The sequence below is a fragment of the Vibrio sp. VPAP30 genome, from assembly GCF_001188205.1.
Classification (GTDB): domain Bacteria; phylum Pseudomonadota; class Gammaproteobacteria; order Enterobacterales; family Vibrionaceae; genus Vibrio; species Vibrio bivalvicida.
In genome coordinates this window covers 115,344-227,209 of sequence record NZ_LBLS01000018.1, presented here as the reverse complement: position 1 = coordinate 227,209, position 111,866 = coordinate 115,344, and the positions used below count along the sequence as shown (strand labels likewise).

The window sequence follows — 111,866 nt, the reverse complement described above, 5'->3', positions numbered from 1 at the left end:
TCGGTTTGTGCTTGGAGTCCTATGCAGTGTTCATGTTTGTTATCGGTCTCTCGATAGAGGAGCCAGCGTTCAATCGAACTACTACATGGAAAGCTTTAGTTGCAGCTAAAGCCTGGGTCTCACATTATCCGAAACTCATTAAATTAGGTAAATTGGATAAGGAAATTATCCATACAACTGTTCAAAAGGGATTCGCAACGCGTGGCATTTTTAATGTGCGTTGGTTTTAGTGATTAAGGTGGTATGCGGCGGCTCTTGTATTGCGTTGCTCACCCCTTAACAGGGCGTTAGGCAAAACGGAGGAAAGATGAGCATACCGGATTCTGTATTTGACATTAGTAAATGGGGAGCTTTCAAACTCCCGGCTATTTCGTTTGCATTTGCTACTTTGGTTTTAGTCTTTCGTGATTCGACGAACCCGGAAGAAATGGAGTTTGTGCAATACATAATCAGATATGGCTTGGGGTCAGCAGTTATCGCATATTGTCAGTCATTATCCTATTCGACATATGTTTTGAACAATGAAGGTAAAAACGATCTTCCAGCCTTTATCCAAGTCCTCTTTATGATTGTTCATATACTTTGGTTTGCATACTGGTTTTTGGGCCTTGCGTGCTATGCCTAACAATCAATGGAAGTCAGACTGCTAACCTGTGGCACTTTTGGTTCCGGTTAGCGACAGTGTTTATGGTGGCCTGGTTTGATTTTTGTGGCATTAGCAGCCACTTAACAGGGCGTTAGTTGCCGTATCAATATTGCATGTCCAATTTACTGTACAAGTGTGAGAGTGAAGACTATACTTGTTCCATTAAATGTACATGTGGAGGTTCTTATGAGAATCGTATCTTTTACTGAAGCTAGAAATGGTCTTAAAGCTGTTTTAGACGGTGTAGTTAATGACGCAGATACAACAGTCATTACACGCCGTGACTCTGAAGATGCTGTGGTTATGTCTTTAGATTACTACAATAGCCTAATGGAGACAGTGCACTTACTACGCTCTCCTCAAAATGCTGAACACCTAAACCGCTCGATTGCACAGTATCGTGCTGGTCAAACAACGGCACGAGATTTAATTGATGAGTAGTAGTCAACGTTTACTGTCGTGGACTGACGACGCTTGGGGTGACTACCTGTATTGGCAAACGCAAGACAAAAAAACGCTCAAGCGCATCAACAAACTCATCAATGATGTTAAGCGTTCTCCTTTTGAGGGCATTGGTAAACCTGAACCGTTAAAAGAGAACTTATCTGGTTTTTGGTCTCGTCGTATTGACGATACCAACAGGCTTGTTTATGCAGTCGATGATCAAGCGATAACGATAATTTCATGTCGTTACCACTACTAAATCAGGTTCAGCGGCCGGCACATAACAATCTGCTTAAGGCCGACTACCAAAGCTCGGAAATGTTGGTGCGGTGATTAAGGTGGCTTTATTGAGTGTAGTAGTGTGTTGCTCACCACTTAACACCGCGTTAGGCTAATTGGTATGTGAATCGCAGTCTCAAATGAGTGGTCATGCAATCTGTTGCTATTTGGTTTTGGGAGAATAAAATCGCCATACTTTGTTCTTTCTAAAGTAACGTTATGAGTATTGTCATTATCTTTATATCTGTGTTTCTCGTTAAGCTTGTGCTGGCTCAGTTTGGAATTACGTATAACCTATTTTCTGATGTGTTTAACCTAAGACTAGCTATCCTTGATTTTGTGCTGTTTGCTTCTGTATATGCCTCACTATCGTTTATTTATAGAAAGGTTAAATCACGTTTAAGCCTGTGCAAGTACTAAAGATTCGAAAATTAGCCTAACAAATTGCTCAAGACTGACTATCAACGTTCGGAGAATTTACTTCATAGTTTGCTCAGTGTGTACGGTGGTAGACTTGCATTTTTTAGTATATTTCCAGCCTCCTAGCAGGGCGTTGTGTTACTCATTGAAATTCAGCATAAAATTGGTAATTAGGTCTCACCTTTTATTGGCTGCTTATCCTAAGCTGTATGAGTCAATCCAACTAGAGGTACTCGCTATGGGTATAGAACGTCATGGAATCACATTGGGTATTGAACGTATTGGTTCGGAATCTGTTTTGGTGTTTAAGGCTACAGGTAAACTCACTCACGAAGACTATGAAGCAATTGTTCCAGTCTTGGATTCTAGCCTAGAGGGTATCAGCTCCAAGCATATAAAAATGTTAGTCGACATCACGGAGTTTTCTGGCTGGGAGCTACGGGCTGCATGGGACGACTTTCAACTTGGATTAAAGGTTGGCTTTAACATTGAGAAAATCGCTATCTATGGTAACAAGAACTGGCAGGAGTTAGCTGCCAAAATAGGCAGTTGGTTTATATCAGGTGAAATCGAGTCATTTGGCAGCTACGAGTCGGCAGCACAATGGTTAACCGAATAACAAACTGCTCAAGACGAACTGCCAACGCTCTGTGAATTGACTTAAAGTTTGCTCTGTGCTTATGGTGGTCTGACTAGCAGGGCGTTAGCTGGCAGTTAGTCAGAGGTTGCCAGCTAGAGCTTATGTTGAAGGGGCTTATTGCTTAGTTACTGATATGGATTCGACATTTGAAGATAGGTCAAAACGTACATTAACTCGAGTTTCCGCTCGTTCAAAGGTAACATCATCAAAATCAGTGGTTGCGATTTTAAAGCCATTTTTCGCAAACAGACTAGTGACCATAGTTCTTTGTTTATACTCAAGTGCAGACGCGAGTAACTTGTCCATATTTATCCCTCTAGATTCATTGCGTTTAGGGCTAAAGCATAGCCTATATTTTTATGAAATCAATTGTCTATTGGATTACTTCGGTTTATACAAGCGATGCGATATATTTAGCCATTCCCTATTTATATAAGAGTGGGTTGTAATAGTAGTTGTAGTTCTAGGTTAGGTGGTTATTTTGTGACATTAAGCCAATAGTTTTGGTTCTACTGTTAAGGGTACGAAATAATGATGAAATATTTCCTTACAGATCAGCTAGCAAACTGTTATAGACGGACTACCAACGCTCTCATTTTAAATTAAGTCTGCTCTAATCTTGTTTGAACAAGATTGAGCAGATGCTTAAAAAAATAGAAATGTTAGTTTCTCTAATACTTAAATTGTGCGACGATTTTCTCAAGTTTATGGCTAACTCCTGATACTTGCTCACTACACCTGACAGAGCCTGAGACCACCTCAAAGGTGTTGCCCGCCAAATGCGCAATTTCAGTGATGTTACGATCAATTTCAGCAGAGACCATTGATTGCTCTTCAGAGGCGGTCGCAATTTGTGTGTTCATGTCAAACATTTCGCCAATCTGCTCACTGATACCTTCAATGGCCGCCACTACTTTATGGGTGTGTTCGTTGGTCGTTCTTGCCTGAGCTGCGCTGGTTGCCATTTGATTGGCCGTTTGCGAAATACCCTGAGTAAGCGACTGAATCGTTGACTCGATTTGATGAGTAGAGTCATTGGTCATTAATGACAGCTGACGTACTTCATCAGCCACTACAGCAAAGCCACGACCACTTTCACCAGCTCGAGCAGCCTCTATAGCGGCGTTAAGTGCGAGCAGGTTAGTTTGTTCAGCAATACCTTGAATCGTAGAAACCACCTGATTAATTTCTCGACTTTGCTCTTCTAGTGAGACAACGTGGGTTTGAGATTCTTCGATACTTGCTGCTAACACATCAATTCGATCACCTGTTGCATGTGTCATATCCAGTGCATTCTGTGCTTCTGTTTTCACGCGCTCGGCATTGTGCGCTGCAGACTCAATATTCGCGGTGATCTCGTTAGTCGTCATGACCAACTCATTGACAGCGGTTGCGACAGACTCTGATTCCAGCTTCTGCTGCTCGGCGTTCTTCATACTCTTCGAAGCCGCTTGTTCTGAGCTGCATGAGCTTTCACTTAGTACTTCCATCACCGAGGCGACATCTTTTATGTGCTTGTGTAACTGGCTGACAAAGGTATCGAAAGAGTTAGCTAATTGAGCTAGTTCATCGTTACCTTTGGCGTTCATCCTGACGGTGAGATCGCCGCTGCCAGATGCGATATCTTTCATCAAGGCGTTGATGATTTTGATACGATTAAGAATACTTCTACCGATCACAAATAGCAGCAAAGAGAGCAGGGCAACCATAGTTAACCCGATCATTTGCAATTGCTGTTTTACTTGTACTGTCGCTAACGAGATTTCTTGCACGATAGCAGACTGTAACGAGGCGATTTCTTCTTCCGTATTGTGAACATTACTTCTAAGTTGACCTCTTAAACCTTCATTAGCGCTATAGCCCAATAACGTTCGAGCATTGATCAACTGCTCTGCTTTCGCTCGATAGTTAAAGAAGTAATTCGCTAACGATGGGTATTGGGCAACAGTCAATTCAAACTGACTTAGTGCATTGACTAAAAGCATTTCACTCTCTTGCGATATATCGGATAGATATCGGAAATCCGCTTCCATTAACTCAAATAGGGCGACTTTTAAGTTAATGTCACGTTGCTCAACGGCCAGTTGTCTTAGTTCAAGGCGAACTTGTTCCAACTGATTGATATAACTTGTTTCGCTGCCTTTTCCTTCAAGCAGATTGACTTGATTGACCAGTTGATGAAACTGAGCCTGATACTGTTCAAGTGTCTGCGAAATCGTTTGTGTCGATGAAGTAAAATCGAGATCGTTGAGCACCAAAGTGTTGGATAAATCCACTAGGCGATCAGTCATTTGATCGAAGGTAGTATCAAATCGCTTCGGGTACTTGAGATCCTTGCGTGCTAAGAAGTCCTTCTCGTGACGTCTTAACATCAACAAGTCGACCTCGCTGGCTAAGTTTTGGCTAGCTGCATGCTCTAGGGATTGAAGCCTTTGCAAGCTAGAGTGCTCAACGAAGCCATACAGGCCAACAAAAATCAAAAGCATGGCGTTAATAAGAAATAGTTTTGCGCGAATAGATAAGGTAAAACCTTTGGAATGCTGAGTGCTTGGAGTACGGTCCATGAGCACCTCCCTGATAGCCTAGTGACGTCGGTAGCTTACTTATGTGACATTTTTATAAAATATTTATGACACATTTATAAAACTAATAGCAGTGCACCACGTCTTTGCAAGTTTCGAGAGATAAAAAAACGCACCCAGGCGATGCGTTTAATATGTGCTAGGAACGATGACTAGATTAGCCTTTTACGTCGAAATCAATCTTGCTGGCACCTGTAAAGACCTGAAAACGTAAACCTTTTGCACGAGCAATCGTGGTAATGCCAAATTTCTCAGCGAGCTCTAACCCCATTTGCGTAACGCCAGAACGAGATAACAGAACTGGTATCCCCATTTGCGCCACTTTAATCACCATTTCAGAAGTAAGGCGACCGGTGGTGTAAAAAATCTTGTCTTCACCAGACTCTTGATTAAGCCACATTTCACCTGCCAACGTATCTACGGCATTGTGACGACCCACATCTTCAACGAAAGAGAGGACTTCATTACCTTTGCACACCGCACAACCATGAACCGCACCCGCTTTTTTATACGTGTCGTTGTAATGAGTTAATGCTTCCAGTGCGGAATAGATTTCAGATTGCTTTAGAGGGACTTGAGGAACTTGATAGCCTTCGAGCTGCTTCATCACATTGCCATACATGGTGCCTTGCCCGCAGCCAGAAGTGACGGTCTTTTTCTTGAGTGCGCTTTCGACTTGTTGAATGTCTTCTTTAGTGATTACCGCTGCTGTGTGCGTCTCCCAGTCAATAATGACAGACTCCAACGATTCAGGATCACTGATAAAGCTTTGGTTTTTCAAATATCCGAGAACCAAGGACTCAGGACGAGATCCTAACGTCATTAAGGTTACGACTTCTTTCCAGTTCAGCATCACCGTAAGAGGGCGTTCACAGGCGATCTGCTTGGTCAGCCTTTCACCGTATTCATCAAACACTTCTACTTCGATGGTTTGCAAAGGGTTCTCACTGGTTTTAATAATGTTTGGTTTAACCACAGACGTTTCCTATCTAAATTCTCAGTATTATTTTTGCTACTTGTTGCTTGCAATTAGCGTTCCTATTTGTCGATCCTCTAATTTTGACAAACCAACGCCATCTCAGTCAGAAATTTCAACTAAATTGGTTGAATATAAAGCAAGTCAGTTATGGGTACAGATATTGCTAGCAGCATGAGCATATAACTCTAATCAAGTGATTTGTGTAAATCCATTAAATATCAAATTCGACGCTGGTGAACCATGTCAAAACATCAAACTGTGACTGAAAAAGTAGAAAAATCTGAAGAGCTATGGCCAATTGAATGCCAACTCGTCGCACATGAAATCGCCACAGGCCTATGGACGACAACGCAATGGCAATTAGCTTCATTCGACATTACTCCAAACCAAGCAAATACCTCGGTTGCTTTGCTTCAATTACACCGAGATGAGCGCACCGATTATCGCTTTAACCTAAGTTCAACTCAGCCAAAACTGTTTTTGGTCTTAGACAATGTCGATTCTGATGAGACGCCAAACATTGTAACGCTAACAGCGTCACAAAGTGTCGCAGGCCAATATATGGATGGTGATTACTTGGTACTATCTAATGATATGCCACTCCCTGTTCAAGCGTGGATGGAAGCATTTATTGGTCGACATGGGGAGCTACTCGAACAAAGACGCAAAAAACGTAAAGGGGCAGGTAGAGCAAGTGGCAACTAGTTTTTTTAATCGTTGGTCTAAAAAGAAATTAGAAGGTGAAAGCTCTTCTCAAGATGAGCCTTTAGTCGATCTCGATCAAGAAGTCGTCGAAACCCAGTCAGAGATAGCAGGGGAGCCAGAAACCGCTTTAGAACCAAGCAGCCAAGAGGTTGAAGATTCAGCGCAATCTGAGGCGAATATCGCTTCACTTCTCGCACCACAAGCAGAGTCTGCGGTAAAAAAAGCGGCGCTAAGGAAGCTGTTCCTATCGGGGCAGTTTAGTGAAGTCGATGGCCTGAATGATTATGATCACGACTATAAAGCAGTAAAAAGCCTCTCTTCAGATGTTGCTGAAAAACTTCGCGATTGGATGCAATCCGATGAGGAAGAGGTAGACAATAATACTCAGCTGATAAGCAGTGATGATGACTTAGCTAAGCATGATGAAGTTGAAGAACAAACGATAAGCGATTCGTCGCAATCGATAGAAAGTACAGAAACAGTGGGACAAAATATACCACACAAAGAATAGGTACATTTTGACTAAATCATCAATTTACGGAGTGGGACAAATTGTCTCACTCCGTTTTTTTATTGTGTAATTGGTTATCGAATAACAATAAAGCATTGATTTAATGGGTATATAAAGTTGGTACAGCAATTGCTTTTACTCGCCTAAGTGAATATTCCGTTCTACTGGAACAGAGCAATGCTAAAAGAACTACTACAAGAATCAACATCGGCAAACGGAAAGGCGCGACGCTATGCGTTTGAGAATACCGTTGAGCTAACCAATCTTATTCCACCAACCGTCAGCTATGAAAGTGGCGGTAATACACTCATCGTTGGCCCTACATCCATAATTGAGAGCGCCGCTGCTCAGTTAGAGCAGTTAAAAAGTATCACCTTGCTTTCTACTGACGGTGAGAAAGGTGATTCTAACAACCTCTATTTTGCCAGCTCAGTTCAAGTATCGGGTTTTCTAGGGACGTTTACCGTCGTTACCGAGAACAACGGAATTGAAAGTAATCTTGCGCAGGCTGCTATCAACAATGATTGCTTCGATATCGTTCTAGACTTGTGCCTTAGCAGCTGTATGAGTGAAGAAGTCCCAGTACCTGGCTATTACCCAGTGGGGCGCGGTTATCCAAAACTCGCAGAGGCGCTGGAAGAGATCCCGACTCTGATGGGCACGTTTGATAAACCCAAGTTCTTTCGTTTAGACACAGACTTATGTGCGCATAGCTCTCGTGGCGTGAAAGGGTGTGAGCGATGTGTTGATGCTTGTCCAGCAGGTGCATTGTCTAGTGAAGGTACAGATAAAACAGGGCATAGAATCGAGATTAACTCTTACCTTTGTCAAGGTGTGGGCACTTGTGCAACCGCGTGTCCGACAGAGGCGATTCATTACGCGCTTCCTACTCCGCAAGAAACCCAGAAATTCATAGAGCGCACACTGGCAAACTATGAGCAAGCGGGTGGGCAAGATCCTATCGTTTTAATTTGTAGCTCACGCCATGAACAATACAACGTGATGGCACTTAAAGCCCTGCCAGATAATGTGGTTCCTGTTGTTGTAGAAGAACTGCCTTCAGTTGGGATTGATTCGTGGTTTGCAGCTTTAGTAAATGGGGCAACTCAAGTACTGTTTGCCGCTAGTCGTTTTATGCCAGAAACCATTCTTCGTGTCCTCAACAACGAAGTGGCCACTGCGCAAGAATTACTGACTCAGCTCGGCATTGCAAAAGAGACCGTAGATATTCTTTATCTAGAATCGCTGAGAGAAGGGGCACCAACGCTTTGCTCCGAATCGTTTGATTTGGCATTGGGCGATCTTCAAGGGAATAAACGTCAACGTCTTTTCACCGCACTGGATTCTCTCGCACAAGCTCGTATTCCTGTTGAGAACATCGTTGAACTGCCAGAAAGTGCGCCTTACGGTAATGTCAGCTGTGAAAGTAAAGATTGTACCTTGTGTATGAGTTGTGTCGCGGTTTGTCCTACCCGAGCATTGCATACCGACGGCTCTTCTCCTTCACTTCAATTCGTCGAGCAAGACTGCATTCAATGTGGGCTATGTGCTAAAGCGTGTCCTGAACAAGTTTTGACTCTGACGCCTCGTATGAACTGGGACAAAAAGAGTCGACAGCAAGCCCAAGTCATCCATCAGGAAAAAGCAGCCGAGTGTGTACGCTGCCACAAACCTTTTGCACCGCAGTCGATGATTGACATGCTACAAAGTAAGTTACGCGGTCACTCTCATTTTGCCGATGAAGCAGCTCTGAATCGCATTGCTATGTGTGAAGACTGCCGAGTGGTGGACATGTTTGAGTCCATGGCAGAAGACCCAACCAAACAATTAAATTATTAAGGTGTGAGTACGATGGATAATCAACAACAAACAATTCGTGCAGATATCTACCTACTGCTGTCAACGCTATACCGTCAGCAGCCATCAACTGAACTGATCGATTTCCTGTCCCAACTAGAGACAGAGCAAGCAGAAAGTGCCATGCAGCTGGCTTGGCAAAAAGTGAAATCAGCAGCAATCGAAAGCAGCCAAGAGCAGTTAGTAGATGAATACCAAGAGCTATTTATTGGCATTGGTCGTGGTGAAGTAGTGCCTTTTGCTTCTTGGCATCTAACAGGTTCGCTTATGGAAAAGCCGCTTGCATCTATTCGTCATGATCTTGGCCTTCTTGGCTTAGAGCGAGAAGAGCAAGTAAAAGAGCCAGAAGATCACTTTTCGGCACTCTGTGAAGTGATGTCGGTCCTTACCGAAGAAGATGAAGAGCTACAGCAAGTGTTCTTTAACAAACATTTAGGTACATGGTTCAACTCTCTAGTGAAGCAAGTGAAAGAGGCGAAGAACGCGAGTTTTTACTTGGCCGTAGCCGAACTGACGAACGCATTTATGACTCTAGAGCAGGTGCGTTTCAGTGCCAATCTGCAAAACAGCAAAAATAAATTAAAAATTGATGTGAAAAACGTGACTGAGTATGAGCAGCCTCAGCAATAACGTCTCGCGTCGATAGCAATACCTACTAAAAAGGGTAAGGAAGCAATAATGAAAGATAATAAAGAGTTAAATCAAAGCCGTAGGGATCTTCTCAAAGGCTTAACGACCGCAGCAGTCGCTGGAGCCGTAGTCGCTGGCACTACCAAAGTGGCTAGCGCTGCAGAATCTGTAGAAGTGAAACAAGACGAAAAGAAAACAGGTTATCACGAGACTCAACATATTCGTGACTACTACGAAACGCTATAGGAGCTAACCAATGAAATTAGTCAAACGCTCCGATAATGTGAGCAAAGAACAGAATCAGTTAGGTGTATCGAGACGTGCCTTCATGAAAAACAGCTCGCTTGCTGCTGGTGGCGCCGTCGTTGGTGCGAGTTTGTTTGCACCCGGCATGATTAAAAAAGCTGAAGCGAAAGCTGTTGATCCTAATGCAAAAACAGAGATCAAACGTACCATCTGTTCTCACTGTTCTGTTGGTTGTGGTATTTACGCTGAAATTCAAAACGGCGTATGGACGGGCCAAGAGCCTGCTTTCGACCACCCATTTAACGCTGGTGGACACTGTGCGAAAGGCGCAGCATTACGTGAGCACGGACATGGTGAACGTCGCTTAAAGTACCCGATGAAACTTGAAGGCGGTAAGTGGAAGAAGCTTTCTTGGGATCAAGCGATTGAAGAGATCGGCAACAAGGTTCTGGATATTCGCAAAGAATCTGGCCCTGACTCTGTCTACTGGCTAGGTAGTGCGAAGCACAGCAACGAACAAGCGTATATGTTCCGTAAAATGGCGTCACTTTGGGGCACCAATAACGTCGATCACCAAGCGCGTATCTGTCACTCAACAACCGTAGCAGGTGTAGCCAACACTTGGGGTTACGGCGCGATGACTAACTCGTTTAATGACATGCATAACTGTAAGTCGATGCTATTCATTGGTTCAAACCCGGCAGAAGCTCACCCAGTTGCAATGCAGCACATCCTGATCGCGAAAGAGAAGAACAACTGTAAGATCGTTGTTGCTGACCCGCGTCGCACGCGCACTGCTGCAAAATCGGATCACTATGTCTCTCTTCGTCCTGGTTCAGACGTTGCTTTCATTTGGGGTATTTTGTGGCACGTTTTTGCTAACAAATGGGAAGACAAAGAGTTCATCCGTCAACGCGTATTTGGTATGGACGAAATCCGCGAAGAAGTCGCCAAGTGGGGCCCAGCGGAAGTTGAACGCGTTACTGGCGTGTCTGAAGCGGATGTTTACAAGACAGCTAAACTACTTTCAGAAAACCGCCCAGGATGTGTGGTTTGGTGTATGGGTGGTACTCAGCATACCACAGGTAACAACAACACGCGTGCTTACTGTGTGCTAGAGCTTGCGCTTGGCAACATGGGTAAATCGGGTGGTGGTGCGAACATCTTCCGTGGTCACGACAACGTACAGGGTGCAACAGACCTTGGCGTTCTATCTCACACACTTCCTGGCTACTACGGCCTTTCTGATGGCGCTTGGAAGCACTGGTCGAAAGTTTGGAATCTAGAGCACAAATGGGTGCAAGATCGATTCGATCAAAATGAGTATCGCGGCAAGAAACCGATGAATAACATGGGTATTCCTGTGTCACGTTGGATCGATGGTGTTTTAGAAAACAAAGACAACATCGAGCAAAATGACAATATCCGCGCCATGTTTTATTGGGGCCACGCGGTAAACTCGCAAACACGTGGCGTTGAAATGAAGAAGGCGATGCAGAAGCTGGATATGATGGTCATCGTTGACCCATACCCAACAGTTGCAGCGGTAATGAACGATCGTACCGATGGCGTTTATCTTCTACCTGCAACGACCCAATTCGAAACGTACGGCAGTGTAACGGCGTCTAACCGGTCTATTCAGTGGCGCGACAAGGTGGTTGATCCTCTGTTTGAATCAAAACCTGACCACGAAATTATGTACTTGCTGACCAAGAAACTGGGTTTTTCAGAGCAGTTGTTCAAGAACGTGAAAGTGGAAAACAACCAACCTGTAATCGAAGACATTACCCGTGAGTTTAACCGCGGTATGTGGACGATTGGTTACACAGGTCAAAGCCCTGAGCGTTTAAAAGCGCACCAACAGAACTGGCACACATTCCACAAAACCTCACTAGAAGCTGAAGGGGGTGTTGCTCACGGTGAAACCTACGGTCTACCTTGGCCATGTTGGGGCACACCAGAAATGAAGCACCCTGGTACGCATATTCTTTACGATACGTCTAAGCCAGTGGCTCAAGGCGGCGGTAACTTCCGCGCACGCTTTGGCGTTGAATTCGAAGGCACTAATATCCTTGCCGAAGATAGCTACTCAAAAGGTTGTGAGATTGAAGATGGTTACCCAGAATTCAGCGACAAGTTATTGAAGTCTCTCGGTTGGTGGGATGATCTTACCGCTAAAGAGAAAGCAGCAGCGGTAGGTAAAAACTGGAAGACAGACCTATCTGGCGGTATTCAGCGTGTTGCAATCAAGCATGGATGTATTCCTTTCGGTAACGCGAAAGCGCGTGCTGTGGTTTGGACCTTCCCTGACCGCGTACCACTTCACCGTGAACCGCTCTACACACCACGTCGCGACCTTGTTGCCGATTACCCAACATGGGACGACAGCGAGTCTATCTACCGTCTACCAACCATGTACAAGTCGATTCAAGATAAAGATGTATCGGGTGAGTACCCAATCATCCTAACCTCGGGTCGTCTGGTTGAGTACGAAGGTGGTGGTGAAGAGACGCGTTCGAACCCATGGCTAGCTGAGCTTCAACAAGAAATGTTTGTTGAAGTGAACCCGAAAGATGCCAATGATCTTGGCTTCAAAGATGGTGAAATGGTTTGGGTTGAAGGCGCAGAGAAAGGCCGTATTCATGTTAAAGCGATGGTCACGCGACGCGTTAAACCGGGTATGGCATTTATTCCATTCCACTTCGGCGGCAAATTCCAAGGTGAAGATCTTCGCGGCAAGTACCCAGAAGGTACCGACCCATACGTTATTGGTGAATCTGCCAACATCGCCACGACTTACGGTTATGACCCTGTCACGCAAATGCAGGAAACCAAAGTCACCCTATGTAACATTCGCAAAGCTTAAGGAGTCAACAAATGGCTAGAATGAAATTCCTTTGTGACACCAAGCGCTGTATCGAATGTAACGGCTGTGTCACTGCGTGTAAGAACGAAAATGATGACGCTCTAGAGTGGGGTATCCAACGTCGCCGCGTCGTCACTTTGAACGATGGTGAACCGGGTGAGAACTCGATTTCTGTTGCTTGTATGCACTGTACCGATGCGCCTTGTATGGCGGTTTGTCCGGCGGACTGTTTCGAGCACACGGAAGATGGCATCGTACTACACAACAAAGATCTTTGTATCGGTTGTGGTTACTGCTTGTTTGCTTGCCCGTTTGGTGCTCCTCAGTTCCCTAAACAGGAAGCGTTTGGTGAGCGCGGCAAAATGGACAAGTGTACCTTCTGTGCAGGTGGTCCTGAAACGGAAGCGGGCTCTGTTGAAGAGCGTCAGAAGTACGGTGCGAACCGTATTGCTGAAGGTAAACTACCGATGTGTGCTTCACTATGTTCTACCAAAGCGCTGTTGGCAGGTGATGCCGAGAAGGTGTCTGACATCTTCCGTCAACGTGTTGTAGAGCGTGGTGCTAAAGGCGCTGGTTGGACAGATGGTAACGATCTGTCTTACGACGCAACGAAAAGCTAAGACTGGAGAGATTCATGTTTTCAATGTTTAAACGTGCATCTCTTGTAATGCTGTCAATGATGGCAGCATTACTCTTTGCTTTATCGCTGCCTGCGCATGCTGAGCAAAAAGAGTCTGAAGTTGCACAACGTGAAATGACCCAATTGGCAGGAGCCGATTTCTGGCGTCAAGTTCGTCAAGGCGAAGAGGGCTACACGACGTCTCAGTTCCCTGAGCATGGAATGCTAATCAGTACCCCAGGTCAAACTTGGTACATTTTGAAAGAGAAATGGATGTCACCAGCGGGAGCTGTGGCGATTTTCGGTAGTATCGCATTCGTTACCTTAATGTACATTGTGATTGGCCCACTCATGTTGAGTGCGCCAAGGACGGGTAAGAAGATCAAACGATGGTCTCGACTGGATCGTGCCTTGCACTGGAGTATGGCATTTACCTTCTTAACACTCGCGTTTAGCGGGCTGATGTTGGTTTACGGCAAACATTTCCTTAAGCCGTACATTCCATCAGAGCTTTGGGGCTTCATCATCATGTTGGCGAAGCAATACCATAACTACATTGGCCCCATCTTCTACGTGTTACTGCTATGTGTACTGATTAAGTGGTGGCGTAAATCGATCTTTAAGAAAGTCGATATTGCTTGGTTTATGAAGCTCGGTGGTATGGTCGGCAAACACAAAGGTTCACATCCTTCGGCAGAGTTTTCAAACGCAGGTGAAAAAGCACTATTTTGGTTGCTTATTGTTGTGGGCTCTGTGGTTGCGATTAGTGGTCTGGTGTTAGATTTCCCAATCTTTGGTCAGACTCGCCGTGATATGGAACTATCAAACCTAGTCCATATGTTAGCGGCACTCATTCTGATCTGCGGTTTCGTGTTCCATATCTACATCGGTCTGTTCGGTATGGAAGGTGCACTAGAAGGTATGGTCACGGGTGAGGTTGACGAAACCTGGGCGAAAGAACACCACGATCTTTGGTATCAAGAAATGATGGAAAAAGAGCGTCAAGAGCAGGGAGTGAATGTTACGGCTAATAACTCTGATAACCAAGTAAAAGGAGCGCAGACAAATGAACAAACCTCATAAGGGTATTTGGGTTGCGTACATCCTAAGCTGCTTTACACCGTTTACCTGCTTAATTTCAGGTGTGATAGCCATCATTTATGCGGGATACCGTTTAGATAAGGGAGAGGATGGGGAGGTCATTGACTCTCATTACTACGGGCTGATTAGAACCTTCTTCCTCAACCTGACTTACTTCGTAGTGTTGATCATTACGGTCGCGACGTCGAATGGTGTTCTTATTGGTGTGAATGACTACTGGTATAAGAACCATTTGATTGATGACATCGCTTACTATATCCCTTATGTAGGCATGTTATTCGGTTTGATTGCCATCGCGTTCTGGTTTGTTCGTATGTTCCAAGGTATGAATAAGCTAAAAGAGAACCAACCATTTAGCTTCTCTAAAGGTCCAAACCTTTAAATTTGAACCCAATCTAAATAAGCCCTGAACATTCAGGGCTTTTTTGCACTACAATAACCCGCCTCAATCTGGTGCGCTTATCCCCATAACCGTGCATTGCTTCACCAAAGGTGTGCGTCCGATTCCTTTGGCTGATTTCTAGCTACTAGATAAAATATCGATTATTCATAAGCTTAGTTCTAATTTATAGAATCATAACTTACTGGCATGCAACTTGCCGTATCAGTGCTTCAAGCAATATCACCAATGTGGTGAGCAACGTTATATGACGCACAGGAAAAGTGCGCGACAACAAAAATGGAGACTTATACGAATGAGCGTAACAGCAAGTCAGGTTCATGGAGCCGTTCAAACCCTGACTCAAAGTTCGGACACACTTTTTCTTCTTCTTGGTGCCATCATGGTGTTCTTAATGCACGCTGGATTTGCCTTTTTGGAAGTTGGGACGGTAAGGCATAAAAACCAAGTGAATGCGTTAGTCAAAATCCTTGCTGACTTTGGTATTTCAGCGCTTGCATACTTCTTTATTGGCTATTGGGTCGCGTATGGTGCTAACTTTTTCTCCGACGCTCAAACTTTGTCACAGGGTAACGGATATGAGCTAGTTAAGTTCTTCTTCCTACTTACATTTGCAGCAGCAATTCCTGCTATTGTTTCGGGTGGTATCGCTGAGCGTGCACGTTTTTATCCTGTATTAGTTGCAACATTCTTTACTGTCGGATTAGTTTATCCCGTCTTTGAAGGCATGATCTGGAACGGTAACTTTGGCCTGCAGGCTTGGTTCGAAACACAGTTTGGCTATGGATTCCATGACTTTGCTGGTTCAGTCGTAGTGCACGGGGTTGGCGGTTGGATAGCATTAGTTGCCGTTATCTTCCTAGGTATGCGTAAAGGGCGTATTAGAGCAGGTAAGCATACCAACTTCGCACCTTCAAACATCCCATTCTTAGCATTGGGTGCATGGATTCTTTGTGTTGGCTGGTTTGGTTTTAATGTGATGTCAGCGCAAACATTGAATGGCATCAGCGGGCTAGTTGCCATGAACTCTTTGATGGCAATGGTTGGCGGTATCATTGCAGCCTTAATCGCAGGCAAAAACGACCCAGGTTTTATTCATAATGGCCCTTTAGCTGGACTTGTCGCCATTTGTGCTGGCTCCGACTTAATGCATCCTATTGGATCTCTGATTACCGGCGGTGTTGCTGGTGCACTGTTTGTCTATCTGTTTACCTATCTTCAAAACAAAACTAAGATCGATGACGTGCTTGGCGTATGGCCTCTACACGGCGTTTGCGGCGCATGGGGTGGAATCGCTGCAGGAATCTTTGGTCAAAGTGCGCTAGGGGGCTTAGGAGGCGTGAGTTTTTCCGTTCAGCTACTCGGTACGGTAGTGGGTATTGCCATAGCATTGATTGGTGCGCTAATAGTCTACGGAGTTATCGATAAAGTCTCTGGTTTACGTTTATCTGAAGAAGATGAGTTTAACGGTGCAGACTTAGCGATTCATAAGATTTCAGCAACAAACGAAGACTAATCTTTTGCACACTCAATAGATAAGGCAGCCAAGTTAGGCTGCCTTTTTGTTCCACCTCACAAAATCTAGGTAAAACAATGCATATTTCGACCATGGTCTAATTTGCAGCGCTAGGGAAGGGAGAGAGAGGGTGCTAAGCTAAACTTAAGAACACTAACAAGGAAGTAGTATGAATTTCCCTTATCGTAATGTAGTCATCTTAACTGGAGCAGGAATATCAGCGGAGTCGGGCATTCAAACCTTCCGCGCTCAAGACGGTTTGTGGGAAAACCATCGTATCGAAGACGTCGCCACTCCAGAAGGTTTTGAACGTAATCCGGACTTGGTCCAAGACTTTTATAACCAGCGTCGTTTGAGTTTGCAAGATCCAGCGATAAGTCCTAATGCTGCTCATATTGCACTAGGCAAGCTTGAAGCTCAGCTAGAAGGTTCTGTCACTGTTATTACACAAAACATAGATAACCTCCATGAGCGGGGTGGAAGCAACAACGTCATTCATATGCACGGCGAGTTACTCAAATCACGCTGTAGTGAGTCAAATCAAGTGATTGAAGAAACAGGTGAGATCAAAACTGGCGATCTTTGTCATTGCTGTCAGATCCCTTCGCAGATGCGACCTCATGTGGTTTGGTTTGGTGAAATGCCGCTAAGAATGGGTGATATCTATGCCTCCCTAGAAGCGGCAGACTTGTTTATTTCAATTGGCACATCAGGGGTTGTCTATCCTGCAGCTGGCTTTGTCCATGATGCAAAGATGCATGGTGCGCACACGATTGAAATTAACCTTGAGCCGAGCGCTGTCGAGAGTGAGTTCGAAGAGAAACGTTATGGTAGAGCAAGTATTGAGGTACCTAAGCTAGTTGAAGAGATCTTGGATCTCCAGCAGCCAAACGTTAAACAAGCATAAGAATGCTCAATAGACTCTCAGTGCTTGCGTTGGGAGTTTTTCATTTCATACATAGCTTGATCGGTTTTCTCGAGTGCTTGGCTAAGTTCATTAATGCTGGTGGCCTCTATACCGTAGCTGAACCCTATCGCTTCACCTTTTAGCTCTTGCTTGAGCTTGTCGACGACTATTTGCCCTTCTGTCGGTTTAACCACAATCACAAATTCGTCTCCACCAATCCTAAATGCTTGTTCGTGCCGACTAATAATCTGATTGATGGCTTGCGCAAATCGTATAATCATTAGATCTCCAACTGCATGCCCCTTGCTGTCATTGACCTTCTTTAAACCATCAAGGTCTAGGTAGATAAGATCAAAAACTTCCATTCTTATTTCTGATAGCTTTTTACGATTATAGAGGCCGGTGAGCTCATCGATACAAGCTTCATCATTGATCTGCTTAATTAACTTGGTAAAACCAAAGGCTATTAAAAGATAAGCTATCTGAAGGCTTCCATCTTCAATCATGGTGTCGACTAGATCGTATTTATCCGAAATAGCATCTAGATAGGTAATTTCTGTCGCGACATCATAGGCTTGATTGAAGATTAGAAGCAAAAATCCATACTTGATAAAACTATTGTCTAATATGGTGTTTCTAGAAATAACAAAGATAAAAACAAGAACAAACAGAGTGTTACTTTCAAACAAGAGATCAGTGCGAGAGTCGATATAATCTCCATGAGCCAAGAATGCGATCATAGTTGAGAGTGCAAATAACAGGCACAATATTATCAGTATGACTTTATACCTCAGTTTCATAGCCCATCCTTAGCCAGTTTTAAGAGGTTTCTTCAAATACAAAGAGAGCGGCATATAGCCGCTCTTTAAGTATATAACTGATTTTTAAAGTATGTATTAGTTATCGACTTTTAGCTTTTGGAAGTACTCGTCATAAAGAACACTTGCTTCGCCGACTTCGTCTTGCCATGTTCCGCTATCCATTACTTCTTGAGGAGGGAAGATGCTTGGATCGTTTGCGAATTCTTTAGGCAATAGTTTGTGCGCTGTTGCTACAGGCGTAGGGTAGCCAATCTCTAGCGCAATTTTAGCCGCGTTTTCAGGGCGAAGTAGAAAATCGATCATCTTATGCGCTGCTTCTACGTTCTTCGCTTCTGCCGGGATTGCTAGGCTGTCCATCCAGAAGATTGCGCCTTTTTCAGGCCATATGATGTCGATCGATGCACCTTCTTGGCGAGCCATGTAAGCAGAACCGTTCCAAAGCATACCCAGTGATACTTCACCAGCTAGGTATGGGTTCGCAGGGAAATCAGAGTTGAATACCAATACGTTAGGCATCAGCTTCTTCAGCTCTTCGTAAGCGGCTTTGATTTCGTCTGGATTGGTCGTATTTGGCGAGTAACCTAGTTTGGTCAGTGCAATATGGAAAACTTCGCGTGAGTCATCCATCAGCATTAGTTGACCTTCCCACTTGCTATCCCAGAAGTCATCCCACTTAGTTACGGATGATTTATCTAGCATGTCAGAGTTGATACCAATGCCAGTCGCCCCCCAAATGTAAGGGATAGAGTAGTTGTTGTTTGGATCAAAAGGTTTGTTTAGGAAGTTGGTATCCAAGTCAGCAAAGTGAGTAAGTTTCGTCTTATCGATTTGCTGCAACATACCTTCTTTACGCATCTTAGAGACAAAGTAAGTAGACGGTACTACTAGATCGTAACCAGAACCTTGAGTCTTAAGCTTGGCGTACATGCTTTCGTTAGACTCGTAAGTTGAGTAGATGACTTTGATTCCAGTTTCTTTTGTAAAGTCTTCAAGAACTTCATTTGGAATGTATTCAGACCAGTTGTAGAAATAAAGCTCTTGATCAGCGGCCATTGCCGGCGCAGCGAATAGCGTCGCAGCACATAGTGCGCTTGCGTAGAATTTACTTTTCATTGGTTTTCCGTTTTATCTGTGTTTATCAGCAAACAGTCACTCCGAACTGAGTACTCTGAAAAAACATGATTATTAAACTTGCTTGTCGTAGCGACAAACCTAGCAACCAGTAAGTATATCAGCCAAAAACAAAAATAGGCAGCAACTGCTACCTATTTTTACATTAGATAATTAACCTAAATGCTGCCACTGAAGTAAGGAACAGGGAAAGCGCACATGCACCACAGCTAAGAGAATAGCCCATTTATTCATTTGCCCTACATATTGATTATTATTTTACTTTTTCTCTCGCGAGTAGCTGAGAAGCTACGACCAGAATCAAAGAGACAATCAACATGACTGTTGCAAGGGCATTCACCTCTGGTGAAATCCCCACTTTCACCATCGAATAAATTTTCAATGGCAAAATTTCATAGGTTGGGCCTGTAACGAATGAACTAATAATCACATCGTCCAGAGACAGGGTAAAGCTCAATAGCCAGCCAGCTGCAACTGCAGGTTTAGCCAGCGGTAGAATAATCTGCTTTAGGATCACCCATTCACTTGCACCTAAGTCTTTAGCCGCTTCAAGCATCTTGACGTCAAAGCCATTCAAGCGGCTGTATACCGTCACTACGACAAACGGCAAACAGAAGGTAATATGCGCGATTAACAGCGTAAAGAAGCCCAGTTGAGCGCCAAGTACTAAGAACAACGCTAGCAATGAAATCGCCATAACAATGTCCGGTGACATCATCACCACGAACAACATGCCGTTAACTGCACCTTTTCCTTTAAACGAATAGCGGAATAGGGCAACAGCCGTTAGGCTACCAATGATCGTTGCTGCTGTTGCAGAGAACACCGCGACATTAAGCGAGTGCCAAGCGGCCTGCATTAGGCTGTCATTGTTAACGAGTGTTTCATACCACTTAGTGGTAAAGCCACCCCATTTCATACCGAATTTATTGGCATTAAATGAGTTAACGATCAAAACAACGATTGGCAGATACAAAAATGCATATACCAAGGTCATAAAGCTAAATCTAACTGTACGTCCCATCAGTCTAGCTCCACTTTCTTATTCAATAACTTACCTGCGCGATAGTAGGCATAAAGCATAATTGCCATCGCGATGGTCAGAGCAATACTGGTTGCTGCACCAAACGGCCAATCTCGGGCATTCAGCACTTGGCTCTTAATCACGTTACCAATCAGCAAGTTCTTCGCCCCGCCAAGTAGATCAGAGATGTAGAACATGCCAAGGGCAGGGAGCAGTACTAGCAAACAGCCACCAATAATTCCCGGCATCGTAAGTGGCAGAATGACCTTAGTGAACGTCTGATACTTGTTCGCTCCTAAGTCCTTTGCCGCTTCTAGATAGGTGTGATCTAACTTCTCAATAGCGGAGTAGAGCGGCAATATCATGAATGGCAGCAGAATGTAGACTAAACCAATCATTACTGCCGACTCTGTATACATAAGACGAATTGGCTTATCGATGATTTCCATTGCCATCAAAGACTTGTTAAGGACACCTTGTGTTCCTAAGACAATCTTCAAACCGTAAGTCCGAATCAGTGAGTTAGTCCAAAATGGCACAATCACCAAAAACAACATCACAGGGCGCCACTTCTCGGGCATTTTTGCCACGATATAAGCAAACGGATAGCCAATCACTAAGCACAGCAAGGTTGCGATGATCGCCATGTAGAATGAGTGCCAAAGTACCTTGGCGTAGAGAGGATCCATCAAGCGGATGTAGTTATCCAACGTGAAGGTCATCTCGATTAAATTTGCTTCATCACGAGTTAGGAAACTGGTACCAATAATCATCAGATTGGGTACCAATACAAAAAGCGTTAGCCAGCCAACGATTAACGTGATGATCGCGTTTTGAAGGCTAAACCTCTTGGCTTTCATTGAGTACGACCTCCCAACTTTCAACCCAAGTGATCGCCACTTTTTGACCTAGAGAGTGGTCGACATCAGGATCGTCTTCGTTGAAGAACTCACTCACCATCACTCGCATACCCGATTCCAGATCAATAACAGAATCCAAGGTCATACCTTTGTAGGTACGTTCAGTAACGTGGCCGACAATGCCTTTCTGCTCAGATTCTTTAATCTCTTCAATACGTAGGTCTTCTGGGCGAAGTAGTACTTGCAGTTTGTCACCGCTAGCCGCTGGTTTATCGTAGTAAACCACCGACTCAACACCTTCAATCTCAGCGCGAATACGTTTCTCATCGATACGCTCAATCATGGTCGCGTTGAACACGTTGATTTCACCAATAAAGCGAGCAACAAATAGGTTTTTAGGTTCTTCGTAAATTTCGCGTGGGGAGCCGTCTTGCTCAACCACGCCATCACGCATAACAATGATGCGGTCTGACATCGAAAGGGCTTCTTCCTGATCGTGAGTGACAAAGATAAAGGTAATACCTAGCTGACGCTGTAATTGCTTTAGTTCGATCTGCATCTGTTTACGCAGTTTGTAATCCAGCGCAGATAGCGATTCATCAAGTAACAACACTTTTGGCTTGTTTACTACTGCGCGTGCTATTGCGATACGCTGCTGTTGACCACCAGATAATTGGTGCGGTTTACGCTGCGCCATTTTCTCAAGACGGACCATACGCAATGCTTCCATTACGCGAGGATCAATATTGTTAGATGGCACTTTTTGCATGCGTAAGCCAAAAGCAACGTTTTCAAAAACCGTCATATGAGGGAATAATGCATAACTCTGAAAAACAGTGTTTACATGCCTTTGCTCAGCAGGAACTTGAGTTACATTTTGGTCGGCAAGGATGATTTCACCCTTGTCTGCGGTTTCAAAACCCGCAATCATCCTTAGTACCGTGGTTTTACCACAGCCAGAAGGGCCCAAAATTGTTAAGAACTCGCCATGATTAACATCAAGGTTCAGATTTGCGATGATCTCTTTGTCATCGAAACTTTTACTAATCCCAGTTAGTTTTACAACTGGGTTTCCTGCATCTTGTTTAGCGTTCAACGTCTGTTTTTCTCCTACCTTGGCCAGTCATTTAAAGTGGCCCGTCGTTACACAAATTAGAGGCGCGCATCATAATCACCAAAATTGTGAATTCAAAGCATTTTCTTATTCTGAAACACAAAAAATTTTGCAGGTAAAAGTAAACATTCCTTACCATACTCACGGTATACCAATTGAACCGAGTAGTTAGGGAATTGTTTCCTTTATATTTGAGTCAGATAATTATACTGATACGATGCGTTTAGTGGTTAATTATCAATCAAACAGTCGATAAAGCAAGCAGCGAGTCGAGATTCGATTTTAGACTGACTTTGGTTGCAGTATAATGATCTCAATTTTTTATCAACAAGTTAGCTTGGTTTACACAGATCAGGTACTGGATTAACGAATGAGTAATGACATAGAAAAAGACTTCAACCTAGGTGGCAGCATTGAGCGCGCACTTTCGGGCGACTACGAACTCAAAGCTGGAGAGGTCTTTAAGGAAGCTTGGCAACATACTATTAAACACTTCCTCTCTTTCTCACCGGCGATTGTAGTGCTTATCGCGTTACAGCTTGCAATCTTCTATATCGCGCTAAAGCTACAGTTAGGTAACCCAGGGATTATTTTAGATGCGGTGACCAACCCAGAGGCTTTTGATCCAAGTATTTTCAATGCAATCATGATCGCTAATTTCAGCTACGAGGTGATTAGTGCACCGATCTATGCAGGTATTTCTTTAATGGCGATGAGCCATGCCGCCGGCCTGACAACTAAACCACGTCATATTGGCAAGGGCCTGCAATATACTGTCCCCGTGATTCTAGCAACACTCATGAGTTTGCTACTCCAAGGGATCGCTGGAACGATCTTTCCGCTTTTATCACTCTATCTATCTTTAGCCTTCACAAATTCAATTCTACTGATTTGCGAAAAACAAGTTCCCCCTATGCAATCACTATTGCTCTCTCTTCGCGCGGTGAATAAGAAGATCTTGGTTCTAGCCGGGATATATTTAGCTGTCATCGTCATGTTTTTTGCGGGTATGATGTTCTATGGCTTAGGGCTGATTTTCGTCCTACCATTCTTCTTCCATGTGAAGGGGGTTATTTACCGCAATATGTTTGGCATTAAGTTGAAGATTATTGCTTCTGACAGACCTAAAGATGAAGACGACAATGACAACGATCCACAAGTGTTCAATGCGTAAAAGTGAGTTCTTTGCTATTGCTGCAGCTGGCGTCATTGCCGGCTGTAGTTTTTATGGCTACGAACAAAATCAAACTGAAGAGCGTGAGCGCCGTAAACAAGCTTACGTAACTGAACAACTGGTTCCGGTATTTAGCGGAAAAACAGTCGGTATGGCTCCTGATTTTTCCGCTATCAAAGACGTGAAACAAAAGAAACAAGCGTTTTTTGATTATCTAAGGCCTGGCATTGCGTTAGAAAACCAACGAATTGTTTCTGAGCGCAAACGTTTAGACACCATTCGCGACCACTATGTAAGCCAGACTCTTACTCCTTCTGATATAAGTTACGCTGAACGTCTAGGTAAGCTTTACAGGGTCGAGCAGCCCGCAGGGGGCATTTCTGACGACTGGATCAACAGCATGCTTCATCGGGTAGACGTGATCCCTGAGGCACTTGTCCTAGTTCAGGGGGCTAATGAGTCTGCTTGGGGCACATCTCGATTTGCAACACAGGCCAACAACTATTTTGGTCAGTGGTGTTACAGCTCTGGGTGTGGCTTAGTGCCGCTGCAGCGTGGGGAAGGGATGTCGCACGAAGTAGCAAAGTTTGACTCAGTGCAACAGTCTATTCACGGTTATTTTATGAATGTAAACCGTAACAACGCCTACAAAGAGCTACGAGAGATCCGTTACCAACGCCATCTTAATGACCAGAGTTTAACAGATACCGATGCGGCGATGGCGTTAACAAATGGTTTGCTTAAATACTCTGAACGCGGTGAGGCATACGTCAACGATTTACAGACCATGATCAGGCACAATCAACCGTTCTGGGATTTACCTCTAGCGAATAATCAATAAACGCGAATTTAATAAGAAAGAAAGTAATGAAAAAAGTATCGTTAGCAATTTTAGCAGCGGCGTTATCAAGTGCGGTTGTTTTACCTGTTCAAGCTCAAGAATACATGTTTACTTACTCTAAACTATTTTCTCATATGAAGCAGAACGCCAAAGAAGGGCACGATGATGTCAAAGTCGGCTTCTTTTTCCTCAATGCGAAAACAAAGCAGTTGTGTGACATAGAAAAAGCCTGGATGGAGAAAGAGGAGCATTACGAAGAGTTGACCATCTCTCCATACCAAGAAGTCATCGTACCGCTAGACGATAACCTACGCTCAGCGAATCCGCTAGTCTTCATCCATACACCAATGGATATGCGTTGCGACTTCTCAATGGTTGTCATGACAAAAGAGCCTATGTCAGGTGAAGTGACCTACGAGCAGGTCAAAGTACTACTGCCTCAGATGCAGGCAATTTTAGAGCAGCTTGGCGGTATGTTCGCAAGTTGGTTTACACCGGATGTAGAAGGCGTCACGTTAGAGTTCCCGAATAAGCTGGATTCACAAATTCAATTCTCAAACGGCACAACGAAGCAAATTGTTAATGGTAAGGTTCAAGTCGCTCTCGATGAAATAGGCGAAGGAGGGTCAATGATCCTTCCTCAGGTAACATCACGCGTGCTCCCCTATTTACCAAAAGCATAAACCAAGGTAGGGGTCACGTCGATGACCCTTTTTTTGTTATATATCAAAATTTTAATCGGGAGGTAATAAGACAGTTATAATCCCAAGGAAAATTTGAATTCTGCCTATCACCTTGCGCTAAGTCAGTTGAAAGCAATATTTCCTCATTGCTCAACAAGACAGGCATTTAATCCTTGCCAAAAAGCTCGTATAATCCACGCCCCAAATAAAACCACTTAGGAAGTGCTACTGTCGACTTGTTCGGCAATGTGAGAGCCCGCAATGAATCAAAAAGATACACGTAAAGAAACCTTAGAATTCAACAAGCTTCAAAAGCGTCTGAGAAGAAATGTTGGAAATGCTATTACAGAATACAACATGATCGAAGAAGGCGATGTTGTAATGGCATGTATCAGTGGCGGGAAAGATTCATTTGCGATGCTTGATATTCTGCTCAACCTACAGAAAGCAGCACCGATCAAATTTGAAGTTGTTGCAGTTAACTTAGACCAGAAGCAACCGGGATTCCCAGAGCACATCTTGCCAGACTACTTCGAGACGCTGAACATTCCTTACTACATCGTAGATAAAGATACCTACTCAGTCGTTAAAGAGAAAGTTCCTGAGGGTAAGACAACGTGTGGTCTTTGTTCACGCCTACGTCGCGGCACTTTGTACTCATTTGCCGAGAAAATCGGCGCAACCAAACTTGCGCTAGGTCACCATATGGATGACATCGTAGAAACCATGTTCTTAAACATGTTCCACGGTTCACGTCTAAAGGCAATGCCACCAAAACTACGTTCGGATGATGGTCGTAATGTTGTTATTCGCCCGCTGACTTACTGTCGCGAAAAAGATCTGATCAAGTACGCAGAGCACAAAGATTTCCCAATCATTCCATGTAATCTATGTGGTTCTCAGGAAAACCTACAACGTCAATCGATCAAAGCGATGCTTATCGAGTGGGACAAGAAGACTCCCGGTCGCGTCGAAGCGATTTTCAAGTCAATCCAAAACGTAAGCCCAAGTCAATTAGCAGACAGAGATTTGTTTGATTTTGAAAACCTACCACTCGACAGAGAAGGTAATCGCGATGAATATGAGTTTAGTGAGGCGACTGTCTCTTCAACAAACATCGATGAATCTATGTTTATCGATGTAACCAATATCTAACTAGACAGTCAAATAGAAATCAAAAAAGGAAGATAGCAACTATCTTCCTTTTTTTAGTTTTAAACAAACTACTTAAATAGCGGTCTTGGGATCAAGAGGGCTGACATAACCCTGCGGTTTCAACGCCATCACATCACAATTGATCTTATCAATCACATGTTCTGCAGTGTTACCAATAAATACAGCAGATAGTCCGGTTCGACCAGTAGTACCAATGATCACCAACGCCGCGTTTAGCTGTTCTGCGGCTTCTGGAATTACATCTTCAGGAAGCCCTTGTTCCACCACTGTTTGCTCTTCATCGTAACCGTGTTTCTGACGTAGTGCTTTCATTGCTGTTAGGTGGTGACCACGAACCGCGTCAGTATAAGTAGCTGGATCAAACTCTGGTAATTCAATGGTAATATTAGCAGGCGTAACAGGGTAGGCATTGACCAAGTAGGGCCTAGCTCCGAGCCTATCTGTCAAACTATTAAGCTGTTCGACCATTGCGTCATTTAAGCTAAGGTGAGTATCGTTTTCCGAACCAACATGAACGGAAGCAAGAATACTCGCATCTTCTGGCCAGTCTGAGTTTTTAACCAGCAAAACAGGGCAAGGACATTTACGAAGTAGGTGCCAATCTGTCGGAGTAAAAATTACCGACTCAAGCACATCATGTTTACGAGTCCCTTTGATAACGATATCGTGTTCTCCTGCGAAGACTTCAGCCACAATCGCTTCATATGGCCGATTATGCCAAACCACACGAACATCAAATTCAATGTCATTGTTAATATAATCTTTGGCAATCTTACGCATCCACTGCTCACGCTGTTGAATTACGCCGCGGCGCATCGCGTCTCGTTCATCGATAGACAACATCGACGTCATATCATAAGAGAAGTCATAGATAGAGAGAAAGAATGTCACCCGACTTGGAGAACGACTCTTCGCTGCCAGTTGCATTGCACGTGCAAGAGCCGGCTGTTCATCTTTGTTAATGTCAGCGACGACCAAAATCTTATTGTAAATACTCATAGTGACTCCTTAGAGACGAGGAGGGGCATATGATTAATGTAGCTTAGATAGGAGGAGAGTTTTAGAAATAATTCGAGGAATTTGAGAGAAGTATGATGTAGCTCTATTTCAAGGTAAATGGAGAGCTACATCATTGAAAATTATTATGATTCTGTTGATACGCCCGCCAGCTCCATCAGAGCATCATGGTCAAGAATAGTAATGTACTTACCCTTAACACTTAAGATCTCTGATTTTTGGAAACGACCTAAAAGGCGAGAAATTGTTTCAACTGTTAGACCAAGGTAGTTACCGATATCACCACGGGTCATTGTTAGACGAAACTCACGAGGACTAAACCCACGCTGAGAGAAACGAGTAGAAAGGTTATATAGGAAAGCCGCTAAGCGCTCCTCTGCATTCTTCTTAGAAAGCAACAAGATCATTTCTTGGTCGCCTTTAATTTCATTGCTCATTAGGCGCATGATCTGCTGACGTAGCTTAGGCATTTTGCCAGATAAGTCGTCAAGAGTTTCGTATGGGATTTCACATACCATAGACGTTTCTAGCGCCTGAGCGAAACTTGGGTGTAGGTCGCCAGTGATCGCATCAAAACCCACTAAGTCTCCCGCTAAGTGAAACGCCGTGATTTGTTCATCACCTTGCTCGGTAATTGTATAGCTTTTGATTGTTCCTGAACGAATAGCGTATAAAGACTTTAGTTCGTCCCCGGCTTTGAACAGCTCCTGTCCTTTTTGGATAGGCTTTTTACGCTCGATGATTTGATCGAGCTGATCCAACTCAGACTCATTCAGCGTAAACGGAATACAAAGCTGGCTAATACTACAGTCTTGGCAGTGAATCGCACAGCCACCTGATTGAATACGCTTTGTTGCAGGCTTTTCAGAAATCATAACAACCTTTCACTATTTGATATACATCAATATTTTAGCATCCATTAGCCCTAAAGGGTAGCTTAAAAAGGCGCATAAAAACAGTTAACTACAAACTAATTGATAAGAGACGAAGTGCGCCATATGCCGTATAAAGCCCGTAAATTAAGATAGTAAAAGCAACGATATGACGAAATATGTTGGAATTTTGCAATTTATGGAGCGACGACGCTGCGTGGCCTACAAGCAGCATAGCTGGCAATGTACCTGCGCCAAATGCCAGCATCACTAAAGCACCATTCAGTGCGCTTCCAGATACTGCCGACCAGGTCAAAGTGGAATAGACAAGACCACAGGGTATCCATCCCCAGATAAACCCAAACGGTAGAGCGTGTATGGGAGATTTTAGCGGCAACAAGGATTTACCAGCAGGAGAGATCTTACACCAAATCACTTGCCCAAGCTTCTCGATATACAGCAAGCCGTGCCACCATCGACCGATATAACACGCTAGCAAAATCATAAATAGCGCTGCGGCTAGGCGTAACCAAACCAGCACATTGTTGAGTTGGCTAACTTCAGAAATGGACGAAACCGCGCCACCAATAACCGCGCCAATTAAGGCGTAGCTTACTAGGCGACCGCTATTGTAAAAAAGAGGGACTAGTTTGGATGGCTGAGACTGACCTATGGTGAGCATGGAAGCAATACCACCACACATCCCCATACAGTGCCCAGCCCCAACAAGACCGATAAAGAAAGCACCAATCCAATCGGGGCTCATTTAGGCGGATTCTCTTTGTGATCATCCTCATCAAATAAAATGTTGTGTCCTTGGCGCTCTAAGTCTTCAAACTGCTCACTTTTTACAGCCCAAAGGAAGACAGCTACCGCAACACAAACCAGTACGATAGCGATAGGGATGAGGATATAAAGGCTTTCCATCTATTTACCTTTTTCTTTGAGCAAGCGAAGAGAGTTAGATACTACAATAATAGAGCTCGCAGACATACCGACAACCGCAAAATATGGCGCAACAAATCCTGCTACTGCTAAAGGCAATATCAATAGATTGTAACCAAGCGACCAGGCAAGGTTTTCTCGAATGATCTTACGCGTTTGTAGCGCTAATTCACGCGCTTCTAAAATACGGTCAAGCCTGTCGCCTAACAGCACCATATCAGCTGATGCTTTCGCCACATCGGCGCCACCACCCATAGCGACAGAAAGGTGCGCGCCGGCCAACGTTGGTGCATCATTAATGCCATCACCAATCATCATAGTAATGTCATCGGAGTCTACCTGCTGCAAGTAAGACAACTTATCTTGAGGTTTAGCTCCTGCTACGACATCTTCAATACCGATTTGGTTTGCAACAAGATCAGCGTTCTCTTTCGTGTCACCAGTTAGCAGAGTCACCTTTACACCCGATTTCTGGAACTTCTCGATAAACTCTTTAGTTTCAACACGGATAGGGTCACGATAGCCAAAGCTCGCAACATGTTGCCCATCAATAGAAAGAAAAACAGTATCCGCTTTGGAGCGTTGGCCTTCACCCAGTACAAACTGAGCACTGCCTATCTTAACTTCAGTGTCTTGATAGATACCCTTGATGCCTGAACCAATAACGTTCTCAACGTTAGATACCGTGATATTAACATCAGCATAAGGTTTGAATGCACGAGCAATAGGGTGGTTTGCATGAGATTCAAGAGAGGCCGCAACAGCTAGTGCCTTATCTTTAGTTAAAGCAGAATAAAGCTCAACATCATTTATTTCGATATCACCATGTGTCAACGTACCGGTTTTATCAACGATTAGGTGATTTACCTTACACAACGTTTCGAAGACATGGCTCTTACGCAGAAGAATACCCAAATTGCCCATACGTGATGTCGCACAGGTTAACGCTGTTGGCGTCGCCAAAGACAGCGCGCAAGGGCAGGTCGCGACCAATACAGATAGCATGATCCAGAAGGCATCATCCGGCTTGCTAGAGTGCCAGAAGAACCAAGTACCAGCAGCAATAATAAGAATCACAGCCACGAAATATCGAGCAACGACATCGGCAATCTCAGCAATCTTCGGTTTAGAAAGCTGGGCTTCGTCTTGCAAACGAACGATATTGGAAATCATCGAGTCTGCTTTTGATGTCGTCACTTCTAGTTCAAACGATTCTTCACCATTTAGCGTGCCAGCAAACACATGGTCATCGGCCTGCTTCACGACTGGTAAAGATTCACCCGTCAGCATGGATTCATCAATATGAACACGACCCGAGATAATCTTACCATCCGCAGGAATGTGTTCACCCGGCAAAACACGGATTTGGTCGCCCACTTTAAGTGTTTTAACAGGGACTTGGTCACCATCAAGCTTATTTGCGATAGCTGGGATCAACTTCAACAAGTTACCGCTTGCCGCCGCTGCTTTACGACGTGCACGCATCTCTAGGAATCGCCCAACCAAGAGGAAGAAGGCGAACATCGAGATAGATTCAAAGAACACTTCACCTTGTTCTGTCACTGTTGCAACCAAGCTCGCACAATAGGCGAATATCATTGCAATAGAAACCGGCACGTCCATACCTAGTGTTCGACTTCGTATACTTCGCCAGGCATTGACGTAAAAAGGCAAAGCAGAGTAGAGCATCACTGGCGTAGCAAAAATTAAACTTACCCAACGGAAGTAGTTTTTAAACTCTGGCTCTAAGTCACCAAATACTTCTAGATAAAGCGCGACGGCCAGCATCATCACCTGCATTGTCGCGAGACCAGCAATGCCTAGACGATAAAGGTACTGCTTCATTTGCTCGTGATAAGCAGCCTCTTGTTTATCGGCTTCAAACGGCGCGGCTTTGTAACCTAGCTGGTGTATGAGTGACAAAATCTCACTTAGCCTCGCTTGAGACTTATCCCAAGCGAGGAGAGCACGGTTGGTTGTTGTATTGACACGAATTGAGAGCACACCACTCTTTGATGATACTTGTTTTTCAATCAACCAAGCACACGCAGCACAAGACACCCCTTCAAGTGACAATGTCACCTCAGAGCTGTCCTTGCTATTGCGGACAAATTCAGATTGCACGTCATCATTGTCATAGTGGATAAGGGCCTGGAGCTGCGCAGGGACAAGGTCGGCTTTTTCCGCAGGAGCAGTCCGATATTGGTAGTAAGAGACCAAACCGCTGTCGACGATAGTCTGGGCTACCGTCTCACAGCCTGGGCAACACATCTCACGTATGTCACCCAAAATTTCGACTTTGAAATCCGTGTTGGCTGGTACATCTTCACCACAGTGATAACAGGATTTGCACATAGACGCTTCTTAGTTAGATAGTTGTACTGCTGCCGACGTTGGGAACTCGATACGGCCTTGGATTAACCACTTCTCATCATGGGGCGTTAACTCAACAAACCATGGCCCCTGCAGTTCATCATCAAGAGTAAATCGATATAGACCACGAGCGTCCGAAGTGACTAACTTAGTGAAATCATGATCAGGAAGTGTACGGTGAGCAAACATAGCAGTGATCGCAGGGTAGTGATCTAACTGCCCTTTATCAAACTGAATTACGACAGTGTTTCCTTCTGCCTGCACAGAAGCATTGAGACCTAACTCTTTGGTAACGTTGACCCTTGATATGTCGACGTTTATACCTTTTCCTTTTTTATAGTAATCCTCGGTGACTAAATGAACAGAGTGGTTTGTAAGTATCGCCACTCGTACCAAAGTTAGTATAGATACTCCAACCGTTAGGGAGAGTATAAACCACGGCCAAAACTGCTTATACCAAGGCTTTTCCATAAAAAAGTTCTCAATCAAAAAATTAAAATAAATTAGGGCTTTAACTGTAAAGAAAAGACAGCCCCTTTACCATCTATTGGAAGTAAGGGGCTGTAATAGAAATGTAACTTATTGTTCCGAGTTGCTTAAGCTCCACACATAAGCGGAAACTAGCTGAACTTTGTCTTCGCCTAGAATATCTTTCCAAGCTGGCATTACGCCTGAACGACCGTTCATTACTGTTTCAGTTACTTCTGCGCGAGAGCCGCCAAACAACCAATTTTGGTCAGTCAGATCCGGGGCGCCAACTGCTGGGTTACCCTTACCGTCTGTACCGTGACACGCTGCACACACTACGAAACGAGCTTTACCAGCTTCTGCTTCACGAGCGTTTACAGAACGTCCAGAAAGGCTTAACGTGTAGCTCACCACTTCTTTAACGCCTTGCTCACCAAGTGCATCTTTCCAACCCGGCATTTGACCGATACGGCCATGCATTACCGTAGTAACAATTGCTTGTGGTTCACCGCCATATAGCCATGCTTCATCAGTTAGGTTAGGGAAACCTTTCTGACCACGAGCATCAGAGCCGTGACACTGAGAACAGTTCTGCAAGAACAGGCGCTGACCAACTTTCACTGCTTCCTTATCCGCTGCAATTTCAGGGATAGGGCGCAGTTCAGTTGAGCCATCTACGTAAGCAAGCTTTTTGAATGCTTCACCAAAGTAAGTTTCTGCATCATCAAGCTCTTTTGCATACTGAACCAATTGCTTGTTCTCTTGGGCTTTTGCGATTGAGGCCTTTGATTCTTCGAGAGAGCGGACTGTTTGGTCAGAACTCTGCCAACCTAGAACGCCCTTGAAGTTACCCAGACCTGGGTAAAGTGTTAGGTAAATAGCCGCGAATACAAACGTACCAACGAACAGATAAGTCCACCATTTAGGCAGTGGATTGTTTAGTTCACGAATACCATCATATTCGTGCCCCATATCTGCACCTTCTTCAACACCCATTTTATCTTTAAGGCACCAATAAAGGACCGCAGCACAGCCGACCAGTGTACCGACTGTGATGATGATTATCCAAAGACTCCAAAATGTCGTCATTGCTTAGTCACTCCTTGTTCTTTTTCAGGCACTTTCTGCTCATCAGCAAAAACAAGGTTTGCAGCTTCATCAAAGCGTGCTTTACGGCTCTTACCGTAAGCCCACCAAACCACACCTATAAAGCTAACGAATAGAACTATGGTCCAAATACTGTGAATAGTACCGATATCCATATTGTCACCCCTTTATTACTTCATTGCGTGACCAAGAGACTGAAGATAAGCAATGATGGCATCCATCTCTGTTTTACCTTCTACATCTTTAGACGCATTTGCGATTTGCTCATCAGTGTATGGAACGCCAAACTGATCACGGAAGATTGTTAGTTTCTTCTGAGTGTCCTTACCATCAAGAACGTTCTCTTCAAGCCATGGGAAGCCAGGCATGTTTGACTCAGGAACCAACTCACGTGGATCGATTAGGTGAACGCGGTGCCACTCATCAGAGTAACGACCACCAACACGCGCTAGATCAGGACCTGTGCGCTTAGAACCCCATAGGAATGGATGCTCGTATACGCTTTCACCAGCAACAGAGTAGTGACCGTAACGCTCAGTTTCAGAACGGAATGGGCGAATCATCTGGCTGTGACACACGTTACAACCTTCACGGATGTATACATCACGACCTTCCATTTCAAGTGCTGTATAAGGACGTAGGTTCTCAACAGGCTCAGTCGTCTGCTTTTGAAAAATCAGAGGAGTGATCTCTACAAGAGCACCTAAACTGATTGCAAAAACGATAAGAATCGCTAATAAACCGACATTGCGTTCAACAATTTCGTGGCGATTGTTAGAATTAGAACTCATTCTTTAATCTCCTTATGCCGGCTGTGGGATAGCTTTAAGGCTATCTTTTGGCGCTGATACCGTCTTATACGTGTTGTATGCCATTAAGAACATACCTGCTAGGAAGATGAAACCACCTAGGAAACGTACAAAGTAGAACGGGTAAGAGGCTTCTACAGACTCAACAAAGCTGTAAGTCAACGTACCGTCAGAGTTTACTGCACGCCACATCAGACCTTGCATTACACCAGAAATCCACATCGCTACGATGTATAGAACAGTACCGATAGTTGCTAACCAGAAGTGTGTATTGATTAGTCCCACTGAGTACATGCGCTCTTGACCGAATAGGCGAGGTACCAAGTGGTATACCGAACCGATAGATACCATAGCAACCCAACCGAGTGCACCTGAGTGTACGTGACCGATAGTCCAGTCAGTGTAATGAGACAGCGCGTTAACTGTCTTAATAGACATCATAGGACCTTCAAACGTAGACATACCGTAGAACGATAGCGATACAATTAGGAAGCGTAGGATAGGGTCATAACGTAGTTTGTGCCAAGCACCAGACAGCGTCATGATACCGTTGATCATACCACCCCAAGAAGGAGCAAATAGAACCAGTGACATCACCATACCTAGAGACTGCGTCCAGTCAGGAAGAGCAGTGTAGTGTAGGTGGTGAGGGCCAGCCCAAATGTATAAAGAAACTAATGCCCAGAAGTGAACGATAGACAGACGGTAAGAGTAAACAGGACGTTCAGCTTGCTTAGGTACGAAATAGTACATCATACCTAGGAAACCAGCTGTGAGTAGGAAACCTACTGCGTTGTGTCCGTACCACCACTGAACCATTGCATCCACCGCGCCTGAATAAATCGAATAAGATTTACCTAGAGACACAGGAATTGCCATGCTGTTTACGATATGAAGAACCGCAACAGTGATAATAAAGGCACCGAAGAACCAGTTTGCTACGTAGATGTGAGACGTCTTACGGGTTATCAATGTTCCAAAGAACACGATGGCGTAAGAAACCCAAACAACTGCGATGGCAATATCGATTGGCCATTCTAGCTCCGCGTACTCTTTGCCCGAGGTAAAACCTAAAGGCAGAGTAATCGCTGCTGCTAAAATAATGGCTTGCCAACCCCAGAAGGTAAAGGCGACAAGAGGGCCACCAAATAGACGAGTTTGACAGGTACGCTGAACAACGTAATATGACGTTGCGAACAGGGCACTTGTACCAAACGCGAAAATAACCGCATTAGTATGCAGAGGACGTAAGCGACTATACGTCAACCACGGCGTATCAAAGTTTAGCTGTGGCCAAACTAATTGAGCGGCAATCAAAACACCAACAGCCATACCGACAATGCCCCAAAGAATAGTAACAAGGGTAAATTGACGAACGACTGTATAGTTGTAGTTTTGTTCAAGCTGCTTTTCTTGGCTCATTTGCATGCTTCCAATTTCTAATTAACTACACTTTACTTCCAACACGACACATGTCGTAATGCCACCCAAAACTGTTAAGAAAATCACACCAAAATAAGCTGGTTAAATATTCTTGCCAGTTTTTAAAAAAAGTGGCATTTTCAGCCGCCAACTATACTGCATTTAACAATTCAATGACAGCGTAGTAACCTTACACTCGGTCTGGTTTTGGCCTTTTATTTTAAAACTTTGAAGTTTGTTACACGGAGAACCCCACATAATGGCAGCACAGAAACTCACACAAGGCCGTTTTGTTCAAATAATCATCATGTTAACCCTACTTATTGCAGCGTTTACTTGGCGAACAGTCACATTTACAAACGCGCAAGAAATAGAGTGTGAGTTGAAACCAAAATGTACTTTTAGTGTTAAAAATGACCAATTCTCAGCACTAAAATCCGAAGAAAAAATAACGCTGAATAAACCATCAAATAACTGGCAAATTTCTACAGAAAATAAATCTGTAAAAATCATTGAGAGTGAAAATAATTGGCAAATACTGGGTGAACAACTCGATAACCTAGAAATTAAATTGTCCGACTTAGAAGAGAGCCAAATAACAGGAGTTACATTTAGAATTTAGCGCAGAATCCATCTAATTTTTTACAACTAACGACCAATAAGGTTGCGAACGATTACGGGTTCTTAGCATTAACTGCCACAGCATAACAGCAGCACTCTGGTACAAGCTCGCTAATAGACAGTATTAGAATCGACAGATTATAAATACTGTCTATTAGGTATTTTATGGTAAATCCATTATGTTCAATGAATTAGCGCAAAGTAGAGGACTAACAGCAACAAACAGGCCAGATTTCAAGTACAATCACACTATATTTAACATAATATACATAATGCGCACTTGGCATGTAGGTGCCATTTAGTAGTGTCCGGTTTGAGCAATTTTAAAATGTCCTCTTATGCTTAATGAACACACTGAGCTTTGAGGATCTCAACCGATGCTAATTCCCATGAGTGACCGAAACATTAATCGTTTTAAAGTGCTGCAAGATGTTCGCGAACGCCGCCTTCGTCAAATTGATGCAGCCGACATGCTCAACATAAGCCCTCGAATCGATATAGTAAGAACAACATGGTTCAACTGGTGCTTGTCATCGTTCTTCTCACAATACAACAAACAAGCTCTTTCATTCATACGTATTAAATGTTCACTTTTCTTGCTGACTGATTGTCCTGCGAGATCATACTGTCCAAGAAAGGATTTTTTGGTCATCACTGACCCTAGACTAATTGATAGAGCATAATCCACCGTTTTGTTGGCAATATCAACTCAGAAGACTTTCAAGCTGTATGCCGACTCACCGGGAAATTGTTCATACGGAGGTCCTGTCGCTACCATTTTAACGCTCTATCCGTAGCAAATGTCCAAAAAAATGGGAGCTCATCGACTCCCATTTCATTTCAGTAACCACGTACATTAAGGGTTATTGGCCAGATAAATCATCTTAGTTACAGTAAATCCTTGTGATAATCCGCAGCCATCCGCATTTTCTGTTTCGACATCCACTCTATGCTGTGCAGCTTTAGCTGTGAGAAGAACTGATAAAGCTTCAGAGCGTTGATCTGGTGTCCATCCAGTAAACGAGCTCCAATATGACCCCGAACTGTTGCCATGATGGTCTAAATAAACAACCCTAGATAGTCCAACACCTTTCTCTATCAATATACGGCCAACGTATAAGTTGTTGCAGTCCTGCAAAGATGCATTGGCTGAACCAGAAATAACTAATAGAAAAAACAAAACATACTTTTTCATTTATCAAAATACCCCTAACCAAAAGAAATTTAATGATACATTGATAAGGCACTTACCTTAACTCTTTACATAGTTTTTTTGTATACGAGATAAGCTTCTAGCCAATTTTGTGAGGACGCCTAATGTTCGAGTTCGATATGCGGGCCATTAATCGACGTAATCAATCACATGACCGAAATCAAACGGACTGTCCTCGATCGCCTTCCTTCCGTTGCCATTCGAGTTACATTGTCACATAATGAAGCCGCCTAAATAAATTACCAAACTAGTATAAGTTGACTATGGTGAATAATACCTAGTGTTAACAGTCCCGAGCGCCCAAATTACTACAAGATGCTTTCACATGTCATTCGTACACCCGGATCCATTTTCGACACTACAAGACCACTGACCTTATAGAACTGGCTAAGAGCATCTTCATCCAGCCCTTGGTTTGAACCAAATTTATTCAAGTAATAGACTCTCAACTTTATTGTTGGGTTCTTTGAAGCAAACTGTCTGAGTTTGTTTGTGCATGATGCAGGATAAAATTGGCTGCCTAGCGCCCTTCCTGGACTAGGTGAATTATCGTTTAGAGTGCATGGCGTATGTGATAAGAACAAGTCTACAGATGTTGGCTTTCTTTTCCTGATCTTTATAAAGTTACTTATACATTCATCCCAATGCTCAAGAAATACCTCTTCAGCGTGCCGATCTCGCTGTATCACATTTCTTCTTTGGGCTTCATCGTTGAGAAACCCTGCAAGTCGATTGGCGCGTTGTCGGACCTCATTGTGTGGAGAATGTCGGTTTAATATTTGATCGTTGACCGCTAACATCTTGGTCGCATGGTTATATGTATAACCGCCTAAGTTAGGTTGGCTTACTAGTCCGTAGTATTGCGCACCTTCCAGTGATGCGATACACCAAATTTGTCGACGATCACGCCTTTTAGATACGTACTGGGCCACTTCTGTCATTGTTTTAAACATTTGCATAACCTACTCCATTCTGCGTTGTTAGTTCATGATAATCTCATGCGTTATTATTCTGTTTTTCTACCCACTTAACTTCCCTACCTTTCTCAACCACAAAACCTGATTCAATTAAAGATGTCATAACCATGATGTCAGATAGCTCTACAGCCAAACAATCCGCGAGCGCATTTGCTAATCCTACTTGTAGTGCAGATACTGATTCTCGGGACCAAATGTTAGGTAAATATAAACAGCAGATAGCTGAATACGCTTTCCCTAACTGTTCGTCGCTGTGTGAGATCATGACTGTCATTTCTGATGTATCTTTGCCAGAGTGTTTTCCCCACAACTCAATAATTTCATCTGAGATGTCTAACTGCTTAGATTGATCTAACGAGATGATGCAATTGGCTATCGGCATAAATCACCTTTTTGTGGAGGTAAAGGTAGTATGATTAAATGTAGCCAACGAAGTGCATACCGACTACTTATTTAACATTCTAGAAAAGTGATCGCTGTATGATGCTCTTGCTCAGTAAATGCTTATCTACACCTTCGATACCACCAAGCAAGAACGGGCTGTCTGGATCATGCTTTAATTGGTTTTTTCTTACTGAAGATTCACTGTAGGTTGCGTAACAATATTTGCAGCCGTGCAGACATGTGTTGTAAGCACCTATATCGACGCTTTTGATGCACCCACATTCGGCCCTTTGATTAAGATCTTTACGCCCATCGACCTCAATATCAAATAGACGGTGTAGCAATTGGTCATCGATGCATTTTCCATGTTTGATTCCTAGGTATGAAAGATCCACCCCCTCTGCACAAGTTTCGATCTCGAAGCCCAAACTGTGACACTCCTCTGCCATAAACATGCACAGATCCGTTAGCTCATTTTGATCAGCAGTTATTTCGCCATAGCTGAAATCAGAGAGCGAGTTTAGGCGCCGCTCTGTTTTGGTATACAAATCAGCAAAACTGATCACGACTCTTTGAGTTTTTCCGGCTAGCAGACTGGCTATTTTACGAAACTTTCTTTTGTGCTCACTTATTGGCGTTAGATTAGAAACAAGTATCGGGTCATAGCGCCATATAACTTTGTCTGAGCCTATGATGTCGCTTAGACGAGAAAATGTATCGATAGATTGGTAGGTATTGGGTAAGTGAGCCTCAAGGGCTTTGGGGTAACCTGTGATTGTATATTGAAAGTAGTAATTAAACTCAGAGAGTTGCGGCAAGTATTTTATTAGCTTTTCAGCGTTTCTGGTCCAAAATACGATGGCCCCGACATCTTGTGGTTCAAGCGAAACACGCCTGATCTGATTAGCGTTAAATGGGTTTCGAGTCAGTAGAAATCCTTCTCTAATTCGATTCATAAACCAGCGATGATAAAAAGCTGGTATATCAGTCCTTCGACTTGCACTTATAATCATCCTATTCACTGCCTAACGATAACGTTGACCTGTAGTGGCCACACTAATTTAAACTATAAGTGTTTAGCAATGCATTTTCGTTAACAGGCCAATACTTTTCACATCTATAGAGTACGAAATTAGGATTAGTACTGAGGTACTGGACAGTCCCTTGTTAGAATTTAGTATTGCCAGCCCAGACAGCGTGACAGTATCACTTATTTCTGTTAAAAATCGGCCACAAAACATAACGTTTTCCTATGCTTTTAAAGGGGTTAAATAAGAGCTTTAAATATCGGCCTACAAAAGCAGCTTTATAGTAAATTCATTTATATTAGATACTTAACGGACCTCTTATACAGTTTTCTCTAATATGAGACGCTTTGAATCTATTCTTAGTTTAACTTTTCACAATCATAATAAACACTGATAGAATCCCACCTTCATATTTGTAAAGGTGTATTATGAAAAAGTTTTTTATCGCTCTGTTTGCCGTTCTAATTCTAGGTGGTTGTGCCACAAAAAAAGTGCCTGTAATGTCACAGGCTAAAAATGTCACTCCGATTTCCGAGTCGAGTGTTATAAGTCAAAAGTGTGATTTTGTTGAAGTTTATACTCTGGCGGATTCTCACCCTAACAATGTAGTGCCAGTGTTAAAGAATGAAGCATACTTAGCTGGTGCCAACCGTTACCTTATCAGTGAAGTTACGAAAACTCGTCGTAATCGCCCAAGCAGTGTTATTGCCGAGTTTTATCGCTGTAATCCACACCAGACCAAGAAAAAACTAACTATTGAGTCTCAGATAAAACTAATTCCAGGTGCTCAAAATGTCTCTCCAATTGCGTTTGCTGAAGTTGAGAATAACAGCTGTAAAATCTTAACAACCCACGTATTCAAGGAAGTATCGTCTGAGGATCTAGAAGTAGAACTAGCTAACCAAACGTATATGCTGGGTGGAAACAGATTCCATATTACTAAGCTAATCGACACTGAAGATGGTCAGGCTAAGTCTGTGGTAGCAGATATCTATCGCTGTAAACATAGAACCGTTAACTACTAATAAGCATTACAGACTAAGATTTAAAAAGGCTTCAAACTATGGTGTTGAAGCCTTTTTTCTTTTCATTTATCAATACACTTGCCTACCTATATCTACCACGAAACCTGACTCGTTCTGCGGGAAACATAGCCACTTCTTTGTCGAACATTCTTCAACCTAAACTATCCTTGAATGCATTAACCATACTCTAAATCACACAGTATTCGACACACTGTCACTTTCCTAGAAGAAGTAACGCTGAGAATACCTAATCAGCGTATTCAATACGTTAATAACTTTGATGATACAATTACCATTAAATGATTTAGTTATAGTGCACTACTTGGGCGTTGTTTATTTTGATAGACCTACACGACCAGGATTGAGTTCTCGGATTGCTTGCAGCGCATCAGGAGGCATCTGAACGTTAGCAAACCAGAATGGTTTATGTTTCTCAATAAATGCATTGCTTCGATCTAGGGTGTCATATATTGCGTATGCTTGAGCCTGTGCCAATGCGGCCCCGGCATCACTTCGTTCCAAAACCGGCACTCCATTAAGATCTTCTTCTAACGCATTCCTCATTGGGATGGTAAATGGGGTCCACTCTATAGCATCAACAACTTTGCGTGTAAGCTCGAGTTCTAGATTGTGAATGACATGGGGCAGAATACTTAGGTCCGGTGCTACTTCACCACACGCGTAATACTCTTCTCGCAAGTTGTTCTCTCGATACCACTGCAATTTGGCAACTTGAGCATCTTCGAAAAGTAAGCTGAAGTGGTTGACGATGGCGAAATGACTGATTGTTCTCAATACACCTAATAGAATGCCTTGCTGGGGAAACTTACTACCTGTCTGCTCTAGGCGAATTCGTGTAACATTTGCCGTTAGCACCATATGCTGCCACAGCTTAGGAGCAATACTTTTCGTTACGGGGTCGTGCCATTTGAGCAGTGGCTTAGCCATCAATATTGGCAGTAGTAAGCAGCAATTATCTATGCCGATTGTACCTATCGCTACCTTAGGGTCTTGAATACTACGAGGAGACTTACCAATTCTCTGACAAAACTTGGGATTGTTGACAAGCTCTAATATGTTCGACTTGAGCTGATTGTCGTTGGTTGTCAGAACGGATAGCCTGCTAAATGTTAACGACGGTGAATAAGCAATACTTGAGAAATAGGAGAAATCTGGAAAGCGCCCAAAAAGTTGAAGTACTGACATTTCTTCTAGCTTCTGACACATATAACTTTGTGCATGTTCGGCAATATCGGACACAACCGACACTACGACTTTTTGCCTTTCTTCAACTGCCAGCCTGCGCTCCTCTACTCGCTCGCTTTCACATTTAAGTAGTATCCTTTGATTATCGGTAATTCGTTCCTCTTCTTTTTTAATTACACTGTCGCAAAACTCACTCTGTCGGCTTAACGCACTGTCGACATCAGATTGATCAAGTATATACTTCAAGCTTACCAACCACTTAGCATGACGCTCCGTTGTCATACGTGTGATTTTCTGAGCTAGAGCATTAGCTTCTTCGTTATACTTTTTGTTTGTTGTTAGTAAACTCTGCATACTCAAATCGCTTTAAAGCCATCAATGGAGAACCACTCACTCTCAATGCGCTAGGCAGTTGACGAGGCTCTATTAACTATAGCCACTGAATCCTGATGGTTCATCTCGATAGTTCGATTACATCTGTCTTGAAAGATTTGTGTTTGATTCTTATCTTGATTATTGACACTGGTGGGTTGCAAGATAAGCAATTGAGAATTTAACGGGTTACCTCCAGCTTCAAGGTGTGGGATATACAGCCTTATTGAGTTTAGAGGTAACAAAATTGAGGAAATTTACTTCGAAAGAAAAAGAATCGGCATCAACCTGCGTGCTTTTTGCCTTTGCTACGAAACCCTTGATGCGGAAAAACATTTCGTATGCGCTGCTGTACCTTTTTCGGTACTTGCTTCGACATGACTAGCTTAGTGCCTGTTCGTTGCTGATAAACCTTTAGCTCGCCGCTAAATGGAGTGCGCTCTGCAATTTCAACCACATTGTGCTTAAAACTCGGAGGGAAATGCCCTTTTTCCTGCGTGATTTTACCGTCAGAAAACTTAACCTTTAAAATCGGTCGGTCTACAGCAACTAACCAAAAGATAACGATTGACGCAATTAGAATTACATAAAGCATAGGCACTCCTTGTTAATCGAGTAACTTGGTTAAATCTTCCTTTAAGCTACTTACCGCTTTACTCGCCTTTTCGCTACGAGAGGCTTCTGACAGTAAATATTCTATCGCATCAGACAAAGTACAACCTAACTCATTGGCTCTGTGTGACAGCTTTTCCCAAACGCGATAATCCAAATCGATAGATTTCTTCTTGGTATGGATTTGCTCTGCATTAAAATGGCGTTTACGCTTAGCACGAATGGCCTGCTTGAGTTTATTATCAAGTTCTGGTGACATGTGCTGCTCAATCCACTCTAGAACTTTTGTTGGTTGGTGTTCTAGCTGACGAAGCTCATTGACCGCGGTGTCTGCCTCACTAGTATCGATATGACAAGTGATGGCTTCACCAGCCTTCCACTTGTTGATCAAATAATTCCACTTCCAACCACACTCTAAGTTTTCAAGCTGTTGATATTTCATTGCAAAGCCATTCCGTTAACGTCCTAGGTGACAGCGTAACCCTAAGTGATAAAAGTTACAATCCCCATTGTAATCGAAAAGCGATCAAGATCATCAGATAAAATTATCTATATCTCCTGATGGGGTTTTTCTATATAATTTTCATCCATTTTAAGTATACGAACTGATTTAATGAACCAAGAAAGCTGGCACGCTGTCACGCCACAATATTCGCAATATGACACCCAGATCCAACGATTCAATGAGCTAGAACAAGTCGACTTCTTCAATATTCAACCTCGACTTAAACAATCATTGGAAACGTTAAGTGCCATTCAGGGCTTTAGCCGCTTACTTGTGATTAATTCTGCAGACAACGCGTTTTATCGTAACCTGATTAAAGATGGACTGAAAAAGTTCATTGGTCAAAAACCAGTATCAACGACAGAGTCTTTAAACATCGCGACACTACTGGGTTCATATACCTGTAGCGACTCAGGTGACATTGTCACTTCAAGTAAAGGCCTTATTGAACAAACTAACGGCGGTTATCTTGTTATCCCGGCCACTTTATTGCTCGCTAACCCAGCAAGTTGGCAAACGCTTAAGTCCGTCTTATTAGGACAAGAAGTCAGCCCTATTAATGCCAATCCGCATAAAATTGCTACTAATCCACCAGCAAGCACATATGACATTAAAATCATTCTGGTTGGCGATCGCCACCAAATAGCTGACTTTGAGTATCTCGAACCAGAATTGTATACCGGTTTGGCAATGTTTACTGAAGTCGAAGATGAGTTCTCTTTAAGCACCAACACCATTGAGCAATATCTCGGTTTCCTATCTTGGATAGTCAATAAGTATAAACTGCCCACTCTTTCATTTGGTGCACTACATCGTTTGATGAATGCTGGAGCCCGTTACACTGAAGACCAGAATTACATGCCAATCGAAGTGCTTTGGTATCTTTCTTTGTTTCAGGAAGCATTACTGACATCAAATAACAAAGTACTTGACGAACAAGATCTTGAACAGGCTTTAGAAGCCAAGTACCAACGCGAAGCTTACCTTCCCGAGCGAGCCCTTGCGGACATTACCGATGGTCAGGTGATCATCGAAACTCAAGGTGAATGCATAGGCCAAGTGAACGGCCTGACAGTGATTGATGTGCCTGGTCACCCTATGTCTTATGGGGAACCCGCACGTATCTCGTGTGTCATCCACTTTGGTGACGGAGATATCTCAGATGTAGAGCGTAAAGCTGAACTTGGCGGAAACCTCCATGCTAAAGGCATGATGATCATGCAAGCTTTCGTGAGTAGCGCCCTACAACTAGACGAGCCACTTCCTTACTCTGCTTCAGTAGTGTTTGAGCAGTCTTACAGCGAGGTTGATGGTGACAGTGCAACGTTAGCAGAGCTTTGCTCGTTCGTCTCGGCACTATCTGAGTACCCTATCAATCAACAAATTGCCGTGACTGGTGCCGTCGATCAATTTGGTCGTGTGCAAGCCGTTGGTGGCCTTAATGAAAAAATCGAAGGCTTTTATCACGTCTGTAATCACCAAGGTTTAACGGGAGATCAAGGTGTCATTCTTCCTAAGTCAAACCTTAAACACCTATCACTAAATAAAGACGTGGTCGACAGCATCAAAAAGAATGAATTTCATATCTGGTCTGTATCGACTGTGGACGAGGCAATTCCTCTTATTATGGGTAAGCCTTTCCGTGGTGAAGATGAAGAAAGCGTTATTAGTAAAATAGCGCAACGTATTGAAAACTTTGAAAGACACGAGCACCCGCAAGGAATTGTGGAGCGCATCAAAAACTGGTTCGTTTGAACAAAATTTCGCTCATAAACTTACTGATCGGAGTTGTTTAGCGTACACGTGTTCACTAACATGCTGCTATCAAAAATCGGAGTAATTGATAATGCAAAACAAACGTGATTCTTATAACCGTGAAGATCTTCTAGCGTCTAGCCAAGGCGAACTATTTGGTCCTGGTTACCCTCAACTACCTGCGCCAAATATGCTAATGATGGATCGCGTCACCAAGATGTCTGAGACTGAAGGTGATTACGGTAAGGGTCTGATTCTAGCTGAGCTAGATATTACTCCAGATCTATGGTTTTTTGACTGCCACTTCCCTGGTGACCCAGTGATGCCTGGTTGTCTTGGCCTTGATGCTATGTGGCAGCTTGTTGGTTTCTTCCTTGGCTGGGTTGGCGGCAAAGGTAAAGGTCGTGCTCTTGGTGTTGGTGAAGTAAAATTCACCGGTCAGATCCTACCTACAGCTAAAAAAGTTACGTACGAGATCCACATGAAGCGCGTTGTAAACCGCAAACTTGTTATGGGTCTTGCTGATGGTCGCGTTCTGGTTGACGGAAAAGAGATTTACGTAGCAAAAGACCTTAAGGTTGGCTTGTTCCAAGACACTTCTGCTTTCTAAGCATATTGTTTTTTTAAAAAAGCGACTCATTCGAGTCGCTTTTTTATACTCGATACATTTAGTTATAGTGCGTTAAATGGCAATTTAAAAGCCCCTTTCGGGGCTAAATTCCTTTGTTGTATGTGGAATGAGTGTTATTTGTAGAGACCAGAGTGTTTATCTTCTCTGGCATCGCGCCAACCACCAAGCCAATAAGATCGAACATCCATCTGCTGGTATGGACATGCCTCCATAGAGCGGCCATTAAGGCCTGCTTTATACCCTTGAGATTGAGCTCGCTCTAAGCGGTCACGCTTTTGTCTCTTCATAGTGTCGTCCTCATACATAAAATGTTTCTTAACGTACTACTTTATTAACCGATTAAATGCTGATCTTTGTCAGATCCAGATAACCGATTAATATGAAGCTTTTGTGGCTTCACCATTAAGATTCGATCAAAAGAACGTCAAATTCAAGATATAAAAAAAGCACAGATCCAAAACTGTGAACCTGTGCCCTTGTTTACAATTTGACCTATTTCCTACGGAACCCTAGCAGACCTAATACAGTCAATACCAAGAATCCTAAAGTACCACCCTGGCGCTCAACTGTTGTTTGAGTCACTGGGCGTGGTGAAATGTCGCTAGCTGTTTTACCTGCTATTGGTACTAGCTTAACACCCGCCAATGATGCGCCTGCGGCACATATCGCATCAATCGCATCACTCTCAAAACCACCAGCGCAGTAGTAAGCTGTTGCCGCAATTACACCTGCATCATTAATGTCTGCCGCTTGAATAATGCGATATTGGTTATTACTTGTGGTAGCCCCCGAGCCATAAGTCAGATCATCTAAATAACGTGCTTGACCGCCAATTGGCGCAGAACCCGTTACTGTGCCTAGGTTAGCAATAAAGGCTCTTTGAGCACGTGGTTTACCGTTGGTTTCTGAGTGCTGCTCATAATCTATCGTACCCACCACATCGTTATGGTTGTTGATATTGCCCGCTAAACCATTCGCACCGGTAAAGAAAATATTACCACTGAATGCTTTGTATGATGGTACATCTAGATTATCAACATAAAACAGCATATTGGCGTATGCACCGTTTAACGCTTGATTTAGCTTCGCCGTACCAATCGCAATTTTGTTGTTGTTGACTGCTTTCAACGTTTGATTGGCGTATTCAGAGCTATCATAAGGGAAGCCTGATACAAGCTTGCTACCGTTATTGAAATCCTTCCACGAATCACCGCTGTCTTCCGACTTGAATACAGCAGCTTTAAGTCTAACATCACCATCAGAAGTGTATCCAACGGCGTATAGTGTAGTTGGTGTCCCACTGTCTTCAATTATATCTCTAGCACTTCCCTGCGCTTTAGAATCACCGTTTTCAGACCCACCGACCCAGCTAATCTCGTCTGCAGGATCACTATTTTTCCAGATAGCTGGTTTGGAAGTAAATGTGTTTGCATTACCAGTATCAATGTTGTTGCGAGTAATACTACCTGTAGTAAAAGCTCCTGCCGTTAGAGTTTTTCTTACCCAATGATGTGAAGCCAAAAACTGACTACCTGTTACAGGGGTTTTAGTTGCATCAACATAACCAACATTGCGATATGTACTGCCATCACGCACATTACCAATTGGCTTACCTGATGAATCTATCGAGTTAACTACAGTGTTCTCGCTAAAAGACAGCTGTGTTCCATCAAGGTATGCTATAGAACCAGTATAATCACCACCTTGTTCTTTGGCGTATCCATTTGTGTACTGAGCACTTGCCCAGTTTTCACATAGCGTCTCTGCGTATCTTAAATAGTCTTTGCAGTAGTTCTTAAAGCCATCGTAGTTATCATCTAAATAATTCCAACCGAAAGGTAGGAAAAATGGAGCCTCATCTCGATAGCTAAACCCCTCTCGATAACGCTTAACCTCTGTGGCCATCTTAGAGGTAGAATCGTCACAAGCATTACTCCAGCACACTGTAGTCTCAGGTGAAATAGCCACACCATAAGTCTGAATGGTTGTGCTGGTGCCCTCAGGGGCTTCTAAATACACATTGTACAGAGCCGCATTGGCACCGAATGAGGCAGCGATTGTTGCCGCTACTGCTGAAATTCTAAAAATGTTACTACTCATTAGTTATTAACTTTCCTGTTGCATTGCTTCGAGCTCTTCCCAGCGTTCGAAGGCAATTTCAAGCTCCTGCTCCGTTGCAGTAAGCTTATCTAATACTGGTTGCGTTTGCTCTACGGGTTTTGAAAAGAAATCTGCGTTGTTGACTTGTTCTTGCAAGCTTTCAATTTCCGCTTCTAACTCTTCAAGTTTGGCTGGCAATGCTTCTAACTCTCGCTGCAGTTTATAGGATAACTTCTTAGCCTTGCTCTTTACTGCAGCCGTTTTGGGAGTTTCCTCAAGCTGTTTAACGCTTTTTGTTGGTTTTTCACTCGCGCGTGCTTTGTGCGTTTGAGCACGCTGCTGCTGTGCATCGTGGTAACCTCCAACAAATTCCTCTATAACGCCCTCACCTTCAAAGATCCAACTGGTTGTCACTGTATTGTCGACAAACTGACGATCGTGGCTGACAAGTAAAAGCGTACCCTGATAGTTGGCAAGCAAATCTTCTAAAAGTTCCAAAGTTTCGATATCAAGATCGTTGGTTGGTTCATCTAGCACCAACAAATTATTTGATCTTAAGAATATTCTTGCCAATAGAAGACGGTTTTTTTCGCCGCCAGACAAGGCTTTAACCGGCGTACGTGCACGTTTAGGTGCAAATAAGAAATCTTGTAAATAGCTCAACGCATGACGCTGACGGCCACCGACCATCACTTCCTGCTTACCGTCAGCTAGGTTGTCAATGACTGACTTTTCAGGGTCTAGCACCTCACGGTATTGGTCAAAATAAGCGACTTCGAGCTTTGTACCACAATGAAGCTTTCCTGATTGAGGTTGAAGCTCGTCGAGCAACAGCTTAAGCAGTGTACTTTTACCACAACCGTTAGGACCAATTAATGCAATGCGATCACCGCGCATAATATTGAACGAGAAGTCTTTAACAATGGACTTACCTTCAATATCATAATTAACGTTCTTCGCTTCAAAGACAATCTTACCCGAACGCGAAGCATCATCGATTTGAATATTGGCTTTACCCTGCACTTCACGTCGGTCACTACGTTCTTCACGCAGCTTTTTAAGTGCTCTTACACGACCTTCATTACGAGTACGGCGCGCTTTGATACCTTGACGGATCCAAACCTCTTCTTGAGCAAGCTTCTTATCAAATTCGGCGTTTTGCATCTCTTCGACACGCAGCATCTCCTCTTTCTCAACCAAGTAGTTGTCATAATTACCTGGGAAAGATGCCAGTTTACCGCGATCGAGATCGACAATACGGGTTGCCATTGATTTGATAAACGCACGGTCGTGAGAAATAAAGATGATTGAACCACGGAAATCTTTAAGGAAGTTCTCTAACCACTCGATAGTCGTTACATCAAGGTGGTTGGTTGGCTCATCAAGGAGTAATACATCTGGATCACGTACAAGGGCCCTAGCTAGGGCTGCTTTACGCTGCCAACCACCAGAAAGGTCAGTAAGCTTGGTGTGCCCATCTAAATTGAGCGCTGCTAATACGTTCTTAATTCGGTCTTCAAAGCGCCACGCACCTGAATGCTCAAGCTGCTCTTGGATACGCGCAAGCTTGTTGATATTCTTCTCTGATGGATCAACTGCAATCAGATCGAGTTGATCTTGATAGATCTTAATCTGCTTCCCGACCTCAGCCAGACCACCAGCAACATATTCAAATACAGTGCCATCTTGGTTACGTGGTGGGTCTTGTTCTAAACGCGAAACCACAACATCTTGCGTTACGGTTAGTTTTCCATCATCGAGTAGCACTTCACCGGCAAGTATTTTCATTAGCGTAGACTTACCAGCACCATTTCTGCCAACTAAACAAACACGTTCGTTCTCTTGTAGAGCAAAATCTGCATGATCTAATAGAGGGTGATCACCGTAGGCCAGTAATCCATTATTAATTGTTAGTAATGCCATTTTCGTCTAACCAAAGCTGTAATTGTTGTAAATCAAACGGCCAATTAAGCTCGTTACCTTGATAATTGAGCACCGGAATGGTGACACCGTAACGAGAAAACAATTCATCATCAAATGCTATGTCGACAATTTTGACTTGATGAGAGATATTGAGCTGTTTTGTTAGTTCAAATGCCATCTCACATAGATGGCACCCTTCTGTACTGTATAAAGTGATCACGTGTGACCTATCAATCCTTGTGAGTCAAAATCCAGCAGTTATGAATATGCTTATTGCGCGCAAAGTCCATTGGCAATGTTTGGTGTGAAATATTCTTCGCGGTTAAGCCAAGTTCATCTAAGCCTTCCATATCCATCTTAAAGTGACGCTTGTTGTTCGAGAATACAATCGTTCCACCCTGACGAAGCAATCGCTTCAAGTTTTTCATCAATTGAATATGATCGCGCTGGACATCAAAGCTCTGCTCCATGCGCTTGGAGTTCGAGAATGTAGGAGGATCAATGAAGATAAGATCGAACTGAGCAGTAGATTGCTCCAACCATTGCAGACAGTCTGCTTGTTCAAATCGATGCTGACGACCGACTTGACCATTGAGCTTCATATTCTCTTTTGCCCACTCTAGGTAAGTGTTCGACATATCTACCGTCGTTGTTGACTTAGCGCCGCCACAGGCTGCATGGACTGTACCCGAGCCTGTATAAGCAAATAGGTTTAGGAAATCTTTACCCTGCGCCATTTCACCCAACTTACGGCGAGTTATCTTATGATCGAGAAATAAGCCTGTATCAAGATAGTCATGAAGATTAACCTTTAACTTCACCCCATATTCATGAAGGGTAAGCGTCTCAGACTCTTGAGACAGTTTTTGGTACTGAGAACGACCTTTTTGCTTCTCGCGGACCTTAAGCACTACCTTATTCGCTTCTGTACCGGTTACCTGAATCGTTGCACGGATGATATCTGTTAAACGGCGTTTAGCTTTCTCTTCAGGGATGTTCTTAGGTGCAGCGTATTCTTGGATCACTATGTGATCGAGGTAAATATCAATGGCAACATTATATTCTGGTAAGTCTGCATCGTAGATACGGTAGCAATCGAGCTGTTCTTTACGGGCCCATTTGCCAATTTTTGCAATATTTTTCTTTAAGCGATTCGAGAAGTCTGGAGCAATCAGTGACTCAGTGACATTGTCACCTTTGTTTTCCACTGGACGGTCACTAATTGAGTAGTTTTTCTGGTGACACGGTAACGCACCATTGTTCAACTTAAACTGTTTGTCCGCTCGCATGCGTAAACAGCTCAAAAGCTCATCAGAACTTGAGAAAATAGATGCTTGGCAGCCTCCGAACTCAGATTTCAATTGGGCACCAAACGCAGTATAAAGTGCAATTAACCCTGGGTGTGTACCTAAACGCTCACCGTATGGCGGGTTTGAGACAATAACACCAGACTCAAAACCCTCAGGGCGTTGAACTTGCGCTGCATCACCAAGGCTAAATTCAATTAACGATTCAACCCCAGCACGGCGCGCGTTATCTTTGGCTGTTTTCAGTACGCGCGAGTCGTTATCAAAGCCGAAAAACTTAGTGTCAACTTTTTTGACGCCCTTTCTAGCCTGAACTGCAGCTTCAGATTTAATCTCAGCCCAAAGCTCAGGTTCAAAATCTTCTAGTGATTCAAAACCCCATTGCGTGCGATTAACACCAGGTGCCATATTGGCCGCCATCATCGCCGCTTCAATCAGTAAGGTGCCAGAGCCACACATAGGGTCAAGTAGTGACTTCTCTGCATCCCATCCGCTTCGTAGAATAATGGCCGCAGCTAAGGTCTCACGTAAAGGCGCACGACCAGATTCAGGGCGGTATCCACGTTGATGCAAGCCGCCGCCAACCATATCAACACCCAATATCGCTTTATCACGGTGTAAGCGTACATGGATGCGAAGATCAGCTTGATCTTTACTGATCGACGGTCTCGGTAGGTTCTTTTTCTCGAAGCTATCCACTACTGCATCTTTAACTTTCATCGCACCGTACTGGCTATTGCGGATTTCACGGTTTGTACCGTTGAAATCAACAACAAACTTCTTTGAACTTTGCAACTGATTAACCCAATTTACTGAGGAAGTTGCTAAGTAGAGATCCATATCATCGTTACATGTGAATTCTGAAAGCACACGGACGAAACGCGACGCCAATCGACTCCATAAGCAGCAACGATAGATTTGCTCATTCGATGCTTTAAAGCGAACCCCTGCCTGAACAGGTTTGGCATTGGTTATCCCTAGCTTGGTTAACTCTTCAACCAACAAGTTTTCCAAACCGTTGGACGTAACCGCAAGATATTGATGCATAGTGATGTTTTAATTCTGTAGAAAATGACCCCGCATTATACCTGACTCCATTAGTTATCGTTAGCTCAATCAGGTAATTCACCACATTTCTCCATCAATTGAATGAAATATCGACACTTTCATGCTTCGTCACTCGTTTTCAAGAACACTTCAATCTCCAATGCTAATTTTACGTAAAAACAATGGCCATAGGCGAAGTGAATGCTTATTCATCTCAATTTTGGTCTATACCAACAAGTGATTCTTAAGTAATTTAATTACAAATTGAGGCCAAAAGAGGAATAAATGTTAGTTTTGAAGATTGAGCGGCGGTAAAAAAGTGGAAATTAATTGTGCTATATGATGATAAATTGAACTTGTCTCACAAGTTAGAGTGATATAAATAGAGCAAAAGTTGCCCTATTTTGCTTCGGGCAGGGTAAAAAAAAGCCAGCAGAAATGCTGGCGGGAAATGAAACAAAGGAACGATAACAGGTGTTAGCTCACCAGTGCGATTGGTTGAGCGTGGAATAGATGATTGGCGACGGTCAGACGGTCATGCATGACTTTGATTGCTTGTCCAAACCTGAGTGATTTTGAACTATTGAGCTCAAATCCGTCTAAACAAACAGACGCGCATAAACTCGCACTCTCACCCACTTCTAGAACAATGAAATAACCTTCACTCAATGAGTTACTAAGGCAAATTAGATCACCTTCTTCTGGAGCTACTTGGCCGTCAGACAAACAATCGAAAAACCAGCTTTTTGGTTGGACGGGTTTGTGAAAACGCTTGGCCGCTACACAATATAAAGAAAGCTCTGCCTGTCTTGGCTCGCTAAGCCCAAGTAACGCAATTTGTTCTTTATATGTTTGGTAAGCAGATGCATCATCTACTGAGAATTCATTAATGCCAATAGCGCAGTCGACAATCAGCTTACGAGGAAGGTTGGTCTTAAATACCATGTCATTACCCAAATCGAGCATAAGGTGCTCTTCTGAGTCATCATAGTACCAAGTCCATTTGTCACTGGGTTTAAGCATCGTTCCATCTCTGAAATTTGATTTGAAGTTAGGTAAAACGCTTAATTACCTTTCCTAGCAATACTTGGATTTTATTAGTTCGTTGGCGAAAAAAAAGAGGAAATGAAAACTCATTTCCTCTTGCAATCAATCAGTTTTAATCAGAAATCTATCGTGTGACAATGTCACGATTTTTCAATTTCTTATCAATCAAAGCTTAGATGTTTGTTACGATATCACGTACTAGTGTTGGGCCATGGTAGATAAATCCAGAGTAAACCTGAACCAACTTAGCTCCAGCCATCATTTTTTCTTTTGCAGCAACGTACGAATCCACGCCACCTACTCCGATAACCGGAATTTGATCTTTTAGTTGTTCATGTAAGCATCGAACCACTTCTGTACTTCGGCTTTGAATAGGACGACCACTAAGGCCACCCGCCTCATTCGCATGTTTCATCCCTTCTACAATTGAGCGATCCAAAGTTGTATTGGTAGCAATAACCGCATCAATTTTGTTTTTAAGTAATGAGTCGCAGATCTGTTTGATCTCATCATCACTAAGATCCGGCGCGATCTTTAATGCAAGTGGAACATACTTACTATGTTTTTCCGCAAGTTCCGCTTGTTTCGCTTTTAACTCAGTAAGCAACTCGTCAAGCGCCTCGCCGTACTGAAGTGATCGAAGCCCTGGTGTGTTTGGTGAAGAAATATTAACCGCGATGTAACCTGCGTATTGGTATACTTTCTCCATACATATCAAGTAGTCTTCTGCACCCTTTTCGATTGGTGTATCTTTGTTCTTACCGATGTTAATTCCAAGAACGCAGTTGTACTTGGCTTTCTTAACGTTCTCTACGAGATTATCAACACCTAAATTGTTAAAGCCCATTCGGTTGATTATGCCTTCCGCTTCAACAAGACGAAACAGGCGTGGTTTATCATTACCCGCTTGTGGACGAGGAGTCACTGTCCCTACTTCAACAAAACCAAAACCCATAGCGTCGAATGCTTCGATACACTCGCCGTTTTTATCTAGACCAGCCGCGAGGCCAACTGGGTTACGAAAAGTTATACCCATACATTCGACTGGACGGTGTGGCAGTTGTTGGCGGTATAAGAGATCAAGTGGAGTGCCAGTAAAGCGCTTGAAATTTTGAATTGCAAGATCGTGTGCCTTCTCGGCATCGAGTTGGAAAAAGCCAGTTCTGGCTAGACGGTAAAGCATTGTGCCTCCGAAAGAAAAAAGCCCCGTATAAACGGGGCTGTATTATTCAACGTTTTACCGAATAATTCAACGAATTATAGCAAACGTTTACTCATTCGCACTGCAATTAAGGTTAAGCAGCATAAGTTCACGTAGTGCAACGGAGAATTTTGCAAACTCATGTACTGAACCGACCTTGAATTCATTGAGAATATTTTCCCAACGATGCAAAGAAGTTTCATTGGTTTCGATCCAATCATCTAGCGCTTTCATCACATCAAGATCTTCCGGAGCACAGCCACAACTTAGGACTTGACCTGTTAGTTGACGCTGCTGCCAATCAAGATCTTCACGGAAAGCCGCTCTTGCCAAGGCTTGCCAATTGTTATCTACCGCCTGACCATTAATCTGCTTCAAGAACCAATGTAGCGATAAACGATCACCCAAGTTGTAGTACAACTTAGCGGTTTGCTCGACGGTTTTGCCTTTTTCACGAGATACTGTTGATATATCCAGCACTGAATAGAGACTAGACAAACGGGCTACATAACTTGCGACTTCAGCTTTAATACCCTGATCGATCCAAGCATTCGCCATTTCGTTATGTTCTTCCACTTCAGACGGTACAAGCATACCGTCTAAGTGCTCTTTTATCGTATCAACATCTGCTTGGTATAGCTCAATCAAATCTTTGACTGATTGACGACCAGTACGATTACGCAACAACCAACGCGAAAGACGGCGAAGCGTTCTACGCACGTAGAAGATCATATCGTATTGCGCTTGCGTCGATGCCTCATTGTCAAGCGAACGAACTTCTTCAAGAACATTGCCTAAACCAAAGATTTCACGTGATGCAGTATACGCATTGGCGATATCAACAACACACGCCCCCGTTTCTTCTTGGAGACGAGTGACGAAGTTACAACCCATCTCGTTAACCATTTGATTAGCAAGAGCCGTTGCAATGATTTCAGCACGCAGTGGATGATTGTCCATTTGTGAAGAGTAGTTACGGCGTAACTCAGTTGGAAAGTAGCTAACAAGCTGCTGTGCATGAAACTCATCTTTAGCGATATCTTCATGGACTAGCTCTTCTTTCAGAACCATTTTACCGTATGCAATTAGTACCGACAGCTCAGGACGAGTCAGTGCCATACCCTGTTTTTCACGCTCAAGTAACGTTTCATCATCAGGAATGTATTCTAGCGCTCGGTCAAGGTGCCCCGCTTTTTCCATCGTGTGGATAAAACGAATTTGCTCCTTAACGAGAGAAACACCTTGCTGCTCCGTGACAGAAATAGACTCAGCCTGGCAATACGCATCATCAAGAACGATCACTCCGACTTCATCTTCCATCGATTCAAGGATCTTATTCCGCTGCTTAACAGTAAGATCACCATTGGCCACTAGACCATTTAAGAAGATCTTAATGTTGACTTCGTTATCCGAGCAGTCAACACCACCAACATTATCAACAAAGTCGGTGTTAACACGTCCACCAGTAAGCGCATATTCGATACGACCAAGCTGAGTCATACCTAAGTTACCACCCTCTCCGACAACTTTCGCTTTCAGATCGCGACCATCAATACGAAGTACGTCGTTGGCACGGTCACCGACATCAGTATGTGTTTCAGAAGAAGCTTTAACGTATGTACCAATACCACCATTCCATAAAAGATCCACTTCCATAGACAGTAACATCTTGATTAGATCGTTTGGTGCGACTGAAGACTTCTTGGTACGCAGCATCTTCTGAATTTCAGGGGTCAATGGAATCGACTTGGCACGGCGAGAGAAGATGCCGCCGCCTTTTGAAATTAGCTTAGCGTCGTAATCTTCCCAACTAGAACGAGGCAGATTGAACAAGCGATTTCGCTCTTCCCAAGTCGATGCTGAATCTGGATTGGGATCGATAAAGATATGCATGTGGTTAAACGCAGCTTGTAAACGAATATGCTTCGACAAAAGCATACCGTTACCAAATACGTCACCGGCCATGTCACCAACACCAATAGCGGTGAAATCTGTAGTTTGGCAGTTGATACCCATCTCACGGAAGTGTCGCTTCACTGATTCCCAGCCACCTTTCGCGGTAATGCCCATCGCCTTATGGTCGTAACCATTAGAACCACCAGAAGCAAAAGCATCGCCTAACCAGAAGTTGTATTCTTCCGACACTGAGTTAGCAAGATCTGAGAAAGTAGCAGTACCTTTATCTGCGGCAACAACCAAATATGGGTCATCTTCGTCATGACGAACCACACTCTTCGGATGAGCCACTTCGCCTTCAATAATGTTGTCTGAGACATCTAGTAATGCGCGGATAAAACGTTTGTAACAACGCTGACCTTCAGCAAAGATCTCGTCACGGCCACTCAACAAAGGCTGACGCTTACAGACGAAACCACCTTTTGCTCCCACAGGAACAATGACCGTGTTTTTAACCTGCTGCGCTTTCACCAAGCCAAGAATTTCTGTACGGAAATCTTCTTGACGGTCTGACCAACGTAAACCACCACGTGCAACCTTACCCCCACGTAGGTGAACACCTTCAATATCCGGTGCATAAACAAAGATCTCAAATGCTGGTACAGGTTGAGGGATCTCTGGGATATCACTTGGTTTCATCTTAAGTGACAACCACGGCTTAGGTTGCTTGTTCTCATCTAACTGGTAGTAGTTGGTACGAAGTGTTGCCGTGATCATTTCCATGTAGCGGCGGAGGATGCGATCATCATCCAAACTTTCTACATGATCGAGCTGCTCGGCCATCTTAGCAATAAGATCATTTTGACCTTTTTGGCTGCCTTTAAATTTCGGCTCGAACCGCTTGGTAAATAGATCCACCAGCCCTTTTGCAAGGTCTGGGTAATGATTTAACGTATCTTCGATATATTGTTGACTGAATGGGAAGCCCACTTGGCGCATGTAACGTGCATACGCACGAAGAATTGAGATTTCGCGCCCAGTTAATGATGCGCCCAGTACCAGTCGGTTGAAGCCATCACTTTCTAATTCACCTGCCCAAATCGCTGCAAAAGCCTGTTGGAAACGATCGCGAGCTTCGCGAAGGTCGACCGTTTTCTCACTCTTATGCAGCATTGAGAAATCTAAGATCCAATAAACTTGACCGTTGGCCTTACGCACTTCGTAAGGCGATTCACCAATCACGCGTAACCCCAAATTCTCAAGCATTGGCATTACATCTGATAGGTGAATGGGTTCGTCACGATGATAAAGCTTTAATCTTACTGATTTAGAATCTGCCCCTAGTTCTTGCGGACGGTAGAAAAGCATACCAAGTTTATTGTCATCACTTAGCTTCTCAAGACGTTCAATATCTGCAACCGCAGAACCTGGTAAAACATCTTCTTTGTATGAACGAGGGAATGCACGTAGGTAATCTTTAGCAAGCGGTAGACCTTTACTCTCACCAAAGTTTGCCACGATCGCTTCTGATAAACGATCATCCCAATTTGAAGATGCTTCCATTAAGTTTTGCTCAATCGTTTTAACGTCGACGTCCATGTTGTTGTTGTCAACACGAACAATATAGTGAGTTCTAGCTAGCGGGCTCTCAGAGAAATAGGTGGTGAACTCAACTTCTTGTTCACAACCAAAGTACTGTTGAAGAATACGCTGAGTTTGACGACGCAATTCTGTGTTGTAACGATCTTTAGTAACGTAGACCATACAACTAAAGAATCGTCCAAATGGGTCTTTACGAACAAACAGACGCAATAGATCACGATCTTGCATCTGTACTACACCCATCCCCACTTCTAATAGTTCTTCTTCTTTTGCCTGAAGAAGTTCATCGCGTGGGTAGTTTTCTAGAATATTGTGGAGTGCTTTATAAGAGTATGACCCTTCGCGATAACCACTTGCTTCAAGGATACGTTCAACCTTTTCACGAATAAGTGGAATTCCGCCTACACTTTGGTTATAGACAGCAGATGTATAAAGACCAGTAAAACGGTGCTCACCGATGACTTTACCGTTCTTATCAAATTTCTTGATGCCAATATAATCCGTATATGCTGGGCGATGGATGCGAGATGCACGATTCCCTTTAGTAACAATAAGTAGGAATGGCTTTTTCGCCTCCAGACGAGCAGAGTCTGGGAAGTCCGATAACTTAACTGTGCGTACACGCTCTCGATTCGCAAACAGACCTAAGCCTTTGTCAGGTGTCGGGCGAAGTTCTGTGTCACCATCCACAGAAACAAGGTCGTACTCTTTATACCCCATAAACGTGAAGTTGTGATTCCCCAACCAACGTAGAAATTGGATCGACTCATCATAGCGATCACGCTGGATCTCTACCTTTCCTTGTTGCGCTACTACCTGACCCGTTACCTCTTCGAGTTTTTCAACCATTAGTAACCAGTCTTGAACAACTAATCCAGTGTCATTCAAAATACTAAGAAGCTCAGCTTTCAGTGAAGCCATCTCTTCTTTAGAACTTAAGCGGTCAACCTCTATATGGAACAGTGACTGAAGTGCACCTTCCCCTTGATTGATCGCTGTTATTTCGCCTTTTGCTGAACGGCCAATTTGTGTTGGTCCATGCAGCATCAAGTGTGATGAAAGATCCAAACGGCTTAACGCCATTTTTGTTGAATCAACCAAGAACGGACCATCGGGCACAACAATCTCTACGATTGTATGGGTCGATTGCCAACCTTGGCGACTTACAGTTGGATTGAATACTCGAACAGAAATATCGTCAGCTTTTTTCTCGTTGATATGGTGCCAGAGCGAGACTACGGCACCGTACAAATCGGATTCGTTACGCTCGACTAAATCGTCTTGAGAAATGTTGCTAAATAAATGTTGAGCTAGTTGGGTGACTAGGGGTTGATGAGCAAGCTCGAGTTTGTCTTGAATAAGCTGATACACTTTTTCAAGCAGAACCGGCATCAATGTTTCACGCGCGGTCATAATCACACTCCACAATTAGAATTGTATGTTTTTTGGGGGTTGTTGTAAGCATAGTGCTTAACACGGGTAATGCCGCTTTATTGTAAAAGCTTTATTGATAAATAGTTAATTCTTTTGGGAGTGGTTGGAGGTGAAATGTTTGAGAATGTGACTAAGGTTCTATTTAAACTTCTATAAAATCAGTTGCTCACAGAAGTTCTAACTTTAGAAACTTATTATTTTGGTCAGTTGTTAACCTGAAGCGCCCTTTTAGCCCTATTTGACTAAGAAAAGGCCTGAAACGCGATGCAGGCAATTGTAAGCGTAACCCTTTGTCTGTAACGACTAAAACGTTACTAGCGGCACCGTTATAGTGTGCCAGAAAAGTTTGATAAGAAATGTTAAGACTGAAGTAATACTGATTCATACTGTGGTCAAAAATGTAACGATTATTGCAAGAAAACAAAACTACTGTACAAATAAACAGTAGCACTAAAAAGTGCTACTGTTCTAAACGATGTTGATTAAGACTCCAACGCTTTAGTCACTTTCTCAAACAAATCTTTCGCTAGATCATCCATTGCTTTGAGTGTCTCAAGTTCCGCTTTGATTAAAACCTGACGCTCTTCATCATATTTACGATACTTCAACAAAGGATCAATTAAACGCGATGCGACTTGTGGGTTGCTACTGTTTAATTCACGTAAAATCTCACCAGCGAACTTGTAGCCTTCTCCCGATCTAGCATGGAAGCGAACTGGGTTCATGTTCAAGAATGAACCAATTAAACTGCGAGTTCGATTAGGGTTCTTCAAGCTGAATGCTTCGTGATTCATAGTCTGTTTAATGACTTCTAGGACATTTTCCGCAGGGCTTGTCCCTTGTAGTGCAAACCACTTATCCATGACCAAGCCATCATGCTTCCACTTGTCGCTATAATCAGCCATCAGTATTTCACGACATTCAAGCTGGGCACTGTTTGCAGCGCTCATGGCTGCAATCGTGTCTGTCATATTATTTGCGTCAGAATACTGCGCCTTAACCAGAGTATTGCCCTGTTCTGTGTAAGCCAGATAACCTAAAGCTGTATTACGCAATGAACGTTTGCCAATTGCAGCATGTTCAATTGTATACTCCTGCTGTTTATAGCTGTGATAAATTGCACCTAGTTCATCTTCAAGCTCAGTTGCCAAAGTTACTTTGATTGCTTTCAACACAGCTGCTACCGCATCCACATCAACCTGTTTGTACCAACCGCTCACTTCATTGTGGCTTGGTAACGACATCATTTCAGCGATAAATGCAGGCTCTAACTCAGTTGAAAGTAGCACTCCTCGGAATGCATCAATCACTTCTTGCGACAATTCAACTTTATCACCCGCTTGCACTTTTTCTACATTGCTAAGAATGTATTTAGCTAACAGCATCTGACCCGCGTCCCATCGAGCAAACTCGTTGCGCGAGTGCACCATCAAGAAGATCAGTTCGTTGTCAGTGTAACTATATTCCAATTTTACCGGAGCTGAGAATTCACGAAGTAATGAAGGGACTGGACGTTCAGGCACCTGCTCAAAGACAAACGTCTGTTTAAGCTCTGTCACATCAAGCACATTACCAACCTGCCCACCGTTACGGCGTAACTGAATCACGTCACCATTTTGCGCGTACAACTCAACGTCAAATGGAATGTGAAGAGCCTGCTTTTGAGCTTGGTCTTGAGTCGGTTCAGTTGACTGCTCAATAGTTAAAGAATAAGTCTGCTCAGATTTATTATACTCACTGCTAACTTTAACTGTTGGTGTACCGGACTGGCTGTACCATAAACGGAACTGCTTTAAATCAACACCAGAGGCGTCTTCCATCGCTGCGACAAAATCTTCACAAGTAGCTGCTGTTCCATCATGACGTTCAAAGTAAAGCTTCATGCCTTTTTGGAAGCCGACTTCACCTAGCAAGGTGTGCATCATTCGAATGACTTCGCTGCCCTTTTCGTACACTGTTAGTGTGTAGAAGTTATTCATTTCAATAACTTGCTCAGGGCGAATCGGATGTGACATCGGGCTCGCATCTTCCGCAAACTGAGGACCGCGAATAATACGTACATTGTTTATACGGTTGACTGCGCGTGAACCTAGATCAGAAGAAAACTCTTGGTCGCGGAAGACGGTTAGGCCTTCTTTCAGGCTCAACTGAAACCAATCGCGACAAGTGACTCGGTTACCAGTCCAGTTATGGAAGTATTCGTGGCCGATCACCGCTTCAATACCTAGGTAATCAGTATCCGTCGCTGTTTTTTCGTTCGCCAATACAAACTTCGAGTTAAAGATGTTTAGACCTTTGTTCTCCATGGCACCCATGTTAAAGAAATCGACAGCAACAATCATGTAGATATCAAGGTCGTACTCTAAACCAAAACGCTCTTCATCCCACTTCATCGAATTGATAAGTGATGTCATTGCGTGCGGCGCGCGATCTAAGTTGCCTTTATCGACGAAGATTTCCAGCTCAACATTACGACCAGACTGAGTCACATATTTGTCGCGCAGAACATCAAAGTCACCAGCAACAAGGGCAAATAAATAAGCAGGTTTAGGATGCGGGTCTTGCCACTTAACCCAATGACGACCGCCTTCTATCTCACCTTCAGCAATACGGTTGCCGTTGCTAAGCAAAAACGGATACTCTGCTTTGTCGGCAATCACTTTCGTAGTGTACTTTGCAAGAACGTCTGGGCGATCCAAATAATAGGTGATACGTCGGAAACCTTCCGCTTCACATTGCGTACAGAATGCTCCACCTGATTTGTACAGTCCTTCAAGGGCAGTATTCGCTTCAGGGTCTATCAAAGTAACAATAGATAATTCAGTTTGTTCAGGTAGCTGGTGGATCTCTAAAGCGCCTTCCACTTCTTCATAAGCTGTCCAAGCTTCACCATTGACGTGAATGCTTTTCAATTTTAGAGCTTCGCCTTCTAAGCGCAGCGTTGTAGAGTCTTTGAGTTGTTTAACCTGCGAAACAGCCGTAACGGTTGTTTCGTTATCATATAGGTCAAACGTAAGATCAATATCAGTGATAGTATGAGATGGTGACTGGTAGTCTTTGCGGTATTTGGCTTGAGGAGTCTGAGCCATGTCTAAATCCTTCTGACTAAATGCATTTGGAAAACATACTAAACTTAAACGCTAGTATGCTAACAGCGCGAGAAAATCAACGCTGACGAATTGCGTGTTAGCTTACAACTCTAGATGAAAAAAAACGAGGCTCTGTTAAGAAATACCTCGTTTTTTGTCTATTGTTGATGTAGAACTCAAACAATTTGTCTAGATAGTCATCAAACCTCACATTTATCTAGCGTATTCGATCGAGTACCGCATACAAAGACCCTTCTTCCATTTCTAATGTAAGCGTATCTTTGTTGAGTGTATAACGAGTTTCATGTTCGCCCTTTTCGTATAAGAGAACAAGATGCTCACCTTCGGTATAATAGACACCTCGGTGTATTGCTTCATCCCCCTCGTCATTGCTGACTCTAAACATAAACACAAAATCGGGTTGGAGAATTAAGTCCAATCTGTGGACGTCATTCGACAAAGCTTCGTCACCTTCGAAATGGGCACTAGACCACATACCCGCTAAAGAATTTGATAGTGCTTTAGTGAAAGTCACACCGTTTAAGTTCAGTAGATTGTGATTTGCTGCATACTGGTAAACTTGGGGTTCAGAAGTGTCTAAACCAAGAATGATGGTATCTTCATTTGCAGTGTATAACCCTTCCCAATGATCAACCGAATAGTCTCGTTTTTGGATATCAATTTTAAAGCTATAGTTTGAGTCAAGCGTTAACTTAATCGCCAAAAAATTTTCTTGTGATTGCTCGGGGTCGGGATTAACCAAATACCAATCACCGAGTAAGAATGGGTGGTCGAACTGCGTCAAATCACTGTTGTCACGAACACCATTACCTAGCACTGAGAAGCTATACATTAGCGATATCAAAACAATCAATCTCATAGCGTGCTCCTTACCCTTTTTCTTTAATCTTAGGCACACAAAGTTTATTTGGCGAAAAAATTGATCTAAATCACAATAATTATTTGTATAAAAAAAGCGAACCTAACTAGGTTCGCTTTGCTAAAGTGATGATTAGTTTTAAGATTTAATCAAATCAACCATAATGGCGACCGACTCGTCCAAATATGCATCTGGCGCTTCATAGTCTTTAGGCACATCATCCAGTGATTTAAACAATTCTTTACCTTGCGCTTTTTGTCGTTCATTAATTCTTACTAAGCGCCTTTTATCAGCTTGTTCACTTTCAGCCTGACGAGTTTTCTTATTCAAAGATAAGGTGTTGTCGTCTTTTTCGGCTTTGTACTTAGCAATGTCTTCAGCAATAAACCCAAACTCCATGTCGCTGGTAATACGTGCTTCATGTTTGGTCGATAACTGTTTAATTAATTCATCATTACGCTGTAACATTTCATATTTAGCTTTATCAATGCTATCCCACGGCAATGCATTATCTTCAACGCTTTCACCTGTTTCGCTTGGTTCAACCGCGGTTGGAAACGCAATATCAGGAGCAACGCCTTTGTTTTGTGTACTACCACCATCAATTCGATAGAATTTTTGAATGGTGTACTGAACGTAGCCAAGCTCTTTATCAAACAGGTCATAGATCTTACCTAGAGTTCGATGCTGTTGTACCGTTCCCTTACCGAAAGAGTTTTCACCAAGAATGATCGCACGGCCGTAATCTTGCAATGCAGCGGCAAAAATTTCTGAGGCTGATGCACTATTACGGTTGATAAGTACCGTCATTGGTCCGGCGTAACTGATTTGATCATCAAAGTCACCTTTCACGTTCACCCGACCGTAACTGTCACGAACCTGAACAACAGGGCCACTCTTAATAAACAGACCAGTCAAAGCTGACGCTTCAGTCAATGCACCACCACCGTTATTACGTAGATCAACGATAATGCCATCAACTTTCTTACCTTTTAGCTCAGTTATCAACTTATCAGTATCTTGGGCAAGTCCTACATAAAAACTTGGAACCTCAAGTACACCAATCTTCTTACCACCTTGCTCAATGACTTCTGATTTAACTGCGCGATCTTCTAAGCGGATTTTATCTCGGACTAACGTAATCACCGTCGCTTTGGCATCTTTTCCTTCAGGCAAAATCTGCAAATTGACCTTGGTACCTTTCGGCCCTTTGATCAGTTGGACAACATCGTCTAGTCGCCAACCAATAACGTCTACAATTTCCTCTCCGTCTTGGCCGACTCCGATAATGCGATCGCCTTCACCCAGTTGCTTACTTTTAGATGCTGGGCCACCAGCGACCAAAGAACGTATAACTGTGTAATCGTCCGTCATTTGCAATACTGCCCCAATTCCTTCCAGAGACAGGTTCATCTCCGTTTGGAATTGCTCTGCATTGCGAGGAGAAAGATAACTAGTATGAGGATCAACTTCACGTGCAAAAGCATTCATATAAAACTGGAACACATCTTCGCTATGCGTTTGGCTAAGCCTTTTCAGCGCATTATTGTAACGCTTGCCTAGTACTTCTTTGACTTCGTCCCAGTTTTTACCTGTTAGTTTCAGATTAAGCGCATCGTACTTAACTCGTTTTCGCCAAAGCTCATCAAGCTCAGCGGTATTTTCTGGCCAAGCTGCTTCACTGCGATCAAGCTCAATACTTTCGTCAGTATCAAATTTCATCTCAGTGTCAAGGAGTTGAAGCGCATGAACGAATCGCTCGTAACGACGTTTCATCGACAAATTATACAGTTCAAAGGCAAGTTGAGTGTCACCAGACTTTAACTGTTCATCGACGGAATCTTGCCATTTTGAGATGGCATCGATATCAGCTTGAGTAAAAACGTTCTTGTTATAGTCCAATGACTCTACATAGCGCCAGAAGATCTTACGCGATAGCTCATCATTGAGTTTGATATGTTTGTAGTGGGAACTGGTAAGCTTTTCCTCGACACGCTTACTTGCAGTGGCGTGTTGTGCTTCCGGAGAAAGGACTGGTAAGTCCTCTAGGGTAATCTTTGCTTCTAGAGCATAGGCTGAAGAAGCTGCTAGCAATAAGCTAGCAGCGATCAGCGACATTTTTGAACGGCATTTCATGCGTAGGAGTATCTCCTTTATGCGCGTAGGTGCTCCGCTTTTACGACCATTTGTAGGCCGTTAGACAGTTGAACACGCACATCTTCCTTATTGATTTCAACGATAGTCGCAGCCATGTTTCCTTTACCCATATTTACGTTTACTTGATTACCAACTTTTACTTCGTCAGCAGTCAAAGCACGCGTTTCTACCGGCTTATTGGCTTTTTGTACTTTATTCTGTTGTGGGCGACGGCCTTGTGGCTTCTTCGCCGCAGGCTTAGCTTTCGCTTTACCTTCTTCACGAGCTTTCTGTGCTTGCTCTTTACGACGAGCTTGCACTTTTGCTTTACTCTCAGCCAGTGCTGTTTTCGCGTGTTCTACGTGTTCTTCATCTAGCTCACCTGCTGGGTTGCCATCTAAATCCACACGCACCGCACCTGGCTTTACACCGTGAAGGTAACGCCATGATGAAGTGTATTGTCTTAACGCTGCGCGAAGTTGAGTTTTGCTTACTTTTGGGTCGTCAGTTAAACGCTCCGCAAGATCTTGAAAAATACCAATTTTAAGTGGCTTTGCTTCACCTTCTAAAGTAAAGCACTTAGGGAAACATTCAGCAATATATGCGATAACTTCTTTGCTGTTTTTTAACTTTTCAGTGTTTTCCATGAGGATTCCTGGTTATTGCGGCTTGCCCGCGAGCATTAAGAATTAAATATTTGAGGTATTATAGTGACCTGCAAGCGAAAAACCACACTCAATAGACAATTTATGTCTTGATAGCGTGTGAATTAAGCAGCTTTTCTACTTCGCTCATCAAAAAAATCAGTCCTTGCTCGTCAATTTCATTAAATCGTCCAACATTAGGACTATCAATATCGAGTACACCAGCAATTTCACCACCAATTGAAAATGGAATCACCATCTCAGAATTACTTTCCGCATCGCACGCAATATGGCCTTCAAATTCATGAACGTCATCGATGCGTTGTACCGTGTTGGTGGCTACCGCAGTACCACATACACCACGACCTATAGGAATACGCACACAGGCTGGTTTGCCCTGGAAAGGTCCGAGAACCAGTTCACCCTCATTCATCAAGTAGAAGCCAACCCAGTTTAGGTGCTCTAACTCCATGTTAAGTAAGGCGCTGACATTAGATAAATTGGCAATCAGGTCAGTTTCTGATTCGATTAATGCAGCCGCTTGCTTGGTTAAGCGGTGGTAATGTTCTATGTTCATTATTACATCCTTTTCTCGTGACCTTTTTAAAATTAGAGACTTCTAACATAAATCTACGTACAATCGCCGCAAATCATAAATAGTAAGCATTCTCATTATAATGATCGATAATCCCAACACTATTAGCCGCTCTTGGTTGATAACTCAAGTAAAAAAACACAAGTCGAAACTGATACTTGCCAACATCATCGCGCTTTTGGCGACGCTAATTAGTGTTCCAATTCCTTTATTGATGCCGCTTATGGTGGATGAAGTCCTTCTCAATCAGCCAGGCAAAGGGTTAGAAGCGATGAATTCACTATTGCCTAGCGAAATGCAAACACCCACGGGATATATCGCACTGACCTTACTCTTAGTCATCATCATGCGCAGCACCAGCCAAGCGCTGAGTATTCTACAGAGCCGTCAATTTACTTTGGTATCAAAAACCATCACGTTCCAAATGCGCAGCAAAATGATCGATAAGCTTGGTCGCATTAGTATTCGTCAATACGAAACACGGGGAAGTGGTGGCATAAATGCTCATCTGATTACCGACATAGAAACGATTGATCAGTTTATCGGTTCAACTTTGAGTAAGTTCCTTATTAGCTTGCTTACTGTTGTTGGTACGGCGGGGGTGCTCCTGTGGTTAGATTGGCGCTTGGGCCTGTTCATTCTTCTAGTTAACCCTGTCGTTATCTATTTTTCTCGTAAATTGGGCAGCAAGGTTAAACATCTTAAAAAACACGAAAATCAATCTTTTGAGCGCTTTCAAAATCGATTAGTCGAAACGCTCGATGGTATCTATCAACTGCGCGCAGCAAATCGAGAACGTGAATTCCTTAATGAACTGAAGGATCAAGCTAACCAGATACGTGTTGATGCAGACAAGTATGCGTGGCAATCAGAAGCCGCGGGAAGAGTCTCATTCTTACTATTCTTATTAGGCTTTGAGCTGTTTCGGGCCGTAGCGATGCTGATGGTGCTGTTTAGCGATCTAACCATTGGCCAGATATTTGCCGTATTTGGTTACTTATGGTTTATGCTTTCTCCTGTACAAGAATTGCTCGGTATACAGTTTTCTTGGTACAGTGCCAAAGCCGCTTTGAAACGCATCAACGCCCTTCTCGATTTGGAAGAAGAACATCGGCCAATAAGCAAAGTCAATCCATTTACTGATGAGCGCGAAGTCGATATTGAAGTGAACAATGTTACCTTCTCTTACAATGAAGAAGTAAAGGTACTTAATAACTTAAACCTAACCATTCCAGCGGGCAAAAAGGTGGCACTGGTGGGTGCAAGCGGTGGCGGTAAATCGACACTTATACAACTTCTTATCGGCGTATATCAGGCCGACTCAGGTACAATACGTTTTAACGGGCAAACTACTGATGATATCAGTTTTGACATAATTAGAGACCAAATTGCTGTTGTATTACAACAGCCTATACTATTCAATGACACTTTAAGGCATAATCTGACTCTGGGCTCGACCTATGATGATTTACAATTGTGGCGTGCTCTAGAAATTGCACAGATGCAAGATGTCATTAGTCAATTAAGTGACGGATTGGAAACGCAAATTGGTCGTAGTGGTATCCGTTTGTCTGGTGGTCAAAGACAACGATTAGCGATTGCACGCATGATACTGAGTAATCCAAGGTTCGTTATTTTAGATGAAGCAACATCAGCGCTTGATACGGCAACTGAAGCAGCATTGCACAAAGCGTTAACCGAATTTTTAGAAGGGCGAACTACACTTATTGTAGCGCACCGATTATCTGCAGTGAAACAAGCAGACTTAATTTACGTACTAGAAGATGGACAAGTTAGCCAAGCTGGTACGCACGGAGAGTTGGTTGAACAACAAGGCTTATATCAGACACTTTATGGCAACGTGCAATCACACAGTTAGCCAATACATCACCGTCTTATTTGGGGAGGAACAATGAGTCCTTCTCAAATGCATGCCCACTCTTCTAAACCGACTTCAGTTAGGTTATGTGATGGCTGTGAGCTACCCGTAGACCTTGTTGAGGTCGAGCGAGGAAAAAGTGCTCATTGTCCTCGTTGTAACACTCACCTCTACCGAGGAGGCAAGCCTTCTTTATCTGGCGACCTAGCACTTGCAATCACCTGCCTATTGCTTTTTGTCCCTTCGCATTTTTTCGATTTCATTAGCATCAGACTGTTCGGAGTCATGATACCCGCAACCCTACCCGCTGGCATATTCACCTTATTCCAAGAAGGCTATGCCATGCTCGCCTTGTTGATCTTTTTCTGTAGCTCTATCGCCCCTTTCTTGGTGTGCAGCTCAGTCGTAGCTGCCCACATTGGCCTCAAGTATCGCCAGTTCAAAGTACTTAAAGCATCGTTGGCGATCGTTCAGCATCTGAAACCCTGGGTGATGATTGATGTCTTTTTAGTCAGTATTGCCATCTCTTGTTTCAAGTTGCAGGACTATTCTGATATTCACGTAGGAGTTGGCCTAATTGGCTTACTGCTTTTACAAGTCGCGACCGTTTTGCTCATTACCCGCGTCAGCGTACGCCGGTACTGGGAGGCGTACGATCCTGAGTCTCACTATTCGCCTCACGAGAAAAAGCTACACTGTCACCACTGTCATCTATCTCAACCAGATGGTACAGTGTGTTTACGCTGCCTTAGCCCAATACATCATAGAAAACCCCGTTCAATACAAAAAACGTGGGCGTATCTCATTGCGGCCACGGTTGCAATTTTCCCTGCCAATCTAATCCCTATTTCGATTCTTCTCACCAATGGGAAAAGACTTGAGGATACTATTTTTTCCGGTGTCGCCTCTTTGGTAAAGAGTGGTATGACGGGAATCGCTATCATTATATTTGTCGCCAGCATTGTCGTACCTGTCGCTAAAATTCTTGGCCTATCGTATCTTCTATTAGCAATTCAGTTTAAACGTAAGGTCTACCACAAGCATAGAATGACCATCTACTTCATTATTAAGTGGATTGGTCGATGGTCTATGATGGATTTATTTGTTATTTCCATCATGATGACATTAGTTGATCGAGGCCAAATCCTTGATTTTACACCCGGGTATGGCGCTGTTGCTTTTGGTATTGTTGTCATATTAACCATGCTGGCAGCTGAAAGCATGGATCCAAGGTTGATTTGGGATAACTACCCAGATGAAAACAAAAACAATGAGTCACTAAATGAGTAATCCATCTCCGACACAAAACTCTTATTCGCCACATATCAAACGCAATAAAGGTCTATCACCTCTTTGGCTGTTACCTATATTGACGATGATATTAGCGGGATGGCTGGTGTTTAAAGCGGTTCAAGATGCCGGACAGCGAGTACAAATCTACTTTTCAGATGCGCAAGGTCTCATCGCAGGAAGAACAACTATCCGCTACCAAGGCTTAGAAGTCGGGATGGTCAAAGACATCAATCTAGCGGAAGATCTGCAAAGCATTTATGTTGATGCAGATATTTACCCTGAAGCGACCAAGCTCCTGACCAAAGAAACTCGCTTTTGGATGGTAAAACCTACGGCTAGCCTATCAGGTATTTCGGGATTAGACGCTTTAGTTTCGGGCAACTATATTGCGATCTCTCCGAGTAGTAACCCATCAGAGCCAGAAACTGAGTTTACCGCCTTAGAGCGCGCCCCATCAGATTTAATGGCCAGCGAAGGTCTAAATATCTCATTAAAGGCCCTTGATCTGGGGGGGATATCTGTTGGTTCGCAGATCGTTTATCGTAAGATTCCGATAGGCGAGGTGTACAGCTATCAATTACATTCCGATTCAAAGCATGTCCTTATTCAGGCTTCTATCCAAGATGAGTATCGACACATCATCACGGATGACAGTCGTTTCTGGAATGTGAGCGGCGTTGGTGCAAATATTGGTTTTGCGGGTGTTGATGTCCGCCTTGAAAGCTTAAGCGCACTGATTGGGGGTTCGATTGCTGTTGACTCCCCAGATGGTGGCGCACCTGTAGCTGATAACACGGAGTTTAGACTCTATCCTGACATTAAGACGGCTGGACGCGGTATCGCTATCAAAGTAGCACTGCCTGATGACAACAACATCAGTGAAAACGGCGCACCGATCATGTACCGCGGTATAGAAATAGGCCAAATCACCAACCTAGAGCTAAGTAACGGCCGCGAAAGCATCATTGCCTCTGCCGCCATTCAACCTGCGTTTAGCGACATGTTAAAAACTGAAAGTAAATTTGTCCTTGAAGAAGCAAAAGTGTCTCTTACTGGCGTTGAAAATATAGCCAACATCGTCAAAGGTAACTTCTTGACCATTGTTCCAGGTGATGGAGAACGTGCTCGTAAGTTTAGTGCAGTTCGTAAAGATGAGTTTAACCGACAGCAAGAGCGTTCTGTTGCCGTACATTTGATTGCGGACAATTCATTCGGTTTAGATCAAGGGGCACATATTCTATACCGTGGCATAGGTGTGGGCTCTGTTACTCAGGTTCGTCTAGTTGGAGACAAGGTTCAACTCGACGCGTTAATTGATAGCAATTATGCCCATTTAATCAAATCGCAAAACCGCTTCTTTGTCACCGGCAGTGCAAGTGCTGAATTAACCGAGTCTGGGCTAAACATAACAGTCCCACCGGCTAAGCAACTCCTTACTGGTTCGATTAGTTTTGTTAGTGAAGGGCAAGATAGCGCGCAAGAAGAATATCGCTTATATCCAAACAAATCTCTAGCTGAACTGGCAAAATACAATATATCGGGTTCTACAAAACTGACACTTTTTGCCAACGAGTTACCACCGATTAGTAAAGGTAGCCCGCTGCTCTATCGCAATCTGCAAGTTGGTAACGTATCGGACTTTTACTTGGTTGATGGCGGCGTGATCATTTCAGCAAGCATCGAGAACCAATACAAACACTTAGTGACCGAACAAACCGTATTCTGGAATCGTTCAGGAGTTGAAATTGATGCTAGCTTAGCAGGAATCAGTGTTAAAGCGGCGCCGCTAAAATCACTGATCCAAGGAGGTATCGCCTTTGACTCTCTACCTGGTGTCGACAATATTCAAAATGACAAATGGTTACTGTATAAAGACTTCAAAACAGCGCGGAAGTTTGGACAAGTCATAACTCTTACACTTGACGGTGAAAATTCTCTGTCAGAAGGCACGAGTATTAACTATAACGGTGTTAAAGTCGGTGAAGTCACTCTCGTTGTACCTAACTTCAATCGTAAGAGTGTTGAAATTAAGGCGCGTATCCTCCCAGAGTATACCGATACCCTTGCTGTTGAAGGGTCTTACTTCTGGTTGCCTAAAGCTGAACTTGGTTTACAGGGTGTGAAAAATATTCAAAACCTACTGGCGCAATCAATTAGCGTACAGCCAGGTAAGGGTGAGCAACAAAGCCAGTTTAAATTACATACTAATGAGAAAGTCATTCAGGGTGTTTCATTCACTTTACAAAGTGAATCAAAAGGCTCTATAAGTGCGGGAACTCCTGTACTTTATCGCGACATCGAAGTGGGTGAAGTCACTCTAGTTGAACTTGGCGAATTCGCTGATCGCGTTGTTTCAACCATTGTTGTCGATCCCAATTACGCCTATTTAGTTCGTCGAAATAGTGTGTTTTGGAACACATCAGGGGTTGATGTTTCTATCGGACTGACAGGTGCAAATATTAAAGCTGGTACGCTTGATAGTATAGTGCGAGGAGGCATCACTTTCTCTACTCCCGAACAAAAGCAGTTGGAGCCCGCCGCAGAGGATGGCCAGTCATTTTACCTATATGCGAAAGCCGAAGATGGCTGGAAAGAATGGCGCACGGCGATTCCTAAACCATAAGTGCCCAAACAACCTCTACAATAATCCTAATAAAACGCAGCCTAATCGCTGCGTTTATTATATTATTTGGCTATAATCACCGACCTTTAAGCTAGTCGAGACAGAGCCTTGCACCATAACGTTTATTTGCCAGAAGAGTTCCTCTCTGAAATTGAATCTATTCTCCCTAACCATTTGAATATGGATGATTTCGTAGCAGCTTGTCAGCGCCCTCTTCGCAAAAGTATTCGCGTCAATACCTTAAAAATATCCGTCGACGACTTTCTTGCCCGAGCTAAAAGCAAAGATTGGCAGCTTGAGTCTGTTCCTTGGTGTAGCGAAGGTTTTTGGATTGAAGCAGATGAGACGGACATTCCCTTGGGCAATACGGCAGAGCATATGTCAGGCCTGTTCTACATTCAGGAAGCCAGTTCCATGATGCCTGTTTCCGCTCTATTCAATCAAGATGATAAATTCAACAGCGTGCTTGATATGGCAGCGGCACCGGGATCAAAAACGACTCAGATCGCGGCTTCAATGGACAATCAAGGCGTGTTGGTTGCCAATGAGTTTTCCGCTAGCCGTGTGAAAGTTCTGCACGCTAACATAGAGCGTTGCGGGGTTCGCAACACCGCGTTAAGTAACTTCGATGGCCGTGTTTTTGGAGGCTGGCTACCTGAGCAGTTTGATGCGGTTCTTATCGATGCTCCTTGCTCTGGTGAAGGGACAGTAAGAAAAGACGCAGATGCGATGAAAAACTGGAGCAAAGCTTCGGTTGTCGAAATCTCTGATACTCAAAAAGATCTTATCGAAAGCGCGTTTCACGCTTTAAAGCCTGGCGGGGTAATGGTTTATTCCACCTGTACTTTAAGCATTGAAGAAAACCAGCAAGTTTGCCATCACCTAAAAGAAGTGTTTGGCAATGATGTAGAATTTGAAAGCCTGAGCGATCTATTCCCACAAGCGGACGAAGCCCTGACAGAAGAAGGCTTTCTACATATTTTTCCACAAGTTTATGACTGTGAAGGTTTCTTTGTTGCACGCATCCGCAAAGTCGGCTCTGTTGAAGCACCGAAAGTGAAAAAACGTTTAGGTAAGTTTCCTTTTGAAAAGGCCAGCGCTAAAGTTCAATCTGATATCTTTACACAGCTCAAAGCAACACTTGATATTGAACTGCCACAAGAATCTTCAGTGTGGTTGCGAGACAACGATGTGTGGCTATTTCCAATCCAGTTGGAACCAATGTTGGGCGAGCTACGTTTCTCGCGCATGGGCATAAAGATCGCAGAAGCACATAAAAAAGGCTATCGCTGGCAGCATCAAGTCGCGACGGCTTTGGCAAAAGGTAATGAAAAAACCGCCGTAGCACTTTCAGTTGATGATGCCAGAGAATGGTTTATGGGTCGTGATGTCCGCCCCGAAGGTCTTTCAGGAAAAGGAGAAGTTATCGTGACATTCGGTAACGATGTGATTGGTCTCGGAAAATGGGTCGGAAATCGAATTAAGAATGGTTTACCACGCGAACTGGTAAGAGATAAAAATCTATTCTAATCCGTAAAACAATAGTATGAAATTCTATAAGGGCCTAGCTAATTCCGAATCTTGAACTACAATTTAGGTATTGATAAAGTCGGAAATTCAAACAGTTAGCGCAGGCTCTTATTGAGCCCTTCCCCTAGGCCCAAAGCAGGATCAGCGATGGGCCTTTTTTTTGGAAGCGATGTCTAGTATTAGCTAAGCGAGACGAATGCCTTCTTTATCAATGACAATTTTGCCTTGTTTGTACAAACCACCGATAGTTTTCTTGAACGTACCCTTACTGGTGCGAAAAGCAGCAAAAATAGCCTCTGGTGAAGATTTATCATTAAGAGGAAGAAACCCACCTTTCTTCTCTAATAAATCTAATACTTTCTGGCTTAAGTCGTCCATTTTGCCAACACCGACTTTCTGTAATGAAAGATCAATCTTGCCATCTTCACGTACACTCTTAATGTAACCCTTAAGCTTTTTGCCAATAAATAGCTTACCGAAGACGTCTGATTTAAAGATCATGCCCCAGTGTTCACCTTCCACAATCGCTTTAAACCCAAGATCACTTCGTTCAGCAATAATCAGATCCACTTGCTGATTGCGGGTGTATTTAGCTGGCGTTTTATCTAACCACTTATTAAATTTGGTTGTGCCGACAATACGCCCTGAAGCTTTATCGCTATACACATATACCAAAACACTCTGCCCTGCGGCAAATCGTGCGCGTTGCTCACTAAAAGGAATTAGTAGATCTTTGCCTTTGATCCCCCAGTCTGCAAATGCACCGATTGAGTTAACACCTTCGATTTTCATCAAACCCCACTCACCCACCTGAGCAATTGGGGTTTCAGTTGTGGCGACTAACTGACTGTCAGAATCGAAATATAAAAATGCATCTAAAAAATCACCTACTTCGACGCCCTCTGGTACAAATCGATTTGGCAACAGCGTTGTACCGTAATCACCAGCGTCAAGAAATAGGCCAAAATCTGCTCTTTTTACTACTTCTAAGTGGTTAATCTGACCAACTTTAATCATTTCAACTGTCTCTTGTTAAATTTGCGGTGATTATAACGAATCTCTGTTATGCTTTCGCCTGAAATTTAGTAATTTTTCAGGAGCACTATTTGTTAACCGTTGATAAGCAGGACGGCATTACTCTCAAAATTTCCCACGCAATGGCAGCAACCAAAAAGTCAGATTTAGACTTGTACTTTTTCGTACCTGGTGAGCTTGGTTTGTCTCCAGATGTTTTGAAAGAGAGTGAATTCTATTATGAATCTATCATTCAAAAACGCGCTTATTACAGTGACAAAACTCTCCTCCCCCTAGTCCACAGCCGATTGGCAAAACGTGGCCGACTCTCGACCACCCAGTACCGTGTCAGTTTGAGTCTTTTTGCTTACCAGTATGTCATCGCACTAGACAAGGCAGTCAACGAACTTAACAAGCATAACAAAGAGACTGTCACCACAGATGAAGTCGACGAAGTCATTAAGCTTTCCCTAGATATCCTAAAGAAACTGCGTCGAAGTATTCCGTATGAAGAAAGCTTGAAGCGTTACTACGCTAACATCGACAACTACTTATCTTGGTATACCGGTCAACGGCTGATGTCGCTTATCGCCCATATGCCTAGAGATAGCGAATACAAAAGCTTAAAAGAGAGCCTACTTGCTATTGTTGAAAAAGAGGCCGCACATCGTAAGCTAAACAACTACAACTCGAAAAGTGTCCGAGACGACGTAACACGCTTGAGCAACAAAATGCGTCTCCTGCGGCGATTGATTGAACACCCCGTTGTGCTACAAGAAAAAACGCAGTCGCTGGGTAAAAATATGAAGCGCGTTGTCAAAGGAGGCGCAACAGGTTTTGTCATGGTCTTCGTCACCATAACAGCCATACTTGCCCGTGATTACTGGGGAGAAATCACCGCCTCATTTATCATTTTAATGTCGTTTGTGTATGCGCTAAGAGAAATTTTTAAAGACGATCTACGTGATGTGATGTGGCGATGGATCCGCAAAGGTCGCCCTAAATGGCGCAAATTGTATCTGGATCCAACCACCAAGAAAGCGGTTGGGCAAAAGCTTGAATGGTTAGACTATAAAGTGTTGGAGAAACTCCCCGATAGAATAAAGTCTATCCGTAAAAAGCGCGTCGTCCAAAGAGAAGAGCAAGTCTTGCATTACAGTTCCCAAACCGAAATGTCGACATCTAAGTTTATGAGCGGATACGAAGAAACCCGCGAGTCGTTATTAGTTAGCATGCGGGAAATCACTCGACTAATGGACAAAGGCTCAAACAAAGTCTACACCCACAACAATGGGCAGGTCAGCCGTGAGTCGGTAGAAAAACGTCATTTGATCAATTTGATCGCCAAAGAAGATAACCACGATGGCGAGCCTAAGTTCTATCGTTGGAAAATCGTTCTAAACCGGAGCAAAATAGTCGCCGTCGAACAGATGGAAGTTGAAGATGTTAGTCACCCGTTTGCTTCAGTGATAGAGTAAGAAAAAATTCCGCCATAGGTTCATCACCGTGTAAGCTTGGACAGATGGCGGTTATTTTTACTGCTCTATTAACGCGCTTACCCGTTTTAAACACCTCTTCAAGCATTTCATCAATCAATTGGCCATCTTCGCATACAAAGTGTACGTCCGCCTCGGGTCGCTTTAGAAACTGACCTTCCACTGCTTTAAATGCCAACGACACCTTCTTGCCACAGTCCTGTGCCTTGCTCATTGCCATAAAACCACCCGCTACATCGGCACCTATCGCAAGTACACCAAAATACATACTGTTCAGGTGATTCTTGGTGCGTCTCTTAAGCGGAATCTTCACTTCAACTCGCTCAGAATCTAGTTGGAGTATCTTGGGTCTTGCTAACCAGATAAAAGGAACTTTGAAAAAACCAAAATAATTAAGATAGAAATTTGCTTTTGATAGCGCTGATAACATTTGAGCTAATCCGACCAGTTGAATTTAATCCAGTTCATAACGGATGAAAACTTATGTCAACATTTTGTTAACATCAATCTTTCAAACAGTGATATGAAACAGACGTTTGATTTATCAGGCCGTTCTAGATAACACTGATAAATTATGTCCAATATGCAATGTCTAGACGGAGTTTAGAGCAATGCTTGACCATAGAGAATGAACGTCGAATGTACTATGAATCTAGTTAAGCATCCGTTTTTTCACTTTTACACCCTTGTATAAAGAAGAATCTCGATAAGTAGTTTATTCCTAACGGCGTTTCCGTTATCTTTACCGCTTCGCAATAAGAGAACAGGCTGTGGTATGCCATTAAAAACCGATGAATTAAGAACCCAAGCTTTGGGTCCAATGCCGACACCGGCAGAGTTAGGAAACGCCCATCCGATTACGGACGAAGTAGCCCAGCGTATTGCACAGTCACGTCGTCAAATTGAAAATATCCTTACAGGGGAAGACCAACGCCTACTTGTGATTGTCGGCCCTTGTTCAGTTCATGATACTGAAGCTGCAATCGATTATGCAGAACGCCTAGCAGCCATTCAGAATCAATACAAAGATCAGCTATTCATTGTAATGCGTACGTATTTTGAGAAGCCTCGAACCATTGTTGGTTGGAAAGGACTCATTACTGACCCTAACCTAGATGGCTCATATGCATTAGAAGCTGGTCTTAACAAAGCGCGTAAACTATTACTAGACATCAATAAGCTCGGCCTTGCTACGGCTACAGAGTTTCTTGATATGATCACAGGCCAATACATTGCAGACCTCATTACATGGGGAGCAATCGGTGCACGTACGACAGAATCACAGATTCACCGTGAAATGGCTTCTGCGCTATCATGCCCGGTAGGCTTTAAAAACGGCACCAACGGCAATATCAAGATTGCTATTGATGCTATTCGTGCTTCACAGGCGTCTCACTACTTTTACTCACCAGATAAAAACGGTCGCATGACCGTATACCGTACCAGTGGTAACCCTTATGGTCACGTGATTCTGCGTGGCGGTGACAAAGGACCTAACTTTGACGCAGAATCTGTCGATGCTGCGTGCAAACAGTTGGGAGAAGTTGGCCTACCACAACGTCTTGTGGTTGACTTTAGCCATGCCAACTGCCAAAAGCAGCACCGTAAGCAGCTTGACGTTGCAAAAGATATTTGTGAACAGATTAAGTCTGGTAAAAATCAAGTCGCTGGTATCATGGCTGAAAGCTTTATCCTTGAAGGCAACCAGTCTATGGCAGACATCAACAATCTAACCTACGGTCAATCTATTACTGATCCATGTTTAGGTTGGGAAGATACCGCCACCATGCTTGATATGCTAGCAACAGCAGTTAAAGAACGCTCGTAATAATAAGGATTCCAACATGCCATCATTTGATATTGTCTCTGAAATCGATACTGTTGAGTTACGTAACGCGGTAGATAACGCAACGCGTGAACTTTCTACGCGTTTTGATTTTCGCGGTGTAGAAGCATCGTTTGAAATGCAAAAAGACGAGTCAGTACGATTAAACGCTGAAGGCGACTTCCAATTAAAGCAAATGCGTGACATTTTACGAAGCCACTTAGCAAAACGTGGCGTAGATGCAAATGCGATGGAAGCGAAAGGAGAAGAAGCTTCGGGTAAAAACTGGCATCAAATTGTCGTATTTAAGCAAGGCATCGAAACACCAATTGCGAAGAAAATCGTCAAGCTGATCAAAGACAAAAAAATGAAAGTACAAGCTTCGATTCAAGGAGAGAAAGTACGTGTTACGGGTAAAAAGCGTGACGACCTGCAAGCGGTAATCGCCGTGATACGTGAAGCTGAGCTAGGCCAACCTTTCCAGTACGAAAACTTCCGCGACTAATTTATGCCTAATAGTTAAAAGCCCGATGCGATTAGTATCGGGCTTTTTCTTTTCTACTTACTTGAACCTAACCTCAGCAGTAAATCTTCACCCTGCAGGAAAGTAACTCCACTTGATCTAGGAGGAACAAATACCGTCACGCGCAGATCTTCTAACCTAGCCTTTTCTAGCATCCCGGCTAGCTCAGCCTCGTTGTGGTACTCAACTCGTTCAGCATCTCGACGTACCAAGTCAATAAACCCAAACGGGCAATAGCTATCAAACAAGACTAATTCAGCTTGCTGCATCAGCCTCATCGCCTTTAAAGTGAGAAGCTCAACATCATCACCGTACTCTATCCAACTCACGGAGCCTTTCTGATCAAAGCCTTGCTTAAGTAAGTCTTGATAAGCAAATTCTAGCGCTGAGTTTGCGCTAGCATGGTCGACATCAGATCTTGCAAAAAACGCTTCCCAAAATTTACGTCGCTCATCCACTGTTGGCAGTATGCTCTTAATATCCCCACGCTTTGACGCAGCAAATTCAGCCTGTAGAGAGAGATTTTGAGGGAGCACAGCCTCAAGCTTTTCTCTTACATTACGAATCAATACTGGTGCCGCTCCCCCACTCGAGATTGCAAGTTGGATACGCCCGCGGTTAATCATAGAAGGGGTGATAAAGTCACAGTAAGGCAGGTCATCGACGACATTCACCAATATGCCTTTTTGCCTAGCGTCGTAGTGGACTTGGTGATTCAGACTTGGATTGTCTGTTGTCGCCCATACTTGAATGTACTTCTTATCAAGTAACTCGGCCGAGTAAAAACCCTGAACCCAGCGGCACTCTTGTTTATCGACCAATTTAGCGAGGTAGTCTTCGATTTTTGGCGAGACAATAGTGACGTCGGCTCCTGCCCTAATCAAGCTATCAACCTTTCTACTCGCCACTTCCCCACCTCCAACAACCAGTACTGGCTTGTGGTTAAGATCTATAAATAGAGGAAAATACTGCATTTCATTCCTTGAATCATTGAAAACGTCTTTGCCTTCGATAGTAACAAAAATGGGGCATGAGATTCATGTGATTTCGATCAACCCCATAATTTATGACCAAATTTTAAACTTTCTTTGGTTTTTTTCACCACGTGGTGACATTCATTCAAACTTCAAATCTATTTGTATTGATAAATTTATTACACCATCCTGTCACACCAGATTTGTGATCTGTTGCACTATTTACATTTTAGCAACATATTGCCATTCTAATGTCTGTCAGGGTTTGTGAGTTTAATCAAAAATCTTTCTAAATTATACATTTGAGAAATCGCAGATCCTTTCCTACGCTTATAACTGGTTGATTTAACTAAGACTCGATTACGAGCACTAGCAACCTAATAATTAATGAAACGCAACATTTTTTAATCGTTATATCAGGGTGAGCCTGAACAAACATGGATCATACAGGAAGGATACAAATGGCACATAAACTAACACTTCTTGCTTCAGTTGTAGCTGCATCTACTGCACTGATGTCTACCAGCGCTTCAGCAGCGGATAGCACGCTGGATAAAGTAACTAAACAAGGTTTCATTACTTGTGGTGTAAGTACTGGCTTGCCAGGTTTCTCTAACCCGAACTCAAAAGGTGAATGGGAAGGTATCGACGTAGAATACTGTCAAGGTCTCGCAGCTGCAGTATTAGGCGATAAAACAAAAGTAAAATACGTACCTCTGACAGCTAAAGAACGTTTCACTGCCCTGCAATCTGGTGAGATTGATGTACTATCTCGTAATACGACATGGACACTTCACCGCGATACCGCACTTGGCCTTAACTTTGTAGGTGTGAACTACTACGACGGTCAAGGTTTCATGGTTAAGAAAGATCTTGGCCTAACCAGTGCCAAAGAGCTAGACGGTGCATCAGTTTGTGTTCAATCTGGTACAACAACCGAACTTAACCTTGCTGATTACTTCCGCAACAGCGGTATGTCATATAAGCCAGTGGTATTTGATACAGCAGCGCAAACCTCAAAAGGTTTCGATGCAGGCCGTTGTGACGTACTGACAACTGACCAATCTGGCCTTTATGCACTTCGTCTAAACCTGCAAGATCCTTCTTCAGCGCAAGTACTTCCTGAAATCATTTCTAAAGAACCTCTAGGCCCTGTTGTTCGTCAAGGTGACGACCAGTGGTTCAACATTGCGAAATGGACACTTGCTGCTATGGTTAACGCCGAAGAATACGGTGTTACTTCTAAAAATGCTGACGAAATGCTTAAGTCCAAAGATCCAAACATTAAGCGTATCCTAGGTGTTGATGGCCCTAAAGGAAAAGGTTTGGGTATCCGCGATGACTGGGGCTACCAAGTGATCAAGCAAGTGGGTAACTACGGTGAAAGTTTCGAACGTACTGTAGGTGAAGGTTCTCCACTACAAATTTCACGTGGTGTGAACGCTCTATGGAACGCTGGCGGCTTCATGTACGCTCCACCAATCCGTTAATAACTATTATTAGCTAGTTACTAAACAAAAAATTGGGCGGTTTAGGCCGCCCTTTTTATAAAAAATGGATTTGAGGTTATAGCTGTATGAAACCTACTAATGTTGCGACGAATTCGGATAACGGACCGAGTTCAAACGCTAGCCTTATTTACAATCCCACCTTTCGAGCAGTTGTTTTCCAAATTATTGCGATAGCAGCGCTTGTCTTTTTCTTTTACACCATTGTCAATAATGCACTCACCAACTTAGAAGCTCGCGGTATCGCCACGGGTTTTGAATTTCTCGATCAAGAAGCCGGCTTTGGGATTGGCCTGACGCTGATTGAATACGATGAAACTTATTCTTACGGTCGAACATTTGTCATCGGCCTGTTAAACACGGCCTTAGTGTCATTTTTTGGGATAATCTTGGCAACCGTAGTCGGTTTTGTCATGGGCATTGCGCGTTTATCGTCTAACTGGTTGGTTAGTCGTTTTGCTGCTGTCTATATCGAGATATTCCGAAACGTACCACTTCTGCTGCAAATATTCTTTTGGTATTTTGCGGTGCTTCAAGCACTCCCTTCAACTAGGCAAAGTTTAAGCCTTGGAGAAGCCATATTCCTAAACGTAAGAGGGCTATACTTCCCTGCTCCAGTTTTCGAAGCAGGCTCATCTATTGTGGTCGGCACACTTGTTGTGGGCATTATCGCCACGATACTTATTAATATTTGGGCAAATAACAAACAACGCCTAACTGGTCAGCAAACGCCTATGGGCAGAATTGCGCTAGGATTATGTGTTGGTTTGCCTGTTGTTGTCTATTTCTTAATGGGCTCACCAATTACAGCGGAATACCCAGAGCTCAAAGGCTTTAACTTCCGCGGTGGTGTAAGTATCATCCCAGAGCTTGCGGCTCTTCTACTCGCTCTAAGTATCTACACCGCTTCATTTATCGCCGAGATCGTACGTTCAGGAATTAACGCAGTAAATCACGGCCAAACGGAAGCCGCGATGTCACTAGGTCTCCCTCGCTCTCGAACGTTAAAGCTTGTGGTTATTCCGCAAGCACTAAGAATCATTATTCCTCCACTCACTAGCCAATATCTGAACTTGACCAAAAACTCATCGCTTGCGATGGCAATTGGTTACCCAGATTTGGTGTCGGTGTTCGCTGGGACAACGCTCAACCAGACCGGTCAAGCTATCGAGATCATTGCAATGACAATGGGCGTCTACTTAACGTTGAGCTTATTGACCTCAGCGTTGATGAACATCTACAACCGCAAAGTAGCTTTAGTGGAGAGATAGCATGAAAGTACATCAATTTCAGCCAGACCTTCCACCTCCAGCGAATACGGTTGGCGCAGTAGGTTGGCTAAGAAAACACCTATTTAATGGCCCGGTAAACTCTGTAGTTACCGTCATTCTCGCCTATTTATCATTTATGTTGCTTTGGAACATCTTTGATTGGGCATTCTTAAAAGCTGATTGGGTTGGTTCAACTCGCGATGCATGTAGCCGTGAAGGGGCTTGTTGGGTATTTATCAGCGTGCGCTGGGAACAGTTCATGTATGGCTTCTACCCTCAAGAAGAGCTTTGGCGTCCACGTCTGTTTTACATTACTCTAGCCATCTTTACAGCATTGCTAGCGTATGAGAAAACGCCAAAACGACTATGGATTTGGCTGTTCTTTGTCAATATCTATCCATTTATCATTGCTGCGCTTTTGTATGGCGGTGTATTTGGCCTTGAAGTAGTCGAAACCCATAAATGGGGTGGACTGCTAGTTACATTAATCATCGCTCTTGTCGGTATCGTTGTGTCTTTGCCAATCGGCGTCGCTTTAGCATTGGGTCGCCGCTCAGAGATGCCTATTATTCGCAGCATCTGTACTGTTTACATCGAAGTCTGGCGTGGTGTTCCACTTATCACTGTACTCTTTATGGCATCGGTGATGTTGCCACTGTTTCTCGCGGAAGGATCAGAGACAGACAAACTGATTCGCGCCCTAATTGGTGTAGTCATGTTTAGTGCTGCCTATATGGCGGAGGTCGTTCGCGGTGGCTTACAAGCAATTCCAAAAGGGCAATATGAAGCAGCCGATGCTCTCGGCCTAACTTATTGGAAAAAGATGGGATTAATTATTCTGCCTCAAGCGCTTAAGATTACTATTCCGTCCATTGTAAACACCTTTATTGGTCTATTTAAAGATACCAGTCTAGTACTGATTATTGGTATGTTTGACGTATTGGGTATTGGCCAAGCAGCGAACACCGACCCAGAATGGCTAGGTTTTGCTACCGAAAGTTATGTATTTGTCGCGTTAGTGTTCTGGGTATTTTGTTTCGGCATGTCGAGGTACTCGATATGGCTAGAAAACAAACTTCATACCGGTCACAAACGATAATCAGAAAGCTCAAGGACGTATTATGACGCAACAACAAGATTACATGATCCAACTTAAGGATATGAACAAGTGGTACGGTGAGTTCCACGTCTTAAAAAACATCAACCTAGATGTTAAGAAGGGTGAAAAAATAGTTATCTGTGGCCCTTCAGGTTCTGGTAAGTCAACCATGATTCGCTGCATCAACCGACTAGAAGAACATCAAAAAGGACAAATCATCGTTTCTGGCAATGAGCTAACGGATGATCTTAAGAACATTGAAGCCGTTCGCCGCGAAGTGGGCATGTGTTTCCAACACTTTAATCTCTTCCCCCACCTAACCGTGCTTGAAAACTGTACACTGGCACCAATTTGGGTAAAAAAGATGCCTAAAGATGAAGCAGAAGCCATTGCGATGAAGTATTTGGAGCGTGTGAAGATCCCAGAACAAGCAGATAAATACCCTGGTCAGCTTTCTGGTGGTCAGCAACAACGTGTCGCAATCGCACGTTCATTATGTATGAATCCGCAAGTGATGTTGTTCGACGAGCCGACATCTGCACTCGACCCAGAAATGGTACGTGAAGTACTCGATGTCATGGTTGAACTAGCAGAAGAAGGGATGACGATGCTGTGTGTAACCCACGAAATGGGCTTCGCTAAAGAAGTTGCTGACCGCGTTATCTTTATGGATGCAGGTGAAATAATCGAAGAAAACAACCCGGTTGATTTCTTTGAAAACCCTCAATCAGACCGAACGCAAAACTTCTTGGCTCAAATTCTTCATCACTAAACTATGATATACGTAAAGGGGTGACTTAGGTCGCCCCTTTTTTAGTTGTTAAATTGTGTTACATATTTCAAAATACATAAGCTTTTATTTCTATTATTATTTTATCTACTACATCATTACATGGGGCTTGATCTTTTGGTCATTCAACCTCATAAATGTAGATATAAACATAAAATCTTACGAGGAAGATTATGAACAGTCCTATGTTTACACGCACTTCAAGCCAAGAAAGTGCTCTACAAACCAACAAAGTATTGCGTAACACCTACGCTCTGCTTTCTATGACACTGCTCTGGTCAGCAGTTGTTGCGGGTGTTTCCATGGCGATGAACCTTCCTCGTCCGGGAATCATCATCATGCTAGTTGGTTTCTACGGCCTACTTTTCCTAACCGAGAAAAACCGCAACAATAGCATGGGTCTAGTGTTTACGTTCCTATTTACAGGTTTCCTAGGTTACACAGTCGGTCCAATCCTAAACGCATACATTGGCGCTGGTATGGGTGACGTAATACTCATGGCTCTAGGTGGCACTGCTCTGTCATTTATGGCGGCATCAGCTTACGCTCTGACAACTAAACGTGACCTATCTATGATGGGTGGCTTAATGCTGTCTCTGTTTGTGGTTCTTGTTGTAGGTATGATTGCAAGCTTCTTTATTCAATCGACCATCCTACATCTTGCGCTAAGCAGTTTGTTCATTGTTTTCTCAACAATGGCAATTCTGATGACAACTCAGGGAATTATCCGAGGTGGTGAGTCTAACTACATCTCAGCAACTATCACTCTGTATGTCTCTATCTACAACATCTTCATCAGCCTACTAAGCATTCTAGGCATCATGAACGATGACTAATTCGCGGTAGCTTAGTTAGAGTTTTCAAGCCCGAAAGGTTCTCCTTTCGGGCTTTTTCTTTCTTGCTATCTTGTTCAATCAATGTATGCTGCGCTACCCTATTGAATATCATAAAAATTAGGATCGTAAGATGTTTGAGTACAATGGCAAACAAATCGAAACTGACGCGCAAGGCTACCTATTGGATTATACTGAGTGGGAAGAAGGCATGATTTCAATACTGGCGAAGCAAGAAGGCATCGAACTCACTGAAGCACACTTAGAAGTGGTTCATTTTGTTCGTGATTTTTACGAAGAGTTCAACACTTCTCCAGCGGTTCGCATGTTAGTCAAAGCGATGGAAAAAGCGCACGGCCCAGAAAAGGGCAACAGTAAGTACCTGTTTAAACTCTTTAAGCAAGGACCTGCAAAACAAGCCACCAAACTGGCCGGCTTGCCAAAGCCAGCTAAATGTTTATAAACAATGAACTCCTGTAGTATCGGCTACAGGATCTTAAATCCTTTATACGGTTTGTAAGGTATCGATTCACGATGGAGGCTATCTACTCTCGCACTTCTTGGCCCTTGCTCTAACCATTTGGCCATCATTTCAATTTGAGCCGTGCTCCCACAAACGACAACTTCCACATCACCGTTTTCTAAATTCTTAGCATATCCCGTAGTGTCAATTTTAAGGCCCTGATATGAGGTGTGATAGCGAAACCCCACACCTTGGACAATACCGGATACTGTGAACCTCTCACAACTTTGATCCATTCTGAGTACCTCTGTTATTGAGTCAATGATATATTGAGCAGGTAATATTCTAGCCCATAATGGATATATGGGTCTCTTCATTGGACATACTAATTATGAAAGAAATACCTTTTCGCTGGATTGATAAATATCTCATTCATCTAAAAATTCAAGAGAAATTCTATCTGCTTTTCTTACTGCCCGTTATCGCTTTAATCATTTTAACTCTCGTTCTCGATAACAGTGCCGATAAGATGCTCCACCACCTCTATCAGGATGAACTCGTTCTCATGCGCGATTTAATCGAAGCTGGAAACCTTTCGCAAGAACAAGTCGCCAATATCATCAAGGGTTCAGAGACTATTCAGTTTGGCGCAGGTGACGGTGCTGTTAGCGTCAACAGCGGAGCCTTTAGCTTAGCCGCTATCCATGAGCAAAATCTCTGGTCAGCAATGTCTACTACCCATGTTGCTATCATTTTGGTGACATTGTCACTCATTGCATTAGGTGTTTACTACATCATGACCTTTATTGGTGGCGCTATGTTTACCATGAATAAAGCATTGACTACCTTATCAGATGGTGACTTAACTAGCCGTATGAACTTCTTTAAGGTCAGAGATGAATTTAGTGAAATTGCCATTACCATCGACAAAGTCGCTGAGCGTGAGCAGAACATGGTGATTTCTATTCAAGAGTCTATCGCGTTAATGCAGCAAATTAGTTCAGACTTAAACCTGTCTAATCAACAGAGCGCCGAAGTTTCTGGCTCGCAGCAAGAGCATCTAAATTCACTTGCTAGTGCGACTGAACAAATGGCCTCGACGATTAGAGAAGTGGCTAACCTCGCCCACGAATCGAGTACTCAAACCGAAGATGCTCGTAGCGTTGCCACTGAGGGGCAAACTAAAGTAGGCCATACTTTGACTTCTATCTCTACTCTGTCACAAGAGATTCAATCAGCTTCTGAAGCTGTAGCGGAGCTAGATGCCAACGCAGCTCAAATTGATGAAGTTGTCACAACCATCAACGGCATTTCGGAACAAACTAATCTACTTGCCCTTAACGCTGCTATCGAAGCGGCACGCGCTGGTGAACAAGGACGTGGCTTTGCCGTAGTAGCCGATGAAGTTAGGGCCCTTGCGGGTCGTACTCAGCAAGCAACCGTTGAGATTCAAACTATGATTGAAGCGCTACAGCGTAACAGTCAGTCTCTGACTCAGTTAATGGAGACAACGGTAATCAATGCATCTGAAGGTCAACAACGCATGTCCGAAGTTGATATTGAAATTGGAGCTCTCGCTGAGAAGAACCAATCTATTTCAGATAGTAGCATTCAAATTGCAACTGCTGCTGAAGAACAAGGTGTGGTTGCCGACAATATAGCCGCAAGTGTTGAAGATATTCGAGTTCAGTCTGATAGTGTCTGCGATATGATTAATGCGACAAATTCCAACATTGCTCAGCTACGAAATCAAAGCGATCAAATGGAAGCCCTGCTTACGGGCCTTAAAGCTTAACTCCAAGCCGCCTTGCGCGGCTCTTTTATTTGCTTTTCAAAAACACATCCTAGAAAATACCCCACCTTAAAAAAAACAATCGAGTAAACCAATGACTCCAGCTATTTATCTAGTCAAAGGACGTGACAAATCCCTTCGCCGCAAGCACCCATGGGTATTCTCTCGTGGAATACATAAAGTTGAAGGCGAACCCAAATTAGGAGAAACAGTAGACGTTTTCTCTCATGACGGTAAATGGCTAGCCAAGGCAGCATACTCACCTAACTCACAGATTCGCGCTCGTGTATGGAGTTTCGAAAAGGAGTCAATCGACAAAGCGTTTTTTGCCAAACGTATTCAAGATGCTCAGCTACTGCGTGAAGATATTATCGTGCGCGATGGACTCACGGGTTATCGTCTGATTGCCGCCGAATCAGATGGCTTACCTGGTATCACTATCGATAAGTACCAAGATTACTTAGTGTGCCAACTCCTTAGTGCTGGTGCGGAGTTTCATAAACAGGCATTAGTTGCAGCACTTGTTGAGTGCTTCCCTGATTGCAATGTGTACGAGCGCTCTGATGTAGCGGTACGTAGAAAAGAAGGCCTAGAGGAAGCTACTGGAGTTCTTCACGGCCAGGAGCCACCAAAGTCAGTAGTCATTGAAGAGAACGGCGTGAAGATCAGTGTTGATATCGTTGGTGGCCACAAAACAGGCTTCTACCTTGACCAACGTGACAGCCGCCAACAAGCAATGAAATATGTGAAAGATAAAGAAGTCCTTAATTGCTTCTCATACACTGGTGGCTTTGGTCTGTATTCTCTAAAAGGTGGAGCTAAGCGCGTTATCAATGCCGATGTCTCTCAACCTGCACTCGATACGGCTAAGTATAATGCAGAGCTAAACGAGTTCGACATTTCTAAGAAACGCGCAGTTTTCCTCAACGCCGATGTATTTAAACTGCTGCGTGAGTACCGCGATCAAGGCACTAAATTTGACGTCGTAATTATGGACCCGCCTAAGTTTGTTTCAAGCAAAAACAACTTAACGTCTGGTGCAAATGGTTACAAAGATATCAACATGTTAGCGATGCAAATATTGAAACCTGGTGGAACACTGCTCACCTACTCTTGCTCAGGTTTAATGAGTGGCGAGTTATTCCAGAAAGTAATCGCAGACGCTGCGGTTGATTCTGGCCGCCAAGTTAAATTTATTGAACGCTTTGAACAAGCAGCCGACCACCCGACAGATAGTGCCTACCCGGAAGGTTTCTACCTCAAAGGTTTTGCTTGTAAGGTGCTGTAAAACCAAAAAGTAGATAACTTTATAACAAGTGTTCTGACTTCACTTAGCAGTTAATAGCTATTAAAAAAAGGGCCTTTCGGCCCTTTTTTACTAGTTAGTTGTATCGTGCACTTTCAGCAAATCATTCAATATAGCGCTAGCGTTAGTTATTGAACCATCTGAAATGTAACTACTGTATTGAGCAGCTGCATCTTGCAATACGACTTCTTGACTACTATTTCCATCTGAAATAGTCAACTTAAGGTCTGCTGTTGCTAAGTTGTCACTACCTTCGATAGCGATATCAATCTTATGCTCCTGAAGCAGGCTGTCTACCGTATCATTGGCATCAGTATGAAGTATTTCTGAGATATCAATCTTATCTTCACCTTTAGTAAAGTCAGTAATAATATCTCTTTCACCATCTCTAATATCGATCTCAGAGTTAGTATGATCTTGGTCAACAAACTTAAAGATGTCATCATCAACACCACCAGTTAAGATATCATCACCCAAACCACCAATTAGGATGTCTTCTCCAGCTCCTCCTATTAAGCGGTCTTCACCAGAACCACCTCTTAGGCCATCATTGCCTTCGCCACCATCCAATACATCATTACCTGACGCACCATAGATAATATCGACACCACCTTGACCATACACATGATCGCTACCAGCTCCACTATGGCCAACATCAATATGTGCACTGCTAAACTGTGAGCTAGTCAGAGCGCTGTTTTCATCTGAAGGGTTCTGAAGATGTTCTAAATCCCCACCAGACATAAACGTTTTCATGTCATTGTTAGCAGCGTTAATACTTGCTGTAGAATTAGCATTATTGTCGAGAGAAGCATGACTGTCACCCAAATACAGGGTGTCATTCCCTTCGCCAAGGAACACATCATCCCCGGCAGCACCAACATCGACAACAAGGCCATCTTTGTGACCATCGACTATCTGGTTATCTGCACCTGCTGGATTTTGTGACCAGAGCAATTTCTCATGAGAGGTGCTGTAATGATCCAATCTAACGTGGTCAACAATATCCCCTTCAGATTTAATATCAGGAACAACATTTACACCATCAATTTCGAATGAAAGTAAGCTAGCGCTACTATCACCATCAGAATCAGTGATCGTATAGTAGAAGTCTAATTCGACTGGCTTAGTACCTGCCGCACCGAAGAACTGATAGCCGCCGTCATCTAGGTCAATCACTAAGCTATGTTTCGAGTCTATGTAAATAGTTAAGGTGTTCGTCTGACTATTAAAAGTATGAGAAATATCAGCATTGGTTCCGGTTGAAGAAATATCACTACCGTTGAAGTTGAACGTTACACCGTCAATAATGATCTGGCTAATAACGGGTTCATCAGCACCTTGGGTATTGGAAAGTAAATTTCCCCCAATAGGCTGTATTACTGACTGCAACAGGACTGGGGGCAACTGGGTAACATCAGGAACAATAATAGCGTTGGTATCTTGCTCAGTCAGACCATCGTACGCTACCGGGTTGATGTATCGCGCAGGAGCGTTATTACCAATTCCATACGCCTGTGCGGTGATATCATGCTCTTCGAGGTGAGTCTTCCACCACCCTTCTTCCCTGTTATTAATTCTATTTGAATTTCGGTTGTCTGACCCCGTAGGCTCACCATCTGACAAGAAATAACTCACATTACTCGCATTTGGTAGTCTACCAGACGTATGATCCCATGTCTGGTTTGCGGTCCAAACGGCATCATCATAGTCAGTGCCACCACCTGCATTCAGTCCATTAACAAAGCTAATGGCAGCAGACACTGTCATCCAAGATGTATATTGCGCTGAACTATTGAATGTTACTATTTGAACGCGAGTTTCGCCAAGTGCTTGATACTGGTTAAGCATCTGTACTGTAGACTCTTGCATAACTTGGAGTCTGGATTTACCATTCCCCGCACCATATGTCATAGAGCCTGATATATCGAGCACGAGCTGTACATTCGCACCAACTTTAGTTTCCGCAACCACATCATGATGAACACGCGAAGCTTCTGGCGAATCATCCTCAATAACGATCGTAGCCTTGCCATTGCTCGTTAGCCCTAAGCTGTTTTCCGCGATAAGAGGAACATCAATACCGATGGTATCTTCACCATTGCTATTTGGGTGATCTATTGGACCAGAAAGTACTGTCGAAACGTTACCAACACTGTCAACTGATACCTCTATAACCTTAGAGCCTTGAGCACTACCTACGAGCGTCTTAGCATCATTAGACAATTGCCAAGTTATGGAACTCGAACCGCTAGTGTAAGAGCCCGTCGGAATACCTAAGCTAACATCTGTAACACCATTCGACATAGGCACAATATCACTATCCGACGGGCTATTTGTAGTATCAGAGCTACCAGCCAAAGCGTCATCGTCAAGTATACCGTTTAGGAGGCCTTCCTCAGACACTGTAAGCTGTACATCTCCAATTGAAGGTGGGGCATATGGAACTACTGCAAAACTCGAAGTCAAGAAGTCCCCATCTGCATCAGTAACGCGAACCTGAAGATCGATGTCGCCATCACCAATTGGAGTCTGCATAGATTCGTACTGGAAGTACTCCCATTTACCTGTAGCAGGAGTTAGCTGAACTTCAAATACTAAATTACCGTCGCTATCGTGAGCTAATAGGTGATTTGAATTAGATGAATCAATGGAAAGTGTAACTAGCTTTCCTTCCGCTGTACGTAATTGAGATTCGCCACTTGCAAGTAACTCTATCGAACCTTTGCCATCTGCGCCATATTCAAAGTTGACAACACCATCAGCGCTTGCAATAGGTTGCGCTTCTGAGGAACCTGAGAAAGTAATTGACTTAACGGTAAAGTCGCTATTATCGCTGTGGTTTGCTCCATTACCGTTACTTGTCGCTTCTAACACAATTCTATCAAAGCCGCCCTCAGTAACACTAAAGTTCTTAGCATAATCACCGCTAGCAGCATCAGAACTAAATGGCTGGGTCGCAATTAACACGCCATCACGATAAAAATACGCGACTCCTGTTTCTTTTTCTCCACCATACATTTTGGCGAATTCTATTGAAGCACCGAATGCTACCTTGTCTCCAAGATCAATGATTAATTGCTCGGAAACGCCTTCACCATTTGCATAACGGTAGTCGACTTCGTTATTCAATGGGTGGCTGAAGTCAACACTACTGTGAACACCAATCCCTGAAGAAGATTGATTGACCAAAGCATCACCTAGCTGAGCAGAACTAGAAGAAACAAAACCTTGAGCCTCAACCGTTACGCCGCCGATTGAAATTGATTGATGATCGCCAGCCCCTGAAAAATCAACTTTACCAACCAGTACATCCGGCACGTTTGATACCGTTACCATTACTGGTGTTGAATCACTGATTACTGGAGAGTCATCTTCGATGGTCAACGGGATCGACGATTTAGTCACCGAAGTGCCGTCATTCACAACAATACCAAGTTCAATATTAATATTGTCTTCTTCGGTTGTCACTGGGTGATCAACTGGAGCAAGTAATGTTACATTGTAATCCCATTCGCCTAAGCCAGATGTACTAGGTTCAGTGAGAACTACCTGAATTACCGCTAGTCCGGCAGTTGTCGAACCAGTTAGCGTTTTCGAACTACTATCCCAGCTCCAAGAAATTGCCTGGCCGTTTGAGCTAAGTGAAGAACTAGACTCTAGTGACACTGACACAGATGAGCTGTCGATATCGCTTACAACAAATGTACCAGATGCCATTTTACTGTTTGTCGTATCGGTATTTCCATCAGTATCGACATTTGCGTTCGTAAGCCCTTCTTCAGAAACGCGAGAGTTTGTTACTGCAGATATTTCCGCTGGCGCGTCATCGTCTTTGATGGTCGCCGTGCCTGTGTCTGTGCCTGTCGCGCCAGATGCGCCCTCAACGCTCACGCTGAACGTCTCGTTGCCTTCGTACACGTCATCCTGAGTGGTCGCCACGCTCACTTTCAGCTCGGTCTGACCCGCTGGGATTGTGTAGCTGCCGTCTGCGTTCGGGGTCACTACCGTCACACCATCTGCCAACGTCACTACCATGTTACCGATGTCGTCCGATTCCGCTGTATTAGCGCCTGCCGTTGAGCTCGTCAGGTTCACCGTCACTGCCGTGTCCGCCGCCTTATCTAGGCTCACTGTGAACTCGGCCGCTGAGCCTTCACTCACGCTCACGGTTTCTGTGATGCTCACGCTCGGACGATCGTCGTCGCCACCGTTCTCACCACCATCGGTGATGGTCGCCGTGCCTGTGTCTGTGCCTGTCGCGCCAGATGCGCCCTCAACGCTCACGCTGAACGTCTCGTTGCCTTCGTACACGTCATCCTGAGTGGTCGCCACGCTCACTTTCAGCTCGGTCTGACCCGCTGGGATTGTGTAGCTGCCGTCTGCGTTCGGGGTCACTACCGTCACACCATCTGCCAACGTCACTACCATGTTACCGATGTCGTCCGATTCCGCTGTATTAGCGCCTGCCGTTGAGCTCGTCAGGTTCACCGTCACTGCCGTGTCCGCCGCCTTATCTAGGCTCACTGTGAACTCGGCCGCTGAGCCTTCACTCACGCTCACGGTTTCTGTGATGCTCACGCTCGGACGATCGTCGTCGCCACCGTTCTCACCACCATCGGTGATGGTCGACTGACCAGCCCCGCTTCCCACTAATCCAGAAACTGACTCAACATTGAGAGTGAAAGACTCATCACCTTCATAGATATCATCTTGCGTCGTTGGAATTGTCACATTGAGAGAAGTGGTACCCGCTGGAACTATTACTGTACCATCAGCGTTAACCGTTAGAGTTTGGCCGGTAGAAGTTTGAACTTGAATAGAACCAACATCGTCGCTTTCGGCGGTGTTTAACTGATTAGTTAATCGTAACGTCGTATCTTGGGTAGATGTTTTATCATAACTAATTGTGTAGGTAGCATCACTGCCTTCACTTACGTCACCTCCTCCACTAACAGTGATTTCTGGGATAGGCGTAACTGTGACATTGACAACCAGAGTATCGGTTCCACCATTACCATCGTCCACAGTAACAGTGAAGCTATCGTCACCATCAAAGTTTGTGTTTGGTGTATACGTCCACGTGCCGTCAGGGTTTACAGTTGCCGTACCATTTGAGGGAACAGAGGCTTGGGAGAAAGTTAACGTATCTGTAGGATTTTGATCGGTAGCAGTTAAGGCACCACTAATGGCAGTATCTTCATCTGTAGTTACCGAAATACTTTCACCCAGTGGGTCGTTGTTAACGTCGACGAAGACAGGTTCAAACAAACGGAACTGATCGAGTAGGGAAAGGCTTTGTGTTTCCGAAAGGCCTAAGGATTGAAAACCTTCAGTTGTAAAGTTGGTACTTGCGATAGTTTCTGTACCATCACGCGTTACAGATGCACTTGCAGCAAGACTTGAACCTGTTTGTCCCCCGGCAGCAGTCGCGAAGTCTTCACCTAATTCAGTTGGGTCTTGGCCTTCTTCTAAAGCAGCAAATATATCTTCGATTTCAGCGCTAATGTCCTGAGGCGCTCCGCCTTGATCAACGAGCTCCACTTGTAATTGTCTGCTGTTATCTGTCGCATCTGAATTCGATTGAACGATAACCTCACCAGGCCTAGGTAGTTCACCTTCGATTAGAACCCTTACATTACCGTTTACATCAATGACGATAATTTGGTTGGCTGCAAGATTACCCATTGCTACGTAAGTACCAAAACCCATATTTTAAGTCCTTAATCCTTGACTGCTTTCTTTTGTTATATTGCCAGTGACAAATAATTGGCAAAATATAAATTCACACTCTGTATAAATTATCATTTTTCATATCTTTCCTAAACCTGTTTTTTGAACAAAAGGCGCTACAAACACGACCCAAGTTGCATTTTTAGCCTTAAGAAACTGAACTAAGATCTCGATTTTAGCCAACAAAATTAAGTATGGCGTACCTTTAATCGCGCCTATTTGCTTGAATTAGTTCCAGGTCATATTTAACAGTTTAACAACAACTTAATTGTCAAATTGATTAGTTTTATACTTCCAATAGTGTTATTTTATTGGCGCTAATGATGGATATATCTCATTTTTGAGACGATTTTATTGAGTAATATCCTCACCTACGAGCACTTTCGAGGAGAGTCAGAGTGAATTGGAATAAGTTGAAAGTACTAAGTTGCGCGGTTGCACTTAGCTTTCCTGCACACAGTCAAACATTAGAACAAGCCGTCGCCTTTACTATTACGACCAACCCAGAAATAAAAGCTTCTTATAATGAGTTCAAAAGTAAGTATTTCGATGCCGAAGCCTCTGGTGGGGCTTATATGCCTAAATTGGATTTAGATGCTGGTATTGGTTATGAAGCAGTTGACCTAGCTTCAGGCACAGAAAACGAACTTACTCGAAAGGAAGCCACGCTAACGCTTACACAGCTGCTGTGGGATGGTTCGGCCACGCTCAATGACATGGATAGGACAGCAGCTGATGCTGAATCGGTTCGTTTCCAATTAATGTCAGACGCTCAGGACATCGCGCTGCAGGTAACAAAGATTTACTTGGACGCAACCAAAGCTTATGAAGTGTTAGCGCTTTCCGAAAGTAATCTTACGGTTCATAAAGAAATCTACTCCGATATTAAGAAACGCGTGGACTCAGGTATTGGTTCAACAGCGGATCTATCCCAAGTAGAAGCGCGTTTAGCTAAAGCTCACGGCAATTTACTAGCAGCACAAAACAACCTTTTTGACGTGCATACCCAGTTTAAACGTATAGTCGGTCAGTCCCCGCAAGGTCTAACCTTCCCTCGCGCAGATCAAACGGCAATCCCCTTTACCGTTGATGAAGCACTCGATACAGCATTTACTAGTCACCCAGTGGTGAAAGTCGCTCAAGCGGACGTTGACTCAGCACGTTTTCAATATGATCAAACTAAAGGTGTTAACTACCCAACCCTTTCAATTGAAGCTAACCAAACTTGGCGTGATGATGCAGGCGGTATTGAAGGCGGGAGTGACGAGTTTTCAGCGATGCTTCGTATGCGCTATAACCTGTATAACGGTGGTTCAGACTCAGATCGAACAGAAAGTGCAGCGTATCAGCTTAATAAAGCAAAAGATTTCCGTGACCGCACCTACCGTAGTGTAGAAGAAGGCTTGCGACTCTCTTGGAGTGCGTTAGATCTAACTGTTCAACAAAAAGATTTCTTGGCGGACCATGTAGATTCGGCATCAGATACGGTTATTGCTTACGAGAAACAATATAAGATTGGTAAACGTACTCTGCTCGATCTTTTGAACACTGAAAACGAACTGTTCGAAGCTCGTAAAGGCTATTTAGACGCAAAATACGACGAGCAGTACGCTAAGTATCGTGTTATGAACGCAACAGGTAATTTGCTTGCTGCACTGCGCGTTGATACACCTCAAGAGTGGAACGAAAAGGTAGAATACTGATATGAATAAATCACTCCTAACTATGATTATCGCGGCTACCGTATTCGCAGCTCCACTGAAGGCTGAAGATGTGTACCAATATATCGACACTCCTACACCAAATCAGGTCGACGATCTTCTTGATGAAGATAAAGATGGCGTTATCAATGCGCGTGATTTATGTCCACAGACACCGCTCAATGCCGAAATAGACAACGATGGCTGTGGTACTTACGTCAAGACACAAGAAGAGATGAGCTTACATATCCTGTTTGCCAACGATTCCGACGAAATTCAGCCAGTGTTCCTTGCGCAGATTCGTGAGATGGCTGACTTCCTCAAGAGCTACCCTTCTACTTCTATCGAACTTCAGGGCTACGCGAGCAAAGTTGGTCAGCATGAGTACAATATGGCTTTGTCCAAACGTCGCGCTATCTCTGTTGAACACGCACTGCTATCCAATGGCATTGATTCCAACCGGGTTCGTATCGTTGGCTTTGGTGACACCAACCTAAGTGAAACAGGCACTGATGAAATCAGTCATGCCAAGAACCGCAAGGTAGTTGCTACGGTTATCGGTCACAAAGGTAACGTTAAAGAAGAATGGTCCATTTTTACCAAGATTAAAAAATAGCCACATCGATTCGAAAAAGGGAGCTTGGCTCCCTTTTTTATTTGGCTTTTTAACTATGAGTGTTAACCTAGCTGCGAATCCACCTATGAGATGAAACCAATGAGCAAATTAACTTCTGATATTCAGGCAAACCTCGAACTATTCGTTGCTGAAACGAAGCAATCCAAATTAGTTTGGGGAATGCGCAATGAAGAAGGCTGGCTGTCTTGCGACTCTACAGAGTTTGAAAACAGCGAAGTTATGCCTTTCTGGTCTTCTAAAGAAGATGCGGAAACTCACAATGTTGAGGAGTGGGCGGATTTTGAAATTCTTGAAATTCCTCTAGATATCTTTGTTGAAGATTGGCTGTTAACCCTTGCAGAAGATGGTGTTCTAGTTGGGACGAACTGGAATGATCAACTTGACGGTAGAGAGATGGAACCATCAGATCTAGCTAAGATGTATTTAGCCTAGCCTTATTAAAAAGTGCGCCTTCAGGCGCATTTATTCCACTCAGGTTTAAGACGCTCTAACTACTCGTCCCGCAGGCATTCGCTTCTGAGGCGAGTGCATTTTTGGTAAATATAGGACGAGCCTATTTATCTACCGAGCTCTGCTTACGTACCAATTCAGCCATGATATTTTTGCGGTCAGCAAGATAGTCATTAAGCCCTATTTTTCTTAGTTCGCAAGACGGACAATCTCCGCAGCCATCACCAATGATGCCGTTGTAGCATGTCAGGGTTTTCTCTCTTACCAGTTGCAGTGCATCATATTGGTCTGCCAATGCCCATGTTTCCGCTTTGTTCAGCCACATTAATGGTGTAGAGATCTCTAATGGGCGATCCATACCTTGGACCAAAGCGTTATTCATCGCTTTCACAAAATCATTTCGGCAATCCGGGTAGCCAGAGAAGTCGGTTTCACATACGCCCGTAATGACTGTCTGCGCACCGATTTGATAGGCGTAAATTCCCGCGAGAGTCAAAAACAAGATGTTGCGCCCAGGAACAAATGAGTTAGGCAGGCCGTTTTCCTGTAGCTCATGAGAAACCGGAATATCATCACGAGTCAAAGAGCTAATAGCCAGTTCATTGAGCAGCCCAACATCCATAGTTTTATGCGCTTTAACGCCAAGTTCATTCGCTAAACTTTGCGCCACTTCGATTTCTAGTTTGTGGCGCTGGCCATAATCAAACGTAATGGCATGAACTTCATCAAAATGTTTAATTGCTTGTACCAGACAAGTTGTAGAGTCTTGTCCACCACTAAATACAACAACCGCTTTTTTCATAATGAGTTCCTTTACGCAATGCTTAGATATTTATGAGTTTGAATTGATAAGCGCCAGTTCCTAGCAACGCAGACATCAATACATAATTGAGTAGCGCGCGGTTTCTGACTAATAGGTTGCAGTGCGATCGTAGTTTCTTCCGATACACCTGCTCTAGTAAGCAGTTCATCTAATTGATCGATGTCTTTTTGAGTCGCGACTGGGTGTTTAATTTCATTCGCACGCAATAGTGCAGAGTCTAGAACTGGTAACTTGCCTTTCATTGCCACCTTAGGTGACACTGTCACCCAGGTTGTATCCGTTACGCAAACCTCTGAAGTGCCACTGGTTTCGATCTGACATTTGCAGCCATTATTTTCAAATGCTTGAGTCAGAAGCGTCAGGTCATAAATACATGGCTCACCACCGGTAATGACGATGTGTTTTGCCGTATAGCCTTGATTTTTGTATTCGTTAACAATGTCTTCAGCCGTCACCGAACACCAAGTTGGGGAGTCTTCTGTCTTCGCTAAAACCTCATCAAGAGATCTTTCATCTTGAGGAGTTGCGTCCCATGTTTGCTTAGTGTCACACCAAGCACAGCCAACAGGGCACTCTTGTAAACGAACAAACACAGAAGGTACGCCAGTAAACACACCTTCCCCTTGAATGGTTTCAAACATTTCGTTAATTTTATACAACTTAAACTCAGCCTAATTCATCGTCAAAATTCTGCAGGAACGAGACCTTAAAGGAGACGCCCTATAAGGTCAACTAAATCATAAATTGATCAATCGTTTCCGAGCGATTATTCTGCTTCTTTTGATTAATTTATAGTTATATTTTAGGTAAGTTATGTACAAACTGATTGCGTTAGATTTAGATGGTACGCTTTTGACGAGCGAAAAAACCATTTCGCAAAGAACCAAGAAGGCAATTGCTAATGCCCGAGCAAATGACATTAAAGTTGTCCTCGCCTCTGGTCGACCTTTAGCAGGTATGCAAAGTAAGCTTGATGAGCTAGACATCACTGGCGACAACGAGTTTGTCGTTTACTTCAATGGTTCCATGGTAAAAGAAATTGGTACAGACAAAGTAATCCACTCGGCAATTATTGATGGAAAGCATGCAAAACAAGTTGCTAAGTTAGCCGAAGAACTGGATTTAAATTGCCATGCCTTTAGTACTGAATTTGGTTTGATTACTCCATGTAACAATGAATATACCGATATCGAAGCAACGATTAACCAAATCCCTGTAACTGAATTGAACTTTGATCAACTTGAAGATAACCATCCGATCATCAAAGTCATGATTGTTGGCGAGCCAGCAAAACTAACCGCTGCAATAGAAAATATTCCCGCTTCCTACTACAACGAGTTTACCATTGTTCAAAGCGCACCTTTCTTCCTTGAGTTTCTAAACCTCGCTAGTAACAAAGGAGTTGGAGTCAAAGCAATTGCTGACCACCTAGGGATCAAATCGGACCAAATTATCTGTATGGGTGATGCTGAAAACGACCACCATATGATTGAATATGCGGGTTTGGGTGTCGCGATGGAGAATGCGATGGAGCAAACCAAAGCCATCGCTAACCATATTACCTTGAGCAACAATGAACACGGTGTTGCTAAGGTAATCGAAGACTTTGTTTTAAATTAATAGAACGCAAAGCTAAAGCTGATTAGTCAGCTTTAGCTAGCTTACGCACTGAAATCACAAATAGACAGATCAATATTGGATACCTCAACGTTTCTACGCTTAATGAAGCGATACTACTAGTCGATACTTGAACCGCTATCATACTTACTATCCCATTTGTTACCACCATCCCCGCACAAATCAAAACCAACGCTCTACCTGATGCCATATTCGCATCACGTTTTAAGGTAACAACAAGACCCAGCACTGCTAAAATAACCGCTAGCCAATAAGTAAAAATCGGTGTCGGCCAAAATAGAGTCATTAGCGCACATACAGCCAGAAGGATAATCCAAACTGACTTCGAGGTCATGAGCGCATTTGAGTCCACCTCGGGTTTAGATTCGAGACGAACCAAATGCCAAGCGCACAACATTCCCAACAAAGCACCACTGACACTATCAATTAGAAATGCAGATCCACTGTAAAAATTCGCGAGACTTAACCAGAAGAGTATTACCAACAGAGACATCGACCAACGATTAATAGAGAGTTTCTCGCTTGCACTCAACACCAGTACCCCGACACACGACCACACTGCGATAGGTAAGCTAGGTAGGCTGAAACCATAACTTTTGGCAAGATCCAAAGCTGGTAAGTAGACGTGAGGCCTTGGAAAAGCAAAGCCTTGTTGTGCAACCAAGCTAAACAATGAAGTCATGGTAACCGCGAAAAACACCTTATAGCTAAGCTCTTTACCAAATCGCCAATAGAGCAAAGGAAACAAAACCAAGATCAAAGATGGTTCAGACAACCAATTCCCTGCAAGTAGCAAAGGTTCAACGATACGTACCAGTTCGCTAGGCAGTTTCAAAAACAGATGCTGGAGTTGAGTTATCCAATTCAACTCCACCTGATGAAACTTAGGAGCCGCTTGAGTTAGATTGCCAACGAAAACCGCTTTTTGATCACTTGCTTGAGGAAGTATTTGTTCGAGCCAATCAAGTTGTTTAGGGAATCGGTACTCTTCTCTTGGCACAGCGGCCGGATCAATTAACATCGCTGAAGAGACCTCTATGCCATAATGCGGGGCAAACCAGATTGGCAACTCGTAACCATCAAACCTATTGTTGAATTGAAACGAGACGATATCTGAATCGGATACACAATTATAAAAAACGGTTTTATCACTGCGCCCCAACTCGCCCTTAATCGAAACAACAAGTCCTGTTTCTTCCCAAGTTTCACGCTGTGCTGCGGCCTCAGGTGACTCCCCTTTAGCAACGCCTCCTGCCGGAAGAGAAAGCTTGTTGGTGAGGATTTCTTTTACCAATACAATCTTTTCACCAGAACGTATGACACAGGCAGCTCCAGTGATTGACGAGTCATTGGCAACAGTAAGTGAAGAGGCAAATAGAGAGATAAACCCGAGTACGAGCGATAATATTTTAGTGTTGAGCTTCATTCTAAATTCTTGTTAATTAGTTACGGACTTTCGTAACCAATGGATATGATGTTCAAAGCCGAAATGACGGTAAAACTCAATTGCAGACTGATTAAACTGCCAGACTTCAACAAAGATCTCTTTTACGCCATATTCCTCAAAACGCGTTTCGATACGCTGACACAGTTCGACTGCATGCCCTTTGCCACGGTAGTCCTTAAGGATATACAGTTCATCGATGCTGCCCATCTGAACTGGCTTACTTACTGTGGAAATCAGTTCGCAAAAGTGACCACTAATAAATCCTATGATTTTATCGTCTTCACATGCGACAAATACAAGACATTCAGGATCATCTAAATATCGAGCAATACTCTTTTCCTGCTCTATATCTACAGCAGTTTTGAAGTGTTCGGGGCATTGGCGATGATGCTCATCATGCAAGTAAAACATGAGATCATTTAACTGCTCTAAATCTTTGTCATGCGCACTACGAATGGTCACATTGTGCATAAATATTTTTGCGTTACGAATAAAGTAACAGTTTGGCGGTTTAACAAAATTTTTTCAATAAAAAAGCCCCTTTAGTTCGGGGCTTAATTTTACTATCAGATGAAGTATCCAAAACAGGATTAGGAATGCAGTGCCTTTTCGATCTCTTCAAGGCTCGTTGGGTCATCGATCGTCGAAGGCACTGTGTACTGCTCGCCATCGGCTATCTGACGGATGGTACGGCGCAAAATCTTACCGGATCGCGTCTTTGGCAAACGCTCCACAACGAGCGCATGCTTAAAGCAAGCGACTGCACCGATTTCATCGCGTACCTTACCCACCAGCTCACCTTCAAGCTGGACGTCGTCGACCTTTACGCCGTCTTTAAGTACCACTAAACCAAGTGGCAACTGCCCTTTCAAATCGTCATGAACACCAACAACCGCGCATTCCGCAATGGCTGGGTGGCCGCCTACGATCTCTTCCATCTCACCGGTTGATAGACGGTGACCCGCAACGTTAATCACGTCATCGATACGCCCCATAATGAATAGGTAGCCCTCTTCATCGAGATAACCACCATCACCCGATACGTAATAACCCGGGAACTGACTCAGATATCCAGACTCGAAGCGGTCGTGGTTACGCCATACCGTAGGCAGACAGCTTGGTGGCAGTGGACGTTTCAAAGCGACAAAGCCCTGTTGATTGGCTTCTACTGGCTCACCAAGCTCATTAAGGATCTCAACCTGATAACCTGGGATTGGTTTAGTCGCTGAACCTGCTTTCACTGGCATCAGCTCAATTCCGGTAGGGTTACCGGCAATCGCCCAACCTGTTTCCGTTTGCCACCAGTGATCGACTACTGGTTTGTCAGTTTTGCTTTCTACCCACTCTAATGTCGGAGGGTCTAGGCGCTCACCCGCCATAAAGATGGTTTTAAGGTTTGATAAATCGTATTGCTTGAGGCACTCACCTTCAGGGTCTTCTTTCTTAATTGCGCGGAAAGCGGTTGGCGCGGAGAACAGTACTTCGACTTTGTACTCTTCACACACTCGCCAGAATGCGCCCGGATCCGGAGTCCGTACTGGCTTGCCTTCAAATAGTACTGTTGTACAGCCATGAATCAGCGGCGCATAGACAATGTAAGAATGGCCTACGACCCAGCCCACATCAGAAGCTGCCCAGTAAACACCATCTTGTGGAACATTATAAATGGCGCTCATTGAGTACTTCATCGCAACAGCATGCCCACCATTATCGCGTACTACACCTTTAGGCTTACCAGTCGTCCCTGAGGTATAAAGAATGTAGAGCGGGTCAGTCGCCAATACTGGTACACAAGCGTGAGGTAGAGAGCCTTCAAGTGCAGTCGCCCAATCCACATCTCGCTTAGGCTGCAACTGAGCTTCACACTGGCTTCTTTGCAGAACAACCACTGTTTCAGGCTTCCATCGACTGTCCATAATCGCTTTATCGACCAATGGCTTGTACGGAATAACTTTATTAACTTCAATACCACAAGAAGCTGTCATCACCAATTTAGGTTCAGCATCTTCAAGTCGAACCGCTAGCTCGTTAGCCGCAAAGCCGCCAAACACAACGGAATGAATCGCGCCTAGTCGCGCACAGGCAAGCATTGCCATTGCTGCCTCAGGAATCATGGGCATATAGATAACCACTCTGTCACCCTTTTCAACGCCCTGTGCTGCGAGCATACCCGCTGTTTTCGCAACCTGATCACGAAGCTCGGTATAAGTATATTTTCGCTTAGTACCAGTCACTGGTGAATCGTAGATCAATGCGGTGTTATCGCCACGTCCTTGTTCGCAGTGATAATCTAGTGCTAACCAAGAGGTATTAAGCATTCCATCGGGGAACCAGCGCTCTATGCCATTTTCATCCTTGGCTAGAATAGTTTGTGGCTGTTTAAACCAGTCAATATTTTTCGCTTGTTCCGCCCAAAACGACTCAGGTTCTGACAGCGCCCATTGATACTCTTTTTGATATGCAGACATAGTGCTTCCTCCAGTATGTCCTGACATTGCTTTTCTGGTAATTAACCGGTGCTAATTACGCAAAGATATCGGAGGGTACGCGCACAAATCCCTCCATGATGATTCGAGCACTGCGGCTCATTACAGCTTTTTCAACGACCCAACCTTGTTCATCTAGCGTGGCGGCCGCTCCTACTTTCAGCGTTCCCGACGGGTGACCAAAAGTGACTGATTCCATTTCTCCGCCACCAGCAGCACGGTTGACTATAGTGCCGGGCACACAGGAAGCCGATGCAATCGCTACTGCTGCGGTTCCCATCATGGCGTGGTGCAATTTACCCATCGACAAAGCGCGAACTAATACATCCACCTCACCGGCTTCGACTGGTTTGCCACTAGAAGAAAGATAACTTTTCGGGTTCGCAACTATGGCGATTTTTGGCGTGTGCTGACGAGCTTCAGCCTCTTGTAAAGAATCAATCAAACCCATCTTCAACGCACCATAAGCTCTAATCGTTTCAAAGCGTTGTAATGCAGCTTCATCGTTATTGATATCTTCTTGAAGTTCCGTCCCTTGATATCTGAGAGCTTCAGCGTCAAGGAAAATCGTCGGGATACCCGCATTGATCATCGTTACTTCAAACGTGCCAACATCAGGAACCTCTAGCTCATCGGTCACATTCCCAGTAGGAAACATGCTGCCTTCGCCGTCTGCGGGGTGCATGAAGTCGACTTGAATTTCAGCAGCTGGAAACGTCACCCCATCGAGTTCAAAGTCGCCTGTTTCCTGAACTTGCCCTTCCACTATTGGCACATGAACTACGATGGTTTTGCTGATATTCGCCTGCCACACTTTGACGGTAACCGTACCATTGGTTGGGATACGATCTTCATCGACCAAACCAGCATGAATGGCAAAGGGACCAACAGCGGCAGATAGATTGCCACAGTTGCCACTCCAATCGACAAAAGGTTTACCAATCGATACTTGCCCGAATAGATAGTCGACATCGTGATCTGGCTTATCACTTTTCGATACAATCACGGTTTTGCTGGTACTCGACGTGGCACCGCCCATACCATCGATTTGCTTGGCATAAGGATCAGGACTACCAATCACTCTTAGCAGCAATTTATCTCTCGCCTCTCCGGGAGTTTGAGCTTGTTTTGGCAAATCTTCTAGACTGAAGAATACCCCTTTACTCGTCCCACCGCGCATATAGGTGGCTGGTACTTTCATTTGGCTAGATACTGTCATAGCGGCCACCTATTGGGATAAAAAGTCTTGTGCAAAACGTTGTAAAACGCCGCCAGCATTATAAACACTGACCTCATCGGCGGTGTCCAAACGACAAGTCACAGGAACATCGAACTTTTCGCCATTAGCACGAGTGACGACCAGCGCTAGATCTGCGCCAGGCTTGATATCGCCAATCACGTCATAAAGTTCACTGCCATCGAGCTGTAACGTTTTTCGGCTTGTGCCAGATTTAAATTGAAGTGGCAAAACGCCCATTCCGACTAGGTTGGTTCGGTGAATACGCTCAAAACCTTCGGCAGCAATCGCTTCAACCCCAGCCAAACGAACCCCTTTCGCTGCCCAATCTCGAGAGGAGCCTTGACCATAATCCGCACCCGCAACGATGATTAACGGCTGCTTACGATTCATGTAGGTTTCAATCGCTTCCCACATTCGAGCAACTTTACCCTCTGGCTCAACCCTTGCGAGTGAGCCTTGTACCACCTCACCGTTCTCTTTAACCATTTCATTGAACAGCTTAGGGTTAGCAAATGTCGCTCTCTGTGCCGTCAAGTGATCGCCACGGTGAGTAGCGTATGAGTTAAAGTCTTCTTCAGGTACATCCATAGAAGCGAGGTACTCACCCGCCGCACTGCTCGCAAGTATCGCGTTAGATGGAGACAAGTGATCAGTCGTGATGTTATCGCCTAGTACGGCTAAAGGTCTCATCGCGGATAGCGTTCTTTTACCTGCTAGCGCCCCTTCCCAATATGGTGGACGGCGAATGTAGGTACTTTTTGGTCGCCAGTCGTAAAGAGGATTACTATTGCGCTCACCTTCGTCGAGTTTAAACATCTGAATGTAGACCTGATTAAACTGCTCGGGCTTAACATGCTTGCCAACAACCGCATCGATCTCTTCATCAATCGGCCATAAGTCATTGAGATAAATAGGATTGCCTTGTTTATCTTTACCCAACGAATCGCGTTCAATATCAAAACGCATGGTTCCAGCAAGGGCATAAGCAACCACCAGTGGCGGTGATGCCAAGAATGCTTGCTTAGCATAAGGGTGGATTCGACCATCAAAATTTCGGTTACCTGATAGCACTGCCGTTGTATAAACGTCGCGGTCGATGATCTCTTGCTGAATCTCTGGATCAAGCGCGCCACTCATACCATTACAAGTAGTACAGGCATAAGCGACAATTCCAAAGCCTAGCTTTTCGAGTTCAGGTAAAAGACCAGCATCTTCAAGGTATAACTTGGCGACCTTTGAGCCCGGGGCAAAAGAAGATTTCACCCAAGGTTTACGTACGAGTCCAAGCTCATTGGCCTTCTTGGCAACAAGGCCAGCCGCGACCACATTGCGCGGGTTACTTGTATTGGTACATGAAGTAATCGCCGCAATAATGACTGCCCCATCGGGTAATTGCCCCTCACTACTCTCAGCCTCACTCTCTTTTGCAATACCGCGCTGTGCAAGCTCTGAGGTTGGCAAACGTCTATGTGGGTTTGATGGCCCTGCCATGTTGCGAGAAACCTTGGACAAATCGAACTCTAATACTCGCTCGTACTCAGCGGTTTCAAGATCATCAGCCCACAGACCCGTTTGTTTGGCATAGTTTTCAACAAGCTCGACTTGCTGCTCATCTCGACCCGTCAGTTTTAGGTAGTTGATGGTCTGCTCATCGATGTAGAACATCCCAGCCGTAGCGCCGTACTCTGGCGTCATGTTGGAAATGGTTGCACGATCGCCAATAGTTAAGTCTTTTGCTCCTTCCCCAAAGAATTCAAGATAGGATGAAACGACTCTATCGTTACGCAAAAATTCAGTAATCGCCAAGACAATATCTGTTGCGGTAATGCCAGGTTGGCGCTTACCAGTAAGCTTGACACCGACGATATCTGGAAGTCTCATCATGGAAGGACGGCCAAGCATGACTGTCTCCGCTTCAAGCCCGCCAACACCAATCGCAATCACCCCAAGCGCATCGACATGCGGCGTGTGACTATCCGTACCGACACAGGTATCCGGATAAGCGATACCTTGCTTAGCCTGAACAACAGGAGACATTTTCTCCAAGTTGATTTGGTGCATGATGCCATTACCAGCAGGAATAACGCTGACATTCTCAAACGCGGTTTTACACCACTCAATAAAATGAAAACGGTCTTCATTTCTGCGCTCTTCAATCGCCCTATTTTTATCGAATGCGTCTGGGTCAAAGCCCGCGTGTTCAACAGCGAGAGAATGGTCAACAATCAGTTGGGTTTCTACCACAGGGTTGACTTTGGCAGGATCGCCACCTTGTTGGGCAATCGCATCTCTAAGGCCTGCAAGGTCAACCAACGCCGTCTGACCTAGAATGTCATGACACACCACTCGAGCAGGATACCAAGGAAAATCTAAGTCGCGCTTTCGCTCGATAATTTGCTCTAGACTTTGAGTCAGAGTATTAGGGTCACAACGTCGAACTAACTGCTCAGCCAGAACGCGTGAGGTATACGGGAGTTTTTCGTAGGCACCAGGGGATAGTGTATTTACGGCTTCTCGGGCATCAAAATAATCAAGATGGCTTCCCGGAAGCGATTTTCTGTATAGGGTATTCATGCTCATATCTGCTTCCATTGAGGTAGATGTTTGCTCCCTAATCGAAGGGAGCAAAGTCGACAGTGCTATCGTTTTTCGATTGGAACCCAATCTTGATGATCAGGGCCTGTGTAATCTGCACTTGGTCGAATGATTCGGTTATTGGCTCGTTGCTCGTAAACGTGCGCAGCCCAACCTGTTAGGCGACTCATGACAAAGATCGGCGTAAACAACTTGGTTGGAATATCCATGAAGTGATAAGCAGAGGCATGGAAAAAGTCCGCGTTACAGAACAAGCCTTTCTCTCGCTTCATCACCGCTTCAACGCGCTCAGAAACCGAGTACAAATGGGTATCTCCTACCGCATCTGAAAGCTCTTTTGACCAACGCTTAATCAACGCATTACGAGGATCACTTTCACGGTAGATAGCGTGACCAAAGCCCATAATTTTGTCTTTGTTCGCTAGCATCTGCATGATGTTTGCTTCCGCTTCATCTGGTGTCTGCCAGTCTTGAATCATCTCCATCGCAGCTTCGTTTGCACCACCATGTAAAGGGCCACGAAGCGTACCGATCGCTGCAGTAATACAAGAGTGAAGATCGGAAAGCGTCGAAGCACATACGCGTGCTGCAAAGGTAGACGCATTGAACTCGTGCTCTGCGTATAGAATGAGCGAACAGTGCATGACCTGCTTGTGAATCTCAGTTGGCGCTTTGTCGGTGAGCATTTTTAGAAAGTAGCCACCAATACAGGTTTCGGATTGATCGTCTGTATCGATGCGCACGCCATCATGGCTAAAGCGGTACCAATAACAAATGATGGCCGGAAATAGAGCGAGCATTCTTTCTGTCGCATCTAGTTGCTCATCAAAGCTCATCTCTTGCTCTAGATTACCCAATACCGAGCAACCCGTTCGCATCACATCCATTGGGTGCGCCGAGGCAGGAACAAGCTCTAACGCTTGCTTAAGCTCACTCGGTAGACCTCGCAAACTAATCAGACGCGTCTTGTATTCGTCTAACTCTTTTTGATTGGGCAAGTGACCACGTAACAGCAAGTGGGCAACTTCTTCAAATTGAGCATTATTCGCCAAGTCAGTAATATCGTAACCACGATATGTCAGACCTGTCCCCGTTTTACCGACAGTACACAAAGCTGTGCTACCAGCGCTTTGGCCGCGTAGACCTGCGCCACCTAACTCTTCATTCTTTTTCGATGATAGAGGCATTTTGAACTCCTTTTCTGTTTGATATTGCTCTCTAATCGGAGCGTTATTTACCAAACAATTTCACGTTATTGGATTGATTCCGAATCGGTTTCCTTGGGCTTCCGTTTGATCCTATTTTCCTTCTGAAAACAGCTGATCAAGCTTGTCTTCATAATCATGATATTTGAGGTGCGCATAGAGCTCTTTGCGAGTTTGCATCGAATCCGTCAGCGCTTCTTGGTTACCCACTTCTAACAGATGCTTGTACACCATCTCTGCTGCTTTGTTCATTGCACGAAACGCACTTAGTGGGTACAGCACCATGTCAACTTTGGACTTAGCAAGCTCTTCACAGCCGTACAGTGGCGTCTGACCAAACTCAGTAATGTTCGCCAGTATCGGCACATGCTTACCAGTAGCACTCTCTAGAGCTTCAGAGAACTGAACATACTGCTCTAGTTTGTTCATTGCTTCTGGGAAAATCATGTCAGCACCTGCTTCAACGCAAGCAATCGCACGTTCGATAGCACTATCGATCCCTTCAACAGCCAGAGCATCCGTACGAGCCATCACCACAAAGTTGTCATCGTTACGCGCATCCACTGCGGCCTTAACGCGATCGACCATCTCTTGTTGGCTAACAATGGCTTTATTTGGGCGATGGCCACAACGTTTCTGCGCTACCTGATCTTCCATGTGTACCGCGCCCGCACCCGCTTTCTCCATTGCCTTGATGGTTCGCGCGATATTAAATGCACCACCAAACCCCGTATCGATATCAACCAGCAGTGGTAAGTCACACGCATTGGTGATTCGCTCGACATCGACTAAAACGTCATTAAGTGTGGTAATCCCCAAATCGGGTAAGCCATAAGAGGCATTAGCGATACCGCCACCTGATAAGTAGATCGCTTGATGCCCGAGATTTTTCGCCATCATGGCGCAGTATGGATTAATGGCCCCTACTATTTGCAGTGGATCGTTTTGCTCAACGGCAAGTCTAAATTTAGCTCCTTGAGATAAACTCATTGCTCTTTCCTCTAGTCCGTTTTTGGGCTTTAGTCCCTAAGGATTTGTTGTTCGATTAATGTTCGGCTACCCGAGATATGGCGCCTCATCAGCATCTCGGCTAACTCTTCGTCTCTATTCTTGATAGCTTGTAAGATATATTTGTGCTCATCGAGCGCTTCAACGGGTCGCGACTGAGCTCTAGGTGATTGGTAGCGATACATTCTCAACAAGTGGTAAAGCTCATCACACAGCAATGAAATAAGCTTACTGTTGCGGCTAGCGAGAATAATGCGATAGTGAAAGTCGAAGTCACCGTGCTGATGGAAATACGAAGCACCCTCGACTTCATCAATATGATTTGAATGTGTCGACAATACAGCTTCTAATCCTACAATCTCTTCTGCAGTGATATGCCTAGCTGCAAGTCGAGCAGCCATACCTTCTAGCGCCTCTCTAACTGCGTATAGCTCTATTAGCTTTTCAGGTGAGAAAGTAATCACTCTGGCACCGACGTGAGGGATACGCTCGATTAGGCCTAATCCTTCAACTCGCATTATCGCTTCACGCAGAGGCCCCCTACTTACCTGATACTTCTTAGCTAACTCTGGCTCAGATATCTTGCTGCCTGGTGCAATATCACCACTCACAATAGCCTCAACCAAGGATTCAGTTAAGCTCTCTGATTTGGTGTTTTCTTTTTCAGAAACGCCTTCTTTTTGTCGAGTTTTAAATTCGATATTCATTGTCAATACACTCGCCCTATAGCACCAACTTGTCTACAATTTCATCTTATGCATTTAAAATAGACTATAACATTGTCGACAATCAAGAAAATTGTCGACAATTTAGACCAAGGTAGTAGATGAAGTGGGTCTAAAGCGGTGAGATCAAGTCCATCAACAAAAGTGATATGTGATGTAGAACAGCACAATTTCATTTACAGCAATGACTTAACCCAAGTATGAGATTAATATCTTAGATACAGAAAGGAATCTTCTAAAATAAGAGGCTTAATGCGCTCTATAACTGCTAATTCGATCCTTGCAGGATTGATTACCGCTAATATTGCAGGATGCTCGCTCTTCTTTGCTGATGAACGCGAACCATACTACCCGTTGCTCAGAAACAGTACATACTCTGGCGGCGATATCGCCGTGATAGAAACGGATAATGTCTTAAAGTCCGCAGTAAAACACAATGACTTCGTGCTTGTTGAAGATGGGGCTCGGGTTAATCAATCTGTCGACAAAGTCTTTGCTGAAGCTATTAATAACCACTCTGTCTCTGTAGAAGACTTGAAAGGTGAGGAGTTTCACCAAGGGTTAGAACTGATCATAAAGCAATTCACGTGTGAACTGTACGCAAGCCAACAGCCAGTTGACTCTATTCAACTATGCCCGCAATCGAATCAGGTTGTTGACAATGGGCTTGGTTACCTTCCTTTTGAGAAAGGTGTACGTACTGCTCAGCGGTTAAGCGCAATTGAACGAAACGACGAAGGTACCCTGCAACTCGAGCTCTTTCTTAAAAGTACCCACGAACGTCCATTAGAATCGCTATGGGGGGCTGTTCACGAACTTGGGCATTTTAAAGGAAGTCAGTTACCCCCCGAAAGCGTTGTACTCACCATAAATTTGAAGGCATATAAAAAAGACACGGACGCTCACAATTGGCGATATATGCATTCCGAGCCTCTGATCTTCTTTGTTGTCCTTCCCTCTGTTGACCAATTGATCAGCCGCCCCAACGAAGTAGAAAGTATGAAGTTTGCTTATCGCAGCGCCAAATTACTGGTTGTTGACAGTCGATAAGTCTTTATCACCCAAACCTTAGTTCAACTGCCAGTGGGTCTGGTCAGCAATTGGGACAGTGCTATTTATCCGGCACTACTCAAATAAGTCATTGTTTATGTTGAATGTGTGAATGCATATCGATTACATATGTAACTGATATTTTTAATAGACGAAACTAATTTGACCTACCTTCATATTTTATAAATCCAATTAAAATTAACATTTTTTTAACCTTGCATTTCGGCAACTATGTATTCGCTTATTTAATACAAGGAGTCACAAATGCAAGTAAGCATCACAACAACAAAAACTATGCTCGCCACTGTTATTAGTTCAACGCTACTAACCGGGTGTTACTGGGATGATCCCGAAAAAGCGGCAAAATACGTCAGCAGCAAAATCGATCGAGAAGAAGTCGTCGAACATCTTGAGGAGCTAGAAGCAAGAGCCTCTAAGACAACGGATGGCGCTTCGGTTACTCGCGCGGCAGGTACTGAAGGCTATGCACAGTCT

The 111,866-nt window shown here is 43.8% G+C and carries 99 protein-coding genes (1 of these 99 only partly in view); 45 read left to right on the top strand and 54 right to left on the bottom strand.

Going from position 1 to position 111,866, the window contains the following annotated elements; translation table 11 throughout:
• The 5 genes from ZX61_RS24530 to ZX61_RS07740 form a co-directional block, all read left to right on the top strand.
• Positions 1–230 (top strand): hypothetical protein (locus ZX61_RS24530; protein ID WP_235431311.1); only part of this gene is annotated, 230 nt, incomplete at its 5' end.
• A gap of 77 nt (positions 231–307) precedes the next feature.
• Positions 308–625, top strand: coding sequence for a hypothetical protein (locus ZX61_RS07755; RefSeq protein ID WP_049844104.1), 318 nt, complete (start codon positions 308–310; stop codon positions 623–625).
• A 207-nt stretch (positions 626–832) separates the two neighbouring features.
• Positions 833–1,087: a type II toxin-antitoxin system Phd/YefM family antitoxin gene (locus tag ZX61_RS07750; RefSeq protein ID WP_049844103.1), complete on the top strand. Its 255-nt coding sequence runs from the start codon at positions 833–835 to the stop codon at positions 1,085–1,087.
• A complete protein-coding gene (locus tag ZX61_RS07745; protein WP_049844102.1) occupies positions 1,080–1,349 on the top strand; it encodes a Txe/YoeB family addiction module toxin in 270 nt (89 codons plus the stop codon). The genes ZX61_RS07750 and ZX61_RS07745 overlap by 8 nt, the downstream gene beginning before the upstream one ends.
• A 678-nt stretch (positions 1,350–2,027) precedes the next feature.
• The gene (locus ZX61_RS07740) at positions 2,028–2,408 is read left to right on the top strand and encodes an STAS/SEC14 domain-containing protein (protein ID WP_049844101.1); all 381 of its coding nucleotides are present in this window, start codon (positions 2,028–2,030) and stop codon (positions 2,406–2,408) included.
• Positions 2,409–2,543: 135 nt separating this feature from the next.
• Here the strand turns inward: ZX61_RS07740 and ZX61_RS07735 are convergent, their stop codons facing one another.
• The 3 genes from ZX61_RS07735 to ZX61_RS07725 all read right to left on the bottom strand — a co-directional run bounded on the left by ZX61_RS07735 (position 2,544) and on the right by ZX61_RS07725 (position 5,987).
• Positions 2,544–2,735, bottom strand: a complete 192-nt coding sequence (locus ZX61_RS07735; RefSeq protein WP_049844100.1) for a hypothetical protein — start codon at positions 2,733–2,735, stop codon at positions 2,544–2,546.
• Between the two features lie 365 nt (positions 2,736–3,100).
• On the bottom strand, positions 3,101–4,993 hold the full coding sequence (locus ZX61_RS07730) for a methyl-accepting chemotaxis protein (RefSeq protein ID WP_049844099.1): 1,893 nt from the start codon (positions 4,991–4,993) through the stop codon (positions 3,101–3,103).
• A gap of 175 nt (positions 4,994–5,168) precedes the next feature.
• On the bottom strand, positions 5,169–5,987 hold the full coding sequence (locus ZX61_RS07725; RefSeq protein ID WP_049844098.1) for a formate dehydrogenase accessory sulfurtransferase FdhD: 819 nt from the start codon (positions 5,985–5,987) through the stop codon (positions 5,169–5,171).
• Between the two features lie 243 nt (positions 5,988–6,230).
• On the opposite strand from ZX61_RS07725, the gene ZX61_RS07720 reads away from it, so the two are divergent.
• The 11 genes from ZX61_RS07720 (at position 6,231) to cobB (ending at position 17,348) form a co-directional block, all read left to right on the top strand.
• A complete protein-coding gene (locus ZX61_RS07720; RefSeq protein WP_049844097.1) occupies positions 6,231–6,695 on the top strand; it encodes a DUF3305 domain-containing protein in 465 nt (154 codons plus the stop codon).
• Positions 6,685–7,206, top strand: a complete 522-nt coding sequence (locus tag ZX61_RS07715) for a DUF3306 domain-containing protein (RefSeq protein ID WP_049844096.1) — start codon at positions 6,685–6,687, stop codon at positions 7,204–7,206. Before ZX61_RS07720 ends, ZX61_RS07715 begins: the two co-directional genes overlap by 11 nt.
• 177 nt (positions 7,207–7,383) lie before the next feature.
• Positions 7,384–9,045 carry a 4Fe-4S dicluster domain-containing protein gene (locus ZX61_RS07710; protein ID WP_049844095.1) on the top strand — a complete coding sequence of 554 codons (1,662 nt, stop codon included), beginning with the start codon at positions 7,384–7,386 and terminating at the stop codon, positions 9,043–9,045.
• Positions 9,046–9,057: 12 nt separating this feature from the next.
• Positions 9,058–9,693 carry a TorD/DmsD family molecular chaperone gene (locus ZX61_RS07705; protein WP_049844094.1) on the top strand — a complete coding sequence of 212 codons (636 nt, stop codon included), beginning with the start codon at positions 9,058–9,060 and terminating at the stop codon, positions 9,691–9,693.
• A 48-nt stretch (positions 9,694–9,741) separates the two neighbouring features.
• Entirely contained in the window at positions 9,742–9,939 is a 198-nt protein-coding gene (locus ZX61_RS07700; RefSeq protein ID WP_004745957.1) for a twin-arginine translocation signal domain-containing protein, read from the top strand.
• A gap of 10 nt (positions 9,940–9,949) precedes the next feature.
• Positions 9,950–12,805 (top strand): formate dehydrogenase subunit alpha, encoded by a 2,856-nt coding sequence (locus ZX61_RS07695; protein ID WP_049844093.1) that lies wholly within the window; start codon positions 9,950–9,952, stop codon positions 12,803–12,805.
• 11 nt (positions 12,806–12,816) lie between these two features.
• Positions 12,817–13,425, top strand: coding sequence for a formate dehydrogenase FDH3 subunit beta (fdh3B, locus tag ZX61_RS07690; protein ID WP_004745954.1), 609 nt, complete (start codon positions 12,817–12,819; stop codon positions 13,423–13,425).
• A 14-nt stretch (positions 13,426–13,439) separates the two neighbouring features.
• Positions 13,440–14,507, top strand: coding sequence for a formate dehydrogenase subunit gamma (locus ZX61_RS07685; protein WP_049844092.1), 1,068 nt, complete (start codon positions 13,440–13,442; stop codon positions 14,505–14,507).
• Positions 14,491–14,907, top strand: a complete 417-nt coding sequence (locus ZX61_RS07680; protein WP_049844091.1) for a hypothetical protein — start codon at positions 14,491–14,493, stop codon at positions 14,905–14,907. The genes ZX61_RS07685 and ZX61_RS07680 overlap by 17 nt, the downstream gene beginning before the upstream one ends.
• A gap of 313 nt (positions 14,908–15,220) precedes the next feature.
• Positions 15,221–16,441 (top strand): ammonium transporter, encoded by a 1,221-nt coding sequence (locus ZX61_RS07675; protein ID WP_049844090.1) that lies wholly within the window; start codon positions 15,221–15,223, stop codon positions 16,439–16,441.
• 169 nt (positions 16,442–16,610) lie between these two features.
• Positions 16,611–17,348, top strand: a complete 738-nt coding sequence (cobB, locus tag ZX61_RS07670) for a Sir2 family NAD+-dependent deacetylase (RefSeq protein WP_049844089.1) — start codon at positions 16,611–16,613, stop codon at positions 17,346–17,348.
• A gap of 17 nt (positions 17,349–17,365) precedes the next feature.
• Here cobB and ZX61_RS07665 read toward each other — a convergent pair whose 3' ends face one another.
• From ZX61_RS07665 to potA, 5 genes are all read right to left on the bottom strand, one after another.
• The gene (locus ZX61_RS07665; protein WP_049844088.1) at positions 17,366–18,148 is read right to left on the bottom strand and encodes a GGDEF domain-containing protein; all 783 of its coding nucleotides are present in this window, start codon (positions 18,146–18,148) and stop codon (positions 17,366–17,368) included.
• Positions 18,149–18,244: 96 nt separating this feature from the next.
• Positions 18,245–19,282: an extracellular solute-binding protein gene (locus tag ZX61_RS07660; protein ID WP_049844087.1), complete on the bottom strand. Its 1,038-nt coding sequence runs from the start codon at positions 19,280–19,282 to the stop codon at positions 18,245–18,247.
• A gap of 271 nt (positions 19,283–19,553) precedes the next feature.
• Entirely contained in the window at positions 19,554–20,324 is a 771-nt protein-coding gene (gene potC, locus ZX61_RS07655) for a spermidine/putrescine ABC transporter permease PotC (protein WP_004745941.1), read from the bottom strand.
• Complete coding sequence (gene potB, locus ZX61_RS07650) at positions 20,324–21,184, bottom strand: spermidine/putrescine ABC transporter permease PotB (protein WP_049844086.1); 861 nt, start codon at positions 21,182–21,184, stop codon at positions 20,324–20,326. The genes potC and potB overlap by 1 nt, the downstream gene beginning before the upstream one ends.
• The gene (potA, locus tag ZX61_RS07645) at positions 21,165–22,307 is read right to left on the bottom strand and encodes a spermidine/putrescine ABC transporter ATP-binding protein PotA (protein ID WP_082173429.1); all 1,143 of its coding nucleotides are present in this window, start codon (positions 22,305–22,307) and stop codon (positions 21,165–21,167) included. The genes potB and potA overlap by 20 nt, the downstream gene beginning before the upstream one ends.
• A gap of 361 nt (positions 22,308–22,668) precedes the next feature.
• Between potA and ZX61_RS07640 the strand changes: the two genes are divergently transcribed.
• From ZX61_RS07640 to ttcA, 4 genes are all read left to right on the top strand, one after another.
• A complete protein-coding gene (locus tag ZX61_RS07640) occupies positions 22,669–23,472 on the top strand; it encodes a hypothetical protein (protein WP_049844084.1) in 804 nt (267 codons plus the stop codon).
• Positions 23,465–24,313 carry a glucosaminidase domain-containing protein gene (locus tag ZX61_RS07635; protein ID WP_049844083.1) on the top strand — a complete coding sequence of 283 codons (849 nt, stop codon included), beginning with the start codon at positions 23,465–23,467 and terminating at the stop codon, positions 24,311–24,313. The genes ZX61_RS07640 and ZX61_RS07635 overlap by 8 nt, the downstream gene beginning before the upstream one ends.
• Before the next feature lie 26 nt (positions 24,314–24,339).
• Entirely contained in the window at positions 24,340–24,996 is a 657-nt protein-coding gene (locus tag ZX61_RS07630) for a DUF2987 domain-containing protein (protein ID WP_049844082.1), read from the top strand.
• A 261-nt stretch (positions 24,997–25,257) separates the two neighbouring features.
• Positions 25,258–26,151: a tRNA 2-thiocytidine(32) synthetase TtcA gene (gene ttcA, locus ZX61_RS07625; RefSeq protein ID WP_049844081.1), complete on the top strand. Its 894-nt coding sequence runs from the start codon at positions 25,258–25,260 to the stop codon at positions 26,149–26,151.
• A 72-nt stretch (positions 26,152–26,223) separates the two neighbouring features.
• Here ttcA and uspE read toward each other — a convergent pair whose 3' ends face one another.
• From uspE to ccoN, 10 genes are all read right to left on the bottom strand, one after another.
• The gene (gene uspE / locus ZX61_RS07620) at positions 26,224–27,171 is read right to left on the bottom strand and encodes a universal stress protein UspE (protein WP_049844080.1); all 948 of its coding nucleotides are present in this window, start codon (positions 27,169–27,171) and stop codon (positions 26,224–26,226) included.
• A 143-nt stretch (positions 27,172–27,314) separates the two neighbouring features.
• Entirely contained in the window at positions 27,315–28,064 is a 750-nt protein-coding gene (locus ZX61_RS07615; protein ID WP_049844079.1) for an FNR family transcription factor, read from the bottom strand.
• Between the two features lie 88 nt (positions 28,065–28,152).
• Positions 28,153–28,827, bottom strand: a complete 675-nt coding sequence (locus ZX61_RS07610) for a sulfite exporter TauE/SafE family protein (protein WP_049844078.1) — start codon at positions 28,825–28,827, stop codon at positions 28,153–28,155.
• Positions 28,824–28,988, bottom strand: a complete 165-nt coding sequence (gene ccoS / locus ZX61_RS07605; RefSeq protein WP_038209389.1) for a cbb3-type cytochrome oxidase assembly protein CcoS — start codon at positions 28,986–28,988, stop codon at positions 28,824–28,826. The genes ZX61_RS07610 and ccoS overlap by 4 nt, the downstream gene beginning before the upstream one ends.
• Entirely contained in the window at positions 28,989–31,361 is a 2,373-nt protein-coding gene (locus ZX61_RS07600; protein WP_049844077.1) for a heavy metal translocating P-type ATPase, read from the bottom strand.
• Positions 31,362–31,370: 9 nt separating this feature from the next.
• Positions 31,371–31,850, bottom strand: a complete 480-nt coding sequence (locus ZX61_RS07595) for a FixH family protein (protein ID WP_049844076.1) — start codon at positions 31,848–31,850, stop codon at positions 31,371–31,373.
• Positions 31,851–31,958: 108 nt separating this feature from the next.
• Positions 31,959–32,936 carry a cytochrome-c oxidase, cbb3-type subunit III gene (gene ccoP / locus ZX61_RS07590; protein WP_049844075.1) on the bottom strand — a complete coding sequence of 326 codons (978 nt, stop codon included), beginning with the start codon at positions 32,934–32,936 and terminating at the stop codon, positions 31,959–31,961.
• Positions 32,933–33,109, bottom strand: coding sequence for a cbb3-type cytochrome oxidase subunit 3 (locus tag ZX61_RS07585; RefSeq protein ID WP_049844074.1), 177 nt, complete (start codon positions 33,107–33,109; stop codon positions 32,933–32,935). The genes ccoP and ZX61_RS07585 overlap by 4 nt, the downstream gene beginning before the upstream one ends.
• 15 nt (positions 33,110–33,124) lie before the next feature.
• A complete protein-coding gene (gene ccoO / locus ZX61_RS07580) occupies positions 33,125–33,745 on the bottom strand; it encodes a cytochrome-c oxidase, cbb3-type subunit II (RefSeq protein ID WP_006878897.1) in 621 nt (206 codons plus the stop codon).
• 12 nt (positions 33,746–33,757) lie between these two features.
• Positions 33,758–35,185, bottom strand: a complete 1,428-nt coding sequence (gene ccoN / locus ZX61_RS07575; RefSeq protein WP_049844073.1) for a cytochrome-c oxidase, cbb3-type subunit I — start codon at positions 35,183–35,185, stop codon at positions 33,758–33,760.
• A 259-nt stretch (positions 35,186–35,444) separates the two neighbouring features.
• Between ccoN and ZX61_RS07570 the strand changes: the two genes are divergently transcribed.
• A complete protein-coding gene (locus ZX61_RS07570; RefSeq protein ID WP_049844072.1) occupies positions 35,445–35,807 on the top strand; it encodes a hypothetical protein in 363 nt (120 codons plus the stop codon).
• Positions 35,808–36,662: 855 nt separating this feature from the next.
• On the opposite strand, the gene ZX61_RS24015 is transcribed toward ZX61_RS07570, so the two are convergent.
• The 4 genes from ZX61_RS24015 to ZX61_RS07555 form a co-directional block, all read right to left on the bottom strand.
• Positions 36,663–37,001: a hypothetical protein gene (locus tag ZX61_RS24015; protein WP_150114975.1), complete on the bottom strand. Its 339-nt coding sequence runs from the start codon at positions 36,999–37,001 to the stop codon at positions 36,663–36,665.
• A 326-nt stretch (positions 37,002–37,327) separates the two neighbouring features.
• Positions 37,328–37,978, bottom strand: a complete 651-nt coding sequence (locus ZX61_RS07565) for a hypothetical protein (RefSeq protein WP_049844071.1) — start codon at positions 37,976–37,978, stop codon at positions 37,328–37,330.
• A gap of 37 nt (positions 37,979–38,015) precedes the next feature.
• Positions 38,016–38,378 carry a hypothetical protein gene (locus ZX61_RS07560; protein WP_049844070.1) on the bottom strand — a complete coding sequence of 121 codons (363 nt, stop codon included), beginning with the start codon at positions 38,376–38,378 and terminating at the stop codon, positions 38,016–38,018.
• Positions 38,379–38,457: 79 nt separating this feature from the next.
• A complete protein-coding gene (locus ZX61_RS07555; protein ID WP_049844069.1) occupies positions 38,458–39,393 on the bottom strand; it encodes a DUF1848 domain-containing protein in 936 nt (311 codons plus the stop codon).
• Between the two features lie 443 nt (positions 39,394–39,836).
• Here ZX61_RS07555 and ZX61_RS07550 point away from each other — a divergent pair, with 443 nt between their 5' ends.
• A complete protein-coding gene (locus tag ZX61_RS07550; RefSeq protein WP_049844068.1) occupies positions 39,837–40,433 on the top strand; it encodes a hypothetical protein in 597 nt (198 codons plus the stop codon).
• A 333-nt stretch (positions 40,434–40,766) separates the two neighbouring features.
• Here the strand turns inward: ZX61_RS07550 and ZX61_RS07545 are convergent, their stop codons facing one another.
• The 3 genes from ZX61_RS07545 to matP all read right to left on the bottom strand — a co-directional run bounded on the left by ZX61_RS07545 (position 40,767) and on the right by matP (position 43,065).
• Positions 40,767–41,993 carry an HDOD domain-containing protein gene (locus ZX61_RS07545; protein WP_049844067.1) on the bottom strand — a complete coding sequence of 409 codons (1,227 nt, stop codon included), beginning with the start codon at positions 41,991–41,993 and terminating at the stop codon, positions 40,767–40,769.
• A gap of 301 nt (positions 41,994–42,294) precedes the next feature.
• The gene (locus ZX61_RS07540) at positions 42,295–42,606 is read right to left on the bottom strand and encodes a DUF3634 family protein (RefSeq protein WP_049844066.1); all 312 of its coding nucleotides are present in this window, start codon (positions 42,604–42,606) and stop codon (positions 42,295–42,297) included.
• A gap of 12 nt (positions 42,607–42,618) precedes the next feature.
• Positions 42,619–43,065, bottom strand: coding sequence for a macrodomain Ter protein MatP (gene matP / locus ZX61_RS07535; RefSeq protein ID WP_049844065.1), 447 nt, complete (start codon positions 43,063–43,065; stop codon positions 42,619–42,621).
• A gap of 171 nt (positions 43,066–43,236) precedes the next feature.
• On the opposite strand from matP, the gene ZX61_RS07530 reads away from it, so the two are divergent.
• Together ZX61_RS07530 and fabA are read left to right on the top strand one after the other, a co-directional pair.
• A complete protein-coding gene (locus tag ZX61_RS07530; RefSeq protein ID WP_049844064.1) occupies positions 43,237–44,883 on the top strand; it encodes an AAA family ATPase in 1,647 nt (548 codons plus the stop codon).
• Positions 44,884–44,974: 91 nt separating this feature from the next.
• Positions 44,975–45,493, top strand: a complete 519-nt coding sequence (fabA, locus tag ZX61_RS07525) for a bifunctional 3-hydroxydecanoyl-ACP dehydratase/trans-2-decenoyl-ACP isomerase (protein WP_045956267.1) — start codon at positions 44,975–44,977, stop codon at positions 45,491–45,493.
• Between the two features lie 134 nt (positions 45,494–45,627).
• Here the strand turns inward: fabA and rmf are convergent, their stop codons facing one another.
• The 14 genes from rmf to ZX61_RS07460 all read right to left on the bottom strand — a co-directional run bounded on the left by rmf (position 45,628) and on the right by ZX61_RS07460 (position 66,397).
• Entirely contained in the window at positions 45,628–45,801 is a 174-nt protein-coding gene (gene rmf / locus ZX61_RS07520; RefSeq protein ID WP_049844116.1) for a ribosome modulation factor, read from the bottom strand.
• 205 nt (positions 45,802–46,006) lie between these two features.
• Positions 46,007–47,614, bottom strand: a complete 1,608-nt coding sequence (locus ZX61_RS07515; RefSeq protein WP_049844063.1) for a DUF3466 family protein — start codon at positions 47,612–47,614, stop codon at positions 46,007–46,009.
• 6 nt (positions 47,615–47,620) lie between these two features.
• The gene (locus tag ZX61_RS07510; protein WP_049844062.1) at positions 47,621–49,537 is read right to left on the bottom strand and encodes an ABC transporter ATP-binding protein; all 1,917 of its coding nucleotides are present in this window, start codon (positions 49,535–49,537) and stop codon (positions 47,621–47,623) included.
• Positions 49,518–49,757 carry a glutaredoxin family protein gene (locus tag ZX61_RS07505; RefSeq protein WP_074181739.1) on the bottom strand — a complete coding sequence of 80 codons (240 nt, stop codon included), beginning with the start codon at positions 49,755–49,757 and terminating at the stop codon, positions 49,518–49,520. Before ZX61_RS07505 ends, ZX61_RS07510 begins: the two co-directional genes overlap by 20 nt.
• A gap of 10 nt (positions 49,758–49,767) precedes the next feature.
• Entirely contained in the window at positions 49,768–51,891 is a 2,124-nt protein-coding gene (rlmKL, locus tag ZX61_RS07500) for a bifunctional 23S rRNA (guanine(2069)-N(7))-methyltransferase RlmK/23S rRNA (guanine(2445)-N(2))-methyltransferase RlmL (protein WP_049844060.1), read from the bottom strand.
• Between the two features lie 477 nt (positions 51,892–52,368).
• A complete protein-coding gene (locus ZX61_RS07495) occupies positions 52,369–52,914 on the bottom strand; it encodes a cell division protein ZapC (protein ID WP_049844059.1) in 546 nt (181 codons plus the stop codon).
• A 196-nt stretch (positions 52,915–53,110) separates the two neighbouring features.
• A complete protein-coding gene (gene pyrD / locus ZX61_RS07490; RefSeq protein ID WP_049844058.1) occupies positions 53,111–54,121 on the bottom strand; it encodes a quinone-dependent dihydroorotate dehydrogenase in 1,011 nt (336 codons plus the stop codon).
• An 87-nt stretch (positions 54,122–54,208) separates the two neighbouring features.
• Entirely contained in the window at positions 54,209–59,050 is a 4,842-nt protein-coding gene (locus tag ZX61_RS07485; RefSeq protein WP_049844057.1) for an NAD-glutamate dehydrogenase, read from the bottom strand.
• A 187-nt stretch (positions 59,051–59,237) separates the two neighbouring features.
• Complete coding sequence (locus ZX61_RS23640; protein ID WP_074181740.1) at positions 59,238–59,456, bottom strand: DUF2835 domain-containing protein; 219 nt, start codon at positions 59,454–59,456, stop codon at positions 59,238–59,240.
• A gap of 97 nt (positions 59,457–59,553) precedes the next feature.
• Positions 59,554–62,160 carry an aminopeptidase N gene (gene pepN / locus ZX61_RS07480; RefSeq protein WP_049844056.1) on the bottom strand — a complete coding sequence of 869 codons (2,607 nt, stop codon included), beginning with the start codon at positions 62,158–62,160 and terminating at the stop codon, positions 59,554–59,556.
• 217 nt (positions 62,161–62,377) lie between these two features.
• Complete coding sequence (locus ZX61_RS07475) at positions 62,378–63,040, bottom strand: hypothetical protein (protein WP_049844055.1); 663 nt, start codon at positions 63,038–63,040, stop codon at positions 62,378–62,380.
• 138 nt (positions 63,041–63,178) lie between these two features.
• Positions 63,179–65,176: a carboxy terminal-processing peptidase gene (prc, locus tag ZX61_RS07470; protein WP_049844054.1), complete on the bottom strand. Its 1,998-nt coding sequence runs from the start codon at positions 65,174–65,176 to the stop codon at positions 63,179–63,181.
• A 17-nt stretch (positions 65,177–65,193) separates the two neighbouring features.
• Entirely contained in the window at positions 65,194–65,823 is a 630-nt protein-coding gene (proQ, locus tag ZX61_RS07465) for an RNA chaperone ProQ (RefSeq protein ID WP_049844053.1), read from the bottom strand.
• A gap of 100 nt (positions 65,824–65,923) precedes the next feature.
• The gene (locus ZX61_RS07460; protein ID WP_049844052.1) at positions 65,924–66,397 is read right to left on the bottom strand and encodes a GAF domain-containing protein; all 474 of its coding nucleotides are present in this window, start codon (positions 66,395–66,397) and stop codon (positions 65,924–65,926) included.
• Positions 66,398–66,497: 100 nt separating this feature from the next.
• On the opposite strand from ZX61_RS07460, the gene ZX61_RS07455 reads away from it, so the two are divergent.
• The 4 genes from ZX61_RS07455 (at position 66,498) to rsmF (ending at position 73,740) form a co-directional block, all read left to right on the top strand.
• Positions 66,498–68,294 carry an ABC transporter ATP-binding protein gene (locus ZX61_RS07455; RefSeq protein WP_049844051.1) on the top strand — a complete coding sequence of 599 codons (1,797 nt, stop codon included), beginning with the start codon at positions 66,498–66,500 and terminating at the stop codon, positions 68,292–68,294.
• Between the two features lie 33 nt (positions 68,295–68,327).
• Positions 68,328–69,584: a paraquat-inducible protein A gene (locus ZX61_RS07450; protein ID WP_049844050.1), complete on the top strand. Its 1,257-nt coding sequence runs from the start codon at positions 68,328–68,330 to the stop codon at positions 69,582–69,584.
• Entirely contained in the window at positions 69,577–72,210 is a 2,634-nt protein-coding gene (locus ZX61_RS07445) for a PqiB family protein (protein ID WP_049844049.1), read from the top strand. Before ZX61_RS07450 ends, ZX61_RS07445 begins: the two co-directional genes overlap by 8 nt.
• Before the next feature lie 108 nt (positions 72,211–72,318).
• The gene (rsmF, locus tag ZX61_RS07440) at positions 72,319–73,740 is read left to right on the top strand and encodes a 16S rRNA (cytosine(1407)-C(5))-methyltransferase RsmF (RefSeq protein ID WP_082173427.1); all 1,422 of its coding nucleotides are present in this window, start codon (positions 72,319–72,321) and stop codon (positions 73,738–73,740) included.
• A 183-nt stretch (positions 73,741–73,923) separates the two neighbouring features.
• On the opposite strand, the gene ZX61_RS07435 is transcribed toward rsmF, so the two are convergent.
• Positions 73,924–74,757, bottom strand: coding sequence for a CvfB family protein (locus ZX61_RS07435; protein WP_049844048.1), 834 nt, complete (start codon positions 74,755–74,757; stop codon positions 73,924–73,926).
• Between the two features lie 89 nt (positions 74,758–74,846).
• Between ZX61_RS07435 and ZX61_RS07430 the strand changes: the two genes are divergently transcribed.
• Positions 74,847–76,232, top strand: coding sequence for a hypothetical protein (locus ZX61_RS07430; RefSeq protein ID WP_049844047.1), 1,386 nt, complete (start codon positions 74,847–74,849; stop codon positions 76,230–76,232).
• On the opposite strand, the gene ZX61_RS07425 is transcribed toward ZX61_RS07430, so the two are convergent.
• The gene (locus ZX61_RS07425) at positions 76,201–76,680 is read right to left on the bottom strand and encodes a DUF4442 domain-containing protein (RefSeq protein ID WP_049844046.1); all 480 of its coding nucleotides are present in this window, start codon (positions 76,678–76,680) and stop codon (positions 76,201–76,203) included. The two genes, ZX61_RS07430 and ZX61_RS07425, sit on opposite strands and share 32 nt — an antisense overlap.
• A 345-nt stretch (positions 76,681–77,025) precedes the next feature.
• Between ZX61_RS07425 and ZX61_RS07420 the strand changes: the two genes are divergently transcribed.
• Together ZX61_RS07420 and ZX61_RS07415 are read left to right on the top strand one after the other, a co-directional pair.
• Complete coding sequence (locus ZX61_RS07420; RefSeq protein WP_049844045.1) at positions 77,026–78,078, top strand: 3-deoxy-7-phosphoheptulonate synthase; 1,053 nt, start codon at positions 77,026–77,028, stop codon at positions 78,076–78,078.
• A gap of 16 nt (positions 78,079–78,094) precedes the next feature.
• Positions 78,095–78,580 (top strand): YajQ family cyclic di-GMP-binding protein, encoded by a 486-nt coding sequence (locus ZX61_RS07415; protein ID WP_049844044.1) that lies wholly within the window; start codon positions 78,095–78,097, stop codon positions 78,578–78,580.
• A gap of 53 nt (positions 78,581–78,633) precedes the next feature.
• On the opposite strand, the gene ZX61_RS07410 is transcribed toward ZX61_RS07415, so the two are convergent.
• Positions 78,634–79,572 (bottom strand): precorrin-2 dehydrogenase/sirohydrochlorin ferrochelatase family protein, encoded by a 939-nt coding sequence (locus tag ZX61_RS07410; protein WP_049844043.1) that lies wholly within the window; start codon positions 79,570–79,572, stop codon positions 78,634–78,636.
• 461 nt (positions 79,573–80,033) lie between these two features.
• On the opposite strand from ZX61_RS07410, the gene ZX61_RS07405 reads away from it, so the two are divergent.
• The 6 genes from ZX61_RS07405 to ZX61_RS07380 all read left to right on the top strand — a co-directional run bounded on the left by ZX61_RS07405 (position 80,034) and on the right by ZX61_RS07380 (position 85,536).
• Positions 80,034–81,062 carry an amino acid ABC transporter substrate-binding protein gene (locus ZX61_RS07405; RefSeq protein ID WP_049844042.1) on the top strand — a complete coding sequence of 343 codons (1,029 nt, stop codon included), beginning with the start codon at positions 80,034–80,036 and terminating at the stop codon, positions 81,060–81,062.
• Positions 81,063–81,148: 86 nt separating this feature from the next.
• Positions 81,149–82,351, top strand: a complete 1,203-nt coding sequence (locus ZX61_RS07400; protein ID WP_049844041.1) for an amino acid ABC transporter permease — start codon at positions 81,149–81,151, stop codon at positions 82,349–82,351.
• Between the two features lies 1 nt (position 82,352).
• Positions 82,353–83,450, top strand: coding sequence for an amino acid ABC transporter permease (locus tag ZX61_RS07395; protein ID WP_049844040.1), 1,098 nt, complete (start codon positions 82,353–82,355; stop codon positions 83,448–83,450).
• 22 nt (positions 83,451–83,472) lie between these two features.
• Positions 83,473–84,222 (top strand): amino acid ABC transporter ATP-binding protein, encoded by a 750-nt coding sequence (locus tag ZX61_RS07390; RefSeq protein ID WP_004749473.1) that lies wholly within the window; start codon positions 83,473–83,475, stop codon positions 84,220–84,222.
• Between the two features lie 191 nt (positions 84,223–84,413).
• Positions 84,414–85,076 carry a Bax inhibitor-1/YccA family protein gene (locus tag ZX61_RS07385; protein ID WP_049844039.1) on the top strand — a complete coding sequence of 221 codons (663 nt, stop codon included), beginning with the start codon at positions 84,414–84,416 and terminating at the stop codon, positions 85,074–85,076.
• 130 nt (positions 85,077–85,206) lie between these two features.
• Complete coding sequence (locus ZX61_RS07380; protein ID WP_049844038.1) at positions 85,207–85,536, top strand: TusE/DsrC/DsvC family sulfur relay protein; 330 nt, start codon at positions 85,207–85,209, stop codon at positions 85,534–85,536.
• 23 nt (positions 85,537–85,559) lie between these two features.
• Here the strand turns inward: ZX61_RS07380 and yccX are convergent, their stop codons facing one another.
• A complete protein-coding gene (yccX, locus tag ZX61_RS07375; RefSeq protein WP_049844114.1) occupies positions 85,560–85,832 on the bottom strand; it encodes an acylphosphatase in 273 nt (90 codons plus the stop codon).
• Between the two features lie 95 nt (positions 85,833–85,927).
• On the opposite strand from yccX, the gene ZX61_RS07370 reads away from it, so the two are divergent.
• A complete protein-coding gene (locus ZX61_RS07370) occupies positions 85,928–87,331 on the top strand; it encodes a methyl-accepting chemotaxis protein (protein ID WP_049844037.1) in 1,404 nt (467 codons plus the stop codon).
• Positions 87,332–87,422: 91 nt separating this feature from the next.
• Positions 87,423–88,616 carry a class I SAM-dependent methyltransferase gene (locus ZX61_RS07365; RefSeq protein WP_049844036.1) on the top strand — a complete coding sequence of 398 codons (1,194 nt, stop codon included), beginning with the start codon at positions 87,423–87,425 and terminating at the stop codon, positions 88,614–88,616.
• A 90-nt stretch (positions 88,617–88,706) separates the two neighbouring features.
• Here ZX61_RS07365 and ZX61_RS24655 read toward each other — a convergent pair whose 3' ends face one another.
• Positions 88,707–94,346 (bottom strand): Ig-like domain-containing protein, encoded by a 5,640-nt coding sequence (locus ZX61_RS24655; protein WP_049844035.1) that lies wholly within the window; start codon positions 94,344–94,346, stop codon positions 88,707–88,709.
• Between the two features lie 419 nt (positions 94,347–94,765).
• Here ZX61_RS24655 and ZX61_RS07355 point away from each other — a divergent pair, with 419 nt between their 5' ends.
• The 3 genes from ZX61_RS07355 (at position 94,766) to ZX61_RS07345 (ending at position 97,136) form a co-directional block, all read left to right on the top strand.
• Positions 94,766–96,070 (top strand): TolC family outer membrane protein, encoded by a 1,305-nt coding sequence (locus ZX61_RS07355; RefSeq protein WP_049844034.1) that lies wholly within the window; start codon positions 94,766–94,768, stop codon positions 96,068–96,070.
• 1 nt (position 96,071) lies between these two features.
• Positions 96,072–96,683, top strand: a complete 612-nt coding sequence (locus ZX61_RS07350; protein WP_049844033.1) for an OmpA family protein — start codon at positions 96,072–96,074, stop codon at positions 96,681–96,683.
• A 99-nt stretch (positions 96,684–96,782) separates the two neighbouring features.
• On the top strand, positions 96,783–97,136 hold the full coding sequence (locus ZX61_RS07345) for a DUF2750 domain-containing protein (RefSeq protein WP_049844032.1): 354 nt from the start codon (positions 96,783–96,785) through the stop codon (positions 97,134–97,136).
• A 121-nt stretch (positions 97,137–97,257) separates the two neighbouring features.
• Here the strand turns inward: ZX61_RS07345 and queC are convergent, their stop codons facing one another.
• Complete coding sequence (queC, locus tag ZX61_RS07340) at positions 97,258–97,956, bottom strand: 7-cyano-7-deazaguanine synthase QueC (protein WP_049844031.1); 699 nt, start codon at positions 97,954–97,956, stop codon at positions 97,258–97,260.
• An 11-nt stretch (positions 97,957–97,967) separates the two neighbouring features.
• The gene (gene queE, locus ZX61_RS07335; protein WP_049844030.1) at positions 97,968–98,618 is read right to left on the bottom strand and encodes a 7-carboxy-7-deazaguanine synthase QueE; all 651 of its coding nucleotides are present in this window, start codon (positions 98,616–98,618) and stop codon (positions 97,968–97,970) included.
• Between the two features lie 172 nt (positions 98,619–98,790).
• Here queE and ZX61_RS07330 point away from each other — a divergent pair, with 172 nt between their 5' ends.
• On the top strand, positions 98,791–99,597 hold the full coding sequence (locus tag ZX61_RS07330) for a Cof-type HAD-IIB family hydrolase (protein WP_049844029.1): 807 nt from the start codon (positions 98,791–98,793) through the stop codon (positions 99,595–99,597).
• 22 nt (positions 99,598–99,619) lie between these two features.
• Here the strand turns inward: ZX61_RS07330 and ZX61_RS07325 are convergent, their stop codons facing one another.
• From ZX61_RS07325 to ZX61_RS07290, 8 genes are all read right to left on the bottom strand, one after another.
• Positions 99,620–101,041: a bifunctional NUDIX hydrolase/phosphatase PAP2 family protein gene (locus ZX61_RS07325; RefSeq protein ID WP_049844028.1), complete on the bottom strand. Its 1,422-nt coding sequence runs from the start codon at positions 101,039–101,041 to the stop codon at positions 99,620–99,622.
• A 12-nt stretch (positions 101,042–101,053) separates the two neighbouring features.
• Complete coding sequence (locus ZX61_RS07320) at positions 101,054–101,533, bottom strand: GNAT family N-acetyltransferase (protein WP_049844027.1); 480 nt, start codon at positions 101,531–101,533, stop codon at positions 101,054–101,056.
• Positions 101,534–101,652: 119 nt separating this feature from the next.
• Positions 101,653–103,530 carry a propionyl-CoA synthetase gene (locus tag ZX61_RS07315; protein WP_049844026.1) on the bottom strand — a complete coding sequence of 626 codons (1,878 nt, stop codon included), beginning with the start codon at positions 103,528–103,530 and terminating at the stop codon, positions 101,653–101,655.
• 55 nt (positions 103,531–103,585) lie between these two features.
• Complete coding sequence (gene prpF, locus ZX61_RS07310; RefSeq protein ID WP_049844025.1) at positions 103,586–104,767, bottom strand: 2-methylaconitate cis-trans isomerase PrpF; 1,182 nt, start codon at positions 104,765–104,767, stop codon at positions 103,586–103,588.
• A 9-nt stretch (positions 104,768–104,776) separates the two neighbouring features.
• A complete protein-coding gene (gene acnD / locus ZX61_RS07305; RefSeq protein WP_049844113.1) occupies positions 104,777–107,368 on the bottom strand; it encodes a Fe/S-dependent 2-methylisocitrate dehydratase AcnD in 2,592 nt (863 codons plus the stop codon).
• Positions 107,369–107,427: 59 nt separating this feature from the next.
• A complete protein-coding gene (gene prpC, locus ZX61_RS07300; protein ID WP_049844024.1) occupies positions 107,428–108,570 on the bottom strand; it encodes a bifunctional 2-methylcitrate synthase/citrate synthase in 1,143 nt (380 codons plus the stop codon).
• A gap of 111 nt (positions 108,571–108,681) precedes the next feature.
• Entirely contained in the window at positions 108,682–109,578 is an 897-nt protein-coding gene (gene prpB / locus ZX61_RS07295) for a methylisocitrate lyase (RefSeq protein WP_049844023.1), read from the bottom strand.
• A 29-nt stretch (positions 109,579–109,607) separates the two neighbouring features.
• On the bottom strand, positions 109,608–110,303 hold the full coding sequence (locus ZX61_RS07290; protein ID WP_049844022.1) for a GntR family transcriptional regulator: 696 nt from the start codon (positions 110,301–110,303) through the stop codon (positions 109,608–109,610).
• A 270-nt stretch (positions 110,304–110,573) separates the two neighbouring features.
• Between ZX61_RS07290 and ZX61_RS07285 the strand changes: the two genes are divergently transcribed.
• Together ZX61_RS07285 and ZX61_RS07280 are read left to right on the top strand one after the other, a co-directional pair.
• On the top strand, positions 110,574–111,371 hold the full coding sequence (locus tag ZX61_RS07285) for a hypothetical protein (protein WP_049844021.1): 798 nt from the start codon (positions 110,574–110,576) through the stop codon (positions 111,369–111,371).
• Positions 111,372–111,635: 264 nt separating this feature from the next.
• Positions 111,636–111,866: the 5' end (the start) of a M28 family metallopeptidase gene (locus tag ZX61_RS07280; protein ID WP_049844020.1), read on the top strand. It continues 1,557 nt past the right edge of the window; 231 of the gene's 1,788 nt are visible here — the first part of the coding sequence; the start codon lies at positions 111,636–111,638; the stop codon falls past the right edge of the window.

Excerpts from the sequence above, each read along its gene's own strand:
- ZX61_RS07755 (WP_049844104.1), top strand. The coding sequence starts at position 308 with ATGAGCATACCGGATTCTGTATTTGACATTAGTAAATGGGGAGCTTTC.
- ZX61_RS07750 (WP_049844103.1), top strand. The coding sequence starts at position 833 with ATGAGAATCGTATCTTTTACTGAAGCTAGAAATGGTCTTAAAGCTGTT.
- ZX61_RS07745 (WP_049844102.1), top strand. The coding sequence starts at position 1,080 with ATGAGTAGTAGTCAACGTTTACTGTCGTGGACTGACGACGCTTGGGGT.
- ZX61_RS07740 (WP_049844101.1), top strand. The coding sequence starts at position 2,028 with ATGGGTATAGAACGTCATGGAATCACATTGGGTATTGAACGTATTGGT.
- ZX61_RS07735 (WP_049844100.1), bottom strand. The coding sequence starts at position 2,735 with ATGGACAAGTTACTCGCGTCTGCACTTGAGTATAAACAAAGAACTATG.
- ZX61_RS07730 (WP_049844099.1), bottom strand. The coding sequence starts at position 4,993 with ATGGACCGTACTCCAAGCACTCAGCATTCCAAAGGTTTTACCTTATCT.
- ZX61_RS07720 (WP_049844097.1), top strand. The coding sequence starts at position 6,231 with ATGTCAAAACATCAAACTGTGACTGAAAAAGTAGAAAAATCTGAAGAG.
- ZX61_RS07710 (WP_049844095.1), top strand. The coding sequence starts at position 7,384 with ATGCTAAAAGAACTACTACAAGAATCAACATCGGCAAACGGAAAGGCG.
- ZX61_RS07705 (WP_049844094.1), top strand. The coding sequence starts at position 9,058 with ATGGATAATCAACAACAAACAATTCGTGCAGATATCTACCTACTGCTG.
- ZX61_RS07700 (WP_004745957.1), top strand. The coding sequence starts at position 9,742 with ATGAAAGATAATAAAGAGTTAAATCAAAGCCGTAGGGATCTTCTCAAA.
- ZX61_RS07695 (WP_049844093.1), top strand. The coding sequence starts at position 9,950 with ATGAAATTAGTCAAACGCTCCGATAATGTGAGCAAAGAACAGAATCAG.
- fdh3B (WP_004745954.1), top strand. The coding sequence starts at position 12,817 with ATGGCTAGAATGAAATTCCTTTGTGACACCAAGCGCTGTATCGAATGT.
- ZX61_RS07685 (WP_049844092.1), top strand. The coding sequence starts at position 13,440 with ATGTTTTCAATGTTTAAACGTGCATCTCTTGTAATGCTGTCAATGATG.
- ZX61_RS07680 (WP_049844091.1), top strand. The coding sequence starts at position 14,491 with ATGAACAAACCTCATAAGGGTATTTGGGTTGCGTACATCCTAAGCTGC.
- ZX61_RS07675 (WP_049844090.1), top strand. The coding sequence starts at position 15,221 with ATGAGCGTAACAGCAAGTCAGGTTCATGGAGCCGTTCAAACCCTGACT.
- cobB (WP_049844089.1), top strand. The coding sequence starts at position 16,611 with ATGAATTTCCCTTATCGTAATGTAGTCATCTTAACTGGAGCAGGAATA.
- ZX61_RS07665 (WP_049844088.1), bottom strand. The coding sequence starts at position 18,148 with ATGAAACTGAGGTATAAAGTCATACTGATAATATTGTGCCTGTTATTT.
- ZX61_RS07660 (WP_049844087.1), bottom strand. The coding sequence starts at position 19,282 with ATGAAAAGTAAATTCTACGCAAGCGCACTATGTGCTGCGACGCTATTC.
- potC (WP_004745941.1), bottom strand. The coding sequence starts at position 20,324 with ATGGGACGTACAGTTAGATTTAGCTTTATGACCTTGGTATATGCATTT.
- potB (WP_049844086.1), bottom strand. The coding sequence starts at position 21,184 with ATGAAAGCCAAGAGGTTTAGCCTTCAAAACGCGATCATCACGTTAATC.
- ZX61_RS07640 (WP_049844084.1), top strand. The coding sequence starts at position 22,669 with ATGAGTAATGACATAGAAAAAGACTTCAACCTAGGTGGCAGCATTGAG.
- ZX61_RS07635 (WP_049844083.1), top strand. The coding sequence starts at position 23,465 with ATGCGTAAAAGTGAGTTCTTTGCTATTGCTGCAGCTGGCGTCATTGCC.
- ZX61_RS07630 (WP_049844082.1), top strand. The coding sequence starts at position 24,340 with ATGAAAAAAGTATCGTTAGCAATTTTAGCAGCGGCGTTATCAAGTGCG.
- ttcA (WP_049844081.1), top strand. The coding sequence starts at position 25,258 with ATGAATCAAAAAGATACACGTAAAGAAACCTTAGAATTCAACAAGCTT.
- uspE (WP_049844080.1), bottom strand. The coding sequence starts at position 27,171 with ATGAGTATTTACAATAAGATTTTGGTCGTCGCTGACATTAACAAAGAT.
- ZX61_RS07615 (WP_049844079.1), bottom strand. The coding sequence starts at position 28,064 with ATGATTTCTGAAAAGCCTGCAACAAAGCGTATTCAATCAGGTGGCTGT.
- ZX61_RS07610 (WP_049844078.1), bottom strand. The coding sequence starts at position 28,827 with ATGAGCCCCGATTGGATTGGTGCTTTCTTTATCGGTCTTGTTGGGGCT.
- ccoS (WP_038209389.1), bottom strand. The coding sequence starts at position 28,988 with ATGGAAAGCCTTTATATCCTCATCCCTATCGCTATCGTACTGGTTTGT.
- ZX61_RS07600 (WP_049844077.1), bottom strand. The coding sequence starts at position 31,361 with ATGTGCAAATCCTGTTATCACTGTGGTGAAGATGTACCAGCCAACACG.
- ZX61_RS07595 (WP_049844076.1), bottom strand. The coding sequence starts at position 31,850 with ATGGAAAAGCCTTGGTATAAGCAGTTTTGGCCGTGGTTTATACTCTCC.
- ccoP (WP_049844075.1), bottom strand. The coding sequence starts at position 32,936 with ATGACGACATTTTGGAGTCTTTGGATAATCATCATCACAGTCGGTACA.
- ZX61_RS07585 (WP_049844074.1), bottom strand. The coding sequence starts at position 33,109 with ATGGATATCGGTACTATTCACAGTATTTGGACCATAGTTCTATTCGTT.
- ccoO (WP_006878897.1), bottom strand. The coding sequence starts at position 33,745 with ATGAGTTCTAATTCTAACAATCGCCACGAAATTGTTGAACGCAATGTC.
- ccoN (WP_049844073.1), bottom strand. The coding sequence starts at position 35,185 with ATGAGCCAAGAAAAGCAGCTTGAACAAAACTACAACTATACAGTCGTT.
- ZX61_RS07570 (WP_049844072.1), top strand. The coding sequence starts at position 35,445 with ATGGCAGCACAGAAACTCACACAAGGCCGTTTTGTTCAAATAATCATC.
- ZX61_RS24015 (WP_150114975.1), bottom strand. The coding sequence starts at position 37,001 with ATGAAAAAGTATGTTTTGTTTTTTCTATTAGTTATTTCTGGTTCAGCC.
- ZX61_RS07565 (WP_049844071.1), bottom strand. The coding sequence starts at position 37,978 with ATGCAAATGTTTAAAACAATGACAGAAGTGGCCCAGTACGTATCTAAA.
- ZX61_RS07560 (WP_049844070.1), bottom strand. The coding sequence starts at position 38,378 with ATGCCGATAGCCAATTGCATCATCTCGTTAGATCAATCTAAGCAGTTA.
- ZX61_RS07555 (WP_049844069.1), bottom strand. The coding sequence starts at position 39,393 with ATGATTATAAGTGCAAGTCGAAGGACTGATATACCAGCTTTTTATCAT.
- ZX61_RS07550 (WP_049844068.1), top strand. The coding sequence starts at position 39,837 with ATGAAAAAGTTTTTTATCGCTCTGTTTGCCGTTCTAATTCTAGGTGGT.
- ZX61_RS07545 (WP_049844067.1), bottom strand. The coding sequence starts at position 41,993 with ATGCAGAGTTTACTAACAACAAACAAAAAGTATAACGAAGAAGCTAAT.
- ZX61_RS07540 (WP_049844066.1), bottom strand. The coding sequence starts at position 42,606 with ATGCTTTATGTAATTCTAATTGCGTCAATCGTTATCTTTTGGTTAGTT.
- matP (WP_049844065.1), bottom strand. The coding sequence starts at position 43,065 with ATGAAATATCAACAGCTTGAAAACTTAGAGTGTGGTTGGAAGTGGAAT.
- ZX61_RS07530 (WP_049844064.1), top strand. The coding sequence starts at position 43,237 with ATGAACCAAGAAAGCTGGCACGCTGTCACGCCACAATATTCGCAATAT.
- fabA (WP_045956267.1), top strand. The coding sequence starts at position 44,975 with ATGCAAAACAAACGTGATTCTTATAACCGTGAAGATCTTCTAGCGTCT.
- rmf (WP_049844116.1), bottom strand. The coding sequence starts at position 45,801 with ATGAAGAGACAAAAGCGTGACCGCTTAGAGCGAGCTCAATCTCAAGGG.
- ZX61_RS07515 (WP_049844063.1), bottom strand. The coding sequence starts at position 47,614 with ATGAGTAGTAACATTTTTAGAATTTCAGCAGTAGCGGCAACAATCGCT.
- ZX61_RS07510 (WP_049844062.1), bottom strand. The coding sequence starts at position 49,537 with ATGGCATTACTAACAATTAATAATGGATTACTGGCCTACGGTGATCAC.
- rlmKL (WP_049844060.1), bottom strand. The coding sequence starts at position 51,891 with ATGCATCAATATCTTGCGGTTACGTCCAACGGTTTGGAAAACTTGTTG.
- ZX61_RS07495 (WP_049844059.1), bottom strand. The coding sequence starts at position 52,914 with ATGCTTAAACCCAGTGACAAATGGACTTGGTACTATGATGACTCAGAA.
- pyrD (WP_049844058.1), bottom strand. The coding sequence starts at position 54,121 with ATGCTTTACCGTCTAGCCAGAACTGGCTTTTTCCAACTCGATGCCGAG.
- ZX61_RS07485 (WP_049844057.1), bottom strand. The coding sequence starts at position 59,050 with ATGACCGCGCGTGAAACATTGATGCCGGTTCTGCTTGAAAAAGTGTAT.
- ZX61_RS23640 (WP_074181740.1), bottom strand. The coding sequence starts at position 59,456 with ATGAATCAGTATTACTTCAGTCTTAACATTTCTTATCAAACTTTTCTG.
- pepN (WP_049844056.1), bottom strand. The coding sequence starts at position 62,160 with ATGGCTCAGACTCCTCAAGCCAAATACCGCAAAGACTACCAGTCACCA.
- ZX61_RS07475 (WP_049844055.1), bottom strand. The coding sequence starts at position 63,040 with ATGAGATTGATTGTTTTGATATCGCTAATGTATAGCTTCTCAGTGCTA.
- prc (WP_049844054.1), bottom strand. The coding sequence starts at position 65,176 with ATGAAATGCCGTTCAAAAATGTCGCTGATCGCTGCTAGCTTATTGCTA.
- proQ (WP_049844053.1), bottom strand. The coding sequence starts at position 65,823 with ATGGAAAACACTGAAAAGTTAAAAAACAGCAAAGAAGTTATCGCATAT.
- ZX61_RS07460 (WP_049844052.1), bottom strand. The coding sequence starts at position 66,397 with ATGAACATAGAACATTACCACCGCTTAACCAAGCAAGCGGCTGCATTA.
- ZX61_RS07455 (WP_049844051.1), top strand. The coding sequence starts at position 66,498 with ATGATCGATAATCCCAACACTATTAGCCGCTCTTGGTTGATAACTCAA.
- ZX61_RS07450 (WP_049844050.1), top strand. The coding sequence starts at position 68,328 with ATGAGTCCTTCTCAAATGCATGCCCACTCTTCTAAACCGACTTCAGTT.
- ZX61_RS07445 (WP_049844049.1), top strand. The coding sequence starts at position 69,577 with ATGAGTAATCCATCTCCGACACAAAACTCTTATTCGCCACATATCAAA.
- ZX61_RS07435 (WP_049844048.1), bottom strand. The coding sequence starts at position 74,757 with ATGATTAAAGTTGGTCAGATTAACCACTTAGAAGTAGTAAAAAGAGCA.
- ZX61_RS07425 (WP_049844046.1), bottom strand. The coding sequence starts at position 76,680 with ATGTTATCAGCGCTATCAAAAGCAAATTTCTATCTTAATTATTTTGGT.
- ZX61_RS07420 (WP_049844045.1), top strand. The coding sequence starts at position 77,026 with ATGCCATTAAAAACCGATGAATTAAGAACCCAAGCTTTGGGTCCAATG.
- ZX61_RS07415 (WP_049844044.1), top strand. The coding sequence starts at position 78,095 with ATGCCATCATTTGATATTGTCTCTGAAATCGATACTGTTGAGTTACGT.
- ZX61_RS07410 (WP_049844043.1), bottom strand. The coding sequence starts at position 79,572 with ATGCAGTATTTTCCTCTATTTATAGATCTTAACCACAAGCCAGTACTG.
- ZX61_RS07405 (WP_049844042.1), top strand. The coding sequence starts at position 80,034 with ATGGCACATAAACTAACACTTCTTGCTTCAGTTGTAGCTGCATCTACT.
- ZX61_RS07400 (WP_049844041.1), top strand. The coding sequence starts at position 81,149 with ATGAAACCTACTAATGTTGCGACGAATTCGGATAACGGACCGAGTTCA.
- ZX61_RS07395 (WP_049844040.1), top strand. The coding sequence starts at position 82,353 with ATGAAAGTACATCAATTTCAGCCAGACCTTCCACCTCCAGCGAATACG.
- ZX61_RS07390 (WP_004749473.1), top strand. The coding sequence starts at position 83,473 with ATGACGCAACAACAAGATTACATGATCCAACTTAAGGATATGAACAAG.
- ZX61_RS07385 (WP_049844039.1), top strand. The coding sequence starts at position 84,414 with ATGAACAGTCCTATGTTTACACGCACTTCAAGCCAAGAAAGTGCTCTA.
- ZX61_RS07380 (WP_049844038.1), top strand. The coding sequence starts at position 85,207 with ATGTTTGAGTACAATGGCAAACAAATCGAAACTGACGCGCAAGGCTAC.
- yccX (WP_049844114.1), bottom strand. The coding sequence starts at position 85,832 with ATGGATCAAAGTTGTGAGAGGTTCACAGTATCCGGTATTGTCCAAGGT.
- ZX61_RS07370 (WP_049844037.1), top strand. The coding sequence starts at position 85,928 with ATGAAAGAAATACCTTTTCGCTGGATTGATAAATATCTCATTCATCTA.
- ZX61_RS07365 (WP_049844036.1), top strand. The coding sequence starts at position 87,423 with ATGACTCCAGCTATTTATCTAGTCAAAGGACGTGACAAATCCCTTCGC.
- ZX61_RS24655 (WP_049844035.1), bottom strand. The coding sequence starts at position 94,346 with ATGGGTTTTGGTACTTACGTAGCAATGGGTAATCTTGCAGCCAACCAA.
- ZX61_RS07350 (WP_049844033.1), top strand. The coding sequence starts at position 96,072 with ATGAATAAATCACTCCTAACTATGATTATCGCGGCTACCGTATTCGCA.
- ZX61_RS07345 (WP_049844032.1), top strand. The coding sequence starts at position 96,783 with ATGAGCAAATTAACTTCTGATATTCAGGCAAACCTCGAACTATTCGTT.
- queC (WP_049844031.1), bottom strand. The coding sequence starts at position 97,956 with ATGAAAAAAGCGGTTGTTGTATTTAGTGGTGGACAAGACTCTACAACT.
- queE (WP_049844030.1), bottom strand. The coding sequence starts at position 98,618 with ATGTTTGAAACCATTCAAGGGGAAGGTGTGTTTACTGGCGTACCTTCT.
- ZX61_RS07330 (WP_049844029.1), top strand. The coding sequence starts at position 98,791 with ATGTACAAACTGATTGCGTTAGATTTAGATGGTACGCTTTTGACGAGC.
- ZX61_RS07325 (WP_049844028.1), bottom strand. The coding sequence starts at position 101,041 with ATGAAGCTCAACACTAAAATATTATCGCTCGTACTCGGGTTTATCTCT.
- ZX61_RS07320 (WP_049844027.1), bottom strand. The coding sequence starts at position 101,533 with ATGCACAATGTGACCATTCGTAGTGCGCATGACAAAGATTTAGAGCAG.
- ZX61_RS07315 (WP_049844026.1), bottom strand. The coding sequence starts at position 103,530 with ATGTCTGCATATCAAAAAGAGTATCAATGGGCGCTGTCAGAACCTGAG.
- prpF (WP_049844025.1), bottom strand. The coding sequence starts at position 104,767 with ATGACAGTATCTAGCCAAATGAAAGTACCAGCCACCTATATGCGCGGT.
- acnD (WP_049844113.1), bottom strand. The coding sequence starts at position 107,368 with ATGAGCATGAATACCCTATACAGAAAATCGCTTCCGGGAAGCCATCTT.
- prpC (WP_049844024.1), bottom strand. The coding sequence starts at position 108,570 with ATGCCTCTATCATCGAAAAAGAATGAAGAGTTAGGTGGCGCAGGTCTA.
- prpB (WP_049844023.1), bottom strand. The coding sequence starts at position 109,578 with ATGAGTTTATCTCAAGGAGCTAAATTTAGACTTGCCGTTGAGCAAAAC.
- ZX61_RS07290 (WP_049844022.1), bottom strand. The coding sequence starts at position 110,303 with ATGAATATCGAATTTAAAACTCGACAAAAAGAAGGCGTTTCTGAAAAA.
- ZX61_RS07285 (WP_049844021.1), top strand. The coding sequence starts at position 110,574 with ATGCGCTCTATAACTGCTAATTCGATCCTTGCAGGATTGATTACCGCT.